The following is a 115343-nucleotide window of genomic DNA, read 5'->3' as shown; positions in this document are numbered from 1 at the left end:
GAATTTGGATGCAAAAAATTTAAATTAATTAAAAATTTTTTATAAAAGCTAAAGTAAAAAACTCGTTCGATTGGAATCGAACGAGTTTTTCTACCTAATATACAAAGCGTTAATTTAGCTTTTCCCTAACTCTTCATAGAGCAATCCATGTCCGTCGTTTTCCAGACAATTGGCTCCCAGTATTCACCGGTTTTAAGCTTTGAACGGTTCTTACGAACATATTTGGCGCCAAGATAATACTTCTTGTTTGGCTCAATGACGATTTCGAAATCCTTAAAGTTTTTCATATCGCCACGACGTCTGGTGAAATAAGAGTCGCTGATTAATTCAATTAACTTGATCTTGTGAGTGCCCGGGCTCAACTGAAACTGCGCACTTTTATCAGGCACCACAAAGTTATCAATTTTATTAATGTTCACCGGGTAAATATTTTTCGCCTCCGGAGGCTGACGGTACACGGAAATGATACCGCAACTGTTATCAACTACCGGCTCAAGCGTCTGCTCATCGCCCTTTTCAGATGCTTTCGCTGACATCGCTATGCTCGTCATCACCAATGCGGCAGGTAGCCATGCTAAAACGTTCCGTACTTTGTTCTTCATCGTTAAATCCTTGCTAAATAAATGACCTTTCCTATTTAGTTATAATGTACTGAGGAAATTTGACAATCGATTACAGCGGCAAAGTGTAACAGTGTTTTTCAAATAAAATCATTTGGTTACATTTATCTAAATAAACGCTTTTGAGAAGAGAGTACCTTCAATATAAAAAAAGGCGCCCAAAGGCGCCTGACGTAACGTTAACCAATGTTTGAGAGATGTAATTTAGTTTTTTGCTACCTCCGTATTTGTTGAAGTTAATTGCATGACCACGCGGCGGTCAAAGGAGTTGGGGACCACTTTTTCTTCCTCCTTTAATGCGACCTCGCCAATGGCTTCACTATGAATTTGAATTTCACTAACGCCCTGCTCTACCAGCAGTTGTTTTACTGCCGATACGCGGTTTTTCGCCAGCGTCAGATTATTGTCTTTAGTACCTAATGCATCGGTATAGCCGGAGAGGTTGATGGCAATTTCCGGGTTCTGTTTTAATAAGCTGGCCATTGCGACGATTTGCGGATGGTATTGTTCGGCAACCTCGCTCGAACCCTTTGCAAACATCAGGCTCATTAAGAAATTTTCTGCCTGCTCTACCATCACCTGACGATGCTGTAATTGTGCAGCGACTAATTCCTGGCGATGCTCTTGCTCGAGTCTGGCCAGCTTGTCTTGATAGGATAATGTTGTGGTATTCAATGCCAGTTTTGCGGTTTCCAGCTCGTCATCCATCATCATGTTTTTGGCAATCAGGTCACCAACGATAGCGACAATAAATGCCCCAGGAGGACCACCGAAGATTGCACCGATCACAGCACCACTGCTAATGCCGATGGCCTGCTCTTTGGATAGGTCTTGCGAAGGTTCGGTTTCAGTATTTGCCCGTGCCTGCAATGGTTGTGCAACTAAAGCGGCAATAAAGAGACTAAAGGTAAGTGTTTTAAATTGAGTAAGTGTCATGGTAACCCCTATTGTGTGTTTGTAATCACTTTGTTAATCGCTACCGTTAAGTAGGATATGGAGTTATTAAACACTGGGAGTTTGACTTAAAAGCTGTTAAAAAGTGATGGGTGAGCGATTAATTATGACGAATTGTGATTTGTCACCCTGATCTGTGTTTTTCAGATCTATGAACGGTATATTAACCATAAACCAGCGCAACAAAAATAAGACTATGAGTAAGCGAATTGCAATTGTAGAAGATGATGAAGGTATCCGTGAAAACTACGCGGAAGCACTCAGACAACAGGGCTTTAGCGTGCAGACTTATGCCTGCAAAGATTCGGCAATGTCGGCATTCGAGCTCGCCCTTCCGCATTTAGCGATTTTGGATATTGGTCTTCATGATCAATTCGATGGTGGCTTTGAATTGTGTCAGTGGCTACGCAATAAATCGAAAGTCTTACCGATTATCTTTTTAACGGCGCGCGACAGCGACGCCGACCAAATAAGTGGCTTGCGTTTGGGAGCCAATGACTTTGTCAGCAAAACCATGAGCTTTGATAACCTCAGCGCCCGCATCCATGCCACCTTGAATTATTTATCCCGGTTAACGCAACCGCAGCAAGCGGACCAGGAATTTGCTCGTGGCGACCTCAGTGTCAATCTCGACAGATTAACCCTGCACTGGCAAGACCAACTGGTAAAAACTACGATAACCGAATTTTGGATGGTACATGCATTGGCGAAAAATCCAGGACATGTGAAATCCAAACAACAGTTGATGGATGATGCCAAAATCGTCGTCGACGATAATACCGTAACCGCCCATATCAAACGCATCCGTAAAAAGTTTATGGCGGTCGATCCTGCATTTGATTGCATCGATACGGTTTATGGCATGGGCTACCGTTGGCATGACGTGGAGTAAATAAACGACTCATGTGGCGGAAACTGCGATTAAACCTGTGGAGTAAGCTAATGCTGGTAGCCAGTTTATTACTGGCTATCCCGTTTATTGGCTACTACTACATCTGGGATATGGAAACTTTTCTCAGAAAAGGCCAGGAACAAACCTTGATGGGTACCGCAAGAGCGCTGGCCACCGCCTTACATGAACGCCCAAACCTGTTTAACCAACAGGCTTCTTTTAAAAAGCAATTGGAAACCGGTAAGGATTTTCTGCCGGGTAAAATCGCCCGCCCGATTCGCTTAGATGGCGACCTTTCGGACTGGTTCTATGAAACCCGAAGAATTAACAGTTACGATTATCAGCACCAGATTGACAGTGAATATAACGCGGAACAGGTAACCGTGAGCTTTAGTTCGCAAATAGGCCGATACCAAGACTTTGTCTATGCCTATTTTCAGGTAACTGACGATCAGCTTATGTTTCGCCGCAAGAACCAGCTGAGCGTAACCAACAATGATTATCTGGAAATTGCCACCTTAGATCAGAATCAGGTATTGCAGCGTTACGTGGTTAGCAGTTATGAAAACGGCTGGGTAAATGGTTATCGCTTGCCCGCGCCGGGGGAAAATCAGCGTTTTCCACAACCGCAAAGTAATATTCAGGGACACTGGAAAGCGAACGATACCGGCTATGTAATTGAGCTAAGAATTCCGGAAAAACTGCTCGGTGAAAAGGTAGCATTTGCTATTACCGATTACGATGGTCAGCACCTGCCGAAAATCACCATAGGTTCTGCAGATACCAAAAGCAGTGAACAGCTAGGTACTTTCACGGTACCGTCACCGGATATCGAACGCATCATCAAAGGCATGGGCCGCAGTCAATCGAGTATTCTGGTGATTGACCAACACCAGCGCCCTTTAACTCAGCACGGTAATATCCATACCGCCCGCGGTGTTTTTGATTCTAGCCTCTATATCCGCCAGGAGCTTTCCTGGCTGGAAACCATGAAATCCTGGATTATGGCGCCTTTTTACTATTTCATTCTCACCAAACCTAGTAGTGACTTTACCAGCGAGAAATTTGAATTTCGCGAAAATAAACAAGCCCATGTTGACCAGGCACTTGCGGGTAGCCCTGCGAGTATGTGGTGGACCACCAAAGACAATAAAGCAGTAATACTATCGGCCGCCCATCCTATTTATGTAGACAACCAGGTTAAAGGCGCAGTAATTGTCGAAGAGACCACCCATGGTATCCGCGATATTCGCAACAGCGCCATCGAGGGCGTCGTGATCACTTCGTTGATGATCTACATTTCCGTTGCCGCGTTATTGTTTTACGCGTTGCGCATCTCATTGAGAATTCGCCGCCTACGCAATGCCACAGAAGCTGTGGTGGATGAACAAGGCCGGATTATTCAGCCGTTATCGCGCCTGCCTGCCAAAGATGAAATCGGTGACTTATCACGAAGTTTTGCCAATATTCTCAGTCAACTTGGCCAATACAATAACTACTTACAAACCATGTCATCGCGTTTGTCCCACGAGCTGAAAACGCCGGTGGCATTGGTGCGATCATCACTGGAGAATTTAAATCATCATGCCACCAGTGATACCCAACAGCGCTATCTGACCCGCGCCCATCAGGGAATTGAGCGCTTAAATACCATGCTACAAACCATGAGCGAAGCCACACAGCTAGAGCAAGCATTGCAGTCGTGCGAATTAATCACCTTCGATTTAGCCAAATTAGTTCAAGGTTGCAGTTATGGTTATCAGCAAATTTATCCAAACCACGCTTTTACCGTGAATATCCATGAACAGCCGGTGAACATAACCGGTAGTGATGATCATCTGGCGCAGTTGCTCGATAAACTAGTATCTAATGCCGTGGACTTTAGTGCTGCTAACGAGCCCATCGTTATCGACCTGGAGCTTGATAAGAGAATTGCCAGAATCCGCGTCACTAACTTTGGCTCTAGTTTGCCAGAGGATATGAGTCAGAATATTTTTGATGCCATGGTTTCCTTGCGTGGCGTCAACAATGACACCTCACACCTGGGTATCGGCCTGTACATCAGCCGCCTGATTGTCGATCATCACCGAGGCAGCATTAATGCCCATAATCTTGAAGACGGCAGCGGCGTTTGTTTTGTGGTTGAGCTTCCGGTCACAAATTCGCCATAAAATAACCATAAAAGCACCATCAAAACGACACCTCATCTTTCTATGCTGAATGTGCTAAATCACATTTTCTCCGCTAAAGTTATTGTTTCTCAATGGAAGACCATGGCCGTTTTTGGTTGAAAGGTCAGAGCACTGTTTGCCCCACTCGGGAATGTTTCTTGCACAATTTTTTGTGAACCTGAAAATTCCGGCGGATTTGCGAGTACTTTGCTTTAACATTGTGCAAAGCCAAGGAATATTGCACAGTTTTATGCCAGATAGTCGAGCAAAAACGCAGTGATCCGACCATTCCAGGGGAAATTAATAACATAACAATAATGCCAATTCGTTTAATTTATTAACAGGAATGGCATACTCGTCCAAGGAGCTAGTAATGTTAACCAAGCGTTTTTTTAAAACTAAAGATGAAACAGAAGTCACTTTTGAGTTCGCTCGCCCCGACGTCACTTCCGTGGCCTTAGTTGGTGAGTTCACTGACTGGCAGCCGGTCGCAATGAAGTTTAGTAAAAAAGCGAATGCCTTCAGAACCAAAGTGCGCCTGCCTAAAGATCAAAGCTTCCACTTCCGTTATTTACTTAACGAATCCGAGTGGGAAAATGATTATGCCGCTGATTCCTACTTACCCAATGAATTTGGCAGTGACAACAGCGTCGTTGTAACCCACGCATAATCAATGCTAATCTGCAGTAATACCAATCAGCTTTTTAGCTGATTGGTATATTAAGTCCCAGCCTTTCGAGGCTCGCCTCATTCAAAGTGATGCTGTATTTGTCTGAGCGCTCTAACAAGGAATTGCGCACAGGAATAAATAAATGCCGAATAAAACCAATCGTCACATCTCTAACCTAACCCGGGACACCTACGCCTTAGTTCTTGCCGGAGGCCGCGGCTCCAGACTTCACGAGTTAACGCAATGGCGTGCCAAGCCCGCGGTATTTTTTGGTGGTAAATTCCGTATCATCGATTTCCCACTATCTAACTGTATTAACTCTGGTATTCGTCGGGTGGGTATTGCGACTCAATATAAGTCGCACTCACTGATCCGGCATATTAATCGCGCCTGGAGTCACTTTAAAAAAGAACTAGGGGAATCAGTGGAAATATTACCGGCATCACAGCGTTACGGTGACGAATGGTACCGAGGCACCGCCAATGCGGTATTTCAGAATATCGACATTATCCGCCATGAATTGCCCAAATATGTAATGATCTTATCCGGTGATCACGTTTATCGAATGGACTATGGTCCGTTAATCGCTAAGCACGTAGCCCAGGGCGCGGATATGACGGTTTGTTGTATCGAAGTACCGGTTGAAGAAGCCGCCGGAGCGTTTGGGGTAATGACGGTAGATGAGAACCATAAGGTTCTGCGCTTTGATGAAAAGCCTGAGAAACCCTCGGAAATCCCTGGCAAGCCGGGATACTGCCTGGCATCAATGGGTAACTACGTATTTAATACTGAATTTTTATTTGAACAGTTGCAGGTAGATGATGAGAAGGATAATTCCAGTGGCGACTTTGGCCACGACATTATCCCCAGCATTATTAAATCTCATCAGGTCTACGCCTACCCATTTAGAGATCCTGACAACGAGAAACAACCTTACTGGCGCGATGTCGGTACCTTAGATTCATTCTGGGAAGCCAACATGGAACTGGTTGAGCTCGATCCGCAATTGAATATGTATGATGAGGATTGGCCAATCTGGACCTATCAGGAACAAACTGCGCCAGCAAAATTTGTATTTGATGAAGATAAACGTCGCGGTATCGCCATCAACTCAACGGTTGCCGGTGGGGTTATCGTCTCTGGTTCTACCATTAAACGTTCACTGTTATTCAATAAAGTCCGGGTTAGCTCATACTGTTATATCGAAGAGAGTGTGGTACTTCCGGGAGCTATTATCGGTCGCAATTGCCAAATCCATAAAGCGATTATTGACCGCAATGTGCAAATTCCTGAAAACCTGGTGATAGGTAAAGATCACGAGCAGGACAAAGCTAATGGCTTTCGGGTTACCGACAAGGGCATTGTATTAATAACCCGGGACATGATCGCTGAGTATCTGGCGAAACAAGCGGTGCAGGCCGCACAATCAGAATCGATTGAATAATACCAATCACACTAAGTTTGTGCACAACTTAGTGTGATTGGCATAGCGCCTGTGGTATCCCTAATCAATTACCCGTAAACTGAGGCCCGTTTCACTGGGCCTGTGCGTAATAACAATGAGCAGCAATAAACAAAAACAACAATCAAAGCCAAGTAGCATATTACACATTGCTTCAGAAAACGATGCGTTAATCGCTGGTAAGGTCGGTGGTATTGGTGACGTTATTCGTGATGTCCCGAAATTCAGCGTCGAACAAGGACTGCAAGCCGATGTCATTACCCCGGGTTACGGCATCCATACGCAACATCAAAAATCAACGCTGATCCGTCAGATCAATGTCAGCTTTCGTGGTCAGATCGAATTGGTTGAATTGCACCGCATTGAATTAACTCAAGACCCAAGCGCAACATCAATTCCCGGTGTCACCCATTGGGTTCTCGAACACCCACAGTTTTATAGCCATGGCCGCGGCAAAATTTATGTTGACGATGGCGCCGATCGTCCGTTTGCCAGTGATGCTAATAAGTTCGCGTTATTTTGTGCTGCGGTTTGTGAACTATTAAGCGGCTTTTGGCAACGCCAGTTTGATGTCATTCATTTGCACGATTGGCATTGCGGTCTGATCCCGACCTTAGCCGCTTTTGTTGATAAGTTTGAACCGGTAAAACAGCTTCGCTCGGTCTACTCTATCCATAATCTCGCCCTGCAGGGAATTCGCCCTCTCGATGGCGATGATTCCAGCTTAAAAGCCTGGTTTCCAAACTTAATCATCGACGAAACTAAGGTCTGCGATCCCAGATACCCAAATTGTTTTAACCCTACCCGAGCCGCCATCAATTATTGCGACGCCATTCATGTGGTGTCACCAACCTATGCCAAAGAAGTGATTCTGCCATCGAATCCACAACAAGGGTTTATTGGCGGAGAAGGATTGCATCTGGATTTGCAACGGGCAGAACAACAGGGGCGTTTACATGGCATCTTAAATGGTTGCGACTATGATTATGCGCCAATGTTAAATGCCAGACCGGAAACCGCAATTCCGGCATCGCATTTTGACCAGGTTGTATATGAGAAAATCGCAGCGGTAGTTGATCGCTGGCAAGCCAGCCATCATTTCGTGCATTCGGCACATTTAGTTGCCCTCCAGCGCCTTGCCAGTTGGCAAGAACAGGAATTTACTGGCCCTCTGGTTACCAGTATTGGCCGATTGACTAGCCAGAAGGTTGCGTTATTGCTGCACCCAATAGATATGGAAAATGTGCTGGATATTTTGTTACAGAATTTGGCAAGTAGACATGGCCGCATGATCATTCTTGGTTCCGGCGATCCCGAGCTTGAAGATCAGGTGACGCAAGCAATGCACCGCAATAATAACCTGCTGTTCATCAATGGATATGATCACGTGCTGCCCAAGTATTTATTTGAAGGTGGCGATTTATTCTTGATGCCAAGTTCATTTGAACCTTGCGGTATCAGCCAGATGTTGGCACTTCGCTCCGGTCAACCATGCCTGGTGCATGATATCGGTGGCTTGCACGATACCGTCATCAACAATAAGTCGGGTTACACCTTCCATGGCAAAGATGTGGACAAACAATGTCAGGCATTAATCGCCTGTTTTGCTGAGGCATTGAAAGTATTTAGTGAGCAACCAAAAGACTGGAAGGAAATGCGCGCCTTTTCAAGCAAGCAACGTTTTTTATGGCAGGATAGTATCAAGGCGTATTTGGAGAGGTTGTATAGAGGCTAAAAGGTGTCAAGGTGTCAAGGTGTCAAGGTGTCAAGGTGTCAAGGTGTCAAGCAAGAGCTTTAAACTTAACGTGAATACTGTCACCCTGATTCGGATTTAATATCGAATCTGTCAGCTTATGAGAACTTCCGTTCGAATTGTCACCCTATGAAAACTTCAGTTCGAATTGTCACCCTATGAGAACTTCCGTTCGAATTGACACCCTATGAGAACTTCAGTTCGAATTGTCACCCTATGAAAACTTCAGTTCGAATTGTCACCCTGACGAAGTCTGTCACCAAATGACAAACGTCCCTGCAGATGCAGGGCGTTTAAGCTTAACCGATTTGCGCTTTAAAGTTACTCGACTGAGTAATATACGGATGGTCTTCTAAGAAAATTTCGATGGCTTTTTTCACCTTTTGGCCGATAAATTCAATTTTGTCATCGAAGAAACGTTTACGATGATCTTCACTATCAAAAATACCAATCACCTGACCATTGGCAGCGAAAATTGGGCAACAAAGTTCGGATTTCACCTTGGCATCGCAGCGATAATAAGGGCCATCATGGTTCTCAACATCGGGGATGTAGTAATGCTGTTTTTCCATGATCACCCGGGTGTTAATCGATTTTTGCAGATACTCTTCAGAAATCGGAAATTCGGCTTTTGACATCTCGCCGTTATACACGTATTTGACCAGCTTATCGCCATGACGCAGATAAATACCAAACCAGGCAACGTCGGTTTGCAGGTGAATCCAGCGAACCAGACGATTTAAACGCGCCAACAAATCGACCAGATTCTTTAGCTGTGTTGCATCTTCTGCGTATTGACGCAGGTCATAACGATCTCCTTCCACTTTATAAATTGGACAACTGCCATCAGGATTCAACTCAGGCTGAATGTAACTTAATAAATGGTCGTGATTATCTAATTCATTAATAGGTTCATAAAGAACAGATAAAATATCAAACAAGCGCATGGTAACTCCGAAACAAAAAGACGTTTAGACGTCTAAACTTCCACGCATTATACACAAGGATTTTAATTGCGCTACAAAAAATTGAACTTCACCCCCTATACGTTTCGTACAACGCTCTAGTTTAGCGATAGTATGTCGCTTTGAGTGACTGATTGTTATACTGATTTTAAAAACAAGGGAAATTTATGAATACTGTGCACAATATCAACCCGGCGAATCCTGATTTTGAAATGACAGAAGCACGCATCGACATTATTAATTTGAGATTGCGAACCTACATAGGTTTCAATCCGGAAGAGCTCACCAAGCAGCAGGACATCGTGATCAATGCGCAAATCTATTATCCTGCCAGCAATGCCTGTGAGTCCGACGAAGAAGCTCAGGCGTTAAACTATAAAACCATCACCAAGAAAATGATCGCCCACGTAGAAGATGGTCATTTCAAGCTGTTGGAAAAACTCACCGCCGATTTGTTGGAAATCACTATGGAGGCGCCAATTGTCAGTCACGCGACCGTGCAGGTAGAAAAGCCTCATGCGCTGCGCTTCGCCGATTCAGTTTCCCTTACCCTAACAGGCAAACGAGCAGGCTAACATGACAACTCCTAACATGATTATAACCGGCGCCGGCAAGCGTTTCGGTTTTCATTTGGCGAAAGCCTACCAACAAAAAGGTTTCCAGGTATATGTCAGCTACCGTAGTCATCGTCCACAAATCGACGAGCTACGGGAATTCGGTGTAAACTGCTTTCAGGCTGACTTTCAAAGCGATGAGGATATACATGGTTTTGCCGCTCATATCGAAAAACACTGCAGCAATGTTCGCGCGCTAGTACACAACGCCTCGGACTGGTTACCTGACAACAACGATTTGCCACCTGCTGAAACCTTAGCTCGAATGCTGCAGGTACATGTACAGGCTCCCTATCAGCTTACACATCGCCTGACACCACTGCTTAAGGCAAGTAAAACCGAGCTCGGCCAGTGTGCCGACTTGATCCACATGACTGATTACATCGTAGACACAGGAAGCAAAAAGCATATGGCTTATGCAGCCAGTAAAGCGGCTCTGGCCAACATGACGCTGTCATTTGCCAGTTTGCTTGCACCCGATGTGAAGGTAAATAGTATCGCACCGGCGCTACTTAAGTTTAACGATTACGACGATCAAACCTATCGCCTGAAGACTTTGAAAAAGTCAGCGATGCAAATAGAACCGGGATGGCAGGAAGGCATCGCCACTGTCGACTATTTACTGCAGAGTGTCTATATGACCGGCCGTACCCTACACTTAGATGGTGGCAGGAACGTCGTTTAACAGCGGTAAATAAACTACAAATGTCACTATCAACCACTGAAAAGAGAGATAAGTATGAAATCAGGTTCGTTGAAAAAGCCCCTTTCGGTTGTTTCGAAGCATGATGAAAACGCTGCCGGCTCTGGCATCGGTGAGAACATCAGCGCTGAGGCCGCCAGGGTTCGCAAAGCACTGCTTGAGACAGGAATTGAAACACCAGTTTCGGTACCGAGCGAAAGCAGTAAAGCCTTTCAATTAACTGATGAAGAAAAGCTGGTCAGACTCGAATCAGCATTTGTTGAAGTACTCGACATTCTTGGCCTTGATCGCCGCGATGACAGCTTGCAGGAAACACCGAAACGCATTGCCAAAATGTACCTCAAAGAAATCTTCTCGGGCCTTAATTACAGTAATTTCCCGAAAATCACCCTGATTGAAAACAAGATGGGCAACGATGAAATGATTGCTGTTAGTGATATTAATGTCACCAGTACCTGCGAGCACCACTTTGTGACCATCGATGGGTTTGCGAAGGTAGCGTACATCCCCAACAAAACCATCATAGGTTTATCGAAGATTAACCGTATTGTTCGCTTTTTCTCACAGCGCCCGCAGGTTCAGGAGCGTTTAACCCAGCAGATTCTGGTGGCGTTACAAACCCTGCTTGATACGGAACATGTTGCGGTAACCATTAGCGCTGTGCATTACTGCGTAAAATCTCGCGGCGTTATGGATAGCACCTCTAGCACAACAACTACCTCACTTGGTGGCTGCTTCAAATCAAACCCCGCTTCTCGCGCGGAGTTTTTAAGCTCTTAACTTTTACGACGTCCACAGCTAATATCCAAGGCCCGTCACTGACGGGCTTTTTGGTATTGCAATGTCGGCACTTAGATTCCGGTTCGGAGACCGGAATGACGTTAAACTCTAACTTCGTCACACCGGAATGACGCGCTTGGGTTCGAAGACCGAATGACGCTGAAACCTGACATCGTCATACCGGAGTCGTCCGGTATCTCATACTGGAAACATAGATTCCGGTTCGGGGACCGGAATGACGCTCTAGGGTAAGGGACCGGATTGACGTTGAAGTGATTAGAAGGTGGAGTTGACGTAAACCGTCAAAGGTGGAGTCGAATCATTAGTGATTCGAGGGTGGATTTGAAGCGGCGCTTCAAAGGAAGTTTCTAAACATCGTCAGAATCCACCCAAAATACGACGCTAGGAAGTATTTTCTCCACCAGCGACGCTTACCTCTTAAACAGTAGCTGAGGTTTGAAGGTGGTTCTAAACATCGTCAGACTCCACCTAAAATACGACGCTAGGAAGTATTTTCTCCACCAGCGACGCTTACCTCTTAAACAGTAGCTGTGGTTTGAAGGTGGTTCTAAACATCGTCAGACTCCACCCAAAATACGACGCTCGGGAGTATTTTCTCCACCAGCGACGCTTACCTCTTAAACAGTAGCTGAGGTTTGAAGGTGGTTCTAAACATCGTCAGACTCCACCTAAAATACGACGCTAGGAAGTATTTTCTCCACCAGCGACGCTTACCTCTTAAACAGTAGCTGTGGTTTGAAGGTGGTTCTAAACATCGTCAGACTCCACCCAAAATACGACGCTAGGAAGTATTTTCTCAACCAGCGAAGCTTACCTCTTAAACAGTAGCTGTGGTTTGAAGGTGGTTCTAAACATCGTCAGACTCCACCTAAAATACGACGCTAGGAAGTATTTTCTCCACCAGCGAAGCTTACCTCTTAAACAGTAGCTGTGGTTTGAAGGTGGTTCTAAACATCGTCAGACTCCACCTAAAATACGACGCTAGGAAGTATTTTCTCCACCAGCGAAGCTTACCTCTTATAACAGTGGCGATGCGTAAGCATCGCCACTTAACTATTTCCCCATCGCTTTTTTCACCAACTGTTGTTTTAACAGCGGCAGGTTATTCAAAGCGCGCATGCCCAGGCCGCGAATAAACTTAGGGAGCTTTTGTTGCACCGCAAACCCCTGCTTAATTGACGCCATGGCAACGACCATTTGTGTTGCTTCAGCTTTGCGAAAACGGGAAAATTCGCCAAGTTTTTTATTCAGCAGACTCTGGCTTTTCGCTTGTGAAAACACCTGCTCGGGGTTTTGGGTAGAAAACACCATCTCTAAAGTTTTAGCTAAGGCTTTGGCGTCCTGAAGGCCAAGATTTACCCCCTGCCCTGCCAGCGGATGAATGGTATGCGCCGCATCGCCAATCAGAACGACTTTTTGCTGCACAAAGTTATCGACTAATTGCATTTTCAAAGGAAAGCTTAACCGCTCCGATTGCAAGGTTACTAACCCCAGCTTGCCATCGGTCACTCCGGTAATGGCTTTATTAAATTCGGTTTCGCTAAGTGCTTTTAAGTATTCAACCTTCTCGGGCGGTGCCGACCAGACAATGGAACATAATGCGGGATCATAAAGCGGCAACAGTGCCAGTGGGCCTGAATCTAAAAACACCTGCCAGGCAGTATTGTCATGGTGTTTTTCTACGTTAACGGTCGCGACCAGGGCTTGATGATCGTAATCACGAAAGGTCATCGGTAACTTTAATTGCCGACGCACCCAGGAGTTGCCGCCATCTGCGGCAATGACCAGCCTTGCCAGAACCGGAACCTGCTGCTCAAAGCTTAAAAACACTTCACTGTCACCAACGGCGATATTACTGAGCGGCTGGGTGATAATATCGATGCCAGATTGCTGCTCGGCTCTTTCATATAACGCCCGGCGCACCACATCATTTTCAATGATCCAGCCAAGATCTTCGGTATTACCATCTTCTGCAAAGGTCAGCAAACCAGGTCCATCTTTATCCCAGACATGCATCTGCTGATAACCTTGCAGGCGTTGCTGTTGCATTGCTTGCCAAACACCAAGTTCGCCAAAAAATTCCTGACTTGCGGCATTAATGGCGCTAACCCGAAGCTTCGGGGTTTCGCTCTTTTCCGGCAAAGGTTGTGGTTCAATCACTACCACCTGCAATCGGGTACGGCCGCATATTGCCAGCGCTGCTGCCAGCCCGACAATGCCACCACCTACAATTGCAATATCATATCTTTTCATCGATTAACGAAACGTCCTATATATACCAATCACATTAAATTATTGCCCACTCAGTGAGAAATTAAAGGCTTTTAAGCAAGGCTTTGATTGCAGAGAATGGTCGTTCCATTTTCAAAATTAACCAAAATCAGTAACGCAGTATAAACGCCTTTAAAACTCACCCGTAGGGAGTTTATCAGAGGCCCATTTACGGCCCTATATTTCATTAATATAGGATGACTATATCAATAAAATCTATGTTGTAACTGAACCTCTGCCCTAACTCTGAATTGTGCACAAACTTAGTGTGATTGGTATTAGCTTCCAATATGCCCCATCGTCGTATTGGCAAGGGATGCTTTTATCCCAGCCATATAATTTAATGCTTTGAGGCCAATATTTCGACCAATAACCAGCGGCAGATAGTGATTAGAAAAACAGTGTACCAAAGCGTCGGTTAATTGAATGATGGCCTTTTGATCACTCATTCGCTGTTGTTGGTAGGCATTTAACAGTGCGAACTCACCCAAGTCTTCGCCATTTTTTAACGCCTGACTCACCAGTGATGACATACAAGCAACATCGCGAATCGATAGATTAAAACCCTGCCCGGCAATGGGGTGCAAGGTATGGCAGGCGTTGCCCAATAAGGCCATACGATGTTGAGTGATTTGCTTAGCATGAACCAGTTTTAGCCCAAAACTCTGGCGTTTGCCGATTTTCGTAAATGGTCCCAACCAATCACCAAAAGCGGCTTGTAAAGTGTCGGCGAACTCTTCATCGGTTAACGCCATATGATCTTGCGCCTGCTGTGGCGATAAGGTCCAGACCAGCGAACAACGGTTGTCGGTCATCGGCAGCATAGCTATCGGCCCGGTTTCACTGAAGCGTTCAAATGCTTTATGTTGATGCGGCAACGCGGTTTTTACGTTTGCGACAATCGCCACCTGACCATAGTCTTTGCTTTGCGTGTCTATCTTTGCTAATTGCCGACATTTCGAGTGGCCGCCATCGCAGGCAAGTAATAGCTCGGCAGAAAGCTGCAGCCCCTGTTGTAATTCAACATTCACCTGATTGCGCTGCCAGTCAATGCTTTCAATACCATTGGCGAAGTATTCGTCGATAACCGAATCTTTGCTCACAGACACCTGCAACTGCGCATAAAGACTGCTGGCAATCGATTGTAGCGGCGCCACATACCCCAACGCATCGAGTTGGTAATCCTGACTGTCAATTCGCGCTTTACCATAATAACTGCGGTCAGAAACATGGATATTTTTGATCGCACAAGCATCGTTTTTAAGGTTGGTCCATGCGCCAAGTTGCTGCAAATATTCAGCGCTTCCATAAGACAGGGCGATGACCCGCTCATCAAAGCCGCCGCTAGCCTGTTGTTTATCCGCAGAGTCAACAATGGCGATACGAAGCGGTTTGCAAGACTTTGAAAACAACGACAGCGCCATCGCCGCGCCGGTCAATCCGCCGCCGGAAATAATGATGTCGTAATGTGTCTTAGTGTTTGTCATCTTGTCGGTTTACCTGTCCGTTAGGCGCATAAAATGAGCGCTTAACCAGCCATTAGCGATTCAATTTCGGCAATCGTTTTTGGTGCATTTACCGTCAGATTCTCATGGCCATTTGCCGTTACCAGAATATTATCTTCAATACGAATCCCGATACCTTTCCAGCGCTCTTCAACATCGGCTTCTGCATCGATATATAAGCCCGGTTCAATGGTCATAACCATACCCGGTTCAAAGCTACGTAACTGGCGACGGTTTTCATCCATCTGATAATCGCCAACATCATGCACATCCAGCCCCAGCCAGTGGCCAAGCCCATGAATGAAATACTGCTTACAGGCATTTTCGGCAACCAACTCATCAATATCACCGGATAAGATACCAAGCTGATGCAAACCTCTGGTCAACACCTCATTGGCGGCATCGTTAGCAATGGCAAAATTACTGCCCGGTTTAATGGTGGCGATAGCAGCTAACTGGGATTCCAATACCAGATTATAAAGCGCTGCCTGTTCATCACTGAACTTGCCATTTACTGGGAACGTACGAGTGATATCGGCGGCATAGCCACAAAGCTCAGCGCCGGCGTCAATCAATAGTAACTCACCATCAAGCAATACATCCTGGTTATCCGTGTAATGCAGGATTGTGGCATTTTCGCCGCCACCGACAATCGAGCCATAAGCGGCTGTTCGGGCGCCATTGCTGGCAAATTCGTGGAGAATTTCCGCTTCCACCTGATATTCAAATTTACCCGGTTTGGTAAATTTCATCGCTCGCTGATGGGCATTGCCAGAAATTTCATTGGCGCTGCGCATAATGTCTAACTCAGCATCTGATTTGATCAGACGCATCTCAGCAAGCATCGGACGAATATCGTGCAAACTAGCGGGCGCAGAAAAGCCTTGTTTGACGCCATTTCTGAGGATATCGAGAATCGCAAAAATCATCTCATCAAAGGTCTTATCCTGGCCTTGGGCAAAGAACAGCGACTGTTGAGCATTGATATACATTGGCAGAACCTGTTCCAGTTCTGATAATCCGTATGTGTGTTGCAACCCATATTCGTCTTGTGCAGCTTCCGGGCCGACGCGACGACCTTGCCAGACTTCCGCCTGCGGATCTTTATCGCGGCAGAATAAAATACTTTCGTTCACGTCGACATTGGCCGCAACCTGTTCTGCGGTATCAGAAGCGTCGCCTTTTACCAATACCAATAAGGCGTCTGGCTCATGAAAGCCACTTAGGTAGAAAAAGTCTTTATCCTGGCAGAATAAAAATTCGGTATCCCGGGAACGGGTAACTTCTTTGGCAGCGGGAATGAGTGCCACTGAATTTGCAGGCATTTGCGCTAGCAAACGGTTTCGACGTTGTTGATATTCGGTCAAATCGATGTGAGTTTTGTTCATAAGCGTTATGATTTCTGGTGCAGAACCTGATAACAATTTCAAGCCCTGGGAGTTAGAAGGAATTAATGCAGAATTTTTGGCGTTTCGGTAGCAGGTTTGTCTCCCAGTTCAGCGAAACACAATAGAGATGAAATACGAACATACTCAAGAATTTCAAAATAGGCTTCTTCGGTTTCTTCGTCTTCTTCAAGGTCGTTGGACAAATTGGCGATGTCAGCAAAGTCACGGATGATTTCCTGCACATCTTCCGAATAGCTGCTGCTTTGTTTTTGCTTTAAGCCAAATCCAAGATTAAACCCCTGTACCCATAAGCTGATTGCCTGGCCACGTTCAATAATGGATTCTTCATCGTCCGGCAATAAAAGTTGGAAACTGAAATTTTCATCAATAATCGATTGTACGATTTCACCGAACAGCACCGTCATCTGCCGTTCAGTAGCTTTTGACAGGTGCTCCCCATTGTTAAAAAAATCTTCAAGAAGTGGCATGTAATCGCTGTTTTCATGAGAGTGTCCTGCGCATAAAATACCGGTTAGGAAACCGTGTATTTCCGAAGCATGGGTTTGCAGGTTTTCGCCGCCTAAAAAAGCCTGGAGTTGAGTAAATGTAATTTGCTTAGTTAATGTCATGGCACGTCATTAAATATGTGGAATAAAGGTATCCTACCACTGCAGTAAAACCTAAACCAGTTTCCCCTAAAATAATCATTATTAAGAATAGAATATTTATGCCAATCCACATTAATTACTGATCATTCAGCAAACTTCGAAACGCTAAATTGGATCGGTCGTATATTCATATCTGCGTAGAGGAAAGCAGGGTAAGGTGACAATACAGGAGCACATTGCCATTTCCCATAAGGGAATACCCGAGACGCCTTTATCATGCGTACTCGCTATTTAAAATGGAATGACCATGCCTAAATATCGAGGCCTTGTACACACTTCTCCCGGCTCCAGACGGCCGTAATATACAAGCATCCCTGCCATAAAACCCTCGGCTGACATTCTGAGTTACTCCCAATTTAACAGGATTGGCATAGCAATTTTTCTCCGTTATCCTTTTAAGTTATGTTTTATTACGATCTTTTTCGTTGCAATGTAAAAATCGTATTGCGTCGAACAACGCTCTGCGTTAAAGTGCACCCGATCTGTCGAAGGGGCTGTTTTTGCTGATAAAGCAAGACATTTCCTGCTCGTGGTGAGAGTACATTTTTTGTCGATTGTATGTGGTTTAATTACATACAAGGAACACCAATACACTATGATATGCTCGCTACATTTATTCACCTCTCACCACGATTTTTCACCCTTGACTACAAATTTATACAGGCCATCCTGTTCGATGTTTTGTATACTTAGATGTATTGTTCCCTGGGATGTTTGATATCAACTATGTCCCTGAGCCGATAATTTCTACTTAAGGGGGTTTATCGGTTGCTATTGAGCAAGCCCGGCTCGTACCGGGAAGCCTAAGGCAAGCGCGCAACCTCCGCCTTGAACACACGGTTGTTCAAGGGCTGACGTTGGTGCCGGCATTTCGGGGAACCCTTCTTTTCAAACGAATGTATTTTACATTGTTTTCTATATTCGTTTCGGTGACAGACACCAGAAAACGGTGTCTGGTGTCATTTTCAAAATCCTAGATTTCGAAAAGGTAACGAGTTACGCGAAATTGCCAGGCGTTACTTGCCCTATTCGCTTCGGTGACAAAAACCAAGGCGTTTCGTTGACACCGCTTGAAAGCTTTTCATTTCAAGCTGACACCGTAGACACCCGAGTCACCTAATGAATCAAACCTAGTGTCTGGTGTCATTTTCAAAATCCTAGATTTCGAAAAGGTGACGAGTTACGCGAAATTGCCAGGCGTTGCTTGCCCTATTCGCTTCGGTGACAAAAACCAAGGCTCTTCGTTGACACCGCTTGAAAGCTTTTCATTTCAAGCTGACACCGTATACACCGTGGTCACCTCCATAACTTCTCTACGCTTTTTTTACATCTCCTCTACATTTTTTTTTCAAATTGAGTTAATGTGTGGCTGTAGTCCTATCTTGATAAAGATAACAATAACCAAAAGAAGTAAAGTCATGAAAAAACTCGCCTTAGCAACAACGTTAGCCCTCAGTTCGTTTTTCGCCCAGGCCGATACTATCGCCGGTGTTTACATTGGTGGTCAGGTTTGGGATATGGAAGCAGAAGGTAGCTTTGGAAGCTCCGAGCAATTACAAGCCTTTGAATTGGAGGATGATAAAAAGTCCAGTTACTGGGCAGCATTAGAACATCCAATCCCTTTACTACCTAACCTGAAACTACGTCAGAATGAATTAGATACCATGGGTATGGCTGATGTCGAAGATTTTGCATTCGGCGACAGAGTATATAACGGCGATACGCTGGTTGATGCGGAATTAGACCACCTTGACGTAATCATGTATTACGAGCTATTCGATAATTCAATTTTCAGCATCGATTTCGGTCTGAACTTTAAGTACGCTGAATACTCAGTTTCGGTAAGTGCCAACGATCCGAATCCAATTTTCACCGAAGAGACCGTTGACTACAACGGTGTTATCCCTATGGTTTACCTGGCCACTGAAGTTGGCATTTTAGGTACTGATCTTGATGTATTCGCCGAGGGTTCCTGGATTGGTTTTGACGACCATAATGTCTATGACGCCATGGCCGGTTTGAAATACTCATTTGTAGACAACATCATTGTCGATCTTGATATTCGTCTTGGTTACCGTACGATGAAATTTGATATCCAGGATTTAGACAATATGTATGTAGACGCCCAGTTTGATGGCGCCTTTGCCGGAATCGAATTCCATTTCTAAATTGCAATCTAACGCATTTCAAACATAATACCAATCACACTGAGTTTGTGCACAACTCAGAGTTAGGGCAGAGGTTCATTTACAACATAGATTTTATTGATATAGTCATTCTATATTAATGAAATATAGGGCCGTAAATGGGCCTCTGGTAAACTCCCTACGGGTGAGTTTTAAAGGCGTTTGTGCTGCATTACTGATTTTGGCTCATTTTGAAAATGGAATAACCATTCTCTGCAATCAAAGCCTTGCCTAAAAGCCTTTAAATTCTCACGGAGTGGGCAATAATTTAATGTGATTGGTATAATAGGGTCAGAATGTTTCTGGCTCTTTTTTATTTAACCTGATGAAAGAATTCGATTATTTTTCGCTTCGCAACGAGCTCAAACAAAAACGCAAGGCACTGTCGTTAACAGAGCAATCCCTAGCGGCAGAACAACTTTCTTTATCACTGCAATCATACTGCCGGACAAAAAACATCACTAGGGTTGCAGGCTATATCGCGGCCAATGGGGAAATCGATTTAGCCCCGTTTTTTACCTGGTGCGATGAAAGCCATATTCAGGTTTGCGTGCCGGTGTTGCACCCGTTTAGCAAGGGGCATTTGTTATTTCTGCAATACGACAAAAATACACCAATGATCACCAATCGCTACCAGTTAAAGGAACCGCAATTAGACGTTGGCAAAGTCATCCCAACGCAGCAAATTGATTTACTGGTAACACCTTTGGTGGGTTTTGATATAAACGGCAACCGGTTAGGGATGGGCGGCGGTTATTACGATAGAACCTTAGCGTCTAACCCTGCTTTACAAGACAAGGCTATCGGCGTTGCTCACAAGTGTCAGCAAGTTGAAAGCTTAAAACCACAACCCTGGGACATTCCGCTAAAAAAAATCATCGCTGTTTGACCAATAACGCTGGTCTAAAAAAATGCCGCTGTCAGGTTAAAGGCAACGACATTTTTAGGTTTGTTGAGATAACGGCTACAATAAGGCGGGCACTATTTACTCATCACATAAACAGTAACCTTTCCTTGGTTTGTTGAATCAGCTTTGCTGACATCAATGATTTCTATTGACTCATCAACCCGGTATGCTGCTGATACCCTATTATTCAAATAACCTGCAGTGCCTTCAGCGCCGTAGGTGTGTGCAAACGTATTGATATCCTGGTCATTGCACCTAAGCAGCTGGCTCATATAACGAACATTATTATCGTAAGAACGTCGCACTTGTTTTTTCAATCCCTGTAAATCATCCGCTGCTGCGTAAACACATGTTTTAGTTTCCACGGAATTATCGGCAGCAATAAACTCATACTCTGCGGCCTGGCTGGTTGCTAAACCTAGCGCAAGAGCGGCACCTATGACCATTGAAATAACATTTCTCATAACAAACTCCTGGGTAAATACTTCACCTTGTTAACCTACGATGAGGGTAATTTACTTTCCTGCCACGTAGATAGTAACGCCCCCCTCTACATTAGGAACATAAGCACTGACATCGATAATTTCTACTGAGTCATCAATTCTCATTTTTCTTGGTACCACCCGATTCAAATAGTTGCCAGTTTCAACCGCACCATATGCATGGGCAAACGCATTAATATCCTGGTCATTACATAAAACAGTCAAACTCATCAAATCTGCATTGCTATTGAATGAACGATTTACGGTTTTCTTCAATTCGCTTACGTCGTCACTTGCTGCAGACACACACGCTCGCGTTGCTGGTGAATTGTCAGTTGCCACAAATCGGTACTCCAGAGCCTGAGTATTGGCTGATGCAATTAAAAACCCAGCCGTTACCATTGACGTTAATATTTTCATAACTCTCTCCTTGCTACTAAATCCGTATTTACCTCAAAAGCCCTTTTCTCCATTCGCAGTAAATATCAGATATTTGCTTTCAGGCTTTGACAACTGCCATCAATCTCAAAGTTTCCGATTAGGATACACCGGGCCAATGCCACAGGTTGTTGTCTTGTAAATCGATGTACTTGTCTCAAAACACCCCTAATTAAATAGCGTTAACGCCCAAAAAACCTGAGGAAAAGCTGAGGATTAGCCTATTTATTTATATGTAATACAATGACAATCAATGAGTTACGAAAATACTTTTGAAAATTATGAGAAACCAATGAAATTGCCTCAAATTCCTCTCTCTCGCATCTCAATGCAACCCGAAGAAATAATTACGACAGACAGTTTTTCATCTATCAAATCGCCTTAAGTTATGTCTAAGTTATTTCGATAGGTGCTTATAATTTGTCCCGTCGTTAAGGCGACAAACCACAAACGTTCACGCTATAATCCCGGCATCGCGTCGAATAAGGAAACAAAATGACTCAAGATGAAATGAAAAAAGCAGCTGCCGAGGCTGCTCTCGCTTATGTAACACCAGGCAGTATTGTTGGCGTCGGGACGGGGTCTACGGTCAATTTCTTTATCGATGCACTGGCGACCATGAAAAATGACATTGAGGGCGCCGTATCTAGCTCAGAAGCATCGACCGAAAAACTAAAAGCCCATGGCATTGACGTATTCGATTTAAACCACGTTGATGTTCTTGACGTGTATATCGATGGCGCTGATGAGATCACCGAACACATGCATATGATCAAAGGCGGTGGTGCGGCGTTAACCCGTGAAAAAATCGTTGCCGCGGTTGCGAAAAAATTCGTTTGTATTGCTGATGCCAGCAAACAGGTTGGGGTCTTAGGAAATTTCCCACTTCCCGTCGAAGTGATTCCAATGGCACGCAGTTATGTTGCCCGCGAACTGGTGAAACTTGGCGGCGATCCTGTTTACCGTGAAGGTGTGGTTACTGACAACGGTAACGTCATTCTTGATGTTCATAATATGGAAATTCTTAACCCGGTAGAGCTTGAAGCAAAAATCAATGCCATTGTCGGTGTGGTTACCAATGGGCTTTTCGCCGACCGCGGCGCTGATGTCTTGATTCTTGGTACCGAGCAAGGCGCCAAAGTATTTGCATAACGTGATTGCATAAAACAGTTTTTCAGCAATTAACAAGCCTTGTTCAGACAACATAGAGAGAAAGCGTAAAAAACACTTTTGAGTTTTCACTCTATATGGTAGTTTAGCTGTCTAGCCATCCAAACAGTATTATTAACAGAGTTAGTACCCATGACCCGACAATCGCTGCACAAAGATAAAATTCGTATTTTATTGCTTGAAGGCGTGCACCCAAGTGCCGTAGAAACGTTAAAAGACAACGGTTATAGCAACATTGAATATCTGAAAAGCTCATTGCCAGACGAAGAGCTGAAAGAAAAGATCGCCAATGTGCACTTTGTAGGTATTCGTTCACGGACGCAATTGTCGGACGACGTATTAAGCCATGCGAAAAAACTGGCGGCGATCGGCTGCTTCTGTATTGGTACTAACCAGGTGGATTTAGCGGCCGCGCAAATTCGTGGTATTCCGGTATTCAACGCGCCATTTTCCAACACCCGTTCTGTTGCTGAGCTGGTCATTGGCGAATTGTTATTACTATTTCGTGGCGTTCCGGAAAAAAGCGCTCTTGCCCACCGTGGCGAATGGTTAAAATCGGCAGCGGGTTCTGTTGAAGCCCGCGGCAAAACCTTAGGTATCATTGGTTACGGTCATATCGGTACACAACTAGGTATTCTCGCTGAGCACTTAGGTATGCGAGTAAAGTTTTACGATATCGAAACTAAATTACCGTTAGGAAATGCCAGCCCGTGCCGCAGCCTGAAAGAACTGCTTAATTGTGCCGATGTGGTTTCATTACATGTACCAGAAACCGTCGACACTCAGGATATGATCAGCACTGAGCAATTTGCACAGATGAAAGATGGCGTTATTTTCATTAATGCTTCTCGCGGTACTGTGGTGGATATCGATGCCCTGGCAGCAGCGGTGAAAAGCAAAAAGGTGGGAGGCGCTGCTATCGACGTATTCCCGGTTGAGCCAAAATCGAACGACGATGAGTTCATCTCACCGCTTCGTGAATTCGATAACGTTATCCTGACGCCTCATATTGGTGGCAGTACTCAGGAAGCTCAGGAAAACATCGGCATTGAAGTTGCCAGCAAAATCATTAAATACTCAGACAATGGTTCTACGGTTTCTGCAGTTAACTTCCCGGAAGTATCGCTACCAGCAAACGTCGATCGTTCCCGTTTATTCCATATCCACCATAACCGCCCGGGTGTGTTAACTCAGATCAACCAGGCGTTTGCAGACCGCGGCATTAACATCGCTTCACAGTACCTGCAAACCGACGACAAAATCGGTTATGTGGTTATCGACCTGGATTCCAAAGACAGTGACACCGCCTTGAAAGAATTAAAGGCAATTGAAGGCACCATCCGCGCCCGATTAATTCACTAGTTTTAAGAAATGCTACAAAAAGGACCTGCAGGTCCTTTTTTTGTTTTCAGGGACAGCCAAAATTGCTCTTCGGACAAGCCAACAAACAAAGCTATGATTTCCAGTCATAGCTGGAAATGACGGTTCTTCCCGCTGGGGGAGAAACTGGCCTTCGGGAACAAATCTGCTCTGCGGCGCAGCTCGAACTACAAAGCTATAATTTCCAGTCGTAGCTGGAAATGACGAACAGCTCAGTTGACTCCCCTTCCAATTCATAGCAAGCTGAATCATCCATTACGAAGTATTAAACCCATTACGTGTAATTGAATCCATGACGTGTTTTTGAATCCATATGGAAGATGTATCAGCCCCCACAATCGATGCGGATATCAGCCTGACACCACCACCTAGTGCCAGATTAATTTTCCAACCGCTAAATGCCGCGAGTAAGGATGACAGAAGCTTTTACCATAACCTGTATCTGTGCCTGGACACTTGTCGCCATATCGGTGGTGTAAAGTCGCCTGAAAAAATCAGCAAGCTATTTAAGTACATTTGCAGAAACCATAGTCACGGTAAGTTACTGCAATTTAAGATCATCGAAAAAGATTCTAGTCATGCTATCGGTGTTTGTGCGCTTATCTGGGCGAAACAATGTAAAGCCGTTGAAGCAGGAATTCATTTGCACGCCAAATACCACAGAGCAGGTTATGGCCAGGAGATTCTCAATCACCTGATTACACACGCATTTTCAACGTTGCAGGTCGACGAAATTCTGTGCCGATATGAAGCAGATAATACCGCGTCAAAAAAACTTGTGGAGAACCTGCCTTTTCATCGAATTCAGGTTTCAGAAACCGACTGGATCATCGTACCTCGATGCCAGTCAACACCTCAAAGCAAGAATCAAAAAGCTTCAGCTTAATCGTTTTCAATAAGGAAGTAGTATGAATAAAAAAGGCAGTTTAACTTGTGTGGGAACGGGTATTACTCTCGGAGCACATTTAACCCCGAACGCCCGCAAGCATATCGAACAGGCTGATATCGTATTTAGCGCGATGAACTCTAGTCTCGCCCGCCTTTGGCTGAGTGAAATGAATCCAAACGTCCATGATTTACAGCAGTATTACCAAAAAGGTAAACCCCGCAAACAAACCTACAAGGAAATGGTCGAGGCAATGCTGAAGGCGGTGCGAGATGGTAAAAACGTCGTTGGCGCTTTTTATGGACACCCGGGAATATTCGCCTCACCGCCACACTGGGCCATTGAACAAGCCAGAGAAGAAGGCTATCAAGCACAAATGCTACCGGGTATTTCCGCCGATGATTGTTTATTAGCAGACTGTGGCGTTGATCCTGGACAACGAGGATGTGCCAGTTTTGAAGCCAGCCAGTTTATTCGTAACCACCGCCCTGTAGATAACAGCGCCTACCTGATCCTCTGGCAGGTCGGCATTCTCGGCGATAGTGACTATCAATTTACAACCTCGACTCCATATAAACAATTGTTGGTCGATGTACTGAGTGAATATTACCCACTGGATCACCAAATAACCTTATATGAAGCCCAGACCCTTGCCATTGAATCCACTCGCATTACTCAGATAAAGCTCGGGGAATTCCCAGTAACGGCAACCTCGCAAATAACAACCATGTTATTGCCACCATCGGCAAAGCTAAAAGCTAATAAGGAAATACGCGCAAAGTTAGCGCAACTGGATGCAATTTCGCTGCAGAATTGCGGTTAAGTCACCTTGATTGAAAAACTGCTACAAACTGGTACAAAAGTTTTGCAATTGTAACTTTCTGTAAACAAAGTACTTTTTCTTAAGTTTATATCAGTACGTTTTCAAGGATAAAATTATCATTGATTATTCTGAAAATAATGTGATTATGTAGATAATTATTCTAATTAAAATAGTTTCAAGGTTGTTGAATAACTATCTAATTTATCAGCGAATTTCTGAAGTATTGATTAACACTTAATCCACATTCACAGCGAAATATGCAAAGTCGTTAAAAAAAACATATTTGGGCTTTTAACTTGCAATCGATAGTGGGAATATAAGTCTTTGTGGCAAAACGAAGGTTATCGTTTTACACCATAAAAACATCAACAATAACATCAACATGGAACACATAAGTGTTTGTTAACAATAACAAAAAGGGGAAATCCTATGTCAAATGTCATCCAGTTATTAGAGCGTTTAGGTGAAGATGCCAACCTTTCCGACCACACTTTGGAAAACCTAAAACAGCAAATGCAAGATTTGGAGCTTTCAGAAGTTACGCAAAAAGCCATTCTAGAAGGTGATGCCAATGCGCTCGAAACTCTAATGAATCTGTCCCCAATTGTCTGTGGCATCATTATCGAAGATGATGAAGATAGTCCTGATGAAAATGAAGATGAACCGCAGCAACCTAGCCAAGCAGTTGCCGTTTAAGAATTAAATAAAAACTCAGCGCCGTGTCATATTACACATACAAAAATGAAACGATAACTTATGCAATAGCAAATTTGTATAAGACACTGCGCGACTTTACTTCTAAGCCTCTAACTTTATTTCCCTCACTTTATCTAACTTGTATTGTTGTTGGCTTTAGCACCATTTCATTGCAAGTTGTTGCCGCTACAAGCGCTAACAAAGTAAACCTTGAAGAAAAATCAATTAGTTCGGAGCAAAACTTAACAAATATCGAAATCTGGATTCAATCCTGGAGAAATAAGACATCTCTAACTGAACCCGAACGGCTTCGCTTTAATCGTGAATTATCGATATCAATTGACGGTATCGAAAGTATACGTACCCAATATTTACCGCGCTTTATTAATTTAGTTCAGCTAATCGATGAATTCGTAGCTCGGACAGATCTCTCCCTAACTCCAATTAACGATACAGAACTAAAGTACTTTAAAGCACATCGAGCGATATTGCTAAAAGATACAAAATTAGCAATTTCACTTCATCGCGAATTGTCTAATCATACCAATGTTCAAGTGCGGTTGAGAGCTCATTACAACTTATTAAATGTAGGTATCATCACTGAAAATTACGCGCTAGCAGTTGAATACCAGCAAAAAGTGAGAGAAACGTTATCTGGTTTTCAAGAGGGCGATCTCAAAAATCAGGGCCTGCTAACACTGGGATATTTTTACAATCACGTTGGTGAATTCTCGCTCGCCTCGAAAGTTTTGTCGCAGGTAAAATATGTACGGCTCTCTCCTCGAGATCGTTGTATTTTATCAATGCATCGATTGATCAACACTATAGGATTTGGCCGAAAGAATGCTATAAGCACAAGCTTTCACGAAGGTGAATTTAGGTGTTTAGAAGCTAATGAACACTTGTTGTTTAATGCAGTACTTTTGGAAGCTTCAAAATACTATCTAGACAATGGTATGGTTGAACAAGTTGGCAAGCTACTTGACCAGTACCAAGCAATTATCGTCGGTAATCAATTTCATTATCTCGATAATCAGAGAACCTTACTAGAGTATCATTGGCGAACGAATGATTACGAAAAATCTAAGGTCCATTCTCAACTTTTGATTGAAGAGTTGGAAAGGTTAGAAACCAAAAACTATAACAGTCGTTGGGTGGCTACCAGTTACAAAGTCTTAGCAGACTACTTTAAAAGTCAAGATAATATCGAAAAGGCGCAATATTTTTTAGACCATTATCAACGTCATCTCGAATTTACTCTAAATAAGGAAATCGCTAAAGCTCAAGCTAGAGAGCAAATTCGTCTAGCACAACTTTTAGACGAATCCAAACGTCTCGAGCTTAAACAAAGCTTGTTACAAGCTAACGAAAAGCAGCAGGAAGCGCACTTAGCTCTGCAAGATAGCGTCCAAAATCGTGTCGCAGTGCAATTTTTATTGTTCGCCATCGCCGTGATAATACTGGTGTTGTACGTCTATATGCGACGTTACTTGCGCATTTTGGGACCATTGAAGAAGCAACAGCTGCTAGATAGCGTCAGCGGTGCCCTATCCCGGGAAAGCTTTGTAACGCTTGCAGAATTAAACCTTCCCAAATGGCACAACCACCAAAGCAAGGTGGGTGCCATTGTGATTCGTATTCCGGCAACGCAAGAGTCTTTGATACCGGTATCGGATAACGAACTTCAAGGTGAATATCGTGCCATTAATGAATCGGGCAGTGAAGGTAATTTCTCGGTAAATAAGCAACCTGAATCTACTGCTTCGGAAACGAAAACGAGCGAGCAGGCGAACTTTTCAAAACACCGCTTGTTGGAATACCAGAACCAGTTAATGATGCAAGAAACCGTTTCTGTCACAGCCGAACTGGTCAATAAAACCCTTGGTACAAATCAACCTGAGCCTTGGCCCTGTGCGCCTGATTTTTTCAGTAAACTTAAGATGCTGTACTTTGCCCTATTTAAAGATGGCGAGTATCGTGAATCGAAAAAATCGTTTTTATTGGCCAGAACCAGTTACAGCAAGTTTACCCTGCTCTTGAGCGATACCGACAAAGAGCAGACCCTGGCATTGGCCAATGCGCTGCACAAAAGATTAAGCCTGCATCTAGCCAGAGAAAACGTCGAAATTGGTGTGACTCATAGTGACAATAGTGGTCATCGTTTCCGCTATATCATGATGGATCTGATTGCCGCCCTGCACACGGTAACGGCGAAGAAAAAGGCTAATGAGCAGGATATAGCGTTTTGCCCGCACCCCATTATTGAAAGCCCGAACTATCGGGATAACCAGTCAGCATCCTTGTTTAAGCAGGATCATCCTGGCACTGGAAACCATCAATGTATGGAGGTAGCGGATGCTGAAGATGCCTAAACAACAGATTACAGACGTATTGTTGGCCAGGACAAGGAAATTAAGTCGACGCCCAATTTCCCAAGGAGTTTTAAGGGTTGTAAAGGGGATTTTACCTCTCCCGGTTATGGTTATGAGCTTTTTCATTGCAGTGTCTGTATCGGCTCATGATGCTGCGCCGGATTATCGTGCATGGCAAAACAAAGACCTGCTTGATGAAGCAACGCAGGTACGCTCCACCGACATTGAACTGAGCGCTACGTTACTTGAGATCTTAAAAAATCGAAGCCTGAGTGAACAGGAAAAGGCTCACTATGATCACCTTCAAGCCTATCGTCTGATTCTTGAAGGTAAGTATCAGGACTCTTTAGAAGCCTATCAAAAATTAAAAAAAAGTGATGATGTAAACATCCGCCTTCAGGCATTGAGTTACATCATGAATTTGCACCTCTTACAACGCGATCATCAGCTCGCGGTTGATCAACTCAACGATATTCTTGGCTTATTGCCACATCCGCAAATCGAGCCTGAGCTTTATACCAAAACCTTAATGGGGATTGGTTACTTTCATAATCAATTAGGGGCACATAAACAAGCTCTGGAGTACCTCGGCCGTTTAACCAATCGTCACCTGACGGAACGCCAACAATGCCTGGTGTTTTCCCATAAGCTCAGTGCCTTAATTGGTTTAAATTCAACTTCTCCAGATGACGTGCTTTACCACTCAACGATGAATTTCTGTAAAGACATTGGCGAGACGATTATCGTTGAAGGGGTGATGGCGGATATGGCCGAACTGCAGGTTCGCGAAGGCAATTATGCTTGGGTAATCGACAACCTGGCACCTCGTTTATCGTCAGTAGAAAAAGGCAATTACCCGATGAATAAGGCGGAGTTTTATGCCCATTTGGCGGTGAGTTTTTATCATACGGGTGATACCGAGCGCGCCTGGGAGTTTAGCGTTAAAGCTATGGAATATGCGAGCCAGTTCAGGGTTAATCATGGCCTTTACGAGGCGTCTAAAGTTGCCACAAAACTGGCACGATCAAAAGGTACGCCCGAGCAGGTATACGTGTATATGGCGGATCAACTTGAGCGCCAGCATAATCATTACCTACAACAACGTGCCCAGGAATCGGTGCGCAAACACTTAGAATTTGAGCTAGATAAGAATAAGCAGCTGATAACCGAGCTAAGTGATCACCTGGCAAAACAGCATTCGCAACTGAAAATTGTTAATCGTGAGATTGATGCACTAAGCCAGCAAAACCTTATCAGTATCGGTTACATCGCTCTGGGTGGTATCGTAATTGCTGGTTTGATGCTGAGTGTGTTTGGTATTCGCAGCTCTCGCAACGCGTTGTTAGATAAATTACAACTTGATCCATTAACCAAGGTTTTTCATCGCGCCAATTTATTAAAGCATTTCTCTATAAAGTGGCAGGAGTTACAACAACAGCAGCATAACGCCACGCTACTGTGTTTACAGCTGGATCAGTTATCGGAAATTAACTATCGCAGTGGACACACCTTAACCGATTGGTTGATTGAAAGAACTACGGAAATTCTTCAAGACAATGCGCCACATGGTGCATTAATAGGCCGCTATAAGGGCGATATGCTGGTCATGCTATTACCGAATACCAATATGCATACGCTAATGTTGCTGCACAGCAAAATTATAAAAACCATCGATACGTTAAACCCAAGAATGTTCCTTACCTATCGCTTCCCGTATCACACCACCAGCATGTTGGTCGATTTAAGCGAACGTAAAGAAACCATCTATTCGTTGTTGGCAAGTTGTGAAGCCCGGATGCAAGTGGATTGTCATAAGGATGGGCATAAGCTGATTGTTGATGGCAATAGCGACGCTAGCGACAATTCGGTGAAAGTAGATGCTAAAGCACCTGGGATTGGCGAAGTTAGTAGTACTTAGTTAACTAGCTGTATTGACTCTCAAACCAGCTTTCAAGAATAACCACCGCGGACTGGCAATCAATATTATCTTTTTGCAGATTCCGATAACCACCCTGATTAAACAGGCTTTGTTTTGCATCAGCTGTGGTTAAACGCTCATCCTGCATTTCTACCGGCAAGCCAAAACGGCCGTGTAAGCGATTGGCAAACTTCTTGGCGCGAGCAGTGAATGGTTGCTCGGTGCCGTCCATATTCAAAGGCAGGCCAATTATAAGAATATCCGGCTGCCACTCTTTGATAAGAGCTTCGATTAAATCAAAATTGGGTACTCCATCTTTTGCCTTAATCGCTTTTAATGGCCTGGCGCTACCGGTTATCTCCTGCCCATAGGCAATACCGATATGACGGGTACCAAAGTCAAAACCAAGGGCAGTGCGAGAACCAATAGATGCGGGCAAAACTAAATCTCCAAAGAAAAAGGCAAGTGTAAAAGGAACCCACCCTTTTCACAAGCCAAAGCCTTTTATTGAGACACCCACCTTAAATAGACACCCACCTTAAACAGACACCCACCTTAAATAGACACTCACCTTAAACAGACACCCACCTTAAATAGACACCAACCTTAAACAGACAACTCTAATGAGTCATTAACAAATAGGATTGCTGGCGAACGAAAAAGGCCGATGATTCATCGGCCTCCTGGGTTGTTCAAGTTAGGGGATAACTGAAAGTTTATGCGTGCCCCACTTCGCTGGATAAATGGCCTAGGTCGATACCCAGCTTTTCAGCGGCGCGCTGCCAGCGCAACTCAATTGGGGTTTCAAACAAAATTTGTTTGTCGGCATCCGTATTCAGCCAGGAGTTTTGCTGCAATTCCTGCTCTAACTGACCTGCTGACCAGCCTGCATACCCTAAGGCAACTATAAACTGGTCAGGTGCTTTTTCAGTGCCTAGTGACTGGAGAATATCTTTCGAGGTGGTGATCATGATGTCATCATGCAGTGGCATCGACGAATGCCATCCGGACTGACTGCTATGCAATACAAAGCCACGGTCGGGTGAAACCGGGCCGCCAGCCAACACTCTTTGATTACTGATATCCTGTAGCGGGTGCTCTGTATCGATTTGTTTTAACAATTCTTTAAGGGTGATACGAACGGGAATATTTATGACCAGGCCCATCGCGCCGTTATCATTATGCTCGCAGATGTAGGTCACCGTCTTAGTAAAGTACGGATCATTTAAACTAGGCATGGCTATCAACAACTGGTTTTCTAAACTTTGCACGCAACTCTTCCTATTCTGAGGACCAGGAAGCCAGCGGTTAGCTGGCTTTGCGTTTGTTGTTGTTATTGAGGCGTATTCTGGTTGATGTTTTCTTCAATAGCATCCATCAATTTACCACTGATATTAATTGGGTATGCCGCTTCAATTTCACGAATACAGGTTGGGCTGGTAACATTGATTTCAGTGACTTTATCACCAATAACGTCAAGACCAACAAAATACAAACCACGTTTTTTCAGCTCTGGGGCTATGGTTTCGGCAATTAAGCGATCACTCGCTGACAATGGTCGCGCTTCACCACGTCCACCTGCAGCCAAATTACCTCGGGTTTCTCCTTGGGCAGGAATGCGCGCCAGACAGTACGGCATGGGCTCGCCATTAACGATTAGAATGCGCTTATCGCCATCCACAATCTCAGGCATGTACTCTTGGATCATAGCATACTGGCTACCATGTGCAGTTAAAGTTTCAATGATTACACCAACATTGGCTTCGTCACTTTTCATTCGGAAAATTGACGACCCTCCCATGCCATCAAGAGGTTTTACGATAACGTCTTGATACTGCTTATGAAAGTCTCGGATCTGCTGACTCTTTCGGGTAACAAGGGTTGCCGCTGTTAATTCAGGGAACCAGGCAGTAAATAATTTTTCGTTACAATCGCGAAGGCTCTGAGGCTTATTAACAATCAGAGTACCTTCAATCTCCGCACGTTCAAGAATGTAAGTTGCATAAATATATTCAGTATCAAACGGCGGATCTTTACGCATAATAACGGCATCAAGTTCCTTCAGGGCAATATCCTGCTCGTTATGAAATTCATACCATTTGTTGGCATCGTCAAATACCGTCAGGGTTTTGGTCGTCGCCCTGGCTTCGCCCTGTGTTAAATACAGATCATCCATTTCCATATAATGCAGTTCGTAACCACGCTTTTGCGCTTCAAGCATCATCGCCATGCTGGAGTCTTTGGCAATTTTCACCGTGGTTATCGGATCCATTACTACGCCAAGTTTAATCGTCATCTGAATTTCCTGAATTTTAATGCCATAAGGGCTCATCGAGCCGGAATTGTGTTTGCTATTCTAGTTAAGTAATTTCAACAAGTTAATAGCTTATTGTAAATCACCGAAGCGACACTGTAGAGCAGTAATTGCAGTTAACGCTGCGGTTTCCGTTCTCAATACCCGTGGCCCTAGTAACACTTCGGTGTACCCCAGGGTGTTAGCCTTATCAATCTCCTCGGTAGATAAGCCGCCCTCAGGGCCAATCAATAATCGTACTTTGCTTTGGTGTTGTTCAGCCAAATCTGCCATCGGCAGTGTCATGATGGAATGCTCTGCACGCGGGTGCAGGTTTAGCTTCAAAGCTTGCGTTGATTGAGCCAAAAAGGTGTCCAGCTCTATCGCATCATTTACCTTAGGAACATAGGCACGGCCGGACTGCTCGCAGGCGGAGATGACGATTTTCTGCCATTGCGCTACGCGCTTTTGTAAACGCTCGCCGCTCAGTTTAACCCCACAACGCTCGCTAAATAATGGCGTTATTGAGCGAACACCAAGCTCAACCGACTTTTGTAAGGTAAAGTCCATGCGATCGCCCCGGGATATCACCTGACCTAAGTGCAAATCTAACGGCGATTCATTAGCAACTTCCGATTTATCGACAATCTCGATACGCGCTCTTTTTTTGGCTACCTCGGTTAGTCTGGCCAGGTAATCAAAACCATCGCCATTAAATACACTAATGGCATCACCCTGGATTAATCGCAATACCCTGACAACGTGACCAAAAGCTTCTTCCGATAGCTCAAGGTTTTCACCGGTTGCGTATGTGCCAGGCAGATAGATTCGTGTTTTTGGTGTCATCGCAAAATTATAAATGAAGGTAATTAAACTGCCTGCATTGTACGGAAAAACAAAATAAAAGTCAGATTGTTGCAAGGTTACGTTGCAAAGTCGGTGGTGATGAGGGGCTCCGTGCCCCAGGAAGTTTATCCGTAACGCTTGTTTGCTAGCTTATCGTTGATTGCGTGTAAATAGACAAAAGTAGAATGCTAAACGGTAAAAGGTACTTAATGAATATTCGATATTTTAACGGCATGGGTTACTCCTTGTTTGTTAACGTCACAAAGGAAATGCGCTACAACTAACCACTGCGAGACTATAGCGAGAAACAAGCGTTTTACCAACGCGAGCCATAAGTGGGTATATCAAGCATGATCTATGCCTGAATGAAATCAGATGTATTTACAGTGTGTTAGGGAAGATATCCAGTAATCTCGAGATGATGTGTTAATTCTGCTGACATCGCAGATGTCGGCCAGAGTTGATTTTCGACTAATCCAATTTAGACGTCTAGACGTAAAAAAGTAGATTTATAAACTTTGAGCAGGTAGAATTCGCACTATGTTGATTCTGGCATATGCTTTTTACAGCAAAGCTGGAGAGTCGTTGCGAGTAATACCACGACTGACTTTATTTTTATTACAGAGGCGTTATGGCAAAGCAATACTTTACTTCAGAATCAGTTTCTGAAGGCCACCCAGATAAAATCGCAGACCAGATTTCCGATGCCGTACTGGATGCAATTATCGCCCAGGACAAGCACGCTCGTGTTGCTTGTGAAACTATGGTTAAAACTGGTGTCGCAATCATTTCCGGTGAAGTTACCACCGAAGCCTGGGTTGATTTAGAGAAAATCACCCGTCAGGTAATCTGCGATATTGGTTACACTTCATCCGATGTAGGCTTCGATGGTGAAACCTGCGGTATTATGAACCTGATTGGTCAGCAATCTCCTGAAATCGCTCAGGGTGTTGATCGCGCTAAGCCTGAAGATCAGGGCGCTGGCGACCAGGGTCTGATGTTTGGCTATGCCACCAATGAAACCGAATCGTTAATGCCGGCTCCGCTCTATTACTCTCACCGTTTGGTTGAGCGTCAGGCGGAAGCTCGTAAGTCAGGTATCTTGCCTTGGTTGCGTCCAGATGCGAAATCTCAGGTAACTTTCGTTTACGAAGATGGCAAGCCAATTGCTATCGATACCGTTGTTCTGTCTACACAGCACAATCCGGATATCAAGCAACAGGATCTGTTTGATGCGGTGATGGAAAACATCATTAAGCATACGCTGCCGGCAGAGCTTTTGACCGAAGACACTAAGTACCATATTAACCCGACAGGCCGATTTGTTATCGGTGGTCCCGTTGGTGATTGTGGCCTTACTGGCCGTAAGATCATTGTTGATACTTATGGTGGTATGGCACGTCACGGTGGTGGTGCATTCTCTGGTAAAGATCCATCGAAAGTAGACCGCAGTGCAGCTTATGCTGGCCGTTACGTAGCAAAGAATATTGTTGCTGCTGGTCTTGCCGACCGTTGTGAAATTCAGGTTTCTTATGCTATCGGTGTTGCCGAGCCAACTTCCATTGCCATTGAAACTTTCGGTACCGGTAAAGTTAGCGAAGAAACACTGGTGGAATTGGTACGAGAGCACTTTGATTTACGCCCATACGGCATTACCAAGATGCTTGATTTGCTGCACCCTATGTATCAGCAAACTGCAGCATACGGACACTTTGGTCGTGAGCCGTATGAGATGACCGTGGGTGAAGATACCTTTACCGCATTTAGCTGGGAAAAAACTGACAAAGCGGACGCATTGCGTAAAGCGGCGGGTTTGGATTAAATTTCCTGAAGGTTATTGTAAAAAAGGCAGAGCGTTAGCTCTGCCTTTTTTGGTTTCTTAGCTGACAATTAATCGTCGTCAAGGCCATCAAGGGTGGCGCCTTTAAGTCCGCCCATACCGGTCTGCTCGTTAGAGCGAAGTTTGATCATCAAACGCAGATCGTTCGGTGAATCGGCATGATGCAACGCATCGGTGTAACTGATTTTGCCCGCCTCATACAGGTCAAATAATGCCTGGTCAAAGGTTTGCATACCCAGCTCACGAGATTTTGCCATCACCTCTTTGATATCCCCTACTTCACCCTTCTTAATCAATTCAGCGATATAAGGAGAATTTAAAAGGATCTCGATAGCCGCAGCCCGGCCATTACCGTCACGCGTTGGCACCAGTTGTTGAGCGATGATACCGCGCAGGTTTAATGCTAAGTCGAATAACAACTTACCATGCTGCTCAGCTGGTACCAGGTGCATAATACGGTCTATCGCCTGGTTAGCGTTGTTGGCGTGGAGTGTAGCAATACACAAATGACCAGTTTCTGCGAAACTCAGGGCATGCTCCATGATCTCCTGAGAACGGATTTCACCAATCAGGATAACGTCAGGTGCCTGACGTAGGGAACTTTTCAGTGCCGCGTCAAACGACTCAGTATCCATCCCTACTTCCCGTTGGGTGATCATTGACTTACCGTGCTCGTGAACAAATTCTACCGGATCCTCGATAGTAAGAATGTGGCCACGGGCATTACGGTTTCGATAACCAATCAAAGATGCCATCGAGGTTGATTTACCGGTACCGGTACCACCTACGAATAACACCAGACCGCGCTTTGACATCACCACATCTTTTAGGACCTGTGGTAAACCAAGCTTATCTACATCAGGAATTTCGGTAACGATACGACGGATAACCATCCCCGGCATTTCTCGTTGCCAGAATGCTGAGATACGAAAACGGCCAATACCATCAACCGCTATCGCATAGTTACACTCTTTGGTTTCTTCATATTCCTTCAACTGCTTTTCATTCATTGAACCTTCAACAAGCTCAAGTGCAGAACCATAGTTCATCACCTGGTCATCAATCGGTGTTAATTCACCATTGATTTTTGCACTTGGTGGCAGGTTTACGGTAATGAATAAATCGGAACCATCCTTTTCAATCATGGTTTGCAGTAATTGATGAAAATACATTATCGATTCCCTGATTAGTAAACTTTAAACTGATTTTTATCGGCGGCTTTAGACATTGCATCCTCGCGGGAAATCACACCACGGCTCAATAAGTCCTGCAGACACTGATCCATCGTTTGCATACCATGTTGCATACCGGTCTGAATCGCCGAGTACATTTGTGCAATCTTATCTTCACGAATCAAATTACGAATCGCTGGAACACCAATCATAATTTCATGAGCAGCAACTCGACCACCACCCACTTTCTTGATCAGCGTTTGCGAAATTACTGCGCGTAACGATTCAGAAAGCATTGAACGCACCATATCTTTTTCCGCAGCTGGGAATACATCGATAATACGGTCAATGGTTTTCGGTGCGGAGGTGGTGTGCAAGGTGCCAAAAACCAAGTGACCGGTTTCTGCTGCGGTCATTGCCAGGCGAATGGTTTCAAGGTCACGCATCTCACCAACCAGAATTACATCTGGATCTTCACGAAGTGCTGAACGCAGAGCGTTGTTAAAGCTCAGGGTATCCCGATGAACTTCACGTTGGTTAATCAAACATTGCTTGTTTGGATGCACAAATTCGATTGGATCTTCGATGGTTAAAATGTGATGACGTTTGGTGTCATTAATGTAATCGACCATCGCCGCCAGCGTTGTTGATTTACCAGAACCAGTCGGTCCTGTAACCAGCACCAGGCCACGAGGATTTTCGGAAATAGAACGGAAAATATCCGGACACCCTAATTGGTCCAAAGATAATATTTCACTTGGAATGGTACGGAATACCGCAGCAGGCCCACGATTCTGGTTGAATGCATTTACCCTGAAACGCGCCAGGTTTGGCACTTCAAAGGAGAAATCCACTTCCAAATTTTCTTCGTATTCTTTTCGCTGGCGATCGGTCATAATATCGTAAACCAGCGCGTTGACGTCTTTATCTTCAAGGGCGGGTACGTTAACTTTACGTACATCACCGTCTACTCGAATGGCGGGGGGCATGCCTGTAGATAGATGTAAATCGGATGCATTATGTTCGACACTAAATGCTAATAGTTCGGTAATATCCATACATTCCCTTAACTTATAATCATTATTATAAAGAAATAAAACATGACAGAAGTTGCGACCAAGCTGACGCAGGTACAGAAGCAAATCAATGATGCCTGTAACCAGGCAAACAGAGACCCACAACGAGTAACTCTTCTGGCGGTCAGCAAAACAAAATCAGCGCAGTTAATTCAACAGGCTATTGACGCAGGTCAGCGTCATTTCGGTGAAAACTATGTTCAGGAAGCTGTGGAAAAAATTCAGCAACTTGCCCATAACCCCGAGTTAATCTGGCACTTTATCGGCCCGATACAGGCCAATAAAACCCGCCTGATTGCCGAAAACTTTTCCTGGGTCCACAGTGTTGACCGGGAAAAAATCGCCAAACGCCTAAATGAACAACGTGCTCCTAACATTACCCCCCTGAACGTTTGTTTACAAGTGAATATTAGTGGTGAGCAAAGTAAATCCGGTGTTAATCAGGATGATATTTCCGCTCTTGCAGATTTTATCAACAATTGTAAACACTTACGTTTACGAGGCATTATGGCAATCCCTGAGAAAACCGATGATTCCGAGCAACGTTTACATCGCTTTAACAGCCTGTTTAGCTTGTATCAGCAATTACAACAACGCTATCCTGATGTGGACACCTTATCGATGGGAATGAGTAATGATATGCCAGAAGCAATAGCCAGTGGTTCCACTATGGTGCGCATCGGTACCGCGATTTTTGGCAAGCGCGATTAAACGCTAACCATTCAATATCTCTCTCGCGACTTTTTGGAACTTATATGACAAACACAGAATCGACAATCGCTTTCATCGGCGCCGGCAATATGAGTCACGCTATTATTGCAGGCCTTGTGGCCAAAGGTTACCCGGCGGAAAATATCATTGCCGCGAATCCAAGTACGCCCAAGTTAAAAGCCCTCGAAGCGGACTATGGCATTCAAACCACTCAGGATAATGTTCAGGCATGTAAGCATGCAGACCTTGTAGTTTTAGCGGTTAAGCCCCATCTTATTCAACAGGTATGTCAGCATTTGGCAGCGTCGGTAGATTTGGCAGACAAGTGCTTTGTTAGTGTTGCCGCTGGCGTTGATATTAAGCCAATGCAAACCGCATTAGGCTTTGCTGCGCCGGTCATTCGCTGTATGCCAAATACGCCTTCGCAATTAGGTCTTGGGGTTAGCGGTATGTTTGCCTCAGCTGAAGTCAGCGAGAAACAAAAACAGCAAGCCGATAAGCTAATGGCCAGCGTCGGTATAGTGCAATGGCTGCCAACGGAAGCCAGCATCGACGATTTAATTGCCGTATCAGGCTCAGGACCCGCTTATTTCTTTGCCTTTATGGAAGCGATGCAAAGCAAAGCGATGGCGCTGGGGTTTACACCCGAACAGGCTCGCGCCCTGGTGCAGCAAACCGCACTTGGTGCCGCCCAGATGGTAGTTAACAACAGCAATGATGATATTGCCACCTTGCGTGAAAATGTTACCTCTAAGGGTGGCACGACGCAGCAGGCATTGACGACATTCGCCGAAGGTGGCCTTGCAGAACTGGTCGACAAAGCGATGCAGGCAGCAAAAGACAGAGCCATAGAAATGGCAAAAGCAAACTCGTAAAAACGCTATACTTACTTGAAAATTATTAAAAATTAATAAAATTTGGAGAATCGATGGAAGCGGTAAATTTTCTGCTAAATTTCCTATTTGATACCTATGTATTACTACTGTTACTGCGTGTTTGGCTGCAGGCTGCTCGAGCGGATTTTTACAATCCTTTCAGCCAGTTTGTGGTTAAAGTAACAGCACCGGTCGTTAACCCTTTCCGACGTATCATTCCGGGATTCGGGGGCATTGATGTCGCCACTATTGTCGTTGCAATTATCTTCGGCACTGCTAAGTTCCTGGTACTTTCCGCGGTTAATGGTGCGCCGATCGATTGGCTATCATTCGCGTTCATCGGACTTTTGTACACGATCAAACAGGCTGGCTATCTGATTTTTTGGGTAATGATTTTAATGGCTCTGATGAGTTGGGTGGTACAACAAGGCAATCCGGTACAATTCGTTTTCCACCAATTGACTCAGCCGTTACTCAACCCAATTCGCCGAGTTTTACCGGATATGGGGGGCCTGGACCTGTCAGTGTTAATTGCTTTGGTGGCGTTAAATTTCCTCAACCTGTTTATTGGCGGCGCCTTGCCAATTTGGCGAGTGCTTTAGCAACGAACCGCAGCACCTGAAAATGTCATCAAAACTAATACCAATCCCACTAAGTTTGTGCACCACTCAGAGTTAGGGCCGAGGTTCAGTTACAACATAGATTTTATTGATATAGTCATTCTATATTAATGAAATATAGGGCAGTAAATGGGCCTCTCACTAACTCCCTACGGGTGAGTTTTAAAGGCATTTATTCTGCGTTATTGATTTTGACAATGGAATAACCATTCTCTGCAATCAAAGCCTTGTCTAAAAGCCTTTAAATTCTCACTGAGTGAGCAATAATTTAATGGGATTGGTATAAACGCCCTGCTCCGGGCGTTTTTTATTTACCCATATCAAATTCAGCATAAAATCAGTAACATATTTGAATGTTCAGGCAATCCTCGGTCGATGTCGTTTTTACCGTCTGGTATCAGGGCTTGGTTTTTAAGCTGCCGATTCGATAATTCGCAATGCCCGATTGCTGTTATAATTAATTTAGTTTTGATGAGCTGGAAATAAATATGTTTAAGCCTTGGTTATTGTTAGTTACATGTCTTGTATTTATGAGTACTGCCTCTGCGCAACAACAGGAAAGATACGTTAAGCAACTGGGCGATATGGAAGTCCACTACATTGGCATACCCACCTCCTTTTTGACACCTGAAGTGGCACAAAGCTATAAAATCGAGCGAAGCCGATATCGTGGCCTGGTGAATATTGTCGCTCTGGATACCACCGATGAAGACAAGAAACCTCTGAATGTGGGTATTTCCGGTACCGCTACTAACCTGGTGGGCCAGTCCTTTAATCTCGAATTCACGAAAGTATCCGAAGGCGGTGCCATCTATTACCTTGCCACTGTCGACTATCCAAATGATGAAACCTATCGCTTTGATATTCTCATTAACAACAAAGGCGATGAACAACGTCTTAAGTTCACCCAAAAATTTTATGTTGAAGAGTAAGCCGGGCTTATTGATAGCTGACGGTAATTAGTCTCGGTATAATCCCGAAAATGCGGTATGATGCCGCATTTTTAGTATCTAAGCCTTATTCACGGAACACAATGATGAAACAGTCTTTGGTATTAGCCACCGGTAACCCGGGCAAAGTTAACGAGCTTTCAGAACTTTTGGCAGAGCACCATATTGAAGTGCTTCCGCAAAGTGACTTTGACGTACCGGATGTGCCAGAAACCGGTACAACCTTTGTTGAAAATGCCATCATTAAAGCCCGTCATGCAGCGAAATGCACAGGTCTGCCTGCTATCGCTGATGATTCCGGCCTGGAAGTCGATTTTCTTAAAGGCCAACCCGGTATTTATTCGGCACGCTACGCAGGAGAAGCCGGCAACGATGCTGCCAATAATGAAAAACTGATGCAAGCGATGGAAATCGCTCCTGAAAATCAGCGAAGTGCTCGTTTTCAATGCGTATTGGTTTATATGCGCCATGCCGATGACCCTACCCCAGTTATTTGTCAGGGAACCTGGGAAGGCAGCATAGTCACCGAGCCTCAAGGCGATGAAGGCTTTGGCTATGATCCGCTGTTCTGGGTGGATGCGCACAAATGTACCTCAGCAGAATTGCCCCGTGCGGTTAAAAACCAGTTGAGTCATCGTGGTAAAGCCCTTAAACAACTTTTGAGCCATTTTAAACATCTGGATTAATCATTCGTGCTAGCTGTTCAACCTCTGTCTTTGTACATCCATATTCCCTGGTGTGTGCAAAAATGTCCGTATTGTGATTTTAATTCCCATGCCTTGAAGCAGGATATTGATGAGCCCGCCTATGTTAGGGCGCTGCTAAAAGATCTCGATGATGATATCGAGCGCTTTAAACTAAACCGGCCATTACATTCAATATTTATCGGTGGCGGCACCCCTAGCCTGTTCTCAGCAAAAGCTATTGGCGACATACTCGAAGGTGTTGGTAAACGATTAACCATTAGCGCTGATACCGAGATAACTTTAGAAGCAAACCCTGGCACGGTTGAAGCAGATAAATTTAAAGGTTTTGCCGCTGCCGGTGTAAACCGTCTGTCCATTGGCGTGCAGAGCTTTGCTTCTGACAAGCTGATAAAACTTGGCCGCATTCACGATACTAACCAAGCAATTCGTGCCGCCGAATTAGCCCATCAAGCGGGTATTCGCAGTTTTAACCTGGACTTAATGCACGGTCTGGAGCAACAAAGCGTTACTGCGGCGATGGATGATTTGCGTCAGGCCATCAACCTGAATCCTCAGCATCTGTCCTGGTATCAGTTGACCATTGAACCGAATACCGCGTTTTATTCAAAACCCCCGACGTTACCGGAAGATGAAATTCTCTGGGATATACAGGAGGCAGGGTTTGAACTGCTGGCAAGTGCTGGCTATCAGCAATATGAGATATCGGCGTTCAGCAAAGGTGAAGCGTTTCAAAGCCGTCACAATTTAAATTACTGGCAGAACGGTGATTATCTGGGAATAGGTTGTGGTGCCCACGGTAAGATAACCGATATTAACGGGCAAACGATTCATCGCACGGTGAAAATAAAACACCCGAAAGGTTATTTAGAGCCTGGACGATCGGCGTTGGATCATTGGCATCAGGTAGCGGAAGCGGAGCGCCCATTTGAATACATGATGAATCGCCTGCGCTTATTCAAACCTTTTAGCCTGTCAGACTATCAACAGGCTACGGGATTAGGCGCAGACAGCATCGATGACGCCCTTCAACAGGCCTGCGGCAAAGGGCTGCTGGAGGCCAGGAATAATCACTTTCAGGTCACCCCACAAGGGCACCGATATTTAAACGATTTACTGTCGTTGTTCTTATAAATTATCGATTTCGCTTTTTAAATCGTAGCCTTTGTCGGTTACGATTTTTTCAAGAGTCTCAACCCGTGTTTTCAGCTCGCCAATCTCATTCATCAATTCATCATGTTGTTTTTTTGAATGCTTACTATTGTGCTGTAATTTCTGACGTTGATTGAAATATTCATAAATCAACGAACAAACCACGATAATAATGACAAAATTAAATACGCTCATCTTGCTTTTCTTCCCCTCTTCGAAACTGAATTTTAGATTAAGTTAATTGACTACTATAGAATAAGCAATAAGCAGACCAATGCCGATTTATTTGCGAAAAATGGCGTTAAACCAGAAGATTAGCGCTATCAGACAAATATACGATAAAACGAAAGTGAAGTAGAATTAACCAACTTCGACCAATTATTAGTTAAATTTACCAATTTACGAGATTATTCATGACCCAAGAGACATTAGCCCAGGATCAAGCGTTTATGCGTGCCGCCATGGAGGAAGCCGAACGTGCTGCCGAATTTGGGGAAATTCCTGTGGGTGCTGTGCTTGTGCATCAAGGTGAAATAATCGCCCGAGGCTGTAACCAGAGCATTACCTTGAACGATCCGTCCGCTCATGCTGAAATGCAGGCGATCCGCGCAGCCGGCGAGGTTTTGAATAACTATCGAATGCTCGATTGTACCTTGTATGTCACTCTGGAGCCTTGCCCGATGTGCGCCGGCTTGTTGGTTCATAGTCGAATCAAACGATTGGTGTTTGGGGCCAGTGATTTAAAAACCGGTTCTTGTGGCAGTGTATTTAATTTAACCCAATCGGAAAAATTGAATCACCAGCTTGAGGTTACATCTGGTGTTTTAGGTGAGGAATGCTCTGCTAATCTCTCGGCATTTTTTAAGAAACGTCGTGACGAGAAAAAACAACAAAAGTTAGCGAAGCGTTCTCAACGCTAGCACTAAGACTTGTGATTAAAAATTTGGTCGAAAGACCTGATGGAACTGACCAGAAGACTAGTGCTAAGTCTAGTTACCTTCCTGATTTTGTAGTACGACCCGAAAGAACACCCGGTAACGAGCATTGACTTTACGATGGGTTGAACGGGCCTGACGACGTCGATGGTTAGCTCTTAACGCTTTTCTTTTCATGACAACCTCCGTTTCCCAATACCAATTTAGTCCACTCAGCTTTGTATCAATCATATTCATTGAATTGAATAGTGAAATATACCATCACAAAAATTTGCTAAGTGTTCAGAAATTGATGTTGATTGGTATAAGTATACAAAACCAATATGACACTTTTGTTACTAAGTTGTCTATTGCTGATTTCAGGCTTCGGAGAAAAACCGGAAAATAAGCGTTAATTCTTTTCTTTTCATAATCTTAAACTGCACCAGATTTTATTAATTTTGATGCAGATTTTCGTCGTCTAAATGCACTAAGGTGTCGTAATAAGCGCGAATATTCTCAACATAGCGCACCGGCTCATCACCGCGAACATAACCAAATTTGGCGTCCTGATAGTACTTGCGCTGTTTCAATAACGGTAAGGTTTCTTTGACATCTAGCCATCGATCCGGGTCACCACCACGTTCTTCCGTTAACAGTCTGGCATCATCAAGGTGTCCCCAGCCGATATTGTATGCGGCTAGTGCAAACCACTGGCGATCAGGGTTACTGATACGGTGTGGAATGCGCGAAAACATTTGCTGAAATAATTTAGCAGAACCACGAATACTTTGCTCGGCATCCAAACGTGAGTGAACATCCAGCTGTCTGGCGGTTTTCTTATCCAGCATCATAATGCCGCGCCCGCCAGTGTGTGATCTTGCTGTTGGTTGCCACTGTGATTCCTGATACGAAATAGCTGCCAATAAACGCCAATCCATGCCTTCGGCATGACGACGAAACATGGATTCGAACTGCGGTAATTTAACTTTCGCAGCGTTGATAAAACCACTGTTATCAATGCCGGCTATGCTGATGGCATCGGTATAATATTTTTGCGTCAGGGTAAGCAAGGTACCGTTATGATGAACCTCGCCGAAGAACTCAATCAACGATGAAAGAAAAGCGTCATCCGCCTCCTGACTGAGCATCCAGGCAATGGGCTGCGCTTTTTGAATGGTAAAGGCAACGCTGAGCTGCGGATAGTGTTGCTGGTTTAACGCTAAGGTATTTGAATCAACGACGGTGAAATCGATGTCACCTTCAACAACCGCTCTTAATAACTCTTCGCTATCGTGCTTGTCGGTTTCCTGCCAGCTCAGGTTAGGTTGTAGTTTTTTTAGCTGCACCAGATTCTGAGCATGGGATGAATCTTTCATCACCACAAAATCGCCATCAATTTCGTTGATGGATTGCGGCCACTTTCCGCCCTGTTTAAACACCAGTTCCTGAGAAACCTGGCCATAGCCTGGCGCGAAGCGATAGTGTTGTTGTCTTTCTTTGGTAACGGTAATGCCAGCGGCAATAACATCCACCTGGCCTTTATCCAATTTAGAGATTAAATCGCTGAGGTTATGTACCGAAACCATTTGCAATTCTATCCCCAGATACTCACTGTATTTTTGCGCCAGCTCATATTCAAAACCGGCTTCATTTGAACCTTTGCGATAATAGTTTCCAGGGCCATGCAAGGTACCGACGCGCAGGGTTTTGCGTTCGAGAATTTGTTTTAACGAGCTGGGCTTTTGTGGATCGCTACAGGCACTAAGAGACATAACCAGAACGGAGATCAAAGCGATACGAAGATATTGAGCGATAAGGATAAAATTTTTCATAACAATTTTATTGTGTCGTGAATTATCAAAATTTTACAGTACTTTTTCGAATTTGTTTGTTCTCAGGCCGTTTTTGTCTTATCAAAGGTCATCTTTTCTTCTATAATGCGCACCAAAATTACCCCTTCAATCTAACCATGGTATTTAGTTTATGGAAATCCTACGCGGCGCTCCGGCGTTATCCGATTTCAGAATAAAAAAGCTCCTGGCGCAATGTGCGCAATTGAACCTGCCCGTTAAAGACGTTTACGCAGAGTTTATGCACTTCTCGCACAACAGTGCGGCGTTGACCAGCGATGAGCTCAGCAAACTTGAAAAGCTGCTGACCTACGGGCCGACAATCGAAGAACACGAACCTCAAGGTACATTATTCCTCGTCACTCCCCGCCCCGGCACCATCTCCCCCTGGTCCTCCAAATCTACCGACATCGCACACAACTGTGGCTTAGATAAAATAATCCGACTTGAACGTGGTATCGCCTACTACGTAGAAACCAGCGAAGCATTAACGGCTGAACAAACCAATGCGTTAACGGCTTTGTTCCACGATCGCATGATGGAAGTGGTATTTAGTAAATTTGAACAAGTTGAATCTTTATTTGCCAGCGCTGAACCGGGTTCTCTAACCTCGGTTGACATCATTGGTGGTGGCCGTGAAGCGCTAGCGACCGCCAATATCGATTTAGGCCTGGCCTTAGCGGACGATGAAATCGACTACTTAGTGGATAATTTCACTAAGCTTGGCCGCAATCCGAACGACATCGAATTGTATATGTTTGCCCAGGCAAATTCGGAACACTGTCGTCATAAGATTTTTAACGCCGACTGGACCATCGACGGCGAAGCGCAGCCAAAATCATTATTCAAAATGATTAAAAACACCTATGAGCAAAACAGCGATTACGTGTTAAGTGCTTATAAAGATAACGCTGCGGTTATGACAGGTTCTGAAGCCGGCCGTTTCTTCCCGAACCCGGTTAGCAAAGAATACGAATACACTCAGGAAGACATTCATATCCTGATGAAGGTTGAAACCCACAACCACCCAACGGCTATCTCACCTTACCCAGGTGCTGCTACCGGTTCTGGTGGTGAAATTCGTGATGAAGGTGCTACCGGTATTGGTTCTAAGCCAAAAGCGGGTCTGGTTGGTTTTACCGTATCGAACCTTCGCATTCCAGGTTTTGAACAGCCATGGGAAACCGATTTTGGCAAGCCCGGTCGTATCGTATCGGCACTGGATATTATGATCGAAGGTCCATTAGGTGGCGCTGCGTTTAACAACGAATTTGGTCGCCCGAATATCCTTGGTTACTTCCGTACCTACGAAGAACAGGTTCACTCGTTCAATGGTGAAGAAGTTCGTGGTTACCACAAGCCAATCATGCTTGCTGGTGGTTTAGGTAATATCCGTGAAGAGCACGTGCAAAAAGGTGAAATCGTAGTTGGTGCCAGCCTGATTGCATTAGGTGGCCCGGCAATGAACATTGGTCTTGGTGGCGGCGCGGCTTCCTCCATGGCTTCAGGTCAGTCAAACGAAGATTTAGACTTTGCTTCTGTACAACGTGAAAACCCAGAAATGGAGCGTCGTTGTCAGGAAGTTATCGACCGCTGTTGGCAGTTGGGTGATGACAACCCAATTCTGTTTATCCACGATGTGGGTGCTGGTGGCCTTTCTAATGCATTCCCAGAGCTGGTCGCTGATGCTGGCCGTGGTGGTAAATTTGAGCTGCGCAATGTACCAAACGATGAGCGTAGCATGTCACCACTGGAAATCTGGTGTAACGAATCTCAGGAACGTTATGTATTAGCAGTAGCACCAGAGCGCATGGATGAGTTTAAAGCCATCTGTGATCGCGAGCGTGCCCCATTCGCCGTTGTCGGCTATGCCACTGAAGAAGAACATCTAACCCTTACTGACGAACATTTTGCTGATGACGCGGATAAGAATACGCCAATCGATTTGTCACTTGATTTATTGCTTGGTAAGCCGCCGAAGATGCACCGTCAGGTAGAAAGCAAAAGCGAAACCGGTAAAGACTTATCACTTGCAGACGTTGATTTAAACGATGCAGCGGATCGTATTTTAAGCTTGCCAACGGTTGCTGAGAAAACCTTCCTTATCACCATTGGTGATCGCACCGTAACCGGTATGGTTAATCGTGATCAGATGGTTGGTCCCTGGCAGGTACCAGTGGCAGATTGTGCGGTTACCGCGGCTGCCCTTGATAGCTACCATGGTGAAGCTATGTCCATGGGTGAGCGCACGCCAGTTGCTTTGCTTAACTATGGCGCCTCTGCACGCTTAGCGGTAGCAGAATCTCTAACCAACATCGCCAGTGCCGATATCGGTGATTTAAACCGTATCAAGCTTTCTGCAAACTGGATGGCTGCAGCTGGTCATCCAGGTGAAGATGCCGGCCTTTACGAAGCCGTAAAAGCCGTTGGTGAAGAGTTATGTCCAGCCTTAGGCTTGACCATCCCTGTTGGTAAAGACTCGATGTCAATGAAGACTAAGTGGCAGGACGAGAGCGGCGCTGATAAAGCCGTTACTGCACCACTTTCATTGATTATCACTGCCTTTGGCCGTGTAGAAGACATTCGCAAAACGGTAACTCCTCAGCTTCGTACTGATAAAGGCGATTCACGTATCGTTGCTATCGATTTGTCTGGCGGTAAGAACCGTTTAGGTGGTTCGTGTCTGGCACAGGTTTACAAGCAACTGGGTACACAAACACCTGATGTTGACGATCCACAAGTTCTGAAAGGTTTCTTCAACGCCATTCAGCATTTGGTTCGTGAACAAAAACTGCTTGCATACCATGACCGTTCAGACGGTGGTTTATTCACTGCTGTCGCGGAAATGGCATTTGCCGGTCACACTGGTGTTGATATTGATATCAGCAAACTTGCCGGTGATGACTTAAGCGTTCTATTCCACGAAGAGCTGGGCGCGGTGATTCAAATCCGTGAGTCAGATGTTGATGCAATCCATGCCATCTTCGAAGAGCACGGCATCTTAGAATACTGCGCTGATATTGGTCGCTTAAACAATGACGATCAAATTCGCTTTAGCCGTGACGGTAAAGAAGTACTAACCAACACTCGTACTCACTTCCGTACTACCTGGGCAAATACTACGTACAAGATGCAATCGTTACGTGATAACCCAGAGTGTGCCGAGCAAGAGCACATGCTTAAGTTCGATACCGAAGATCCGGGTCTTAACGTACACCTGACTTTTGACATCAACGAAGATATCGTTGCCGGTCACATTGCTGCAGACGCCGAAGATGAAAGCAATCCGAAAGTTGCCATTTTACGTGAGCAAGGTGTTAACTCGCATGTTGAAATGGCAGCGGCATTTGATCGCGCAGGCTTTATCACTGTCGACGTTCACATGTCAGATGTATTAGCTGGCCGCGTTGATTTGGCCGACTTTAAAGGCCTTGTTGCCTGTGGTGGTTTCTCTTACGGTGACGTACTAGGTGCTGGTGAAGGTTGGGCGAAGTCAATTTTATTCAACGACAAAGCCCGCGAGATGTTCAAAACCTTCTTCCACCGTGAAGATACCTTCTCATTAGGTGTGTGTAATGGTTGTCAGATGCTGTCGAACCTACATGAGATTATCCCGGGTTCTGATGCATGGCCGCGTTTCGTGCAGAATAGATCTGAGCGTTTTGAAGCACGTTTCTCGTTGGTAGAGATTCAGGAAAGCCCGTCAATCTTCTTTAAAGATATGGAAGGTTCACGTATGCCAATCGCGGTATCACACGGTGAAGGTCGCGCAGAATTTGCATCTGATGATGCCATTGCAAACGCCAACGACTCTGGCACAGTAGCAATGCGTTATGTCGACAACTACGGTCAGGTTACCGAAACCTATCCTTCGAACCCGAATGGTTCTCCGGACGGTATCACCTCGTTAACCACAACCGATGGTCGCGTAACCATTATGATGCCTCACCCTGAGCGAGTATTCAGAACCGTTGCTAACTCATGGCATCCAGATGAGTGGCAGGAAGACTCACCTTGGGTCCGCATGTTCCGCAACGCCAGAAAATTTGTTGGCTAAGCCGCCGCCAAACTGACGTTAAAAAAAGCGCCTTTCGGCGCTTTTTTTGTTTTGGGGTCAGCCAACTTGCTCTTCGGGGTCGGACGCATTTTTAGCTTTCCATAAAAATGGCTCTGAACCCATGATCTGCTGTTTACTCAAAACACTCAGCAATTAAACGCTTTTCCTAGTTGCTGAGTGGCGAATTTCCCAAATTCGTTAAACGGCAGCCGCTCTTACCGCTCTTGATTTCCAGTCGAGGCTAGAAATGACGAAGTTGCTCTCCCGTTCGGCCAACTTGCTCTTGGACAGGCCATTGGGGTCAGATCCTGGCAAGTAGGCTTTTTCTGAATGCTGCTGTCTGCAGTCTGTTCTAACCTATACTTACCCAAGCACCTGAATACTGAGCGGGGGAGCTCATGTTACGACGTCAATTCTTAAACCGTCTGGGCCTTGGTCTGGGCGCAACCTTTCTTACCACAAAACAAGCCTTAGCTTTTGCCTCTGACTCAGCTAGCAGCAAAGGCAACAGCGGACTTCCCAGCACAGAGCCGATATCGCCGGCAGACTGGAAAGCGCTCAGAGACTTATTCCCTTTAACCCAGGATTACATCCAACTTGCCACTTTCCTGCTTGCCTCGCATCCAAAACCGGTTAGTGACGCCATTAATTATCACCGTAAAGCCCTTGATGAGAATCCTGCCGATTACTGGCACAGTAAGTATCTGACCATAGATGGTGATATCGCCAAATCCGCGGCCGATTACATGGGCGGCGACCCGAAATGTATAGCCCTGACCGATAGCACCACCATGGGCCTGGGTCTGGTTTACAGCGGCTTGTTATTAAATCCAGACGAAGAAATCCTCCATACCACCCATGATCATTATTCCACCGATATGTCACTCGCCCACCGCGCCAAAAGAACCGGTGCTAAAGTGCGACAAATCGATCTTTATGAAAACGCCTGGGAAGTCAGTGTTGATGATGTCTGCAAACGCTTGAAATCATCAATACAACCACAAACCCGGGTATTCGCCTGTACCTGGGTACATTCATCTACCGGAGTAAAACTGCCAGTAAGCGATATGGCTGATGTAATTAAAGACATTAACAAAAGCCGGGGCGAAGATGAGCAAATCCTGTTTTGTGTTGATGGTGTGCATGGCTTTGGCATTGAGGATCAGGACGTCAGCAAACTTGGTTGTGATTTCTTTATCGCCGGCACCCATAAATGGATATTTGGTCCAAGGGGCACGGGGGTGATATGGGGAACGGAACAAGCCTGGCAGCGCAGCGAGGTAGTTATTCCAAGCTTTAGCGCCTCTTACGATGTCTGGCTCGGTAACCTTACCCAGGATAAGGTACCGGTTGGCGAACATATGACACCTGGTGGCTTCCACTCCTTTGAACATCGCTGGGCATTACCTGAGGCTTTTAAACTGCATCAGCAACTTGGTAAAGCCAATGTTCAGCAGCGTATCCATCAGCTCAATACGCAAACCAAAGAAGGTTTGGCAAAAATGTCCCATGTAAAACTGCACACACCGATGGCGACGGAGATTTCATCGGGCTTAGTGTGTTTTGAAGTCGATGGTATGCACCCGGAAGAGGTGGTGAAAACCTTACATGGCAAAGGCGTGATTATGAGTAACACACCATATCGTAAAACCTATGCCCGTTTTGCCCCTTCACTGCTAAATAATGAAAAAGAGATTGATGTAGCGCTCGCACAAATACGAGCCCTTGCATAACAACAAATTACGCTTTTGTTGTTACCGGTTTTCCGCCAGGTTGAAGCGCTTGGCTATGTGGGTGAGGAATAATCTTCACCCACTGACTGGCAATCAATGAGCAAGCGGCAATGGCGGCACCACTGTAAAATACCCAGGAAGGTTCAACTAACCACATCAGGCCAAAAGATGCAGGGATAATCACAGCTGCAATATGGTTGATAGTGAAACTCACGCCGGCATTGGAGGCAATATCTGCCGGGTCGGCAATTTTCTGAAAGTAGGTTTTTATAGCAATCGCCATCGCGAAAAAGATGTGGTCGATAACATACAGCGCTGCTGCCACATAGGCGTTTTCCACCAAACCATAGCCAGTAAAGACAATAATCAGGCCAACGTATTCAATCGTCAGGGCTTTGCGCTCGCCAACTTTGCCAATCCATTCACCAATTTTCGGTGCGATATAAATATTCAATAAGTGGTTCAGCATATACAACAAGGTGATATCGGCAACCGAATAACCGAACTTTTCCACCATCATAAAACCCGCAAATACCACGAATATCTGCCGACGAGCACCACTTAAAAAAGTCAGAAAATAGTAAAGCGAATAGCGCTTACGCAGAACGATATGCTTGTGCTGAGCAACTTTTACTGGAAACAATGGCATATACAGCCACAACCAGGCCGTGAGCGCCAAACCAAGACCGCCAAGAATCAAATAGGCGGTTGCAAACGGCATCGAGAAGTATTCAAATGCCACGTAAATAAAGGCGTATACCACCAGCGCGGCGATGGATTTTACCGACAGTAGTTTACCAAGTTTGGCCGGAGCCTCTTCTTTGCTAAACCATTGCAGGCTAAGAGATTGGTTTACGGTTTCAAAGTAATGAAAGCCCACCGACATCAGGACCGTAGTCGCGTACAAGCCATATTCGAACGGAAATAAACCGGTGATGGCAACACCTACGGTTAATAAACATAAGGACACCAGCGCAAAGTGTTGTTCTTTGATCACCAACAGTATGAAAACCGCCGTAAAAGCAAGAAACCCTGGAATTTCACGCAAAGATTGCAGCATACCGATTTCCGCGCCGGTAAATCCTGCCGCTTCAATGGTGAAATTGTTTAACAGCGCCTGCCAACCAGAAAAGCTTAATGTCATGATGACAGAAGAAACGATTAAAAATACAAAGGGGGTTCGCCAAGTTGAAGAAGCAGGCTGGGTCATATCAAACTCTTTGAAATGGGGGCAAAAACACTAAAGGGTAGAGCTTAAGATTAACAGGAAATAATACCAATCACATTAAATTATTGCTCGCTCAGTGAGAATTTAAAGGCTTTTAGACAAGGCTTTGATTGCAGAGAATGGTCATTCCACTTTCAAAATTAGCCAAAATCAGTAACGCAGGATAAACGCCTTTAAAACTCACCCGTAGGGAGTTAGTGAGAGGCCCATTTCCTGCCCTATATTTCATTAATATAGAATGACTATATCAATAAAATCTATGTTGCAAATGAACCTCGGCTCTAACTCTGAGTTGTGCACAAACTTAGTGTGATTGGTATACCAACATTGATATGTATTGTTCTGCCATTCACTTATGCGTATGCTTTAGGGCAATAACCACAAGAAGTAAAAGAGTCCCTTATGAAAGACCATGCCAATGTTCCTTTATCGGATTACATTGAATACTCACCCGAAGAAATGCTGAAGCGTTCTGAGAACTTCTATAACGATATCAAGCGACGTCATTCGATTCGTAAATTCAGCGACCGTGCGGTAGATAAAGCCGTTATTGAAAACTGCATCAAAGCCGCAGGCAGAGCCCCAAGCGGTGCGAACCACCAGCCATGGCATTTTGTTGCCATCGAATCGGCTGAGGTAAAAAAACAAATCCGCGAACAAGCCGAAGCGCTGGAACAAAGCTTCTATCAGGGACGCGCAGGAGATGAATGGCTAGATGCATTAAAACCACTGGGCACCGATTCGCAAAAACCTTATCTCGAACATGCCCCTTGGTTAATCGCGGTATTTAGTCAGAAAAAAGGTGGGATCCACGCCGAAGATAAAAGTACCAATTATTATGTGCATGAATCCGTGGGCCTCGCGACAGGGTTTCTGTTAAATGCCCTGCACCACAGTGGGCTGGTGACCTTAACTCATACGCCAAAGCCTATGTCGTTTTTGAGTAAGGTCTGTGAACGTGATGATAACGAACGTCCATATATGCTGATTATTGCCGGTTACCCTGCCGAAGATGCAACGGTGCCAGAGCACGCACTGGTGAAGAAAAGTATCGACGATATCGCTACATTTCTATAACGAAACGGATGTGAAGGAAAGTGTCCAATAACAATCCAGGTTAAAGCATGATCAGTAATTAATGTGGATTGGTATACTTAGGCGCCTTCGATATTCACTTTATCTACGTGAACGAGCAACTCAGGAAAAAATGCTGCGAAGGTTGATTGATAAATCTGGTAGTTTTCTCTTACGGGTTCAATGGCCCGATGCAGCGGATTTGCAAATCGCATCCGCATACCAATGCCGTTCAATGCTCTATCGATATTATTGAGATGCTGATAGCCAGAAAGCCAATCCTGACTCGTCATTCTCTGAACCATAATTTGCATCCTCTCAGGCATCAAATCGATTTTGGTTAACAACTGCTGATAACTTTGAGTTCGAAATTCAGTAAACGCTTGCTCACTGTAATCCTGCCAGTGCAATGCCAGAAAATGATCAAACACGACATCCGCAATAATGCCAGAATAACGGCGCATATCCTTAGGTAAATGCCCTTTTAGTTCACGTACCAATAGGTGGTTATCGGTGAATCGGTCAATACTGCGGTGGTTTTCGATACCTAACTGGATTGGTTCGGGAAGTGCGGCGATATCCAGTCCCTGACAAAAGTCCCCCATCAGGTTTCCCGTTAATGAGTCGCTGTTGTTTTGCGCCAGAAAAAGATGAGCCAGATAATTCATCGACAAGACACCAATTCAATTCAGCTAAAACCTATAACCTAAAACCTAAGGATTTTTGCAATCGATTATGACCGACGATCGGATCTGTGTTTGATTCTCGGGTATCGATTAATTCAAACCCCTTTCGCAGATATAACTGCTCTGCACGCGGATTACTGTGGGCCACATCGAGAGTGACGGATTGATAACCTTTGTCCCTGGCCTGGTCGTTTACAAATTCCATAAGCTGTTGTCCTATGCCTTTGCCCTGAAACTCGCTATCCACGCCCAAATGCGCCAGATACAGAGTGTTTTTCGCAGGTTTTGGGCAAATTCGTTCAAATGCCAGACCGCGTTTGGCGGCAACAGGAAAACGCCAGCGACAATAGTTCAACATATCAAGGATACAGCCGACTTCCAATTTCAATAATTGCTGACGATCGAAGCAGGCCACGGAACCGACAATATTGCCATCGATAAGCGCCACATAATGGTTTTGATAGCCAAATTGGCTCCGACCTTTAACCACACTGTATTGCAAAAAGCCCTCACCGTCACCAAACACGTAATCAAAAGCGACGGGGCCAGAGCTGTATATGAGCTTGGCTAATTTTTCGCTTTGTTCAGCAATTAAGGATGGATTGGCGCGGACAATGGTTACTTCAGACATTAAATTAGCTTAAGTCCAGTTCGATATCTGTACAACCTTTCGCACAGGAGATCTTAGCGACAGAGTCGTCTTTCGATGCCAGAAATTGCAGCGATTGCTGGCAATCTGGACATTTTGCGGGCTTGCCCATCAAAACACGTTTAATCAGGGCTTTTTGGTCATTATACGATTTGGCGGTTTGTTTGCTTAATTGTTTTAGTTGTTGCAGATCCATTTACTACTTCTCGATACCGAATGGGCCTAATCTAGATTTTGCGGTGGACAATACCAACCATCATATATGCCATCAAATTTTCGGGCATGGGTTTCTAACAACATTTGGTAGCCAATAATGTTGTCATAACTTGCCGGCATTTCCGGATAAGCGGTAATTTCCCATGGATGTTCCGGGTTATCCAGATACGGACAAAACGACAATTTCTGGTTGTTTTCAAGCAGAATTTGCCCGAATTGTAACGCCTTTTCCTGACTTGGAAAAATCACGGAAAATTGTATTTCCCTTGGGTTTGCCAGATTGTCTCCGGTTTGCAACATATGCCAAAGCATGTTGCCGTTGGAGTCAGTTGGAAATTTAGAAAGATCTCTAGCCACGGTGCACCTTACTATGAATCTTATATGAAATAACGAGTTAGATAATTTTACTACCCTAACTTATCTAGCTTAGCAAGGGTTGTCGGATTTCGAAACTCGTTTCAGGGTAAATTTTTCGCCGCTAACAATGTGTTCGTAGGTAAATTGTTGCGCATCAAGCGCCAGCACCCGATAAGCGTGATAGTTGTCAGGATCGGCTCTATCCGCCGGATATTCTGTGCTGTGTTCAATTTCCGAATGGGTAATGGTGAAATGAATATCCCCCACTAATCCCCAGTCGCCAGTTTCACTAATTTGCGACAACAACTTTCCTTCGAGATTATAGGTGTAGAAGGTAAAAACAAAGGTGCCATCTTCACGCAATTCGGCAAATTCACTAAATTGCTCTTCGCCCAGATCTTCGCTTCGATGCCAGACGCCGAGCAATTGCTGACGATCATACATGGTTAACCCACATTACATTTGGCTGGATAATTGCTACTTACTTTAACAAAATTTTCAGCATCTTATCGTTAAAAACCCGCATTTGGCACGTTTTCAGTTGATTTAACCGGGTTAACCCAGTTTAATCGGGGCTAAACTACTAAAAACAGGTTTAAAAATCACGCTTATGTTCAAATCAAAGCAATTTTTCGGTGCCCTGTTAATTCTTGGATTATCCACGAGTGTTGTTGCCCAAAATGAGCAACGTCCGTTAACGGTCACCGACATCATGAAGTTTCGCAGCATTGACGATGCGAGTTTGTCAGACAATGGTAAGTGGCTTGGCTACAGTGCCGAGCCAGATCGCGGCGATGCAACCTTTTATGTGCAATCGGTAAGTAGCGATGTTCGCTATCAGGTGGAGCGCGGTACGTCCGGTTATTTCAGTGACGATTCTCAGTTTGTGGCGATTAGTCAAAAGCCAGCATTACTGACCCTTGAAAAAGTCAGCAAAAAAGCCCGTAAAGATCTGAAAAACGAACTGACGGTGATTAATCTGGTCACTGGCGAAAAACATCACTTTCTCGATGTCGAAGATTTTCAACTTCATGCCAACGGTCCATGGCTTGCCTTCTCTCAACCCCTAAAGAAGAAAGAAGAGAAAAAAAAACAGAAAGACGCGGAAGCTGAAGAAAACAAAAGCGACGGTAAACAGGATTACCTGGCCCTGGATATCGATAGTGGTAGCGATAAAGAAACCCCAGAAAAATCTGCCGAAAATGCAGAACAAAAGGCAGCCGATGAAGAAGCGCCTGAGCTTTTCAATAAAAAGCAGATTAATAAGTCGTTAACCCTGGTAAATCTTACCAATGGCGAGCAACAGGTTATTGAACACGTCGATCAATTCAAGTTCTCTCCTGAACTTGCCGTTATCGCTTATAGCCTTTCCAGCAAAGATGGAAAAGACAATGGATTGCAATTGCTTGAGCTAGGTGCGGCTGACGCCAAGGCTGTTGTTGTCAAAGAAAACGCCAGTTTCACGCAATTAAGCTGGAATGAAGAAGGCGATACTCTCGCTTATTTGCAAGGTGACTTTAGCGAAAAAGCCGAGCGTCGTTCGCATCAACTGGCTTTACTTGATGCCAAAAAAGGCAAAGTAAAAACCGTTAAGCTTGATAAAAATCTTCCTGATTTAACCTCGCCTTATGTTCCTGCAGTTAGCAAACTTGTCTGGAGTCAGGACGATGAGCGCCTGTTCTTTGGTTTTAAATCATTACCGGCAGAAAAGCCTGAAATGGCAAAAATTGAATCACAAGACGATCTATTTGATATCGAGCGTTTAACCAGCGACCGTGGCCTTCAGGTTTGGCACGGTGAAGATCCGTTGATTAAAACCAATGAAAAGTTTCAATACAACCGCGATAAAAAACACAGCTATCAGGCGGTTTACCATGTCAGCAAAAACAAAGTTGTACCATTGGCAGGCAAAGATATTCCGTATCTTCGTGCAACGGAAAATGAACAAGCGATGATTGCCAGCAGTGATTTAAAATATCGTAAGCTGCGCACCTGGGAAGGATTTTTCAGCGACTTTTATTTAGTCGACCTTGATGACGGCGAAGCAAAGCTTATCAAAGAAAAGTTAAGCTCATACAACGATATGAAGGTTAGTGAATCCGGTCGTTATGTCGCTTATTACGACCAGGGCCACATCTGGGTTTGGGATAGCCGTAAAGACCGTCATCAAAATATCAGTGAAGGTATGCAAGTCAGTTTTGCCGACGAAGATCACGATTACCCGTCTAAGGTTCCTGGTTATGGTATTGCCGGTTGGATGGAAGATGACGAAGGCTTTTTCGCCTATGACAAATTTGATATCTGGTTTTTCTCAGCGGATGGCGACGATAAAAACTGTTTAACCTGTGACATGGGGCGTGTCGAAAAACGACAATTTCGTATCAATATTGAAGACCAAGACCATGACTTTTTCGATGAAGAACAAACTCTGTTACTAACCAGCTACAACGATGCCAAGAAAAACTTTGGTTTTTATCAATTGGCGCTTGAGTCAAATACGCTGACAAGGCTGGTAGAAGAAGATAAGAAATTCGAGTATCTGGCAACGGCTGAAGATGCCGATGCGATTCTTTATACCCGTGAAGATTTCAATGAATTTCCGGATCTTTGGGTTAGCCAACACAACTTTTCCGATGCCCGAAAACTTACCGACGTAAACCCGCAAAAAGACGAGTTTTTATGGGGTGATGCTGAGCTGGTAGAGTGGACATCAACCATGGGCGAACCGCACCAGGGTGTGTTAATTAAGCCAGCGAACTATGTTGAAGGGCAAACCTATCCAGTACTTGTTTACTACTACCGTTTGTTCTCACAACGCATGTATGAATTTAATGCGATGAAGGTCAATCACAGACCGAACTTCCCATTCTATTCATCAAATGGTTACGCGATTTTCTTACCGGATGTGCACTTTGAAATCGGCAGTGTTGGTCAATCGACTAACAAGTCCATTTTACCGGGTATTCAAAAGATAATTGATATGGGTGTTGCTGATAAAGATGCCATTGGTCTCCATGGCCATAGCTGGAGTGGTTATCAAACCCTGTTTTCAATTACTGAAACTGACATGTTTGCCGCCGCTGTTTCAGGGGCGCCAGTATCTAACATGACAAGTGCGTATTCAGGCATTCGCCTCGGTACCGGCCTTGCTCGTCAATTCCAGTATGAGAAAGGACAAAGCCGAATTGGCGCCAGCATGTTTGAGCGTCGCGATCTATACATTGAAAACTCACCGGTATTTTTCGCCGAACGCATTAACACGCCATTGCTAATGCAATTCGGAGATATTGATGATGCCGTGCCATGGCAGCAAGGTGTTGAGATGTATCTGGCGATGCGTCGATTGGGTAAAGAGGTTATTTTCTTACAGTATGAGGGTGAACCACATCATCTGAAGAAGTATCCGAATAAAGTTGATTACACCATTAAAATGAAGCAGTACTTTGATCATTACCTTAAAGGTGCACCAGCTCCTGAGTGGATGACAAAAGGCGAAGCTTACAGCGAGTAATCATTGTTATTTTTTGAAAAGCGGCTTTGAAAGCCGCTTTTTTTTTGATTTTAATCACTGGAAGCGTCGTCTTCATCAACGACCATTTTGATGTCGCTAAAGCCCATTCGAGTAAATTCATTCTGACGAAAATCCTTTACCGCATGTTTACCTTTTGAGGTCATTCGCACCTGCTCTTCCATCGCCAAAAAACCTGAGATATCGACATTCTCTGCAGCCGCTGCGGCCTCGTAGATATCGTGATGTCGAGAGTAGGAAAATGGCAGTTCCTTACGAACGCCTTTATAGACATAGGTTAATTTTCTGGGCATCGGAATTCCTTAATCTTCAACGGATTTTATTATAGCGATGAAAATCCTTCATAGGTGACAATTGCGAACAAAGTTCTCACAGGGTGACAGATACGAGCAGGGCTGCATCTGCTGACAGCGCGAAGTGTGAATTCGCGCTGCTGACAATTCAATGTGCTTTCTTCATTTTGAATTCTGAGCATTGAATATTGGGTGGACTCTAGCTTAAGCGCTGTTGTAGCCAGTCAGAGATATCTCTGACCTGTGGGGCGCAAACGGAATGTGGCATTGGGTAGGTATAATATTCCGGATTAAAGCCCAAGGTTTCCAATACCGATTTTGCCTGGGTGCCAAGCACAGGGTTCACCACCGGATCCTGGCTACCGTGCATGATGCAAATATCGATATTACGATTGGCATCATTTAATTGGATAGAATCTTTAGTCGCGAAATAGGTCGACATGGTTAGCAAACCGCCCAAGGTTTTCGGGTAGGTTAATGCTGCCTGGTAGGCAACGGCACCGCCTTGTGAAAAGCCCGCCAAAATGATTCGTTCTGCCGGTATGCCTGATGCAATTTGCTCATCAACTAACGCCTGAACCGCCGTTGCGGATTGCGTTAACTGAGCGACATCAACTTTACGTTCAACACTCATATCAAGAATGTCATACCAGGCAGGCATCACCATGCCACCATTGATGGTTACCGGCATTTTTGGTGAATGGGGAAAGATAAAGCGAATTGGCAGAGCTTGTGGTAAACGCAGCTCAGGCACGATAGGTTCAAAATCATGGCCATCAGCGCCAAGGCCATGTAACCAGATAACACAAGCCGAAGCCTGCTGCTTGGGTTCAACCTTAATGGTTTGTAATACTAAATCGCTCATTAACGACTTCCTGCGATTGGCAAATAAACAAGCCGATTATACACATAAAATTCATGGGTAAATCGGTTCTTATCAAGATTTCATTTTTTTGCCATGTTAATTAATGTAGGGTAAAAAGAAAAAGGCGGAATTATGGATAAGCAGCTACCTAAAGCAATAACGTTAAGTATTGCATTGCTACAAGGAATTATATTGTGGTTACTGTATTACAGTTTTGAACAACAAGTATTTCCAGCAACGGATCCTGTTTGGTTTAATCCTTTGGTAAGCATAAGCGCAGTAATACCTGTCCTTTTTCTCGTGGCTGCAACGCCTCAGAATTGGCAGCGCCTGACGAAATTTCTGATTGGCTTTAGCGCAATCCTTATCATGACGTCCGCTTTTGTCGGCACTCAACAAAAACCAATAGAGATAATCGAATCCGCGGGATTGGTTTTTATCCTGGCGATCACAACAGGTATCGCTTCTTTTAAAGCGGTTATGTATGGACAATTATGGAGTGAAAAAAGTGATTTTAGTTATCACAAGTTATTTGACCTATCATGGCGTAATTTCTTAATCGGCGTTGAGTCGGCACTATTTACCGGCATTTTTTACGGGATACTAGGCCTGGGCGCAGCACTATTTCATGTCATCGGTATCGACGTATTCAGCGAATTATTAGAAAAGGCATGGTTTAACATCCCTGTGATCTGCATGGCATTCGGATTTGCCATTATTACATTTAGACGTATATCCAAAACCGTAGATATCGTCGCAAATATCCTGCAAACCCTCATTAAATTTTTACTGCCTATGCTGGCGGTAGTTGCCTTAGTGTTCTTAATTACATTGCCATTTACAGGCTTGGAAAAGCTTTGGGATACAGGCCGGGGCAGCACACTGCTATTGATCATGCAGGCGGTCACCCTATTTTTTGTTAACGCCGTCTATCAAAACCGTAAACAGCACCCATATCCCCTATTCTGGCATCGTTTTATCTACATTAGTGTCGCGGTTTTACCCATTTATAGTATGATTATCGCTTATGGCTTATGGTTACGAATCGACCAATACGGATGGAGTGTCGGCCGTTGCTGGGGCGTGGTAATTTGGGCACTATTAGCCAGTTTTTGTTTGGGTTATCTGCAGGGCATTGTTCGCAAAAAAGATGATTGGTTGCAATCTCTAGGATGGATAAATGTACGCATGGGGATTGTAATACTGTTCGTGTTATTGGCTGTGAACACACCTATATTGAATTTTCAGAAAATCGCCGCTAACAGTCAAATATCACGAATATCCGCCAATCAATCAGACATTGAAAACTTAGATACCTATTATTTTAAATGGAACCTGGCGCGACCCGGTTATCTGGCACTGCAGGAGTTTAAGAGTAACCTTGATGACTCTCAAAATGAACTCGTCGCGAAAATTAACAAACTATATTTACCTAAGCGTAAAGAAGGCGAACAAATAACGCAGGAGCAGTTTGTTAAACATCTGCACTATTGGCCAGCGAAGGACATTTTCCCTGCTGCGCTTTCTACCTCTCTCTATAAACAGCAGACCAATCGTTGGTTTGTACTTGGCCAGCAAGAGTATTATTTGTTAGCTATTGATCTGAATAAAGATAAGCAAAAAGAATTCCTCAGCGTTAAAGAAGAAACAGAGGTTATTGAAGTACGAATTTGGCGCAAAAATAACGAGAATGAGTGGATTAGTGCGGTCGTAGATCGTATTTACCAGTCTGGAAATTCCCAAGACAAAGTCGACATAAAATCAATTATTACTGAGAACAACTTAGGTGTGACTGAGCCTGAGTGGCAGGATTTGATGTTAGGAAATGTTAGGATGCAAATTCCTAATAAATAAAGTAGGGCAAGTAATAATTACCTGCCCTGCTCAACGTTGAGGTCGATTAAGTCGCTTTATTTCTTCATGACTCGAATCGAACCATTAACGCTTTCTAAATCCAGTGATGAGCTGCCATCACCAAATTTACCATTTAGGTCGGTACCATAGTACTTGCCTTTTTCACCGGTTAAGCCGAACTCGGTACGGATTGAACCGTTACCAGTACTGGCGTCGATATTGGCACCAAAGTTTTCAGGAAGGTAGATGCGAATACCACCATTAACGGTTTCTACTTCAATATCCAGGTTCTTAGCATCATCTGCAAAGGTCAGCTCAATACCGCCATTTACCGCATCCACTTCAACATCAGAGGCCAGCTCTGTGGCTTCAATTGAACCGTTTACCATATCGGCGTTCAGTTCACCGCGAACCCCTTCAACTCGCAACGCACCGTTAACTAAATCGATTTCTTTTAAATCAATGTTTGCCGGTACCTGGATAATGTATTCAACGCTACCTGAGCTATTGCCGCCACCCCAGCCGCCGCGCTCTTTATAGTCAGTTTCAACACTGATGCGGTCGCCGCTTTGACGCATTTTCACTTCGATGTTTTCCAAATCGTCTTCATCATCGGCAGTAACAATGGCTTTTACCATTACCTGATTCTGATCCCAGGCGGTGATTTCCACGTTGCCATTAACGTTATCAACCAACAACTCGCCTTTTCCGCTTAAATCGAAGGTCTTTTCTTCGGTTCTGTCAGCATCGGCATGGGCCTGAAATGTCATTAAGCTTGCCAACGTCAGGCTGATTAGAGAAAGTTTTTTCATTGTTCTGTCCTTTAAAAATTTGTTGATTAATGACGATTTACATCATTGAGTTGTTGGTTAAGATGCACCATGTTTGTAAAAGGTTTAAAAGAAATTTTATTTTTTATTAAAATATTGCCGTTATGATAAATAAGCAAACGACCAGAATAGGTCGGAAAAACAACGGCCAAACTACGACAATGCAATCTGGGGATTTTCGATGTTAAAAGTGCAACTGCTATTAACCGGTAATGAGTTAATGAGCGGCGATATCACCGATACCAATTCGGTATTTATGGCTCAGCAATTAAAAAACCTGGGCGTAGAAGTCCACAAAAAAGTTACGGTCGGCGATGAGTTAGAATTGTTGGTAAATGAAATTAGCGCATTATCATCGAGCGCCGACGTATTGATCATCAATGGCGGGCTAGGACCTACGGTTGACGATTTAACCGCGCAAGCGCTGGCACAGTCGAAAGGCGTTGAGCTCAGCGTTCACCCCCAAGCTTTACAGGAACTTCAAGCCTGGTGCGATCGCCGCCAATATCCTCTGACTGAGCCGAATCGCAAGCAGGCCATACTTCCCGATGGTTGCAACATTGTGTCTAACCCGATTGGTAGTGCGCCTGGTTTTTCATTGACCTTAAATGATTGCCTGGTGATCTGCACCCCAGGTGTACCAAGGGAAATGAAGATGATGTTTGAGCAAAGCATTTTGCCGATTATCAAAGGTAAGATGCCGGCTGGCCTAAGTAATAAAACCAACAAACTGAGGGTATTCGGTATTGGCGAGTCTGGTTTGCAAAAAATCATCAATGAGCAATTTACTGACTGGCCAGAACATATCGACTTAGGGTTTAGAGCCAGTCAGCCACTGCTGGAAATAAAACTCACCGCCCATTATCAATCCCATCATCAAGATTTACAGGACTGGACCGACAAACTCAAAACGCTATTTGCTCAACACATTGTTTGTGAGGGCGATGGTGATTTACCGTCAACGGTGATTGATATTCTAAAATCCCAGGGCAAATTTATTACCACCGCAGAATCCTGCACCGGAGGTTTGATTGCCGCGTCGATCACCTCGGTTGCCGGCTCATCGGCAGTATTTGAAGCCGGATACACCACCTATTCGAATCGAATTAAACATCAATTACTTGGTGTTAGTGAACAGACTCTGCAAATACATGGGGCGGTGAGTGAACCTGTGGTCAGGCAAATGTTAATTGGCGCATTGAACGCTTCTGGCGCCGATGTTGGTGTCAGTGTTTCCGGTATCGCCGGTCCTGATGGCGGCAGCGATGAAAAACCGGTTGGTACGGTTTGGCTTGCCTGGGGAGACATACAAACCCAATATGCGCAAGAATTGTATTTTCCGGGGCCGCGGCGCTTTTTCCAAAACTATATTGCTTATGCAGGCCTGGATTTAGTACGCAGATTCCTGCTCGATTATCGTGACACTCCCCGCTATGTTATTGAACGACAACGAAAACCAACAACATAGTTTTAACTAAAAAGTAGTGTTTTTCACTAACTATTGTTTGAAAAGCTAATTACTCATCACCCACAACTTAGCCCAAGCCCTTGTAATTATTGATATTTAAAAACTGGCAAGGGCTTTGCTTTATTAGCGATAACTTATCAATTCTGAACAAGTATGGTCAGAGAGAAAATAACAAATTTCGGTGTTATCGCCGTCATTCATTTTTAGGAGTGAAATATGAAAAAGTTGATGTTAGCCAGTGTGATCGGTTCAGTATGTTTGCTGGGCACAGCCAATGCTCATGAAGACAAGGATCACCTAACCTTTAGTTCTGATCATTGTTCAATCAATATGAATTACGGCGTCGTTGTTGAAAACGATACCATTCGCTTTTTGGACAACGATAACACCATAGTGCAAATCAACAACCAAAAAGACCTGTTCGTTAAGGGCAAGCAGATTGACCTTACTGATGATCAACAGGCACTAGTTTCTGACTACGCCAGTGGCGTAAACCAGCAAATTCCTAAAGTCGTCAATATTGCGCTTGATGCGGTAGAAATTGCTTTTTCAGCGTTATCTCACGTAGCCACTGGCTTAACGGGCGAAGATAGCAGTTCCGCAGAATCACTTAACCAGTCATTTGCGAAAATCAAAGAAAAGGTGAGCACTCGCTTTCATGCTGAAGACGGTTCGGTATACCTTGCTGAACAAGACTTTGATGATATCGACCAGTTTATTGAAGACGAGTTAGAGGGCGAGATTGAAAATCTGGTAGTCAACTCAGTAGGTGATATTCTGATTGCCGTAGGTCAGGCGATGAATGATGAGGAAGGCGATTTCGAGCAAAAAATGGAAGCCTTTGGCGAGCGCATGGAACGCATGGGTGAAGAGATTGAAGTGGCTGTTGAAGATCAGGCTGAAGAGTTAGGAGCTCAGGCGGAAACTCTATGTGCTGACTTACACGACCTCAACGAATTGGAAGACGAGCTGACCAGTAACGTCGACGCACTTGCAGACTTCAACCTGATTGAAGTAGAAGACTAATTCAAATATGACTCTATTAAGAGGAAGCTTATGCTTCCTCTTTTTTCCACTCGAAAACGCTCCCTAAACATCACAAAAACCATATATATACTCTTACAAATCATATAATTAACTTTGAACTTCCGATATACTGCTGAGTCTCAAAGACACCTGTAAAGCTGCAAAAACAGTTGTGGATTCGTTTAAAAGGAAATTTCATGTTAACTATCAAGTCTGCCGCAATGGCAGTTATCCTGGCTTTATTGTCATTTCAATCTTATGCAAATACGCAATTAAACGCCGAAGACTATGACTGGACCCTTGGGCTTGGTTACGGAACCATGTATAGCGGTATTGGAGCGAACTACGGACTAAGATCGGATACCGATATTAAATATGTATCACTCGGGTATTTCGGGTACAGTTCCACCTATGGCAGCAAATACGGTGTTGGTATAGGCTGGATAAACAGCGACTGGATAATCCCTGATAGCAAGCATCATGCGATGTCTACCTTTATCGGTACAGCCGGAGTAGAGAGCAGTACTGAAATAACCAGCAATGGTACATATAAATCGGAAAGCAAAACCATCTATGGCATAGGGCTCGGCTATCAGTACTTTATGAACGGAATTAATGAGCCTGGATTTACCATTGGTTTCGCTTTGGTGGCACGGGATGCTGAATATGACGATAAACTGGTGCCAGCAATCAATATTGGCTACCAGTTTTAATCAATACCTGGAAAAGTGGGGGTAATCGCCCCTACTTTATCGGGGGTCGGTAGCAACCGCATCCGGACGTTGCTTTTGGGTATCATGGAATCTGACCAATGATGGATAAGGCAGGAAGTCTACTAACTCGCGAAACATCGCCCAATCAATCAAACAGTACAAACAAATCGCTGGATAATTCCAATCATCGTACTCGCCCTGCTCAACCTGCTTTTCCAGTTCGGCAAATATTTGCGTTAACCGCTCACGTTGCAGATTAAAAAACAGAGCATTTTGCGATGGGTCGATGCCACTTCGCATTAACAGTAAAATTTCTACTAAGGAATCACTGGCAGCATCAATTAGCGTCAATTGATTTTCCTGCGGCCAGGTTAATGGTTCAAGAGCATATTTTTCAGTTAAATAACGAAAAACTACCCGCGAGTCGTAAATATGCTGCTCACCATCAACAACAAATGGCACTTTCAGCGTTGGGTTATGGCGAGTAAGTAACTCCCGGCCTTTTGCATCAAAAATATCCATATCATGAAAAGTTAGGGCATTATTTAATTTTGCAGCTGACAGCAACCTGGTGCGGCGCACAAAGGGTGATGTGGTTGAACCATATAAATCCATTGGTAAAATCCTCAATCGTTTACATCCCCACATAATACCAATCCCATTAAGTTTGTGCACAACTCAGAGTTAGGGCAGAGGTTCAGTTACAACATAAATTTCGTTGATATAGTCATTCTATATTAATGAAATATAGGGCAGTAAATGGGCCTCTCACTAACTCCCTACGGGTGAGTTTTAAAGGCATTTATCCTGCGTTACTGATTTTGACAATGGAATAACCATTCTCTGCAATCAAAGCCTTGTCTAAAAGCCTTTAAATTCTCACTGAGTGAGCAATAATTTAATGGGATTGGTATAATTGCATCGATTGCCCGAACAGGAAAGTGTAATTCGGTTAAAATAAAGGTTTTATTGCCACATCATTTTGGAGCGAAGATGCTGAATCCTTGTTTCGCCTATCTAATTGTTAGCTTATTTATCAGTTTTTCCTTATCGGCTATCGCTTTTGAGCAAAGTCAGGAAGTTCAAAAGCGGCCGAAGTTCTTTGCCAATGCAAAGTTACAGGAAAAAGCGCCGGCAGCATTCGTCCTGCAACCTCAGGCTAGGGATTTTCTAAACAACGTAACTGCCGAAAGCTATCAGCAGGCGGATAAATTAGTCGAAGGTTATTCTTGCAGATAGTGAATTAAAACAGGCTCTGGAAAAATAGCCAGAACTATCAATCACTTAACAACTCCCTTATTTGCGAAAAATTTTCGCTCTGCAATGTGAAGTGATGGCAATTGAACCGCCTACCCTGTTAATCGATAATACGACCTACCCTAATCGCGCCGTTAATTTTGTGTTTGACAACAATTTTTTATCGGTACAGTTAACGATACTGGTACCGTTTATCTGAACCCAGAAAACCTAATACCAATACACAGGGGATGCAAACACGATTTGCTGATAGCAAAGACACAAATCAACCAACTCCATAGAACCATCATTTTGATTGAGATTGTCATAGCAATATGGGCGAATTTTAAAATCGTTAATATCGATGATTGGCGCCTTGATATCCTTGGCGACCTGCCTCGCTAATCTGCCGGTATTACCATTCGCATGGCTGCTCGCCAGCAATATTAATGTATCGTTTATTTATTCACTTCCATACCTTCTCTCCTAGTAGCGGTTTCGCTCAGACGGTAAGTCACTTAGGTACTCAACAAATTCAACTTCATAACCGCTTGGGTCGATAAAATAAACATGGCGTCGAAACGGGTCATCGGCACCAAGGCGTGAAATGAGTGCGCAAAGATCAGAGGTAACAAATGCGAAGTGGACAAGACCCAGTTGACTGGAGGTCAGGTCGCGATTGTTACCCTGACCATGGTCGTTAAACGTTAAGTATTGATAATCGTCCCCGAAACGAATCCAGTTTCGTTGGGTACCATACCAGGTGTCACTATCACCACCTCTTACTGACCAATGGGGAAAAGCGGCTTGATAGAAAACTAATGTGGAAGGTAAATCTTTGACGACTAGGTTTATATGTTCGAGATGTAACATGGCATTGTCCTTGTATTTCAACGTAAATATTGCCTGGGATATCAGGACGTTATTGATAGAATGACGCCATGCTAAAACCTCAACTATGGTTTAGGTAAAGAGCTGATTTAAGTATTTTATTCGCTGCTTATTTGTCTCCTTAACTGTCTGCTCCTTTTCTGCCCAAAGGCATCCAACGCAAATAAGTCATTAAAAAATATAGGTTTATTTTTCACGCTACATTTTGTATATTCTTTGCACGTTGTTGGCTTAGAAGAGCCAGTTGTTATCTATTAGGGATGATTATGAAGTATTTAAAGTTTCTGTCATTAGCACCTTTGCTAATGCTTACCACCGCATGTCTTTCGACTACCACGCCTGAAGTTTCCATGGGGAAAACCCGGTTTCAAAGCCCAGAGGTTAATTCCAAGCCATTCGATGTAAAAGTCAATATGAGTACGGCTACCAGAAGTGTAGTGGTTTTGTCGGATCTGCAATCAGATATATTGTCACGCGGCGAAGGACCAGATGAGAATGGTAATTGTTTTTCTCCTTGTTTCAGACCAACTGCCGATGTCAATGACAATGATGGAGAAGCGGATTTACGGATCGAAGGTTCAGTGAGTGTAGGAAAAGGGTTTGAGGTTATTGTCAGTGGCGGCGATAGCAATAAAATATCGTTAAAATATCAGTTTTACGGTGCCCATGAAGATCAGTCAGGCACAGGTAATGTATCACAAGCGATCGCCATCGGTTACGAGTCTTTTGAAGATTCAAACTCAGGCGTTAACTGGAAAACCGAAACCAAAACCTATGATATCGCCTACATCATCGGTAGGCGATTATCAAAACGTACCATCGTCTATGGCGGACCTTTCGTTCAGATTGCCGATGCTCAGGGTGACGGCTACTTAAGTTTTCGAGAGCAACCCGATTACCTGTTTAGTTACGGCGTCGATGGCCATATGCTGGGAGCAAACCTGGCAATTGAGCAGCGATTTAGCAGTGGCCTTGGTTGGGGCGTTGAAGGGGTAGTAAGCAAATCCGATTGGGGTGACGACGACTATACCGACGGTGCGGTACATCTAAGATTTGGGTACCAGTTTTAACGATTTAGACTAATAATTATTAACGAGCCGTTCGCTCTAGGCGATACACCAGATCGTAAAAGGCCCGCATCAAGCGGGCCTTTTCATTTGGTACTGTGTAATTAATTACTTATTCCCATTCGATAGTCGCAGGTGGCTTACCTGAGATATCGTAAACAACACGGGAAATACCATCGATTTCGTTAATGATTCGGTTTGAAACCAGACCCAAGAAATCGTAAGGCAAATGTGCCCAGTGTGCCGTCATAAAGTCGATAGTTTCCACCGCACGCAGGGAAACAACCCAGTCATACTTGCGACCATCGCCCATGACGCCAACAGAGCGTACCGGCAAGAATACCGTAAATGCCTGGCTGACTTTATGATAAAGATCGGCTTTGTGTAGCTCTTCAATGAAGATCGCATCAGCACGACGCAACAAATCGCAGTATTCTTTCTTAACTTCGCCAAGAACACGAACACCTAAACCTGGCCCCGGGAATGGATGACGATAAAGCATGTCATATGGAAGACCCAGCTCTAAACCAATTTTGCGAACTTCATCTTTGAATAGTTCACGTAGCGGCTCAACCAAACCTAATTCCATATCTTCTGGCAAGCCCCCCACATTGTGGTGCGACTTAATCACATGAGCTTTACCGGTTTTCGACGCTGCTGATTCAATAACGTCTGGGTAAATCGTACCCTGTGCTAACCACTTAGCGTTCGCAAGTTTACTCGCTTCTTCGTCGAATACTTCAACGAAAACATTACCGATAATCTTACGTTTTGCTTCCGGCTCATCAACGCCAGCAAGACGGTCAAGAAATCGGTCTTCGGCATTAACATGGACGATATTCAAACCAAAGTGGTCACCAAACATATCCATGACCTGCTGGCCTTCGTTGAGACGAAGCAAGCCGTTGTCAACGAATACGCAGGTAAGCTTGTCACCAATTGCGCGGTGCAACAGCATGGCAACAACGGAAGAATCAACGCCACCTGACAGACCAAGTACCACTTCATCATCACCGATTTGTTGCTTCATCTTGTCGATAGCATCTTCGATGATAGAGCTTGGTGTCCAAAGCTTTTCACAATGACAGATATCGATAACAAAATGCTCAAGAATACGCTTACCCTGTTTGGTATGAGTAACTTCCGGGTGAAATTGAACGCCGTAAAATTGCTTATCTTCGTTCGCCATTGCTGCATATTTACAGCTTGGTGTCTGGGCAATGGTAGTAAAGCCTTCGGGAATGTCAGAAACTTTATCGCCGTGGCTCATCCACACATCTAAAAGCGCATTGCCATTAGCGCCGATGCTATCTTCAATAAGCTTAAACAATGAAGACTCTTTGATGATTTCTACTGCCGCGTAACCGAACTCTTTATGTTCAGAACTTTCAACGCTACCACCAAGCTGTTCTGCCATGGTCTGCATACCATAACAAATCCCTAATACCGGAACATTTGCATTAAATACATATTCCGGTGCCCGTGGTGAATTTGCTTCGGTAACAGATTCCGGGCCACCCGCTAAGATAATCCCTGATGGATTAAATTCACGGATTTGCTCTTCGGTTACGTCCCAGGCCCAAAGCTCACAATAAACACCAATTTCGCGCACGCGACGGGCAATTAACTGGGTGTATTGGGAACCGAAGTCCAATATTAATATTCGATGATCATGAATATCTTGACTCATTCGTCTCTTCTCTTAGTAAGCTGGCTGTTTTTCACAGCAAAATTTTGTAAACAGGTACAATCAAAATAGGCCCTTGCGGGCCCATTCTCTTAGCCTAATCGATAGTTAGGCGCTTCCTTGGTAATGGTGACATCGTGAACATGTGATTCCCCCATACCAGCAGCAGTAATCTTCACGAACTGTGGCTTAGTGCGCATTTCATCAATGCTTGCACAACCGGTTAAGCCCATTGCTGAACGAATACCACCAATTTGTTGGTGGATGATCGCCGCCATTGGCCCTTTATAAGCAACGCGACCTTCGATACCTTCAGGTACCAACTTGTCGGCTTCATCGGCTTTTTGGAAATAACGATCGCTTGAGCCTTCTTTCTGGTTCATTGCACCTAAAGAGCCCATGCCACGGTAAGACTTGTAGTAACGGCCCTGATACAGTTCAACTTCACCCGGCGCTTCTTCGGTACCGGCAAGCATACTGCCAACCATGACACAGTGAGCACCAGCAACAAGAGCTTTAGCGATATCACCAGAGAAACGAATACCACCATCAGCAATGATTGGAACATTAAGACCTGCAACACCTTTAACGGCTTCAGAAATCGCGGTAATTTGTGGTACACCACAACCGGTTACGATACGGGTAGTACAGATTGAGCCTGGGCCGATACCGACTTTAACGGCATTGGCACCGGCTTCAGCCAGGGCCTTAGCGCCTTCAGCAGTTGCAACGTTACCAGCAACGATTTGTAAGTCAGGATATTCAGCACGAGTTTTCTTAACGCGATCAATAACCCCTTGTGAATGACCGTGAGAGGTATCAATCAGCAGAATATCAACACCAGCGGCAACTAATGCGGCGATACGCTCATCGGTACCAGCACCAACGCCAACAGCGGCACCAACACGTAAGCGACCGAACTCATCCTTACAGGCGTTTGGCTTGCTTTCCGCTTTTTGGTAATCCTTAACGGTGATCATACCCACCAACTCAAAATCGTCATTGATCATTAGGATCTTTTCGATACGATTGGTGTGCATCAGGTTTAAGATTTCTTCACGGGTTGCATCTGGCTTTACCGTGATTAACCGATCTTTGCTGGTCATCAATTCTGAAACCGGCTTTTCAGAGTTAGTTTCAAAACGCATATCGCGACCGGTGATAATACCCACCAAATTATTGTCAGCATCGACAACAGGGAAACCTGAAAATTTCAGTTCATCAGCCAGTTTACGAACTTCACCGATGCTCATATCAGGACCAACGGTTACCGGATCACTGACGATACCACTCTCGAACTTCTTAACCTGGCGAACATTCGCAGCTTGTTGTTCAGCGGTCATGTTTTTATGGATAAAACCTAAACCACCTTCCTGAGCAAGAGCAATGGCTAAACGTGCGTCGGTAACTGTATCCATGGATGCAGATAAAATTGGCACATTAAGTTCTATCTTTTCGGTTAATTTGGTTTTAAGATTTGCGGTGTGGGGTAAGACAGTCGAGTGGGCAGGTACGAGCAGTACATCGTCGAATGTCAGGGCTTCTTGAGCGATTCTTAGCATGGCAACATCTCACCTAAAGTGATTAAAATATTGCGGTCGGATTTTAACGGTTTACATCCGCGCAGTAAACTTAATTTTTGAATTTGATCGATAAAACTACCAAAACTTAACAAAAATTTATCATGACACCGAATTATCAGCAAAAACGCCACATATTGCAGGTTAGCGAACTGACCAAAAAGGTACGATTCCTGTTAGAATCGGAAATGCGCACGTTATGGCTATGCGGCGAAATTTCTAACTTTCTTGCTGCCGGTTCCGGACACTGGTATCTATCGTTAAAGGATAGTAAAGCTCAGGTGCGCTGCGCGATGTTTCGGGGCAATAATCGTCATGTCAGAATAAAGCCGGCGAACGGCCAACAGGTTCTGGTAAAGGCAAAGGTGACTTTGTATGAGCCTCGCGGTGATTTCCAATTAATTATTGAACAAATGGAAGATGCCGGAGAAGGTTTACTCCGGCAAAAATTCGAGCAACTGAAAGCTCAACTGCATCAGGAGGGGTTATTTGATCAAAGATACAAACAGCCGATTCCTGAATCGATTCGCACTGTTGGGGTAATCACCTCGGCAACCGGCGCTGCTGTACACGATATTCTAACGGTAATGAAACGTCGAAACCCAGGTGTTAAGGTAATTATCTACCCGACTCTGGTTCAGGGTGATGGTGCTGCCGAGCAAATTGCTGAAACTATCGAGGTTGCCGATCTTCGTGACGAATGTGATGTGTTGATCGTCGGCCGAGGTGGCGGTTCTCTCGAAGATCTCTGGTCATTTAATGAGGAAGTCGTGGTTCGTGCTATCTTTGCCTGTGAAATTCCGGTGATCAGTGCCGTAGGTCACGAAGTCGATGTCAGCCTCAGCGATTACGTTGCCGATATGCGCGCGGCAACACCATCTGCGGCTGCAGAAATAGTAACTAAAGACAACAAAGCGTTATTCGATAAATTAAAGCACTATCAGCAACGCCTCAGTCATATTGCCAAGCAAAAGCTATTCGGTTTACAACGACTACAGGAAAGACTGCAACATCGTCTTGCTCTTACTCATCCGCAACAGCAGCTGCAAAAACAGCAACAATTGGCGGATGATTTACAACAACGCCTGTCCATGGCACTGCTCAATCAATTGCAACAAAAACAGCTTAGGTTTGAACGTTTGCAAGTGCAGTTAGACAAGCTGTCGCCTGCCTCATCATTGCCACTGAATAGGACGCGCTTACAGGTTCTCGATAATCGATTGCGAACGGCAATGCTCGCCACTCAGGATAAAAGCCGGATGGCGCTGGCAAATATCGCCCATAACCTGAATATTGTCAGCCCTCTGGCAACCATCGCCCGAGGTTACAGTATTACCCGAGACGAAGCGGGCAATATTATTCGCTCCGTTGCAAGTACTGACGTTGGCAGGGAAATAAACGTACAGTTTAGCGATGGACACGTTCAGGCGAAGGTGTTAAATAAACAATCTGACTAATACGTTGCCGGCAGGGCTTGTGCTATCTATGCTTAATAGCATGAAACGTGCATTACTTTTTATTTTGCTTCTAGCCTTACTGGTCTCTTTTTCAGTCGCGGCGATGTAATACCAATCACATTACGAATGAGTCGGGTCAGATCTTGAATTTTGCAAACCATTGCACAATTCAAGATGTGACCCCAATTTCTGTCTTGCCAAGATATCCGCAGTCTGCCGTCTGTCATCTTTCATCTATTGCCGAACGAACGTAAAAAAGGCTGCAAACTGCAGCCTTTTTTACGTTCGTTGTTAATCTTTAGTTTTATAACCCTGCGTAGCCCTTGCACGCTTTTTTTGCTCTGTGTAGGTGAGCTTGCGCTTATTCGAAAATGGGTTAGAGGTGCCTCTGAATTCTACCTTAATTGGTGTCCCCATAATTTTTAGCGCTTTGCGGAAATAGTTCATCAAATAACGCTTGTAGGATTGCGGCAGAGCATTCACCTGATTGCCGTGGATTACAATAATTGGCGGATTATAGCCACCAGCATGGGCGTATTTTAGTTTGATACGACGGCCATTCACCATTGGCGGCTGGTGATCAAAGACCGCCATATCCATGATTTTAGTCAGCATTGCCGTTGATGTGCGACGGGTTGCTGAATCAAATGCTTCTTCCACCGATTCAAACAAATGTCCGACACCAGTACCGTGAAGGGCGGAAATAAAGTGTAATCGGGCAAAGTCGATAAAACCTAAGCGACGATCAAGCTCGGATTTAACACGGTCTTTAATATCATTATCAAGACCATCCCATTTATTGACAACCAACACTAGCGAGCGACCGGATTCAAGAACATATCCTAATAAGGATAAATCCTGGTCGGTTATGCCGTCTCTGGCATCGATAACCAATAATACGACGTTGGCATCTTCAATCGCTTGCAGGGTTTTAATAACCGAAAACTTTTCAACGGCATCGGTAACATTTTTACGGCGACGAATACCTGCGGTATCAATTAAGGTGTACTCGCGATCACCTCGTTCCATGGGAATGTACACACTGTCGCGTGTTGTGCCAGGCATATCATAAACAACCACACGCTCTTCACCGAGAATGCGGTTAGTCAGAGTCGATTTACCAACATTTGGTTTACCGATGATCGCCAGCTTGATTTTGTCGTCTTGAGCGGTTTCTTCACTGTCATCAAACTCTTCACCTTCTTCCAGGTGCACACCTGAATCGTAGTCGTGATCAAGGTCAGAATTTTCGTCGTCATCGCTGTGCGCCAAACCATCGATATGTGGCGCCAAAGCAAGGTTTAATAATTGGGTTACACCTCGGTTATGTGCCGCAGCTATTTGATGAACGGTGTCGCCAAGTCCCAGATGATAAAATTCAGCCACCGCAGAATCTGCGTCGATGCCATCAATTTTATTCGCCACTAAAAAGACTTTTTTGCTTTGCTTACGAAGGTAATCGGCAATCGATTCATCCGCAGAAGTTAAACCCGCCCTTGCGTCAACCAAAAACAATACCGCGTCAGCTTCATCAATGGCCATAAGCGATTGTTCCGCCATCAATGCATCAATACCTTCCTCATTGCCGACGATACCACCGGTATCGATGACAATAAAAGCTTGCCCTTCGACTTCCGCCTGTCCATATTGACGATCGCGGGTAAGGCCCGGGTAATCTGCCACAAGTGCATCTCGAGTCCTGGTTAAACGGTTAAAAAGAGTTGATTTACCTACATTAGGCCGCCCAACCAGAGCAACAACAGGAAGCATGGCTACCTCAAAAATAATCTTAATAAAATAATAGCGGCCCCGTAAAACTTACGGGGCCGCTGATAACTTTAGCAAACTTTGGCTTTTATTGCCTTTGGCAAAAATTTGCTTTTCCTATAAAACCCGATGTTAAACAACGGGTTCAGAGTCTACTCTGGGGTTTTGATAACCTGCAGTTCACCGTCACGTGACTGTGCGTATATAAGACCCTCACTCACCACTGGCGTTACATAGATGGCACTGTTATCGACTCGATATCGGGCTACAATAGTACCATCAGTTTTGCTTAACCAATGCAAATAGCCTTCAACATCACCAACGACAACATAATCGCCAACACTCACAGCACCAGTAGTGTCACGGTTAGTAAATGATAACTGACTCCACATCTCAGTCCCGTCGTTGCGGTTTAAGGCGTAAATATGGCCTTTGTCATCGGTAGCGAAAATCTGATTCCCATCGACGGTTAGCTGTCGATAAGATGAATATTTGCGTTTCCAGATTTCACGCCCCGAACGAAGGTCTAGGGCTGCCAGATTACCATTAGAAGAAATACCGTAAAGCTTGTCGCCAAAAACAACTGGTGTTACATCAACATCAACGATGCGTTGTAATTCGGTAGCTCCTGAAGGCTCACCAATTTCAGTCGCCCAGCCCTGTTGGCCGCTATCAACGATATAAACAACGACTTCACCCTTAGCGTTACCAATAAATGCACCACCAGAACTACCAACAACGCCACTTGCGCCACGCAACGTCAATGGCGGGACACTTTGATCCGCTTTCCACTTTTCTTCACCCGTTTGTGCATCCAGGGCGATTAAAGACCCGGAAACGGTATTAACCAGAACCATATTGGCTTCCAGTGCTGGGTTAGAAATCACTTCCCCTGGCACTTTTGCCTGCCACAATAACTCACCAGTTTCCTGGTCAAGGGCGTAGACAATACCATTCTCGCTGCCCCAGACAACCATGTTGTACCCAGCGACACCGCCACCGGAAATACGTGCAGTCTCGCGGTCATCAAAGAACCCACGGGTGCCTTCGATATCGCTTAAATCGATTTCCCAAAGTTTATTACCGGTCTCCTGGTCGAAAGCATAAGCCTCACCAAGACGTTCGGCAGTAAACACTTTGCCATAAGCAACAACTGGGTTTAAGCGCGAAAAATAATGCTGAACACCTTTTTTCGTAGACTGTTCCCACAACACTTCTGGGGTAAACTTCGCATCGATTTCGGTAAGTTCAGCAACCAGCGTACTGGTATCTTCTTCGTCATCATCAGAGGCACAACCAAACAGCAAGGATGTTGCCAGCATGGTGCTTAATAATTTTTTGTTCAGGTTTTTCACACCAGTTCCCTCAAATTAACCAGCAACGTTTACGGCAATCGCTAAATCGTCCAGTTTCATTTGTAATTGCGGGCTTGATTCCAAACCACCTGCAACAACCGCAGATTGATACGCACTGCGCGCCTGTTGCTTGTCGCCGCTTAACAGGTAGGCATCACCTTTCGTTTCAGCTACGGTTGCCGCGAACTTTTCAGGGAAAGGTTTCGCTAACGTTGCTAGTGCTGCGTCGATATTCTCTTGTTGAATTTGCACACGTGCCAAACGCAGCTGAGCGATAGCTTTAACTTCTTCGCTTGGTGCAAGTTCGGCAGCACTGCTAAGTTGCTTCTCAGCTTCTTTGTAATCACCATGTGATGCCGCATCTTTTGCCAACGCAAGTGCGGTGAACGAGGCATAGCTTGAATCTTTATGCTCGTTGATAAACGTTTTGCTGTTGGTGCGGAATTCTTCACCGTTAGTATTCATCACTTCGATGTTTTGCTGATACTGGCTAGAAGCGGATTCCATCGCTTCGATTTGGCTATTTTGGTAATAGTTAAAGCCGATAAAGCCCCCTAATCCGATTACCAGACCAGCGATAATGGAATTACCGTTATCTTTCCAAAACTTCTTAATTGCTTCTACTTGTTGTTCTTCAGATTGATAAATTTCCACAACGTTACCCTTCTAATAAATTCGTTAACAGCACTGCGACTTGCTCAAAAGGCAGGCTGACTTGTTCTTTTTGTTGCCGTAAATATTTTACGGTCACTGTTTGTTGTTCTACTTCAGATTCGCCTAGAATTATGGCGATCTCGGCACCGGATTTATCGGCGCGCTTTAACTGTTTCTGGAATTTTCCACCACCACAGTGAGTCTGAATGCGAATACCTGGTACGGCATCTCGCCATTGTTCAGACAGAGATAACGCCGCCATTTCTGCTGCATCACCCATGCTCACTACGTAAACATCTGCTGCGGGACGTAGATCGTTAAATTTATCCAGACTCGACAATAGCAATACCAGGCGCTCAATGCCCAGTGCAAAACCTACTGCCGGAGTAGCTTTACCACCCAACTGCTCTACCAGGCCATCATAACGACCACCGGCACACACAGTCCCCTGAGCACCCAGAGATTCGGTTACCCATTCGAAAACCGTGCGGTTGTAATAATCCAAACCACGAACCAACTTATCATTTAAGCGATAAGAAATCCCTGCAGCATCCAGACGCTTACAAACGTCGGCAAAATGCTCGGCTGATTCAGCATCTAAGTACTCGGAAAGCTTAGGAGCATCAACTAACAACGCCTGAACATCAGGATTCTTGCTATCTAAAACGCGAAGCGGATTCGAATGCATACGACGGCGTGAGTCATCATCTAACTTTTCTTGGTGCTGAGTCAAAAACTCAACTAAAGCCTGACGGTATTCTGCACGAGCCTCATTCGAGCCTAGCGAGTTTAGCTCTAGTGTGACAAATTCTTCGATGCCAAGTTCCCGCCATAGGCGAGCACTCAAAATAATGACTTCAGCATCAATATCGGCACTACCAATACCGAAGCTTTCCAGACCAAACTGATGAAACTGTCGATAACGCCCCTTTTGCGGACGTTCATGACGGAACATTGGCCCCATATACCACAGACGCTGTTCCTGGTTATAAAGCAGGCCATGCTGATTACCGGCACGCACACAACTGGCTGTACCTTCCGGTCTCAAGGTTAGAGAATCGCCATTACGATCCTCGAAGGTATACATTTCTTTTTCAACAATATCAGTTACTTCACCAATACCACGTTTGAAAAGTGCAGTGGATTCCACCACCGGCATGCGAATTTCCGAGTAGCCATAATTACTGGCAACCTTGCGCAATACCTGTTCAACCCGTTGCCATTTCTCTGTCTCGCCCGGTAAACAATCGTTCATTCCACGAATGGCTTGAATAGCTTTACTCACTCGAATATTCTCTTAAATCTTTGTTGGTAAATTCGCCACAAGGGCGGCATTATAGGCAAATCAGCGACAAACGTAAAACCTTATCGCCCTACAGTTCTTTAATGTCGATTTTGCGTTGTTCGGATAACAAATCCGCTCTGGCGCGAATTTTCTTTTCTAACTGATTGACGATGTCGGTGTTATCGATACGTTCTTTTTGACGAACCCCATCTAAGTAAAAGCCACTCTTTCGATTAGAGCCGGTTAAACCAAGATCGGAAACCGTCGCTTCACCTGGACCGTTGACCACACAACCAATAATGGAAACATCCATTGGTGTGAGTATGTCTTCGAGCCTCTCCTCCAGAGCATTTACTGTAGAAATGACATCAAATTCCTGACGTGAGCAGCTTGGGCAAGCGATAAAATTGATGCCACGGGAACGTAAGCGCAAAGATTTTAAAATATCAAAGCCTACCTTGATTTCTTCTACTGGGTTAGCAGCCAGGGATACCCGCAGGGTATCGCCAATGCCTTCGGCCAATAGCATTCCTAACCCTACGGATGATTTTACCGCCCCTGAGCGAAAACCACCGGCTTCGGTAATTCCAAGGTGCAACGGGTTATCGATTTGCTTTGCTAACAGGCGATAGGCGCCGACTGCTAAAAACACATCGGAAGCTTTGACACTCACCTTAAACTGATCGAAGTTCAGGCGGTCTAAAATGTCGACGTGGCGAAGTGCTGACTCCAATAATGCATCAGGCGTTGGCTCTTTATACTTTTCCTGAAGGTCTCGTTCTAGTGACCCACCGTTAACACCGATACGGATTGGGATATTTTTATCTCGAGCGGCATCGACTACGGCACGTATACGGTCTTCACGGCCAATGTTGCCGGGATTGATACGTAAACAGTCTACGCCATATTCGGCAACTTTCAGGGCAATGCGGTAGTCAAAATGAATATCCGCAACTAAAGGTACCTTTACCTGTTGCTTGATTTGCTTAAACGCTTCGGCGGCGTCCATAGTAGGCACCGATACACGAACAATATCAGCACCAACGTTTTCCAGATCGCGGATCTGCCTGACCGTTGCTGCTACATCGGTGGTTAGGGTATTGGTCATAGATTGCACCGAAATTGGTGCATCGCCGCCAACCGGTACATTACCCACCATAATCTGCGTGGATTTGCGACGTTTTATAGGATTTTCTGTAAACATGTTTTGTCTATTAATTTAACGTGTTAAATGCGCTTGGCGATTTATTCGGCAGCTTCTTCAACAACAGGCTCAGGGACTAGCATTTTTGCTATCTGGCCAACTTTATATTGGCTCAGAGAAACGTTTTCTCCCTGATACGACATCTGTACCAGCTCTGGTTTGCCTAAAGTAACATTAAAAGGAGGCTTGCCTGTCAATGTCATCACGTAATCGTTTTTCTTAATACCCCAGGCTAATCGGTTGCCATCGGCATCAAAGATATTTACCCAACAATCACCACTAAATACGAACTTTAATTCCGCCTGCAATACAGGCTGGAGATCGGCTTGCGTGTCAGCTGCAGGAATCTGACCGGTAACTGCTGAGGCAAGGCTTTCCTCATCAGAGGCTGAAACGTCGTTGCTATTAGCCGGCTCAGCATTGATAACGGCTACCGATGCTAATGTTTCTTCCTGCATCACTTCGTTACTATCTTGGGATGCTTCAGGTTGAATTGCCTCCACACCATTGTCGCCAGTTTGCGCCGTATCATTGTCAATGGAGACGGCCGATAATGCGACCATTTCGGAATTGGTTGAGTTGCTTGCAACTCGTTCACCCGATGCCTCGGCAACAGGCGCTTCGCTATGCAGCTCCTCGTCCGTATCGACGTTACCGGTAATAATATCGTCTTGTTTGGTTTCAACCGTTGAACCAGAGCCAACAACCTGAGTTTCTCCGCTATCTTCCATAATAAAATGGTACACGGAAACGCCAATCATTAACGCGGCAATCACTGTGCTGGAAACCATTAATAATTTGTTTTCTGCTTTTTTAGCGGTGCTTCGCGAAAAACTCTTCATCTCAGCTCGTTGCTGACGGGCAACGCCAAGCGTCTCATAGCTCGCAAGTACGTCTTTTTCATTAAGACCGAGGAACTTCGCATAGTTGCGTAAATATCCGCGTAGAAAAGTAGTCGGCGTCGCCGAATCAAACGATTCCGTCTCGAGTTCATTAACCAATGCCAGACGGAAATTTAAATGCGTAGCCACGTCTTTTTGACTCAAGCCCCTCGATTCCCGGGCCTCCCGGAGCATTTGTCCCGGCCCTACTACTTCGATATCTTCACTGATATCAATAGGTTGGTTTTGTTCGCTCATAATATTCTGTTAACTCTGACTACTTTTTGGGTCGGCTCAGGCGAATCGCCTGACCAACATTTATATTCTCATCCACCAGATCATTCCAGCGTCGCAGGGTGCTGATGGTGATGTTGTACTTTAATGAAATTCGGTACAAGTTATCACCTTTCGCGACAATATGCACTGGTCCATCGATAGGGACTGCAGATGGCGTGGCAGTTGTCGTTACATTTGCTGCCACTGGCGTCGTTGTAGAAACCGCCTTAGTGGTCGCCTGACTATTCGGTTTGCTGGCAGGTTTTGCAGCGCTAACCACTTGCGTAGTGGCATTGGCCACAGTCTGCGTTGTCGCAGGCGTTTCCTGTTTAGCAGGCTTTGCTGGCACGTCAGGCTCAGCCCTGGTTTGTGCCGCAGGCAAAACCTTTGGCGTTGTCGCTGGCGTGATTACCGCGGCAACGACAGGTGTCGGTTTCTGTTCTTTAGGCTGCACTTTCTTAACGGCAAGTATATTTTTATTCGACGTGTTCGGGTTCGACTTTTTCACCACATAAGCAAAGTAACGATCCGCTAGCTTGTCTTCAGCGATACGTGATAACTCATCTTCAAGATATCGCTGTGCTTCATCGGACTCAGGGAACATGTTCATCAGCATTTTTGCGTAGTTTTCAGCAATTTCCCCATTCCCCATCTTTTGCTGAATCTTAAACGCCAGCGCCATAGCCTGCGGAGTGAAACGACGCGTTGCTAATTCGAAACGGCTCATATAAAGACCCGCCTGGTCGTAGTCTCGTTTAGCATAATTAAACTGCGCTAACTGCAATAATCCTGAGGCTCGATTCGGACTATGGGCGAGGCTTCTTTCCAGCGCATCTTCGGCTTTACCAAAGTTATTCATTTTCAAATGACACAAAGCGATATTTTCGTAGGTCTCCGAAATACGAAGATAACTAGGTACTCTGATAGCAGCTTTGAAATATTTTTCGGCTTCATCGACACGTTCCTGTCTACACAAGAACACGCCAAAATTATTTAAGGTGTCGGCATCATTGCCTTCAATCGATAATGCTTTTCGGTAGGCTTGTTCAGCCTGTTCGTCTTCACTCACCACTTCAAAATAGTGGGCGAACGCGGTATATACTTCGACGGACTTGGGCGCAAATTCTTTGGCTCGCTCAAGATTGAACTTTGCCTGAGCCATATTCCCCATGTTCAGATAACTCAGAGCCAGGGAGATCCGCGTTTTTGCTTTTTGTTGATCATCGACAGCGCGATCAACGACCGGCTTTTCTTCTGCGTAGTTTTGCGTAACACAACCGCTAGTGCCAACCAAAGTGATCGCACCAAACGCTATCGCAGAAAATATCTTCACTGATTTTTGCATCTTCCTGCCCTTATCGGGTTATTGTTCTAATTACACCATTTTTACCGAAATCGCATCGCCTTGCATCTGTTTTTTTCCGGTACGCTTGGTTCGGTCTAAAACGTCTCCGGCAAGCTGTCCACAAGCGGCATCGATATCATCACCACGAGTACGGCGAGTGATAACGGTAAGTCCATAGGATTGCAGAACTTTATCAAAGCGATCAATGCGAGAATTGCTGGAACGCTTATACGGCGAGCCTGGGTATGGATTAAAAGGAATAAGGTTAATCTTACTTGGTGTACCTTCTAATACTTTCGCCAATTCGTGGGCTTGATCGGTAGAATCGTTAACGTGATCTATCATCACGTACTCAACCGTTACCTGCTTATTTGCTTTTGAACCTTCGATATAGCGACGGCTGGCGGCAAGGAAATCTGTTAGCGGATATTTCTTATTAATTGGCACCAATACATCACGCAATTCGTCATTTGGCGCATGCACTGAAATAGCCAGCGCACAATCAATCTTGTCTTTAAGCATATCTAATGCCGGTACAACACCAGATGTACTTACCGTCACACGACGCTTAGATAGGCCATAGGCCAGATCATTAAGCATGTTGTCCAGTGCCGGGATAAGGTTTTTCATATTCAATAAAGGTTCGCCCATGCCCATCATTACGATGTTGGTAATAGGACGAGTACCGGCAATACGGGTAGCGCCGATGTCATTGGCAACACGCCATACCTGACCAATGATTTCAGAAACCGATAAATTACGGTTAAAACCTTGTTGCGCGGTTGAGCAGAATGAACATTCCAGGGCACAGCCTACCTGAGAGGAAACGCATAAGGTTGCACGACCATTTTCTGGGATCCAGACAGTTTCAACTTCCTGACCGCCTTCCAGTTTTAACGCATATTTAATGGTGCCATCGTTAGAGACTTGTTTTTGCGAGATTTCCGGAGCCTTAATTTCACACAGGCGCGCAAGCTTTTGACGCAACCCTTTATTGAGGTTAGTCATTTTTTCAAAGTCATCGTAACCGAAATGATAAATCCACTTCATCAATTGATCGGCGCGAAATGGCTTTTCGCCAATACTGGCTAAATACTCACGCATCATCTGATGATCAAAATTCAATAAATTGACCTTAGGCTGGCTCGCAGATTCCTGGATTTCAACTGGATTGGCAGACATTAAACACTCAAATATTCAGGTTATAAAAACGGGGGTAATTGTACACATTTTAGCCTCATCAAACAATTTGCAAATGTAAGCAAATCGTAAGCAGGAGGTACTATCTTGGTTAAAAACAACACGATTCAGCGTGCGTTATTTTTCGGCGTTTAGAAACGACAAAAGGATTTTACCAAGGTCTGGCAAAATCCTTTCTTATCCTCTAGAAGCACCGTCTGAAAATGACAATCTCTTCTAGTCACTCAAATTAGCGAGTGCGAGGGCAGATTTCTTCGTCGCTGAAGAAGTATGCGATTTCACGAGCAGCTGACTCAAGAGCGTCAGAACCGTGAACAGCATTCTCGTCGATAGACTCGGCGTAGTCGTGACGTAAAGTACCCGCTAAAGCTTCAGCTGGGTTGGTTGCGCCCATGATTTCACGGTTTTTAAGAACAGCGTTCTCGCCTTCTAAAACCTGAACCATAACCGGACCAGAAGTCATGAAATCAACCAAAGCGCCAAAGAAAGGACGCTCTTTGTGTTCAGCATAGAAACCTTCAGCTTTTTCACGGCTAAGGTGAACCATTTTAGAAGCGATGATCTTAAGACCAGCAGACTCAAAACGGTTGTAGATAGCGCCGATTGCATTCTTTGCAACAGCATCTGGTTTAACGATAGAAAAAGTACGTTCGATAGCCATGATAAGCCCTCAATAAACAGATATTAAAAATTTGGCGCGAATTATAGACGAAACCCCTGCCAGATACTAGAGGCTGATACGGCTTCCCAGCCTTATTTTCTCGAATAAGATTTTTAGAACAAAAAAAAGGAGCCCAAAGGCTCCTTTAACGCGAAAAACAGATTTTCAATTATTTAAGAGATACGAACTCAGGATAAGCTTCAATACCACAATCTGACTTATCAACACCGTTGTACTCTTCTTCGTCCGTTACACGGATACCCATAGTCTTCTTAAGGATCATCCACACAACGAAGCTCGCCGCGAATACCCAACCGAAGATTACAGCAGCACCGTATAATTGTGCGCCGAAAGACGCATCACCGTTGCTGAAAGGAACTGCTAGCAGACCGAATAGACCTACAACACCATGAACAGAGATAGCACCTACTGGATCATCAATCTTCAACTTGTCGAAAGTAACGATTGAGAATACAACGAGTACGCCGCCTAAAGCACCGATTAAAGAAGCGAATAGTGGTGATGGAGACAGAGGATCTGCAGTGATAGCAACAAGACCTGCTAATGCACCGTTAAGAATCATCGTAAGGTCAGCTTTGCCCCAAACTGCTTTGTTAAGCAATAATGCAGCAACCGCACCAGCCGCCGCAGCAGCGTTAGTATTAAGGAAGATTTGACCTACCGCCGTTGCGTTTTCAGCATCAGAAACCATTAGCTGAGAACCACCGTTGAAACCGAACCAACCCATCCAAAGAATAAAGGTACCTAAGGTTGCAAGAGGCATGTTCGAACCAGGAATCGGGAAGATCTCGCCGTTTTTACCGTACTTACCTTTACGAGCACCCAGAAGCACTACACCCGCTAATGCTGCAGCGGCACCAGCCATGTGAACGATACCTGAACCTGCAAAGTCAGAGAAGCCAGCTTCTGAAAGGAAACCGCCACCCCAAGTCCAGTAACCTTCAACCGGGTAGATAACACCAGTAAGAACTACTGCGAAGATGAGGAAAGACCAAAGTTTCATACGCTCAGCTACCGCACCTGAAACGATGGACATAGCTGTAGCAACGAAAACTACCTGGAAGAAGAAATCAGATTCAAGAGAGTGATCAGCATCACTCGCTTGAGTACCAATCAAGCTTCCGAATGAAGGTAAAACTCCACCTTCAACATTATCAACATACATGATGTTGTAGCCTATCAATAGGAACATTACACAGGCAATTGAATAAAGACAGATGTTTTTAGTTAGTATTTCTGTCGTGTTTTTAGAGCGAACTAAACCAGCTTCCAGCATTGCAAAACCTGCAGCCATCCACATAACTAGCGCGCCTGAAATTAAAAAGTAAAAAGTATCTAGTGCAAATCTCAACTCGGAGACTGTTGTTGATACTGATGCTAACTCTTCCATTATTATCTCCCGGTTATAGTGCAGCTACATCAAGTTCACCGGTACGAATACGTACCGCTTGTTCTAGGTCGTAAACGAAAATCTTACCGTCACCAATTTTGCCTGTGTGTGCAGACTTAGTGATCGCTTCGATGATGCGATCTGCATCTTCCGCTTTAACCGCTATTTCTAATTTAACTTTCGGTAAGAAGTCGACCTGGTATTCAGCACCACGGTACAACTCGGTGTGACCTTTTTGACGACCAAAGCCACGAACTTCACTTACAGTCAAACCTTCGATACCTACTTCGGAAATTGCTTCACGAACATCATCGAGTTTGAATGGTTTTATTATTGCGTTGATTAATTTCATTTCGCCCCCTATTAAAAGTTAGTGCTACCGTTACAAGTGCCGTGCCAACTTTTTGAAGCCCAATAAATCAGGGCGATAGAGCAGCAATGTAATTCCTCACCATTTTGACGCACCACAACAGTGCAATAAAAGTGCAATCCATGTGCAGGGTTGCGTGGCGATGCTAACGCACCGTCACGGTTTTGGGATCTGTCACTCGATATGAGATTCTCAGTCAAGAAGTGAAAAATCGGCTAGAAATTCAATAGCTGTTGATAAATCCAAATCTGAAGATAAAACAAGTGGATTTCAGGAATACTACGGAGTTTTACGAATTTTTGGCTTCGAAAATATCAAAAACACTCAGCCATATGGAAATTAGGCTAGTGCGTTCGTTATTCGCAAATCCGCTGGTACAAGCGGAACAGACTCAACTAAAGTAACCCTACAATTAGCGAAAAATGGTAGTCCCGTGATAAGCGATTACCACTTTGCTTCTACGGAAAAGTCAGGAACCCCGCTTGGTGTCCTACGCTAGACATTCCGTTATCACTGAAAGGTGATATTGGTGGGTGGATAATGAATGAAAGCAAGCTTATCAATTGCGACATCGGCGTGATGCACTTTATATACATCGTATTTGAGGTGGCTCCGAATGACCGTTGTGCCAGCCAGAGTCATACGCAATTTCGTTTATTTATTCCGTCATCCCGTGCTCCGACACGGGACCTCCCTTCGGTATACTGAGACTTGTTTACGTAGTTCTTAAACTAAGGGGTTGAAATAAACACGATCACAGCATGCGATAGGAGATCCCGCATCAAGTACGGGATGACGGTGCATAATAAAAAGAAAGTGGGAGATTAAATGACTCAGACTCGCTCATTACAGTCCCTGATTACTCACTTAAATTACAAAATTATACCAATAAGAGCAATCGTAACAATCTCGACCTATATTTAATAAACACTTTAACCACATGAATAGCTTGAAATAAATTCACGACTTGTATCGCTAATGCGTGAGGACGGAAAAGTTATAAATGGCAGGATATGATGAATAAAAATCAACAAACAAGACGGCGTTTTTTAGGTTCAAGCACTGCTCTTCTAGCCACTGCTCTAATTGGATTTCCTGCGTGGAGTGTCAACCAAAAAAAGATTTTCCTGGATTACACAGAGGAAGAATTGGACGCTGCATACAACCAAGGTTATTGGGCATCCAATATTAAAGAAGTTTATAAACGTTTAGGGGTGAAAAACGCAGAAACCCTTAAAGCTATTGGTGAACCTTTTCGGCTTCAATATGGTTCCTTGTCTCACCAAGGGTTAGATTGGTATCCTGCGCCAGTGCCAAATGCGCCTATTCACGTACACCTGCATGGGGGAGCGTGGAAAATTGGAACAGCTCGCGACAATGCATTCATGGCTCGTGTTTTTCACGCCGCAGGGATACATTTAGTCGTGCCAGATTACATAAAAGTATTAGAAACCAATGGCAGATTAGGGCCAGTTGTTGAAGATGTATGTACAGCGTTGGCGTGGATATATAAGAATGCAGAAAAACACAATGGCGATCCCGAAGAAATATATTTGTCTGGACATTCCGCGGGGGGGCATTTGGCAGGCGCAGCGCTCGTGGCTGACTGGGATAAATATGGTGTGCCGGATACTATTGTAAATAAAGCTCTCTGTGTGAGTGGTATGTACGAAATGCATCCCGTGAGCCTTTCTTCCCGCAATGAATACGTCAATTTTTTGGAAGACGATATTGAGCGACTTAGCCCAATACGGCATGTGGATAAGGTGAAAGCCAAACAGATCATAGTCGCTTATGGAACCAATGAGAGCCCCGAATTCATAAGGCAATCTAAAGAATGGTTTTATGCATTACAAAAAGCCGGGAAGAACGCCAGCGAACTAGTCGCCAAAGACAATAATCATTTTGAAATCTTAGAAACCTTTGGAGACCCAAATGGGCTTATGGCTTACGCGTCTCTGAAGCAGGCAGGTGTATCAATTAATACTTAATTTAAAACCAGTACCTTGAACACACAGACTTAGTTGATAACGATTAATAGGAGAAAGACTATAAATCGCTCATGATGGTCTTCTCAACCTCAATCGGACCGTACTCAGTAATATTTTATAAAATGGAGAAATGGCATTGAAAACTATTAAAAAAGTAATAGCAATGAGTTTAATATTTGGCCTTTGGGGCACTGCATTAGCAGGAGAGATGGAAGACCCCTATATATGGCTGGAGGAAGTTGAAGGCGCGAAGGCGTTAGCCTGGGTGGAAAAGCAAAATGAGGTCTCTTTAGAACAAATAAAATCTCACCCTAGCTACAAAAGTTTGTATGAGAATTCTCTCGCAATCCTAAATGATAAATCTCGAATTCCACATCCTATTACCAAAGGTAACAGCGAATACTTGTACAACTTCTGGAAGGACGAAACTCACGTTCGAGGGATTTTCCGTCGTACAACCCAAAAAGAATACAAAAAAGAAAACCCTAGATGGGAAACTATTCTTGATATTGATGAACTCGCAAAAAAAGAAAATGAGAATTGGGTTTATAAGGGTATGAACTGCCTACGCCCAACCTATCTTCGCTGCATGGTGTCACTCTCTCGCGGCGGTGCAGATGCGGTCGAGATGCGTGAGTTTGATATTGCTACAAAGTCATTTGTTAAAGACGGTTTTTTCTTACCAGAAGCAAAGTCAATTATAAGTTGGATAAATGAAGACCAGATTTTTGTTGGCACTGATTTTGGCGAAGGTTCATTAACTGATTCAGGTTATCCAAGAATAGTAAAACAATGGAGCAGAGGAACACCTTTAACATCGGCAAAAACTGCTTTTGAGGTTGGTGAAAAATCAGTTGGTGTATGGGGTGATACTCTCCATGACCAAGACAAAGACTACCAATTGCTATACGAATATAAAACCATCCACGAAATTTTGTATCACCTATTTCAAGACAATAAATTAGTCACATTAGACTTACCTATCGATTCGACAATTAAAGATATCTACAAGGGTAATATCTTCGTCGAACTTAAGTCGGATTGGAAGGGCTTTAAACAGGGGCAGGTTATCTACTCAAACTTAGATAAATTGCTGGTAGCGAAACCTAACTTTGAGACCTTCTTCGAGCCAACAGACTCTAGCTTTTTGTCTTCAATGAGTTTTACCAAATCTACAATATTGGTAACAGTCATGAACGATGTAAAAGAAACGTTATATCGTTATACCCCTAAAGACGGCGATTGGATTAAAGAACAAATAGAGTTTGACCCAAATGGTTCTATAGATGTGCTTAACACCAACCGTGAAACAAATGATTTTTATGTCTATTACGAGAGTTTTTTAGAACCAGAAACCCTTTACACGGTAAGCGGTTCAAACTTAAAAGTGGAAAAAGTTAAAGCTGCTCCGCATAAATTTGACTCATCCAAGTACATTTCGAAACAACACTTTGCAATTTCAAAAGACGGCACAAAGATACCGTATTTCTTAATCATGGCTAAAGATGCCAAGCTCGATGGTAAAAATCCTACTTTACTTTATGGATACGGTGGGTTTGAAATCTCTCTTCAGCCTTCTTATTCCGCAACCATAGGTAAAAATTGGTTGGAGCAAGGCGGCATCTATGTGCTTGCAAATATTCGCGGTGGTGGAGAGTATGGTCCGAAGTGGCACCAAGCTGCTTTAAAGCAAAACCGTCATAAAGCTTATGAAGATTTTGAAGCTATTGCTGAAGACCTGATAAATCGCAACGTGACCAGTCCAAAACACCTAGGTATTCACGGTGGCAGTAACGGTGGCCTGTTAGTCGGAGCTACCTTTACCAGGAGAGCGGATTTGTATAATGCTGTAATCTGCCAAGTTCCTTTACTTGATATGAAGCGTTACAACAAGCTTTTAGCTGGGGCAAGTTGGATGGGCGAATTCGGTGATCCTGACATTGCCGAAGAATGGGACTACATCAAAACTTATTCCCCCTATCACAATGTTGCTAAAACTACTAAGTACCCGAAAGTATTTTTCACAACATCAACCAGAGATGACAGAGTACACCCTGGCCATGCAAGAAAAATGGTCGCCAAAATGAAAGATATGGGACATGACGTGCTGTACTTTGAAAACATGGAAGGCGGTCACGCTGGTGCAGCAAACAATGAACAAAGAGCTATGGTCAGTAGCCTTGCATACGCATATTTACTTGAACAACTTAGCTACAAGTAAAATTTGGAGAATTGATAGCTAAAAAGGGGCCAGTCGACTGTTTGCTGTTCATATGTCAGAATTAGGCTACTTAAATTACTTAAGTTAATATTACTATTTATCCATTGATGTGAATTCTCTGGCAGTGATGTATATCTGTACTTTGAGAATGGTGGATATATCATGGTCTCTATGGATGACGGCGAGATCGATGACCCCAGTTATATTGTTGTTACGACTTCGAGAGAGGGAACTACTGGGATCTAGATGTTGATCTCTAATTGCTTTAACAATTTTAACCTTGTGAGTTAATGGCGATTAGCGTTTTAATAGCTGTTTGATCGGGTGCTCAGGTCGCTGGTACGGGGCTGCACCAAGCGCTTCTCGCCCTAGTTTGTCTATTAGCTTAATGACATCCTTTGAGTAAACCATTGAAGTGTGGGTTTGCTGCACCAAAATGTGTTCAGACATACCATCAATACAGGTTTCTTCAACACTTACCGTACCGTCAGACTCTTCCACACCATCTCGCCAGACTCTATCGAGCAGAGGCCTGGCACCAATTTTAAGATTACCAGCAATGGAAATGAGTTTGTTTGGTAGATTCCACTCAGGCTCATAATGGCTCGGCAATAATCCAAACTGTGGTGAAGAGCCAAGCATGCCCTGAATATTCAGTTTCGCCAGATCTTCGGCAATGGTCGCACCCTGATGGGGTGTACCCAGGGTAATCACTAACGGCACCTGAGCAGAGCCGATATTGCGATGATTTAAAAAATCGCGAATCACCAGACCACCAAGTGAGTGACCGACCATAATTACCGGACCTGCTCCAACCGCTTGTTGCAGGGTGTCAAACAAGACCTGTTTATCCGAGCTGGTGCTGGGGTAAGACAAATTATCCACTTCCCAGCCCATTTTTTCCAAACGCAACGCCATTGGCGCCATGATCAGACGGTTCATGAATATTCCATGTAGCAAGACTATTTTCATTGTTTCGTACCGTCCGTCACTCTTACTGGTTTTCCAATTGTTTTGCCGCACTTCGCCCGAATAATCGGATGTTCTGGATGTCTTCTTTAATCAAATATAACGCAGGGATCAGGAACAGAGTTATCACGGTCGCAAATAAGATACCGAAACCCAGAGATATGGCCATTGGAATGATGAACTGCGCCTGTAGGCTAGTCTCAAGATAAATCGGCAATACACCAAAGAAGGTGGTCAATGACGTTAATAAGATCGCGCGAAAACGTTGCATGCCGGCATTCACGACGACATCAAATAACCGCATGCCCTGATTTTTCGCTTTATTGATAAAGTCGACCAGAATCAAACTGTCGTTAACGACAACCCCGGATAACGCAATAAATCCAAACATCGACATCATGTTAATAGTTTTACCAAGTACCATATGGCCAAAGATGGCACCGATAATACCAAAAGGTATTACCGACATTATGATCAATGGCTGAATATAAGATTTGGTGGGGATTGCAATTAGACCGTAAATCAGGAATAGCGATGTCATGGTTGCGATCGCCAATTGCACCAACAAGTCCTGCTGCTCTTTACCTGCACCTTCCATACCGTATTTGACACTTGGGTACTTGCTTAAAATCGCAGGAATAATCTCGTTATTCACATCTTCGATAATTTTTCTCGATTCTACTTTGGCAGAGTCAATTTCCGCAGCGATGGTAATTGAACGCTTTTGATTGATGCGGGTAATTTGCGAGAACCCTTGGCCAAGCTCGATATCAGCTACCTGGAAAAATGGTACTTCGTCACCGCTAGGTGTGCGAACCCACATGTTTTCCAAATCAGCCAGAGAACGACGCTCATCTTCCGGATAACGAACCATCACTTTTAACTCATCACGGCCACGCTGAATCCGTTGCGCTTCTTCACCATAAAACGCCTGGCGAGTCTGCCGGGCAAGATCCGTTAAGGTTAAGCCCAGAGCTTCTGCAGCTGGCTTTATCTTTAACTTGATTTCTTCCTGGCCACGACTAAAGGAGTTACGGATATCGTAGACACCGTCGTATTCAGATAACTGTGTCTGCAGTTGCAAAGCCGCAAGTTCAAGTTCATCGTCATTTTTACCGGTTAGCTGAAATTCCAGTGCAGAACCACCACCAGCGTTGGTGCCGGCAAACAGACGTAATTCACGCACCCCCGGCAGATCGCCGACTTCTTCGCGCCAGAGCTTCTCAATTTCAAAGGAACTCAACTCGCGAAATTCTGGTTTGTTCAATTCCAAGAACATGCCACCGCCAAGATCGCCCTGGGTCCAGACCATGCTGTGATCGATAAATGACTGACCTTCATCACTATGTTTCCCGGCAGTGCGATAAGCGGCATCGATTACCGCGTCTATTGCACGATTACGCTGCTCCGGCGGTGTGCCGTCGACCATGGTAATTTGCCCCTGAATAAAATCACTTGGAACATTCGGGAATACCTCAACTTTCACCAACGACCCGGCAACGAGGCCAATCGAAACAAACAGAATGGCGATAAACGTGGCAAGGGTGTTGTAGCGATTACGCAGGGCTAGCTCAAGGGTATTTTTGTAGCTGTTTTTAATAAACTTATCGAGCCAGTTTTTGAACCACAATTGCATACGATGGATAACATGGGCATTCTCAGGATCAATTTCTTTGTATTTAATATGGGCCAAATGCGCTGGCAATATCCATTTCGATTCGATGATCGAGAAAATCAAACACAAGGCAACGACCACGGCGATTGCCCTGAAAAACGCTGCAGCGCCGACATCGATAAAGATCATCGGCAAGAAAGCAGCAATGGTAGTTAGTACACCAAAGGTGGCCGGCATTGCAACGCGATGGGCACCACGAATAACACTGTTTTGAGAGTGGCCGCTGGTTTGGATTTCAGAATAGACGCTTTCACCGATGACAATCGCATCATCAACGACAATCCCGAGCACCATGATAAAGGCAAACAAACTGAGTAAGTTCACCGTTACTGAGTATTCGCCTAGCAAAGGCATAAACATAAAGGCGCCGAGGAAACAGATAGGAATACCTACCATTACCCAGAACGCTACGCGAATTCTCAAGAACAAAGTCAGAACAATAAAAACCAGAAGCGCACCAAGCAACAGGTTGTTTAACATCATGCTCAAACGTTCAGACAGGTAAAATGAACTATCTCCGTAAACATCAAGATACACGCCTTCAGGAAGGGTTTCGCGTTTGTCGGCTACAAACTTTCTTACTGCCTCGGCAATTGCCAGGTCATTTTGATCAGCGGTAGATTTAATGCGGATGTTCGATGCAGGCTTACCATCAAACCTGGCAAACCCCTCTCCTTCAACAAATTCGTCTCTGATGGTCGCCACATCTTTTAACAACAACCGGGTACCATCGGGATCGGTTCTTAGTACCAGATTTCCATATTCCTCGCCGGTATAAGCCTGGCCCTCAGTCCGTAACTGGATATACCCGCCGGCAGATTTGATGGTTCCCCCGGGTAAATCCAGGGAAGAACTGCGAATCGCCTGACTGATTTGATCAAACGTCAGACCGTATTCAATCAGGGTCAGTTCTGAAACCTCAACGCTAATCTCATAATCGCGATTACCTACCACTGAAGCAATATTCACTTCCGGTAGTAACATGATCTCATCACGAATTGTCTGGGCTAATTCCTGCCTGGTACGGCGCTCCATATCTCCATAGACAGATACCCAGAGTACATCGGCTTCAAATTCTTGTTTGACAACTAAAGGACGTTCGATCTGATCAGGAAAGGTTCGGATGGTGTTAATCTGCATCTGGATTTCATCCAGCTTTTCAGACAACGAGAAACCATTTTTAATCTCTATGGTGACGGAACCAAAACCTTCTCGGGATTGCGAGGTGATGCGCTTGATTCCTTTAATATTCTCCAGCACATCTTCGATTTTAATCACCACCGATTGTTCGACATCTTCCGGCGCCGCACCAGGATGCACCACACTAACCTGGATACTATTGGTGGTAAATTCCGGGAACATTTTCTTGGTAATGGTGAAATAGGAATAAACTCCCATCACCAGGATAAACACCATTAACAAGTTGGCAGCAACACTGTTGCGAGTGAACCAGGCAATAATCCCGGTTAATTTCTCATCGACCGGCTGCATATTATTGTTCTACCCGTGAACTGGATTGTTTAGCAATGGCAACTTCTGCTTCCGTCGCTTCGGTTTTATCAGGCTCTTCGCTGTTAACACGCAATTCCATGCCCTGAATTGGCATTTCCAGACGCGTAGTGATAACGCGACTACCATCGACGAGTTCGCCGCGCACATAGGCGTAATCTTTATCGGAGCGCAGGACATCAACGGTGATGATTTTCAGCTTGTTATCTTTGTCGATTAAGTGAACCTGGCCGGCACCACGGATAGCGCTTCTTGGTATTGCGGTAATATCTGGATAAGTTTTGCCTTTAATTGAGGCTCTTACGAACATTCCCATCCGCAATTCGGCATCGCGGTCTTCGGTTAACAAATTATAAGGGTCGTTAATTTTAGCAACCAGGTAGTGCACACGAGAACGGTCATTAACAACACCTTCATAGCGGGAAATAAACGAATCCCACTGCAATGTTCTTAAACCCTGTTGAGAAGAGATAACCACAGTATTGGTTTCATCGCCTTCCTGATTCACTTTCGGTAGCTTGATAAAGCCAATATCCTGTTGCTTAACGGGCAAGCGAACTTCCGCGTAATCTACCGCGAAGGTATCAACTAATTGGGTACCGGTTCCCACATACTGGCCAATATCAACGTACTTGGCTTTCACAAGTGCGTCGTATGGAGCGATTATTTTGGTACGTTTCAGCTTTAATTGAGCTTCCTGTAAATCCGCTGCAGCAGCTTCGACATCGGCCTGGGCACGCTGTAACTGCGGTAAACGAAGGGCCAAAACCGGTGCCGAAGATAATGGCTTACCGGTCAATTCCCACTCATCTTCGGCTTGATCAGCCCGGGCTTTTTCTTCCACCAATGTGGCCTTTGCAGCATCTAAACGTGATTGCGCTTCGAGAACCCCGACCTTGTAGGTGATAGGATCAATTTCCATCAACACTTCACCTTTTTGGAAAAAGCCACCAACACGCATTTTGTTAGCAACAAAGGTGATTTGTCCGGCAACTTCGGAAATAAGAGAGGTTTCGGTGTGGGGCATGACTGTGCCTTGACTGCTAATCGTGAAAGTAACATCACGTTTTTGCAATTGGGCCACGTCTACCACGGGTAATTGCACCTGGCTTGGCTTTTTCTCGGGTTTTTGCGCCAGGGCAGACAAACCGCTGCAGCCAACAAAGCCAAGGACGATAATCATTACAGGAGCCAAATAAACCATCACCGAACGTTTCGGTTTGCTTTGCGTGTATTGCTGTTCAAAGTCGTTATTAAAACTACTCATAAAGTTCTCAAATTTTCTAGTTTTCTGCGCGCATTCAATGTCTTAAATGACATCCTCTTATGCGGCTATTATACGCACTTTTATCAAGGATGGATCCGCTTCTAGTTTAAAAACTCAAGCCACGAATCTAACATATCAGCAAAATCTTCTAAACCACACTGGGCGAACGAAAAGCTTTGGTCCTGTTCAAATTCATCATCGGGTTGTTCAGCCCCGTCATCAGGCTCTTCATCTACCGAAGGATTTGTTGCATCAGCGAAACCATCATTAGCGGTTATCGTCACATCCTGAATATCCGCCTCTAAACTAAATTCCTTGCCCGGTATTTGCAATTGCCCATAGCCGTCATTAATAATTTGTTGCAATTGCTCGCGAACTACTGACAACTTACTGACATTGCGGCCAATTTCCTGCTCTAACCAGAAACCAACAGTTTCGTGACCAAATGAAAATTTTGCCTTTGGGCTACCGTCAATAAAGTCGCGATTAAATTCGTACTCCATAACCGATCTAATATTTATGAAAAATGCTTCCTATAGTTTAACCGAGAACTTTTCTGGTCACTAATAGTCTGAACAGAGAATTTGCTGGAATACGATCTGCACACAGATGAAAATACAAACGGATACATACAGAGCTTATGCTTTACCGCTTACGACAGCGGTGTGTTTGCACGTCATCGTTTTGCTGTTTCTGTTACCAAAACCGGCAACCATCATCGATAAAGACCTGCTTCCCGATGCGCCCCAAAAAATTGAAAGTTATTTATATCAGCCAGAAATTAAACAAGTTGATGTTGCAGAAACCAAACCAATAGCTAAACCAGAAACCAAGGCTATAGTCGAAAGCCCTTCTCCCGAAGAAGCGAAAACTATCGCTACAAATACTGAAATCAAAGAAACACTGCCATTGCCATCGGATGTAAACGAACAACGACAACAATCAATGCCTAAAGCGCTGACTTCGAATCAGGAGAGCCGGTCATCGTCCGCTGTTATCCAAACGGCAGACAAGCCCAAAACCACATTCAACCCGTTTAAGGGGCTGCAAGAGCAAAACGCCAGCAAAGATCGAGAGTTGTCTGCGCCAACAAATAAGGGTCAATACGGTTATTCGGTATTTCAGGAATTACCTGAACCTGTACCAGAAAGTATTGTTCGCAAAAGCACTGAACAAATTCGCCGCGAAAGAACCATGATTGTCGGTAATGAAACCATTGAGAAAAGAGATGGCTATTGTTATCAGGAAACGGATTTAATACCAATCACATTAAATTATTGCTCACTCAGTGAGAATTTAAAGGCTTTTAGACAAGGCTTTGATTGCAGGGAATGGTTATTCCATTGTCAAAATCAGTAACGCGGGATAAACGCCTTTAAAACTCACCCGTAGGGAGTTAGTGAGAGGCCCATTTACGACCCTATATTTCATTAATATAGAATGACTATATCAATAAAATCTATGTTGTAAATGAACCTCTGCCCTAACTCTGAGTTGTGCACAAACTTAGTGTGATTGGTATAAGCTTTATCAATGATGAATTTGGTAAAACAGCCTCGGTCAGTGCCTGCGGGGAAAGCAGCAAAGACAAGTATTTTCGTGAATTTATGGAAGGGGTCGCTAAAAGGCGATAAATAAACGTTAATTGCGTTTATTTATCATACTACAGACGGCAGACTACAGACGGCAGAGTTGAGTTTTATTAAACTTAAAAGGAAAAATGCGCAGCATCCAGAATCTAGCATAAACACTGAACTCTGAATTCTGCGCACTTTGTACCTTGAGCTATCGGATTGCACCGATACCTCTGCTGGTTATGCTACGTTTTGAGCAATAACCACTTCTTTGGCTTTGCTGGTATAGCTATCCATTTTGTGGAAGTTCAGATAGCGATAGGTATCCGCAGCCGTTGCATCAATCAACTTGGCGTATTCCATGTACTCATCAACGGTAGGCAAACGACCAACGATAGCACCAACAGCTGCAAGTTCTGCAGAAGTCAGATAAACGTTAGCACCATTACCAAGACGGTTCGGGAAGTTACGGGTTGAAGTAGATAGTACCGTAGACTTCTCAGCAACACGCGCCTGGTTACCCATACATAGTGAACAACCCGGAGTTTCGATACGAACGCCAGCCTTGCCGTAAGTTGAGTAGTAACCTTCTTCGGTTAACTGGTCGCGGTCCATCTTCGTTGGTGGAGCAACCCACATACGGGTGTTCAATACGCCACCGAAGTTTTCAAGCAACTTACCTGCGGCACGGAAGTGACCGATGTTAGTCATACAAGAACCGATGAATACTTCGTCTACCTTGTCGCCAGCAACGTCAGAAAGCAACTTAGCGTCATCTGGGTCATTTGGACAACAAACGATTGGCTCGTTGATTTCACTTAAATCAATTTCAAGTACGTGGGCATACTCGGCATCGCTGTCAGCTTCCATTAATGATGGATTGTCCAACCATTCCTGCATAGCATTGATACGACGCTCGATAGTGCGAACATCACCGTAGCCTTCGCTGATCATCCACTTAAGCATAACGATGTTAGATTCCAGGTACTCAGCTACCGCTTCTTCTTCAAGCTTGATAGTACAACCTGCAGCTGAACGCTCAGCAGATGCATCAGATAATTCAAATGCCTGCTCAACGGTCAGACCTTTTAGACCTTCAATCTCCAGAACGCGGCCAGAGAATTCATTGATCTTACCGGCTTTTTCAACCGTCAACAGACCGTTTTTGATGCCGTAGTAAGGAATCGCATGTACTAAGTCACGTAAGGTAATACCCGGCTTCATTTCGCCTTTAAAACGAACCAATACTGACTCAGGCATATCAAGAGGCATAACACCGGTTGCCGCTGCAAAAGCGACCAAACCAGAACCCGCCGGGAATGAAATACCGAGAGGGAAACGAGTGTGAGAGTCACCACCAGTACCAACAGTGTCTGGTAACAACATGCGGTTTAACCACGAGTGGATTACACCGTCACCAGGACGAAGAGATACACCGCCACGGTTCATGATGAAATCAGGAAGGGTGTGGTGAGTTTGTACGTCAACTGGTTTTGGATACGCAGATGTGTGACAGAATGACTGCATGGTTAAATCGGCAGAGAAACCAAGACATGCTAAGTCTTTTAGCTCGTCACGGGTCATAGGGCCAGTGGTATCCTGTGAACCAACGGTAGTCATTTTCGGCTCGCAGTATTGACCGGCACGAACACCTTCAACACCACATGCTTTACCAACCATCTTCTGAGCTAAGGTGTAACCTTTGCTAGATTCGGCAACATCGACTGGTTTTGCGAATAAGTCAGTTTCACCTAAACCTAACGCTTCACGGGCACGGCCAGTAAGACCACGACCGATGATTAGCGGGATACGGCCGCCAGCACGAACTTCATCAAGAAGTACCGGGCTTAGTTCGAAGGTAGAGATAACTTCATCAGTACCAGAACGCTTAACCACACCTTCGTATGGGAAGATATCGATTACATCGCCCATGTGCATTTTCTGAACGTCTAATTCAATTGGCAATGCACCAGAGTCTTCCATGGTGTTGTAGAAGATAGGTGCGATTTTACCGCCAAGACATACACCACCACCACGCTTGTTTGGAACGTGAGGGATATCTTCACCCATGAACCAAAGCACAGAGTTGGTTGCCGACTTACGTGAAGAACCTGTACCTACTACGTCACCAACATACGCTAACTGAATACCGTCTTGTTGAAGTTCTTCGATTTGCTTGATAGGACCAACCGTACCGTCGTCATCAGGATTGATACCATCGCGGCCAATTTTCAGCATCGCTTTTGCGTGCAGAGGGATATCCGGACGCGACCATGCATCAGGTGCCGGAGATAAGTCATCGGTGTTTGTCTCACCAGTCACTTTAAATACTTTAACGGTGATTTTCTCAGCAACGGCTGGCTTGTTTAAGAACCATTCAGCGTTCGCCCATGATTCCATCACTTTCTGAGCTGGCGCATTACCGGCTTCTGCTTTTTCTTTTACGTCATAAAACGCATCGAACATTAGCAAGGTTTTTGATAGGCCTTGAGCCGCAATGTCAGCATTTGCAGCATCGTCAAGCAGGTCAATCATTGGCTGGATGTTATATCCACCTAGCATAGTACCGAGTAATTCAGTTGCTTTTGCAGCATCAACAATTGGAGAGCTTGCTTCGCCTTTGGCAACAGCAGCAAGGAATGCAGCTTTTACATAGGCAGCGTCATCAACGCCCGGTGGTACTCGATTAGTAATTAGGTCAAGAAGAAACGCTTCTTCACCGGCAGGTGGGTTTTTAATTAGTTCTACAAGCTGGGAAACTTGTTCCGCATCAAGTGGTTTAGGAACGATGCCTTCAGCGGCACGCTCTTCAACGTGTTTACGATAATCTTGAAGCACAGTGCTTTCCTCTCTTCAGTAAATACTGGAATACCCCCGAAGTCTTCAGGGGCTTTTAAGCTGGCGGCATTATACGTGAATTGGCCTTTAAACTGAACCGCATTTCAAAAACTTTAAATTATATCCGCTATAAATTTAATTTATACATATAACAACGTTGCAACATCCATTTCCAATAACAAAGTTTCGCAAAAGTAACCACTTAGCGCCTTATAAATTGGGATTTAACGCAGTTTTAGACTAGTTTTAATAGATGGTGTTTTGGTTAACTTCAGGCATCTGATTTGAATAAGAAAATTTCTCATCAGGATAATTTTATCTACTTAATTATCGCCTTAATTTTACTGCTGGCTGGTATGGCATTGGCACAGCAGTTCTTTGAAGGTCCAATGCAGCGTTTAATGCAGTCAGCCACGGTTGTAACCTTGCTGGTCGCAGTCTGGGGCGTGCATGATAAAAACTATCTGGTTCGTCGCGGTATTATTTTTCCCATCGCTATCATCGTCATATCCGTGGCCAGCTATTTCCTCGAAAGTTTAGACAGATTGCATCTGCATTTATTTCTACTCCTTATATTTTTCCTGATCACCGCTCGTAAAACGGCTTCGCAAGTATTGTTTACCGGGGCAATTACCTGGAACAAAATTCTTGGCTCTATTTGCCTTTACATGATGATGGCAATGATCTGGGCGATTCTGTACACCCTGGCACAATTGTATGCGGGTAATGCATTCAACGGCGTTAGCGCCAAGTTACAATGGTATCAATTGTTACCTGATTTCATGTACTTCTCTTTTGTCACCATAACTACCTTAGGTTTCGGCGACATATCTCCATCAATACCCATGACCAAATTTCTGGTTTATATGGAAGCCATCTTTGGTCAGTTTTACCTGGCAATCATGGTCGCAAGTTTAGTTGGTGCGCGGATGACGAGCACCCCCCACCACAACGAGGCAAACAATGACTGAGCCGAAAAACAAACAATCAGAACTATCGCTACAAGATCTGCTTTTTACGCGCAGAATGATTGATACCGCAATTAAGCTTGCTGCTATTTTCATTGTGCTTATTTGGTGCAGTGCGATTCTGCGCCCTTTCATAATGCTAATATTGTGGGGGGGCATTATCGCCATCGCCCTGTACCCGTTTTTTGCCAAAATCAGTAATGCTCTCGGTAATAGCCCTAAGCTGGCAGCATTTATCATCGCAATTCTGGGTTTAGCACTGTTAGTCGTTCCCACAATCAATATCTCAGCATCCACCATAGACAGCGCACAAGCAGTTTCTGACAGTATTAAAGAAGGAACTTTCTCAGTCCCTCAGCCGACAGAGGCCGTTAAATCCTGGCCAATTATCGGCGGAAAGGTTTATCAGATATGGGCGCATGCTTCGACCAACTTTGAAGCCTTTGTCATTGAACATTCAGAGGCCTTCAAAACACTCACAGAAACCTTATTTAGTGCAATTGCTGGCATTGGCGCGACGGTGCTGCAGTTCATCGTCTCACTGCTGATTGCTGCGGTGATGCTAGTGAACCACGAAAAATGTCTTTATGGCAGCCGCCTGGTGTTTAACCGAATCATGTCGGAGAACGGCGAAGCGGCAATTCAGGACTCGGTCGCCACGATTCGCTCGGTTGCGCAAGGGATCCTTGGTATCGCCGTAATCCAGGCTTTGCTGGCTGGTATCGGTATGTTTATCGCTGGCATTCCTGGTGCCGGAGTGTGGGCATTGTTGGTGTTAATTCTGGCTATCGTGCAGTTGCCGCCGTTGTTGGTACTTGGCCCTATCGCTGCTTATTACTTTTCGATTACGACAACAACACCAGCCACGATTTTCCTGATTTGGGCGTTATTAGTAAGTTTCAGTGACGCCATTTTAAAACCCATGTTACTTGGCCGCGGCATTGATATTCCGATGTTAGTGATTCTGTTGGGTGCGATTGGTGGCATGCTGTTATCGGGGATCATAGGTCTGTTTGTAGGTGCGGTGGTATTAGCTCTGGGTTACAAGCTAACCATGTACTGGTTGCAACATTCTACGGTCCAAATTGAAAAACCCTATTCCGATTAAGGTATGCAGTTGCTCATTCTGCCAATAGGCAAACCTAAACAGCGAACAATCGATGACAAATGACGAACACAGTATAGAGCCACAGCAACATGAAGATGCTGATAAAGAATTAGCAGACACTGCAAAATCTGAAAGCTCAGAAAAGCAGAAACCGGATCTTGCTAATCGCCTGACCCGTATCATTCTGGTCATCGCGGCGCTGTACTTTATCTGGTACGTGGCTGGAGACAGATTAACACCAATTACCGATCAAGCCAGGGTACGGGGATTTGTCATTCCTATCGTGCCAGAGGTTTCCGGACGAATTTCCCGTATTCATGTCGGTGGTGACAAGCCGGTTGAAAAAGGCGAAGTACTGTTTGAGATTGACCCCAGAGATTATGAACTCGCTGTTGAAAAAGCCGAAGCCGCCCTGGAGCAGGCTGGGCAAGATGTTGGCGCTAGTACGGCAAATGTAGATTCAGCACTGGCGATTCTGGAAAAAGCCAAAGCTAACTTAAAAACCATTCAGGAAAATGCCGATCGTATTTTTGCATTGGAAAAACAGGGAATTATTTCAACCGCACAGGCGGATGAAACTCGGGGTACGGTGACCCAAGCGGAGTTAGAAATCGCTAATGCCCAGGCCGCCTACGAACAGGCCAAGCAACAACTCGGAGCTACCGGCCAGGATAATCCGGCAATCCAAACCGCGTTAACCCAGTTATCTGATGCTCGTCTCGATTTACAACGCACCAAAGTTGTCGCTCCCAATGATGGCGTCGTTTCCTATGCCAAGGTAAACGTGGGTTATTATGCTGCTGCCGGGGCAAAGATAATGACCTTCATTTCTACAGAAATTGCCTGGATTGAAGCTTCTTATCGGGAAAATAACCTGGGAAACATCAAAGAAGGTGATGAAGTTGATATAGCTTTGGATTCCGCCCCAGGCAAAGTGTTTAAAGGTCAGGTAAAGTCCGTTGGTTATGGCGTGAGCTTTGATAAAACTCAGCCTGGCGAACTATCAACCCCGGAAAAACCTAAGGGCTGGATGCGCGACCCACAGCGGTTCATCGTTGTTATATCTTTTAAAGATGAAGGAGTAAGAGGTTACCTCAGAGAAGGTGGCCAGGCTGATGTCATCACCTATACCGGTGATAATTTTGTCCTTAATAGCATCGGCAAACTCTACATGCGCCTGGTCAGCTTCATGTCTTATGTTTACTAGAAAGCTGATGTTTTCTTATCTAGAGTCGCAACCGGTAAACACCATTCGTACCATACGCCTGGTTGTCGGCCTCGGCGCTGCTATTGCCATTGCTTTTGGTTTTAATTGGCCACTGGCATTTCTCTGCCCGGTGCTGGCTTCAAAATTTTTAGCCACCGACAAACCCAAAGTTCCCTTTAAAACTCTGGGCAACATTTTTCTGATTGTCGTCGTCGCCTTTTCATCTGGTATTTTAGTTACCCGATTCCTACTGCCCTTCCCTGTGGTGTTTATGCTGGTTACCCTGATATTGATTTTCTGGCTGTCTTACTGGAGTCATAGCGGCGGCAACGAATTTGTTATCACGATGTTGTTGATTGGCTTTACCATTATTCCGTTATTGGCTTTGTTACATCAAGCGGTAGTGATTGAAGTAACCTATGGGTTTATTTTTTCCTGCTTAATGGCGCTAATGATTACCATGATGGCCCATGAGATCATTCCCGACAAACCCGGAACCAGTTATGTGAATGCGCAAAAAGCGGCGCAGGCAGAGCGTAACCTACCAAAACAAACACGATTACAATTAGCCTTTTTGTCGACCATTATCATCATGCCGGTACTTTCCATGTTTCTGCTTATGGATTTAAGCAATGCCATTCTGGTATTGGTATTTGTCGCGATTCTCGCCCAAAAACCAGATTTACTGGTTGGAATTCAAGGAGCTAAAGCCCTGTTAGTAGGAAATACCATCGGTGGTATCTTTGCGATGCTGATGTATGCGACGTTAGTCATGGTGCCACAATACAGCTTTCTGATTTTGTTATTTTTATTGTTGTTTTTATTTTTTGGGAAATTGATATTTTCCGAGCGGCCACTTGCTCCCTTATACGCGATGGGAATGACAACGGTGATTATTCTTGTCTCTTCGGCGACTCTTGGAAATGCTGATGCCGATGAAAAGTTTTATACCCGTATCATTCAGGTTGCGATGGCTTGTGGTTATATCATCTTTGCGACTATGCTGACTCGCCCATACTTAGACAAAATTCAAACCAGCGCCCCGTAACAAAGATGGCATTTTTCAGTGCATTGGTAAGCCAACAGATAGTATTCAAGTCTAGGTTCTTTTGGCCGCTGTCTGCAGTCTGCCCTCTTTTCTTATTAAAAAAAAACCGGCGCATGGCGCCGGCTTTTTATTAGAACAATAAGAAACGTTATTTCTTTTTCTTAACCGCTTTTGCGTTTGGTAAGTCAGTGATGGAACCTTCGAAGATTTCCGCTGCCATACCGATAGACTCGTTCAACGTTGGGTGAGCGTGGATAGTTAATCCTACGTCTTCCGCATCGGCGCCCATTTCTACAGCTAAACCGATTTCCCCTAGCATTTCACCAGCGTTGATACCGATGATCGCACCACCCAGAACACGACCACTTTCTTTATCAAAGATAAGTTTAGTTTTGCCTTCGGTACGAGCTGAAGCGATTGCGCGACCGGATGCCGCCCAAGGGAAGTTAGCCACTTCAAAGTTCAAGCCTTGTTCTTTCGCTTCACGCTCAGTAACACCAACCCATGCAATTTCAGGATCTGTATAAGCGATAGAAGGAATACAACGAGGTTCAAATACGTGCTTCTTACCAGAGATAACTTCAGCAGCAACATGACCTTCATGAACGGCTTTGTGAGCAAGCATTGGCTGGCCAACAACATCACCGATAGCGAAGATGTGATTTACGTTAGTACGTAATTCGTTAGTCACGTTAATGAAACCACGCTCATCAACATTAACGCCAGCTTTATCAGCATCGATCATATGACCATTCGGCTTACGACCAACAGCAACTAAGATCTTGTCGTAACGAACCTGACCTTCAGGTGCGTTCTTACCTTCGAACGTTACGTATAAGCCATCGTCTTTGGCATCAACGGCAACCACTTTAGTGGATAACATCAGGTTGAAACGGTTTTTCACGTACTTAGTGTAAATCTTCATGATGTCTGCATCAGCTGCTGGAACTAGCTGGTCAGCAAATTCAACAACAGATACGTTTGCACCAAGAGTGCTGTACACAGTACCCATTTCCAGACCGATGATACCACCACCAAGAACCAGCATTTCACCTGGTACGTCTTCTAGCTCAAGTGCGCCAGTAGAATCTAGTACACGAGGATCGTCAGTAGGGATAAACGGAAGGTTAACAACAGAAGAACCGGCAGCGATAATGGCATTATCAAAGTTAACCGTTGTCGTACCCTTGTCACCTTCTACGGCGATGCTGTTAGGACCGGTGAATTTACCGTAACCATTAACGACAGTAACTTTACGTTGCTTGGCCATACCAGCAAGACCACCCGTTAACTGACCAACAACTTTTTCTTTCCAGCTGCGGATTTTATCAAGATCAATTTGTGGCTCGCCAAAGGTAACCCCGTGACCAGCCATTTCTTTGGCGTCATCAATAACCTTGGCAACATGAAGTAATGCTTTAGAAGGGATACAACCTACGTTAAGACATACACCACCCAAAGATGAATAGCGCTCGATTAATACTACGTCTAAACCTAAATCAGCCGCACGGAAAGCTGCGGAATAACCACCAGGTCCAGAACCTAAAACAACGACTTGAGTTTTAATATCGTTACTCATGTTAACCTCAAATTTTGAATATCAGCCCATTGTGGGCTGTTTATAACAGCAAATGGGATGCTTAATTTATTAATTTTTTAACGTGCTTCGTTTGATATTTGTAATTTTCCTTAGAAACTTTACAACATAAAACCAAACACAATAATTTGGCGCGCCAAGTGTACCTTGTGTAACAAATTTTCGCCAACATTAGTGGCAAATATTGGTAATAAATACTATCTATGACGCTGTTATCCCAGCACCGTAACCATTTTCTGTACGGAGCCGGGAAATTTGCAATCGATGATTACAAGATTAGTTGACGGATATCAGACATTACCGACGAAAGATGTACGCTGAACCGTGCCGCTACGGCGCCATCAATAACTCGATGGTCGTAGGACAATGACAGAGGCAACATCAGACGAGGATCGAAGTCTTTACCATTCCACTTAGGTTTCATTTCTGATTTTGAAACCCCTAAGATAGCAACGTCAGGCGCGTTAACGATTGGCGTAAACGCAGTACCACCAATTCCGCCAAGGCTGGATATGGTGAAACAGGAACCTTGCATGTCTTTTGCGGTAAGTTTGCCATCACGAGCCTTCTTAGAAATTTCTAATAGTTCTTTGGAAAGCTCATGAATGCCTTTTTGATCGACATCGCGAACAACTGGAACGACAAGACCGTTCGGTGTATCTACGGCAACACCAATGTGTACGTATTTTTTCATAATCAAGCTTTCGCCTGATTCACTCAAACTTGAGTTAAATACCGGATAGGCTTTTAACGCACTGGCCGCGGCTTTCATGATAAATACCAATGGCGTAATTTTAAAACCTAGTTGCTGTTTCTCAGCAATTACGTTTTGCTCTTTACGGAAAGCTTCAACATCAGTGATATCGGCTTCGTCAAATTGAGTAACATGAGGAATGGTTACCCAGTTACGATGCAGATTCGGGCCAGAGATTTTCTGGATACGGGTTAACGCAACCTCTTCCACTTCACCGAACTTACTGAAGTCAACTTTCGGTTGTGCGATAACCTGAAGACCACCAGCACCACCAGTAACACTGCTGCTTGCTGTCGCTTTCGGACGAGATAGCTCATATTTAACATACGACTGAACGTCTTCTTTTAAAATACGACCTTTGTTACCCGACCCTTTAACCAGGGTTAAATCAACACCGAATTCACGGGCTAAACGGCGAATTGAAGGGGATGCATAAATGTTGCCTTTACTTTGTAATTGGCCCGCACTTGGGTGGTGCGGTACCGGCGCCGCTTTTTGCGGTTTTTCCGCAGGTGCAGCAACAACGGTTTGCTCTTTCACGGCCGGCGCAGGTTCTGGCGCAGACGTAGCGGGAGCAGCTGGTGCCTCAGCACTGCCAGCCGTTTGCAAGGTGATTATCAGTGAGCCTTCACTAACTTTATCACCTGCAGAAACTTTAACTGCAACCACTTTACCCGCTTCAGGTGCAGGCACATCCATTGTGGCTTTATCCGTCTCCAGGGTGATCAGGCCATCTTCCGCTTCAATCTCATCGCCTGGGCTGACAAGCACTTCAATAACATCGACTTCGCCATCTTCACCAATATCAGGCACATGAACATCGATAACTGCTGACGCTTTACTAGCTGCTGCCGGAGCAGTCTCCGGCTCAGAAGCCGGTGCACTGGCTACGGGCTCTGATGGCGCTTCGGGCGCTGCTTCAGCGACAGGCGCTGGCGCGCTTTCCTCGCTAGCAGAAGCTGATGTTGATTCCATTAACACGATTAAATCGCCTTCAGAAATCTTGGCGCCAACATCTACCTTAATCTCTTTGATAACACCCGCCATTGGAGCTGGGATGTCCATAGACGCTTTGTCGGTTTCAACACTAACAAGTGCATCCTCGGCTTCGACGCTATCGCCAACGGCAACACAAAGCTCAATGACTTCAACTTCATCGCCGCCTACATCAGGGACTAGAATTTCTTGTATATCTGACATCTATATTTCCTTACTAGTCAATTATGCGTAAAGCGGGTTAATTTTATCGGTGTTGATACCAAAATCAGCAATCGCTTTGCTTACAATACTCATTTCAATGTCACCGCGTTGCGCTAACTCGTATAACGAGGCAACAACAATGTAATTGTGGTCAACTTCAAAATGACGACGTAAATTTGCACGGCTATCCGAACGACCGAAACCGTCAGTACCAAGCACGCGATAATCGGTATCGATAAATGCACGTAACTGGTCAGAATAGGCTTTCACATAATCAGTTGCAGAAATTGCAGGGCCTGCATCTTTAGTGATCACTGAAGAGATATATGGAACTTTAGGTTCAGCTTCTGGGTGCAACATGTTGAAACGCGCCGCTTCCTGACCTTCTCGAGCCAATTCATTGTAAGAGGTCACAGAATAAACATCAGAAGAGATACCAAAATCTTCGGCAAGAATACGAGCTGCCTCGCGCACCTGAATCAAGATAGTACCAGAGCCCATGAGCTGAACATTGGCTTTCGCTTTTTTGCCCGGCTTAACCGTATCTAGCTTATAGATCCCTTTGATGATGCCTTCTTCTGCACCTTCAGGAATAGCCGGGTGCTCATAGTTTTCATTCATCAGAGTCAGGTAATAGAAAATATTTTCATTTTCTTCATACATACGACGTAAACCTTCACGCACGATGACCGCCACTTCGTAACCATAGGTAGGATCATAGGTGACACAATTAGGGATCAGGTTTGCCTGTACGTGTGAGTGACCATCCTGGTGTTGTAAACCTTCACCATTTAGGGTTGTTCTTCCTGCAGTTGCACCTAGCAAGAAGCCTCGCGCCTGGCTATCACCTGCAGCCCAGGCTAAATCGCCAACGCGTTGGAAACCGAACATCGAGTAATAGATGTAAAATGGAATGGTTGTGGTATTACAAGTGGAATAAGAGGTGCCTGATGCAACCCATGACGCCATCGCGCCTAGTTCGTTAATACCTTCCTGTAAAACCTGACCTTTTTTATCTTCACGATAATAAGCAACCTGGTCGGCATCCTGAGGTACGTATTTTTGCCCTTCATGGGCATAGATACCTACCTGACGGAACAGACCTTCCATACCGAAGGTACGTGCTTCATCGGGGATGATTGGCACGATTCGCTTACCAATTTTCTTATCTTTAAGTAGGCTATTCAAGACACGAACAAACGTCATGGTAGATGAAATTTCGCGACCATTTGAGCCTTTCAAGATAGCATCAAAAATACTTAACTTAGGTATTTCTAAGGTTTCTTCAGCTTGTTCTAAACGAGCTGGTAATGCGCCACCTAAAGCCGCACGGCGCTCTTGCATGTATTTGTATTCCGCGGAATCTTCCGGGAATTTAAAATATGGTAAGTCGGCAATATCTTCGTCGCTAACCGGAATGTTAAAACGATCACGATATTGTTTAACCGATTCAATATCCATTTTCTTGACGTTGTGAGCAATATTCAGTGCTTCACCAGAAGCGCCCAGACCAAAACCTTTAACGGTTTTTGCCAAGATAACCGTTGGACGGCCTTTGGTTTCCATCGCTTTCTTATAAGCCGAATAGACTTTAACCGGATCGTGTCCACCACGATTCAAACGATAAATATCTTCATCGGACATATTGGCAACAAGCGCTGCCGTTTCTGGATATTTGTTAAAGAAGTTTTCGCGGGTGTATTTGCCGCCTTTGGCTTTACAGTTCTGATATTCACCATCAACTGTTTCATTCATTAACTGCAACAGCTTACCTGAGGTATCACGAGCTAATAAAGCATCCCAATACGAACCCCAGATAACTTTAACAACTTCCCAGCCAGCACCGCGGAAAGTACCTTCAAGTTCCTGGATGATTTTGCCGTTACCACGAACCGGACCATCAAGACGTTGCAGGTTACAGTTGATTATGAAAGTAAGGTTGTCTAAGCCTTCACGAGAAGCCAGGCCTATAGCACCTAATGATTCTGGCTCATCGGTTTCACCGTCACCCAGGAAACAATATACGCGCTGACCGGAACAATCTTTAATACCACGGTCGGTCAGATATTTAAGGAAACGAGCCGTATAAATGGCCTGTAATGGACCTAAGCCCATGGAAACCGTTGGGAACTGCCAGAAGTCCGGCATTAAGTGCGGATGCGGGTATGAGGATAAGCCATTGCCGTCTACTTCCTGACGGAAATTATTCATTTGCTCTTCGGTTAAACGACCTTCGACAAATGCGCGTGAATAGATGCCCGGAGAGATGTGACCCTGAGCAAAAATAAAGTCGCCGCCGTCTTTTTCCGTTGCCGCTTTGAAAAAGTGGTTAAAACCTACATCGTACAACATTGCTGAAGATGCGAACGAACCGATATGACCGCCAAGCTCCAGGTCTTTCTTAGACGCTCGTAATACCAATACCAAAGCATTCCAGCGAATTGCTGCGCGAATGCGTGCTTCGATGGTCAAATCACCAGGCATGTTTGGTTCCTGACCCGCAGGGATAGTGTTTACATAAGCAGTTGTGGCATCAAATGGTAAGTGAGTACCGCCACGGCGCGCTCGGTCAATCAGGGTTTCCAGTAATTGATGGGCGCGTTCAGGACCTTCCTGCTCCAGCACCGCTTCCATGGACTCTAGCCATTCTTGTGTTTCTTGCGGATCGATATCGTGGTTGAGGATCTCAGACATAACGATGTTCTAACTCCAAATTATAAAAAAATACGGCGAAATTTTTTGTATTAAAGATAGTTGAAAATCAGCAACTGTCTTTAGTTTCACCATGAAAAATTAAGTCTTTGAGAATTTGAGTGAAACCAGTGTTCTATCTGGTTTGTAATCGTCTCAAAGAACGTTTAACCCGGCTGTTTTCTTCACCAAGTTTTAGTAATACTTCTTCGATGTAAGCCAGATTTTTGTGACTGGCTCCCCATGCTTTATTCGGTTCGCCACTTAAAATGGCTTCTAACAGGCGTTTACGGTATTCGGCAATTTTGCCCGGTACTTCTGGCCTTTTTGCCAGCACCTGTAAGTTTTTCTCAATATTATCAATCAATAACGTCGACATTGAGCGTGACAAATGCAATAGCACCGCATTGTGAGAGGCGTTGCAAATTGCCAGATAAAACTCAAATACGGCAACCGCTTCACCATGAAAATTTTCACTAATCGCGGTGTTTTCAATTTGCGCATCGGTCATGGCGTCATACTTTTGCTGGATATTGGCAAAATCCGTTTTAGTACCGCGCATCGCTGCGTAATATGCAGCCATCCCCTGGATACCATGACGAAATTCAAGCAAGTCATATTGCGATTCGCCCTTTTTTGCCAACAAATCAAACATGGGATCACCCATGCCGCTCAAAAGCTGTTCATTAACAAAAGTGCCGCCACCCTGGCGACGATATACCAGTTCTTTACTTTCCAGTTTTTGAATCGCCTCGCGTAAAGATGGTCTGGAAACCTGAAACTGCTCCGCCAATTCCCGTTCAGGGGGCAATTTTTGTCCGGCTTTAAGACTACCCTCGAGGATCATAGCTTCGAGATGTTCAACAATGACATCGGATATCTTTGCCTGTTGTACCTTTTTAAAAGCCATGGTTATCGCCTCATACTGTCTTTTTTAGCTTACTAATGCCGCCCAATCACCGGGAAACTAATGGTAAAATGGTCTTACCAATTTAGGTAAATATAGGGTAAAACATAACACGAGATCTCTTTGATGTAAAATTTTGTCGAAAAATTGAGGACTAGACAGGCAATAATTTTTGCTAAATATTCCACTCTGAAGTCATTGGTCAGACCAATATAAAGAGGGGTTTCAGGTCACAATGGAGGAAGGTTTAGGATTTCAGTTTTCGTGCCTCGTAGGGAGAATAGACTTAGACAGGGCAAAGCAAACGCGATTTCTAGCACTCTGGCAAATCAGCTTCAAACACTTATACCAATCCCACTAAGTTTGTGCACAACTCAGAGTTAGGGCCGAGGTTCAGTTACAACATAGATTTTATTGATTTAGTCATTCTATATTAATGATATATAGGGCAGTAAATGGGCCTCTCACTAACTCCCTGTGGGTGAGTTTTAATGGGATTGGTATTAGTTCCTGAGAAGCAAAATTCAGAACCTTGCGACTGGCGATAGCAAAAGGTAGAGATCCCGGTCGACACCGGGATGACAAAGTTTTTGCGTTAATTGTTGCGCTAGCGGCAGTTGCCTACACTTACGCTGAGGTGTAGAAAAGGTTTGGCTTCAGATCGCGGAGGGCATTACCACTTCCACCCTCCGCAATCCAATTTCGCAGTCCACCTTCCTCTTCCACCTTCGAATTAGATAGCTTTTAATACACCTAGCCAATAAGTCAGCCTTTTGATTTGGCCATACCTTGCTACGTCAAGGTACCTTAGTCAAAAGGTTAGAGAGAAGAGCGCCACTTGCGCGAAGCTGACGTAAAAGTTAGATTGCAGGTCGTGGAGTGCATTACCCCTTCCACCTTCCTCTTCCACCTTCGAATTAGATAGCCTTTGATACCCCCCAATTGCCAAATTAGCTCTTGGTTTCGTCATACCCTGCTACGACAGGGTATCTAAGCCAAAGGGTTTGAGAAAAGATTTCCACTTGCGCGAAGCTGACCTAAAACACAGATTGCAGGTCGCGGAGGGCATTACCACTTCCACCTTCGAATTAGATAGCCTTTGATACCCCCAATTGCCAAATTGGCTCTTGGTTTCGTCATACCCTGCTACGACAGGGTATCTAAGCCAAAGGGTTTGAGAAAAGATTTCCACTTACGCGAAGCTGACGTAAAACACAGATTGCAGGTCGCGGAGAGGACTACCACTTCCACCCTGCGAAATCCAATTTCGCAATCCACCATATGAAACTCTGTTTCATACTCCACCTTACGAAACTAGCTTTCGTACTCCACCTTAGCAAACTTTGTTTGCTACTCCACCTCCGAAAACGCGAAGAGTTTGCGCTTTCGGCCAGTTCGCGCTTTCGGCCAGTTCGCGCTTTCGGCCAGTTCGCGCTTTCGGCCAGTTCGCGTTTTCGGCTAGTTCGCCACTCCGGCTATCGTCATAAACGCCGTCGCTGCTAACAACAACAGGACATTTCGTTTGGCCAACCTGACCAGCAAGCATGGTTCGGCTGTGCAATCTTCATCATCGATTTGATAGTCTTCAGCGATTTCAGCGACTTCACATAAATACTGGCGAGGGCTTTGTTTAAAGTTAAGCATCCCTTCCAGCCACAGCGTCGATGCTTTAGAGAAGTGACCTACCAGCATGTAACCAAAGGCAACGGCTCGGCTTGGAATGATATCAAGGTAGAATAATATTTTCTGAGCGTTCTCTGAGGCAGTGTCTGGCAGGAAACTTTCGCCGTCTACTTCACCGCTGTGATTGGCTACGGCTACCAGGATTCGATAGAAGACTACGCCTAAAATACCAAAAAATATAAAGACCAGCATTAACGCCATGTAGTATTGATAATTCATCCAGACAAGCGTTTGCCCAAAACTCTCACCTTCAAATTTCTGCCCCTGTTGTAATTCGTCCTGATGCAATGCTACCGCAGTTTGATCGCCTCGCATTGCCGCATTCAAGTAGTTTTTGTAACTGTCTCGAATTCTCTGGCTGCCGACACAAACGATTAATATCAGGGTAACTAATACGAATTGAATCAGGCTGTTATCGAATAACCAAAGAATGATTGAAAGAATAGCGACGGGAAGGAGCGCGAAAACGGTGATATTTAACACGTTCTTGCTAATTTCTCCTTTGGAGACAAAGCCTCGGGCAAAGCCAACGTACTGGCCAAAGTAAAAGTTAAATTGCCAGTATTTGGAGAGTAAAATTCGCTCTGCAGCCAGAGCAATTAGCAAGCTAATTAAAGTCATTGAAAAACCTACTGATATTTTATTGGTATCTTTTTTCACATAACAATCAAGATTGAAATGGGATCCATTCAAAGCGTCTGTTGGACATTTTAAGTATGGACGAATAAGAGTAATCCGAAAATTTCTGTGCCTAATTGTTAAACACGCAAATTCACTAATTGAATTAGCATCTTACTGTTTTCGATATTGGTTGAATGTTCCGCATCAAATCGTAAATGGTATTAACAAAAATTCTACAAGTAGATTGTCAGGATTACCAGAAACAATTGTAACTTCATACCAGTTACAATCTTTGTTCACCTAAGGAGGGACAAATAATATTGCCAGTCGAAACTATCGCCAGGATCGGTTTTTCTTCCAGGGGCGATATCACAATGGCCGGTAATGTGTTCATTTAGAATCTCAGGGTATTGTTTTTGAATCGCTTTTGTCAGATTGGCAAGGGCCTGGTATTGCTCTTGTGTATAAGGAATATCATCGCACCCTTCCAATTCAATACCAATAGAAAAATCATTACATTTATCACGGCCTTTAAACGATGAAACCCCGGCGTGCCAGGCGCGTTTATCAAAAGGAACATATTGCACGATCTCACCGGTTCGTTTAATCAGGCAATGAGCTGACACCCGCAATTGGTAAATTTCCTGAAAATATTCGTGTTCATCCGGATTCAAGCAGCCGGTAAATAACTGATCAATATAGTTGCCGCCAAACTGACCTGGCGGCAGGGAAATATTATGAATCACCAACAAGCTGATATCATCGCTCTCGCGTTCGTCACAAAAAGATGAGGCACACAGGCGAAACGTCTGGTTAGGTGAAGCTGCGGAAGAGGATGATAAATCAACCAGTAATCCATCAGCAATTTGGTAAGATTCAGGCATAAATACAGTGGAATCACAGATTATG

The 115343-nt window shown here is 44.6% G+C and carries 97 protein-coding genes and 1 other RNA gene; 44 read left to right on the top strand and 54 right to left on the bottom strand.

The window, feature by feature from the left end; all coding sequences use genetic code 11:
- Positions 1-125 precede the first annotated feature (125 nt).
- Positions 126-602 (bottom strand): hypothetical protein, encoded by a 477-nt coding sequence (locus FNC98_RS03250; RefSeq protein WP_143579916.1) that lies wholly within the window; start codon positions 600-602, stop codon positions 126-128.
- Between the two features lie 222 nt (positions 603-824).
- Positions 825-1556 carry a sortase-associated OmpA-like protein PdsO gene (gene pdsO / locus FNC98_RS03245; protein ID WP_143579915.1) on the bottom strand — a complete coding sequence of 244 codons (732 nt, stop codon included), beginning with the start codon at positions 1554-1556 and terminating at the stop codon, positions 825-827.
- 214 nt (positions 1557-1770) lie between these two features.
- On the opposite strand from pdsO, the gene pdsR reads away from it, so the two are divergent.
- From pdsR to FNC98_RS03220, 5 genes are all read left to right on the top strand, one after another.
- Positions 1771-2466, top strand: a complete 696-nt coding sequence (gene pdsR / locus FNC98_RS03240) for a proteobacterial dedicated sortase system response regulator (RefSeq protein ID WP_143579914.1) — start codon at positions 1771-1773, stop codon at positions 2464-2466.
- A gap of 50 nt (positions 2467-2516) precedes the next feature.
- On the top strand, positions 2517-4637 hold the full coding sequence (gene pdsS, locus FNC98_RS03235) for a proteobacterial dedicated sortase system histidine kinase (RefSeq protein WP_185968047.1): 2121 nt from the start codon (positions 2517-2519) through the stop codon (positions 4635-4637).
- Positions 4638-5010: 373 nt separating this feature from the next.
- A complete protein-coding gene (locus FNC98_RS03230) occupies positions 5011-5307 on the top strand; it encodes an isoamylase early set domain-containing protein (RefSeq protein ID WP_143579912.1) in 297 nt (98 codons plus the stop codon).
- Positions 5308-5449: 142 nt separating this feature from the next.
- Positions 5450-6751, top strand: a complete 1302-nt coding sequence (glgC, locus tag FNC98_RS03225) for a glucose-1-phosphate adenylyltransferase (RefSeq protein WP_143579911.1) — start codon at positions 5450-5452, stop codon at positions 6749-6751.
- 115 nt (positions 6752-6866) lie between these two features.
- Positions 6867-8504, top strand: coding sequence for a glycogen synthase (locus FNC98_RS03220; protein ID WP_143579910.1), 1638 nt, complete (start codon positions 6867-6869; stop codon positions 8502-8504).
- 317 nt (positions 8505-8821) lie between these two features.
- Here the strand turns inward: FNC98_RS03220 and FNC98_RS03215 are convergent, their stop codons facing one another.
- A complete protein-coding gene (locus FNC98_RS03215; protein WP_143579909.1) occupies positions 8822-9469 on the bottom strand; it encodes a GAF domain-containing protein in 648 nt (215 codons plus the stop codon).
- Between the two features lie 230 nt (positions 9470-9699).
- On the opposite strand from FNC98_RS03215, the gene folX reads away from it, so the two are divergent.
- From folX to folE, 3 genes are read left to right on the top strand one after another with little or no spacing between them, the layout of a single operon-like run.
- On the top strand, positions 9700-10062 hold the full coding sequence (gene folX / locus FNC98_RS03210) for a dihydroneopterin triphosphate 2'-epimerase (RefSeq protein WP_144035436.1): 363 nt from the start codon (positions 9700-9702) through the stop codon (positions 10060-10062).
- 1 nt (position 10063) lies between these two features.
- Positions 10064-10786, top strand: a complete 723-nt coding sequence (gene folM / locus FNC98_RS03205; RefSeq protein WP_143579908.1) for a dihydromonapterin reductase — start codon at positions 10064-10066, stop codon at positions 10784-10786.
- A gap of 54 nt (positions 10787-10840) precedes the next feature.
- Positions 10841-11584, top strand: coding sequence for a GTP cyclohydrolase I FolE (gene folE / locus FNC98_RS03200; protein WP_143579907.1), 744 nt, complete (start codon positions 10841-10843; stop codon positions 11582-11584).
- A 1074-nt stretch (positions 11585-12658) separates the two neighbouring features.
- Here the strand turns inward: folE and FNC98_RS03195 are convergent.
- From FNC98_RS03195 to FNC98_RS03180, 4 genes are all read right to left on the bottom strand, one after another.
- Positions 12659-13858 carry a UbiH/UbiF/VisC/COQ6 family ubiquinone biosynthesis hydroxylase gene (locus tag FNC98_RS03195; RefSeq protein WP_143579906.1) on the bottom strand — a complete coding sequence of 400 codons (1200 nt, stop codon included), beginning with the start codon at positions 13856-13858 and terminating at the stop codon, positions 12659-12661.
- Positions 13859-14154: 296 nt separating this feature from the next.
- Entirely contained in the window at positions 14155-15363 is a 1209-nt protein-coding gene (gene ubiH, locus FNC98_RS03190) for a 2-octaprenyl-6-methoxyphenyl hydroxylase (protein WP_143579905.1), read from the bottom strand.
- 41 nt (positions 15364-15404) lie between these two features.
- Positions 15405-16769, bottom strand: a complete 1365-nt coding sequence (pepP, locus tag FNC98_RS03185) for a Xaa-Pro aminopeptidase (protein ID WP_143579904.1) — start codon at positions 16767-16769, stop codon at positions 15405-15407.
- Between the two features lie 62 nt (positions 16770-16831).
- Complete coding sequence (locus FNC98_RS03180) at positions 16832-17398, bottom strand: UPF0149 family protein (RefSeq protein WP_143579903.1); 567 nt, start codon at positions 17396-17398, stop codon at positions 16832-16834.
- Between the two features lie 738 nt (positions 17399-18136).
- Between FNC98_RS03180 and ssrS the strand changes: the two genes are divergently transcribed.
- The 3 genes from ssrS to FNC98_RS03165 all read left to right on the top strand — a co-directional run bounded on the left by ssrS (position 18137) and on the right by FNC98_RS03165 (position 20512).
- Positions 18137-18319: non-coding RNA, 6S RNA (ssrS, locus tag FNC98_RS03175), on the top strand.
- 536 nt (positions 18320-18855) lie between these two features.
- Complete coding sequence (locus FNC98_RS03170) at positions 18856-19605, top strand: TIGR04219 family outer membrane beta-barrel protein (RefSeq protein ID WP_185968046.1); 750 nt, start codon at positions 18856-18858, stop codon at positions 19603-19605.
- Between the two features lie 343 nt (positions 19606-19948).
- Positions 19949-20512 (top strand): 5-formyltetrahydrofolate cyclo-ligase, encoded by a 564-nt coding sequence (locus FNC98_RS03165; RefSeq protein ID WP_143579901.1) that lies wholly within the window; start codon positions 19949-19951, stop codon positions 20510-20512.
- 92 nt (positions 20513-20604) lie between these two features.
- Here FNC98_RS03165 and FNC98_RS03160 read toward each other — a convergent pair whose 3' ends face one another.
- Entirely contained in the window at positions 20605-20994 is a 390-nt protein-coding gene (locus tag FNC98_RS03160; RefSeq protein ID WP_143579900.1) for a DUF3718 domain-containing protein, read from the bottom strand.
- A 51-nt stretch (positions 20995-21045) separates the two neighbouring features.
- On the bottom strand, positions 21046-21432 hold the full coding sequence (locus FNC98_RS03155) for a DUF3718 domain-containing protein (protein WP_143579899.1): 387 nt from the start codon (positions 21430-21432) through the stop codon (positions 21046-21048).
- A gap of 513 nt (positions 21433-21945) precedes the next feature.
- On the opposite strand from FNC98_RS03155, the gene rpiA reads away from it, so the two are divergent.
- From rpiA to FNC98_RS03120, 7 genes are all read left to right on the top strand, one after another.
- Positions 21946-22602: a ribose-5-phosphate isomerase RpiA gene (gene rpiA / locus FNC98_RS03150; protein ID WP_143579898.1), complete on the top strand. Its 657-nt coding sequence runs from the start codon at positions 21946-21948 to the stop codon at positions 22600-22602.
- A gap of 150 nt (positions 22603-22752) precedes the next feature.
- A complete protein-coding gene (serA, locus tag FNC98_RS03145; protein ID WP_143579897.1) occupies positions 22753-23982 on the top strand; it encodes a phosphoglycerate dehydrogenase in 1230 nt (409 codons plus the stop codon).
- Between the two features lie 331 nt (positions 23983-24313).
- Complete coding sequence (locus tag FNC98_RS03140; protein WP_143579896.1) at positions 24314-24886, top strand: GNAT family N-acetyltransferase; 573 nt, start codon at positions 24314-24316, stop codon at positions 24884-24886.
- Positions 24887-24908: 22 nt separating this feature from the next.
- Entirely contained in the window at positions 24909-25709 is an 801-nt protein-coding gene (locus FNC98_RS03135) for an SAM-dependent methyltransferase (protein ID WP_185968045.1), read from the top strand.
- Between the two features lie 429 nt (positions 25710-26138).
- On the top strand, positions 26139-26405 hold the full coding sequence (locus tag FNC98_RS03130; protein ID WP_143579895.1) for a hypothetical protein: 267 nt from the start codon (positions 26139-26141) through the stop codon (positions 26403-26405).
- A 923-nt stretch (positions 26406-27328) separates the two neighbouring features.
- A complete protein-coding gene (locus FNC98_RS03125) occupies positions 27329-28777 on the top strand; it encodes a hypothetical protein (RefSeq protein WP_143579894.1) in 1449 nt (482 codons plus the stop codon).
- A 112-nt stretch (positions 28778-28889) separates the two neighbouring features.
- Positions 28890-30695 carry a GGDEF domain-containing protein gene (locus FNC98_RS03120; protein WP_185968044.1) on the top strand — a complete coding sequence of 602 codons (1806 nt, stop codon included), beginning with the start codon at positions 28890-28892 and terminating at the stop codon, positions 30693-30695.
- A 4-nt stretch (positions 30696-30699) separates the two neighbouring features.
- On the opposite strand, the gene ruvX is transcribed toward FNC98_RS03120, so the two are convergent.
- The 4 genes from ruvX to rsmE form a co-directional block, all read right to left on the bottom strand.
- Positions 30700-31134: a Holliday junction resolvase RuvX gene (gene ruvX / locus FNC98_RS03115; RefSeq protein WP_221932917.1), complete on the bottom strand. Its 435-nt coding sequence runs from the start codon at positions 31132-31134 to the stop codon at positions 30700-30702.
- Positions 31135-31411: 277 nt separating this feature from the next.
- Complete coding sequence (locus FNC98_RS03110) at positions 31412-31966, bottom strand: YqgE/AlgH family protein (protein ID WP_143579892.1); 555 nt, start codon at positions 31964-31966, stop codon at positions 31412-31414.
- A 62-nt stretch (positions 31967-32028) separates the two neighbouring features.
- Complete coding sequence (gene gshB, locus FNC98_RS03105) at positions 32029-32991, bottom strand: glutathione synthase (RefSeq protein ID WP_143579891.1); 963 nt, start codon at positions 32989-32991, stop codon at positions 32029-32031.
- Positions 32992-33081: 90 nt separating this feature from the next.
- Positions 33082-33834 carry a 16S rRNA (uracil(1498)-N(3))-methyltransferase gene (gene rsmE, locus FNC98_RS03100; RefSeq protein ID WP_143579890.1) on the bottom strand — a complete coding sequence of 251 codons (753 nt, stop codon included), beginning with the start codon at positions 33832-33834 and terminating at the stop codon, positions 33082-33084.
- Between the two features lie 631 nt (positions 33835-34465).
- Between rsmE and metK the strand changes: the two genes are divergently transcribed.
- Positions 34466-35656: a methionine adenosyltransferase gene (gene metK / locus FNC98_RS03095; protein WP_143579889.1), complete on the top strand. Its 1191-nt coding sequence runs from the start codon at positions 34466-34468 to the stop codon at positions 35654-35656.
- A 68-nt stretch (positions 35657-35724) separates the two neighbouring features.
- Here metK and FNC98_RS03090 read toward each other — a convergent pair whose 3' ends face one another.
- Both FNC98_RS03090 and FNC98_RS03085 read right to left on the bottom strand, forming a co-directional pair.
- Positions 35725-36846 (bottom strand): PilT/PilU family type 4a pilus ATPase, encoded by a 1122-nt coding sequence (locus FNC98_RS03090; RefSeq protein WP_143579888.1) that lies wholly within the window; start codon positions 36844-36846, stop codon positions 35725-35727.
- 14 nt (positions 36847-36860) lie between these two features.
- Positions 36861-37904, bottom strand: a complete 1044-nt coding sequence (locus FNC98_RS03085) for a type IV pilus twitching motility protein PilT (protein ID WP_143579887.1) — start codon at positions 37902-37904, stop codon at positions 36861-36863.
- Between the two features lie 42 nt (positions 37905-37946).
- On the opposite strand from FNC98_RS03085, the gene FNC98_RS03080 reads away from it, so the two are divergent.
- The 6 genes from FNC98_RS03080 (at position 37947) to hemW (ending at position 42916) form a co-directional block, all read left to right on the top strand.
- Positions 37947-38633 carry a YggS family pyridoxal phosphate-dependent enzyme gene (locus FNC98_RS03080; RefSeq protein ID WP_143579886.1) on the top strand — a complete coding sequence of 229 codons (687 nt, stop codon included), beginning with the start codon at positions 37947-37949 and terminating at the stop codon, positions 38631-38633.
- Between the two features lie 44 nt (positions 38634-38677).
- Positions 38678-39508, top strand: coding sequence for a pyrroline-5-carboxylate reductase (gene proC, locus FNC98_RS03075; RefSeq protein ID WP_143579885.1), 831 nt, complete (start codon positions 38678-38680; stop codon positions 39506-39508).
- A gap of 53 nt (positions 39509-39561) precedes the next feature.
- Positions 39562-40110, top strand: a complete 549-nt coding sequence (locus FNC98_RS03070) for a YggT family protein (RefSeq protein ID WP_143579884.1) — start codon at positions 39562-39564, stop codon at positions 40108-40110.
- A 506-nt stretch (positions 40111-40616) separates the two neighbouring features.
- Positions 40617-41060, top strand: a complete 444-nt coding sequence (locus tag FNC98_RS03065) for a DUF4426 domain-containing protein (RefSeq protein ID WP_143579883.1) — start codon at positions 40617-40619, stop codon at positions 41058-41060.
- 104 nt (positions 41061-41164) lie between these two features.
- The gene (locus tag FNC98_RS03060) at positions 41165-41764 is read left to right on the top strand and encodes an XTP/dITP diphosphatase (RefSeq protein ID WP_144035433.1); all 600 of its coding nucleotides are present in this window, start codon (positions 41165-41167) and stop codon (positions 41762-41764) included.
- A gap of 6 nt (positions 41765-41770) precedes the next feature.
- The gene (gene hemW / locus FNC98_RS03055) at positions 41771-42916 is read left to right on the top strand and encodes a radical SAM family heme chaperone HemW (protein WP_143579882.1); all 1146 of its coding nucleotides are present in this window, start codon (positions 41771-41773) and stop codon (positions 42914-42916) included.
- Here the strand turns inward: hemW and FNC98_RS03050 are convergent.
- Positions 42911-43129, bottom strand: a complete 219-nt coding sequence (locus tag FNC98_RS03050) for a phage shock protein B (protein WP_143579881.1) — start codon at positions 43127-43129, stop codon at positions 42911-42913. The two genes, hemW and FNC98_RS03050, sit on opposite strands and share 6 nt — an antisense overlap.
- Positions 43130-43347: 218 nt before the next feature.
- Here FNC98_RS03050 and tadA point away from each other — a divergent pair, with 218 nt between their 5' ends.
- On the top strand, positions 43348-43854 hold the full coding sequence (gene tadA / locus FNC98_RS03045) for a tRNA adenosine(34) deaminase TadA (RefSeq protein WP_143579880.1): 507 nt from the start codon (positions 43348-43350) through the stop codon (positions 43852-43854).
- A 69-nt stretch (positions 43855-43923) separates the two neighbouring features.
- Here the strand turns inward: tadA and FNC98_RS16915 are convergent, their stop codons facing one another.
- Complete coding sequence (locus FNC98_RS16915; RefSeq protein WP_260680427.1) at positions 43924-44046, bottom strand: hypothetical protein; 123 nt, start codon at positions 44044-44046, stop codon at positions 43924-43926.
- Positions 44047-44303: 257 nt separating this feature from the next.
- The gene (gene mltF / locus FNC98_RS03040) at positions 44304-45683 is read right to left on the bottom strand and encodes a membrane-bound lytic murein transglycosylase MltF (protein ID WP_143579879.1); all 1380 of its coding nucleotides are present in this window, start codon (positions 45681-45683) and stop codon (positions 44304-44306) included.
- A 151-nt stretch (positions 45684-45834) separates the two neighbouring features.
- On the opposite strand from mltF, the gene purL reads away from it, so the two are divergent.
- Positions 45835-49758 (top strand): phosphoribosylformylglycinamidine synthase, encoded by a 3924-nt coding sequence (purL, locus tag FNC98_RS03035; RefSeq protein WP_143579878.1) that lies wholly within the window; start codon positions 45835-45837, stop codon positions 49756-49758.
- A gap of 398 nt (positions 49759-50156) precedes the next feature.
- Positions 50157-51491, top strand: coding sequence for an aminotransferase class V-fold PLP-dependent enzyme (locus tag FNC98_RS03030; RefSeq protein ID WP_143579877.1), 1335 nt, complete (start codon positions 50157-50159; stop codon positions 51489-51491).
- Between the two features lie 7 nt (positions 51492-51498).
- Here FNC98_RS03030 and FNC98_RS03025 read toward each other — a convergent pair whose 3' ends face one another.
- Complete coding sequence (locus FNC98_RS03025) at positions 51499-52701, bottom strand: MFS transporter (RefSeq protein ID WP_260680425.1); 1203 nt, start codon at positions 52699-52701, stop codon at positions 51499-51501.
- Between the two features lie 420 nt (positions 52702-53121).
- Between FNC98_RS03025 and FNC98_RS03020 the strand changes: the two genes are divergently transcribed.
- Positions 53122-53796 carry a nitroreductase family protein gene (locus tag FNC98_RS03020; protein ID WP_143579876.1) on the top strand — a complete coding sequence of 225 codons (675 nt, stop codon included), beginning with the start codon at positions 53122-53124 and terminating at the stop codon, positions 53794-53796.
- A gap of 77 nt (positions 53797-53873) precedes the next feature.
- On the opposite strand, the gene FNC98_RS03015 is transcribed toward FNC98_RS03020, so the two are convergent.
- The 5 genes from FNC98_RS03015 to FNC98_RS02995 form a co-directional block, all read right to left on the bottom strand.
- Positions 53874-54461: an ACP phosphodiesterase gene (locus FNC98_RS03015; protein WP_143579875.1), complete on the bottom strand. Its 588-nt coding sequence runs from the start codon at positions 54459-54461 to the stop codon at positions 53874-53876.
- Positions 54462-54492: 31 nt separating this feature from the next.
- Complete coding sequence (locus FNC98_RS03010; protein ID WP_143579874.1) at positions 54493-55110, bottom strand: GNAT family N-acetyltransferase; 618 nt, start codon at positions 55108-55110, stop codon at positions 54493-54495.
- A 4-nt stretch (positions 55111-55114) separates the two neighbouring features.
- A complete protein-coding gene (locus FNC98_RS03005; protein WP_143579873.1) occupies positions 55115-55324 on the bottom strand; it encodes a hypothetical protein in 210 nt (69 codons plus the stop codon).
- A gap of 26 nt (positions 55325-55350) precedes the next feature.
- Complete coding sequence (locus FNC98_RS03000) at positions 55351-55701, bottom strand: ribonuclease E inhibitor RraB (protein WP_143579872.1); 351 nt, start codon at positions 55699-55701, stop codon at positions 55351-55353.
- 69 nt (positions 55702-55770) lie between these two features.
- Positions 55771-56145, bottom strand: a complete 375-nt coding sequence (locus tag FNC98_RS02995; RefSeq protein WP_143579871.1) for a hypothetical protein — start codon at positions 56143-56145, stop codon at positions 55771-55773.
- A 166-nt stretch (positions 56146-56311) separates the two neighbouring features.
- Between FNC98_RS02995 and FNC98_RS02990 the strand changes: the two genes are divergently transcribed.
- Positions 56312-59212: an alpha/beta hydrolase family protein gene (locus FNC98_RS02990; RefSeq protein WP_143579870.1), complete on the top strand. Its 2901-nt coding sequence runs from the start codon at positions 56312-56314 to the stop codon at positions 59210-59212.
- A 50-nt stretch (positions 59213-59262) separates the two neighbouring features.
- Here FNC98_RS02990 and FNC98_RS02985 read toward each other — a convergent pair whose 3' ends face one another.
- Complete coding sequence (locus FNC98_RS02985; protein ID WP_143579869.1) at positions 59263-59523, bottom strand: DUF2960 domain-containing protein; 261 nt, start codon at positions 59521-59523, stop codon at positions 59263-59265.
- A 199-nt stretch (positions 59524-59722) separates the two neighbouring features.
- Positions 59723-60388: an alpha/beta hydrolase gene (locus FNC98_RS02980; RefSeq protein WP_143579868.1), complete on the bottom strand. Its 666-nt coding sequence runs from the start codon at positions 60386-60388 to the stop codon at positions 59723-59725.
- A 132-nt stretch (positions 60389-60520) separates the two neighbouring features.
- Here FNC98_RS02980 and FNC98_RS02975 point away from each other — a divergent pair, with 132 nt between their 5' ends.
- Complete coding sequence (locus FNC98_RS02975) at positions 60521-62242, top strand: DUF4153 domain-containing protein (protein ID WP_143579867.1); 1722 nt, start codon at positions 60521-60523, stop codon at positions 62240-62242.
- A 56-nt stretch (positions 62243-62298) separates the two neighbouring features.
- Here the strand turns inward: FNC98_RS02975 and FNC98_RS02970 are convergent, their stop codons facing one another.
- Positions 62299-63054: a DUF4097 family beta strand repeat-containing protein gene (locus FNC98_RS02970; RefSeq protein ID WP_143579866.1), complete on the bottom strand. Its 756-nt coding sequence runs from the start codon at positions 63052-63054 to the stop codon at positions 62299-62301.
- Between the two features lie 199 nt (positions 63055-63253).
- Between FNC98_RS02970 and FNC98_RS02965 the strand changes: the two genes are divergently transcribed.
- The 3 genes from FNC98_RS02965 to FNC98_RS02955 all read left to right on the top strand — a co-directional run bounded on the left by FNC98_RS02965 (position 63254) and on the right by FNC98_RS02955 (position 66279).
- Positions 63254-64540: a CinA family nicotinamide mononucleotide deamidase-related protein gene (locus FNC98_RS02965; RefSeq protein WP_143579865.1), complete on the top strand. Its 1287-nt coding sequence runs from the start codon at positions 63254-63256 to the stop codon at positions 64538-64540.
- A gap of 216 nt (positions 64541-64756) precedes the next feature.
- On the top strand, positions 64757-65566 hold the full coding sequence (locus FNC98_RS02960) for a DUF2884 family protein (RefSeq protein WP_143579864.1): 810 nt from the start codon (positions 64757-64759) through the stop codon (positions 65564-65566).
- 197 nt (positions 65567-65763) lie between these two features.
- Positions 65764-66279 (top strand): hypothetical protein, encoded by a 516-nt coding sequence (locus FNC98_RS02955; protein ID WP_143579863.1) that lies wholly within the window; start codon positions 65764-65766, stop codon positions 66277-66279.
- Positions 66280-66315: 36 nt separating this feature from the next.
- Here the strand turns inward: FNC98_RS02955 and FNC98_RS02950 are convergent, their stop codons facing one another.
- On the bottom strand, positions 66316-66894 hold the full coding sequence (locus tag FNC98_RS02950) for a glutathione S-transferase family protein (RefSeq protein WP_143579862.1): 579 nt from the start codon (positions 66892-66894) through the stop codon (positions 66316-66318).
- A 378-nt stretch (positions 66895-67272) separates the two neighbouring features.
- Here FNC98_RS02950 and FNC98_RS02945 point away from each other — a divergent pair, with 378 nt between their 5' ends.
- Positions 67273-67518, top strand: a complete 246-nt coding sequence (locus tag FNC98_RS02945; RefSeq protein WP_143579861.1) for a hypothetical protein — start codon at positions 67273-67275, stop codon at positions 67516-67518.
- Positions 67519-67746: 228 nt separating this feature from the next.
- Here the strand turns inward: FNC98_RS02945 and FNC98_RS17050 are convergent, their stop codons facing one another.
- Positions 67747-67959 (bottom strand): flavodoxin family protein, encoded by a 213-nt coding sequence (locus FNC98_RS17050; RefSeq protein WP_185968043.1) that lies wholly within the window; start codon positions 67957-67959, stop codon positions 67747-67749.
- Positions 67960-68001: 42 nt separating this feature from the next.
- Positions 68002-68388, bottom strand: coding sequence for a VOC family protein (locus FNC98_RS02935; protein ID WP_143579860.1), 387 nt, complete (start codon positions 68386-68388; stop codon positions 68002-68004).
- A gap of 284 nt (positions 68389-68672) precedes the next feature.
- On the opposite strand from FNC98_RS02935, the gene FNC98_RS02930 reads away from it, so the two are divergent.
- Positions 68673-69476, top strand: coding sequence for a hypothetical protein (locus tag FNC98_RS02930; protein ID WP_143579859.1), 804 nt, complete (start codon positions 68673-68675; stop codon positions 69474-69476).
- A 109-nt stretch (positions 69477-69585) separates the two neighbouring features.
- Here FNC98_RS02930 and guaA read toward each other — a convergent pair whose 3' ends face one another.
- Together guaA and guaB are read right to left on the bottom strand one after the other, a co-directional pair.
- Positions 69586-71163, bottom strand: a complete 1578-nt coding sequence (gene guaA, locus FNC98_RS02925; protein ID WP_143579858.1) for a glutamine-hydrolyzing GMP synthase — start codon at positions 71161-71163, stop codon at positions 69586-69588.
- A gap of 89 nt (positions 71164-71252) precedes the next feature.
- Entirely contained in the window at positions 71253-72722 is a 1470-nt protein-coding gene (gene guaB, locus FNC98_RS02920; protein ID WP_143579857.1) for an IMP dehydrogenase, read from the bottom strand.
- Between the two features lie 122 nt (positions 72723-72844).
- Here guaB and xseA point away from each other — a divergent pair, with 122 nt between their 5' ends.
- Positions 72845-74197 carry an exodeoxyribonuclease VII large subunit gene (gene xseA, locus FNC98_RS02915; protein WP_143579856.1) on the top strand — a complete coding sequence of 451 codons (1353 nt, stop codon included), beginning with the start codon at positions 72845-72847 and terminating at the stop codon, positions 74195-74197.
- Positions 74198-74488: 291 nt separating this feature from the next.
- Here the strand turns inward: xseA and der are convergent, their stop codons facing one another.
- The 11 genes from der to FNC98_RS02860 form a co-directional block, all read right to left on the bottom strand.
- The gene (gene der, locus FNC98_RS02910) at positions 74489-75967 is read right to left on the bottom strand and encodes a ribosome biogenesis GTPase Der (RefSeq protein WP_143579855.1); all 1479 of its coding nucleotides are present in this window, start codon (positions 75965-75967) and stop codon (positions 74489-74491) included.
- Positions 75968-76116: 149 nt separating this feature from the next.
- Positions 76117-77319 (bottom strand): outer membrane protein assembly factor BamB, encoded by a 1203-nt coding sequence (gene bamB / locus FNC98_RS02905; protein WP_260680421.1) that lies wholly within the window; start codon positions 77317-77319, stop codon positions 76117-76119.
- A gap of 15 nt (positions 77320-77334) precedes the next feature.
- Positions 77335-77973 carry a YfgM family protein gene (locus FNC98_RS02900; RefSeq protein ID WP_143579854.1) on the bottom strand — a complete coding sequence of 213 codons (639 nt, stop codon included), beginning with the start codon at positions 77971-77973 and terminating at the stop codon, positions 77335-77337.
- Between the two features lie 4 nt (positions 77974-77977).
- Positions 77978-79258, bottom strand: coding sequence for a histidine--tRNA ligase (gene hisS, locus FNC98_RS02895; RefSeq protein ID WP_143579853.1), 1281 nt, complete (start codon positions 79256-79258; stop codon positions 77978-77980).
- A gap of 88 nt (positions 79259-79346) precedes the next feature.
- On the bottom strand, positions 79347-80462 hold the full coding sequence (ispG, locus tag FNC98_RS02890) for a flavodoxin-dependent (E)-4-hydroxy-3-methylbut-2-enyl-diphosphate synthase (protein WP_143579852.1): 1116 nt from the start codon (positions 80460-80462) through the stop codon (positions 79347-79349).
- 41 nt (positions 80463-80503) lie between these two features.
- On the bottom strand, positions 80504-81601 hold the full coding sequence (locus FNC98_RS02885; RefSeq protein WP_143579851.1) for a RodZ domain-containing protein: 1098 nt from the start codon (positions 81599-81601) through the stop codon (positions 80504-80506).
- Positions 81602-81620: 19 nt separating this feature from the next.
- Positions 81621-82964 carry a type IV pilus biogenesis/stability protein PilW gene (gene pilW / locus FNC98_RS02880; protein WP_143579850.1) on the bottom strand — a complete coding sequence of 448 codons (1344 nt, stop codon included), beginning with the start codon at positions 82962-82964 and terminating at the stop codon, positions 81621-81623.
- Positions 82965-82994: 30 nt separating this feature from the next.
- On the bottom strand, positions 82995-84146 hold the full coding sequence (locus FNC98_RS02875) for a bifunctional tRNA (adenosine(37)-C2)-methyltransferase TrmG/ribosomal RNA large subunit methyltransferase RlmN (RefSeq protein WP_143579849.1): 1152 nt from the start codon (positions 84144-84146) through the stop codon (positions 82995-82997).
- A 247-nt stretch (positions 84147-84393) separates the two neighbouring features.
- Positions 84394-84825 carry a nucleoside-diphosphate kinase gene (ndk, locus tag FNC98_RS02870; RefSeq protein WP_143579848.1) on the bottom strand — a complete coding sequence of 144 codons (432 nt, stop codon included), beginning with the start codon at positions 84823-84825 and terminating at the stop codon, positions 84394-84396.
- Positions 84826-84994: 169 nt separating this feature from the next.
- A complete protein-coding gene (locus FNC98_RS02865) occupies positions 84995-86236 on the bottom strand; it encodes an ammonium transporter (RefSeq protein ID WP_143579847.1) in 1242 nt (413 codons plus the stop codon).
- 13 nt (positions 86237-86249) lie between these two features.
- Positions 86250-86588, bottom strand: a complete 339-nt coding sequence (locus FNC98_RS02860; protein WP_143579846.1) for a P-II family nitrogen regulator — start codon at positions 86586-86588, stop codon at positions 86250-86252.
- 1031 nt (positions 86589-87619) lie between these two features.
- Here FNC98_RS02860 and FNC98_RS02855 point away from each other — a divergent pair.
- Together FNC98_RS02855 and FNC98_RS02850 are read left to right on the top strand one after the other, a co-directional pair.
- Positions 87620-88597, top strand: a complete 978-nt coding sequence (locus FNC98_RS02855) for an alpha/beta hydrolase (protein WP_143579845.1) — start codon at positions 87620-87622, stop codon at positions 88595-88597.
- Between the two features lie 163 nt (positions 88598-88760).
- Positions 88761-90818: a prolyl oligopeptidase family serine peptidase gene (locus FNC98_RS02850; protein ID WP_144035429.1), complete on the top strand. Its 2058-nt coding sequence runs from the start codon at positions 88761-88763 to the stop codon at positions 90816-90818.
- A 297-nt stretch (positions 90819-91115) separates the two neighbouring features.
- Here the strand turns inward: FNC98_RS02850 and FNC98_RS02845 are convergent, their stop codons facing one another.
- From FNC98_RS02845 to FNC98_RS02830, 4 genes are all read right to left on the bottom strand, one after another.
- Entirely contained in the window at positions 91116-91760 is a 645-nt protein-coding gene (locus FNC98_RS02845) for a lipase/acyltransferase domain-containing protein (protein ID WP_185968042.1), read from the bottom strand.
- Between the two features lie 52 nt (positions 91761-91812).
- Entirely contained in the window at positions 91813-94953 is a 3141-nt protein-coding gene (locus FNC98_RS02840) for an efflux RND transporter permease subunit (protein WP_143579843.1), read from the bottom strand.
- A gap of 1 nt (position 94954) precedes the next feature.
- Positions 94955-96238: an efflux RND transporter periplasmic adaptor subunit gene (locus FNC98_RS02835; RefSeq protein ID WP_143579842.1), complete on the bottom strand. Its 1284-nt coding sequence runs from the start codon at positions 96236-96238 to the stop codon at positions 94955-94957.
- Positions 96239-96339: 101 nt separating this feature from the next.
- Positions 96340-96741, bottom strand: coding sequence for a YacL family protein (locus FNC98_RS02830; protein ID WP_143579841.1), 402 nt, complete (start codon positions 96739-96741; stop codon positions 96340-96342).
- A 106-nt stretch (positions 96742-96847) separates the two neighbouring features.
- Between FNC98_RS02830 and FNC98_RS02825 the strand changes: the two genes are divergently transcribed.
- Positions 96848-97597, top strand: a complete 750-nt coding sequence (locus FNC98_RS02825; protein ID WP_143579840.1) for a hypothetical protein — start codon at positions 96848-96850, stop codon at positions 97595-97597.
- Between the two features lie 455 nt (positions 97598-98052).
- Here the strand turns inward: FNC98_RS02825 and acnB are convergent, their stop codons facing one another.
- Positions 98053-100650, bottom strand: coding sequence for a bifunctional aconitate hydratase 2/2-methylisocitrate dehydratase (gene acnB / locus FNC98_RS02820; RefSeq protein WP_143579839.1), 2598 nt, complete (start codon positions 100648-100650; stop codon positions 98053-98055).
- Positions 100651-100934: 284 nt separating this feature from the next.
- Here acnB and FNC98_RS02815 point away from each other — a divergent pair, with 284 nt between their 5' ends.
- Genes FNC98_RS02815 through FNC98_RS02800 form a run of 4 tightly spaced genes read left to right on the top strand, consistent with a single transcriptional unit; the run spans position 100935 to position 104981 of the window.
- The gene (locus FNC98_RS02815; RefSeq protein ID WP_260680420.1) at positions 100935-101621 is read left to right on the top strand and encodes a potassium channel family protein; all 687 of its coding nucleotides are present in this window, start codon (positions 100935-100937) and stop codon (positions 101619-101621) included.
- Positions 101614-102726 carry an AI-2E family transporter gene (locus FNC98_RS02810; RefSeq protein ID WP_143579838.1) on the top strand — a complete coding sequence of 371 codons (1113 nt, stop codon included), beginning with the start codon at positions 101614-101616 and terminating at the stop codon, positions 102724-102726. The genes FNC98_RS02815 and FNC98_RS02810 overlap by 8 nt, the downstream gene beginning before the upstream one ends.
- 52 nt (positions 102727-102778) lie before the next feature.
- On the top strand, positions 102779-103933 hold the full coding sequence (locus FNC98_RS02805) for an HlyD family secretion protein (protein ID WP_143579837.1): 1155 nt from the start codon (positions 102779-102781) through the stop codon (positions 103931-103933).
- 7 nt (positions 103934-103940) lie between these two features.
- Positions 103941-104981, top strand: a complete 1041-nt coding sequence (locus FNC98_RS02800) for a DUF2955 domain-containing protein (RefSeq protein ID WP_185968041.1) — start codon at positions 103941-103943, stop codon at positions 104979-104981.
- A 148-nt stretch (positions 104982-105129) separates the two neighbouring features.
- Here the strand turns inward: FNC98_RS02800 and lpdA are convergent, their stop codons facing one another.
- The 6 genes from lpdA to ampD form a co-directional block, all read right to left on the bottom strand.
- Positions 105130-106560, bottom strand: coding sequence for a dihydrolipoyl dehydrogenase (lpdA, locus tag FNC98_RS02795; protein WP_143579835.1), 1431 nt, complete (start codon positions 106558-106560; stop codon positions 105130-105132).
- A 286-nt stretch (positions 106561-106846) separates the two neighbouring features.
- Positions 106847-108532: a dihydrolipoyllysine-residue acetyltransferase gene (aceF, locus tag FNC98_RS02790; RefSeq protein WP_143579834.1), complete on the bottom strand. Its 1686-nt coding sequence runs from the start codon at positions 108530-108532 to the stop codon at positions 106847-106849.
- 21 nt (positions 108533-108553) lie between these two features.
- Positions 108554-111226: a pyruvate dehydrogenase (acetyl-transferring), homodimeric type gene (aceE, locus tag FNC98_RS02785; RefSeq protein ID WP_143579833.1), complete on the bottom strand. Its 2673-nt coding sequence runs from the start codon at positions 111224-111226 to the stop codon at positions 108554-108556.
- Between the two features lie 133 nt (positions 111227-111359).
- Entirely contained in the window at positions 111360-112133 is a 774-nt protein-coding gene (gene pdhR / locus FNC98_RS02780; protein WP_143579832.1) for a pyruvate dehydrogenase complex transcriptional repressor PdhR, read from the bottom strand.
- A gap of 1455 nt (positions 112134-113588) precedes the next feature.
- Positions 113589-114434 carry a beta-lactamase regulator AmpE gene (ampE, locus tag FNC98_RS02775; protein WP_143579831.1) on the bottom strand — a complete coding sequence of 282 codons (846 nt, stop codon included), beginning with the start codon at positions 114432-114434 and terminating at the stop codon, positions 113589-113591.
- A 296-nt stretch (positions 114435-114730) separates the two neighbouring features.
- Positions 114731-115318: a 1,6-anhydro-N-acetylmuramyl-L-alanine amidase AmpD gene (gene ampD / locus FNC98_RS02770; protein WP_143579830.1), complete on the bottom strand. Its 588-nt coding sequence runs from the start codon at positions 115316-115318 to the stop codon at positions 114731-114733.
- Positions 115319-115343: the final 25 nt, after the last annotated feature.

The sequence above is a fragment of the Thalassotalea sp. PS06 genome, assembly GCF_007197775.1.
Taxonomy (GTDB): Bacteria; Pseudomonadota; Gammaproteobacteria; order Enterobacterales; family Alteromonadaceae; genus Thalassotalea_A.
Note: the sequence above shows the minus strand (reverse complement) of the source record. Positions and strands in the feature narration are given on the sequence as shown.

What these genes read in the sequence shown, in the direction of transcription:
- FNC98_RS03250 (WP_143579916.1), bottom strand. Translation starts at nt 602, where the DNA reads ATGAAGAACAAAGTACGGAACGTTTTAGCATGGCTACCTGCCGCATTG.
- pdsO (WP_143579915.1), bottom strand. Translation starts at nt 1,556, where the DNA reads ATGACACTTACTCAATTTAAAACACTTACCTTTAGTCTCTTTATTGCC.
- pdsR (WP_143579914.1), top strand. Translation starts at nt 1,771, where the DNA reads ATGAGTAAGCGAATTGCAATTGTAGAAGATGATGAAGGTATCCGTGAA.
- pdsS (WP_185968047.1), top strand. Translation starts at nt 2,517, where the DNA reads ATGCTGGTAGCCAGTTTATTACTGGCTATCCCGTTTATTGGCTACTAC.
- FNC98_RS03230 (WP_143579912.1), top strand. Translation starts at nt 5,011, where the DNA reads ATGTTAACCAAGCGTTTTTTTAAAACTAAAGATGAAACAGAAGTCACT.
- glgC (WP_143579911.1), top strand. Translation starts at nt 5,450, where the DNA reads ATGCCGAATAAAACCAATCGTCACATCTCTAACCTAACCCGGGACACC.
- FNC98_RS03220 (WP_143579910.1), top strand. Translation starts at nt 6,867, where the DNA reads ATGAGCAGCAATAAACAAAAACAACAATCAAAGCCAAGTAGCATATTA.
- FNC98_RS03215 (WP_143579909.1), bottom strand. Translation starts at nt 9,469, where the DNA reads ATGCGCTTGTTTGATATTTTATCTGTTCTTTATGAACCTATTAATGAA.
- folX (WP_144035436.1), top strand. Translation starts at nt 9,700, where the DNA reads ATGACAGAAGCACGCATCGACATTATTAATTTGAGATTGCGAACCTAC.
- folM (WP_143579908.1), top strand. Translation starts at nt 10,064, where the DNA reads ATGACAACTCCTAACATGATTATAACCGGCGCCGGCAAGCGTTTCGGT.
- folE (WP_143579907.1), top strand. Translation starts at nt 10,841, where the DNA reads ATGAAATCAGGTTCGTTGAAAAAGCCCCTTTCGGTTGTTTCGAAGCAT.
- FNC98_RS03195 (WP_143579906.1), bottom strand. Translation starts at nt 13,858, where the DNA reads ATGAAAAGATATGATATTGCAATTGTAGGTGGTGGCATTGTCGGGCTG.
- ubiH (WP_143579905.1), bottom strand. Translation starts at nt 15,363, where the DNA reads ATGACAAACACTAAGACACATTACGACATCATTATTTCCGGCGGCGGA.
- pepP (WP_143579904.1), bottom strand. Translation starts at nt 16,769, where the DNA reads ATGAACAAAACTCACATCGATTTGACCGAATATCAACAACGTCGAAAC.
- FNC98_RS03180 (WP_143579903.1), bottom strand. Translation starts at nt 17,398, where the DNA reads ATGACATTAACTAAGCAAATTACATTTACTCAACTCCAGGCTTTTTTA.
- FNC98_RS03170 (WP_185968046.1), top strand. Translation starts at nt 18,856, where the DNA reads ATGAAAAAACTCGCCTTAGCAACAACGTTAGCCCTCAGTTCGTTTTTC.
- FNC98_RS03165 (WP_143579901.1), top strand. Translation starts at nt 19,949, where the DNA reads ATGAAAGAATTCGATTATTTTTCGCTTCGCAACGAGCTCAAACAAAAA.
- FNC98_RS03160 (WP_143579900.1), bottom strand. Translation starts at nt 20,994, where the DNA reads ATGAGAAATGTTATTTCAATGGTCATAGGTGCCGCTCTTGCGCTAGGT.
- FNC98_RS03155 (WP_143579899.1), bottom strand. Translation starts at nt 21,432, where the DNA reads ATGAAAATATTAACGTCAATGGTAACGGCTGGGTTTTTAATTGCATCA.
- rpiA (WP_143579898.1), top strand. Translation starts at nt 21,946, where the DNA reads ATGACTCAAGATGAAATGAAAAAAGCAGCTGCCGAGGCTGCTCTCGCT.
- serA (WP_143579897.1), top strand. Translation starts at nt 22,753, where the DNA reads ATGACCCGACAATCGCTGCACAAAGATAAAATTCGTATTTTATTGCTT.
- FNC98_RS03140 (WP_143579896.1), top strand. Translation starts at nt 24,314, where the DNA reads ATGGAAGATGTATCAGCCCCCACAATCGATGCGGATATCAGCCTGACA.
- FNC98_RS03135 (WP_185968045.1), top strand. Translation starts at nt 24,909, where the DNA reads ATGAATAAAAAAGGCAGTTTAACTTGTGTGGGAACGGGTATTACTCTC.
- FNC98_RS03130 (WP_143579895.1), top strand. Translation starts at nt 26,139, where the DNA reads ATGTCAAATGTCATCCAGTTATTAGAGCGTTTAGGTGAAGATGCCAAC.
- FNC98_RS03120 (WP_185968044.1), top strand. Translation starts at nt 28,890, where the DNA reads ATGAGCTTTTTCATTGCAGTGTCTGTATCGGCTCATGATGCTGCGCCG.
- gshB (WP_143579891.1), bottom strand. Translation starts at nt 32,991, where the DNA reads ATGACGATTAAACTTGGCGTAGTAATGGATCCGATAACCACGGTGAAA.
- rsmE (WP_143579890.1), bottom strand. Translation starts at nt 33,834, where the DNA reads ATGACACCAAAAACACGAATCTATCTGCCTGGCACATACGCAACCGGT.
- metK (WP_143579889.1), top strand. Translation starts at nt 34,466, where the DNA reads ATGGCAAAGCAATACTTTACTTCAGAATCAGTTTCTGAAGGCCACCCA.
- FNC98_RS03090 (WP_143579888.1), bottom strand. Translation starts at nt 36,846, where the DNA reads ATGTATTTTCATCAATTACTGCAAACCATGATTGAAAAGGATGGTTCC.
- FNC98_RS03085 (WP_143579887.1), bottom strand. Translation starts at nt 37,904, where the DNA reads ATGGATATTACCGAACTATTAGCATTTAGTGTCGAACATAATGCATCC.
- FNC98_RS03080 (WP_143579886.1), top strand. Translation starts at nt 37,947, where the DNA reads ATGACAGAAGTTGCGACCAAGCTGACGCAGGTACAGAAGCAAATCAAT.
- proC (WP_143579885.1), top strand. Translation starts at nt 38,678, where the DNA reads ATGACAAACACAGAATCGACAATCGCTTTCATCGGCGCCGGCAATATG.
- FNC98_RS03070 (WP_143579884.1), top strand. Translation starts at nt 39,562, where the DNA reads ATGGAAGCGGTAAATTTTCTGCTAAATTTCCTATTTGATACCTATGTA.
- FNC98_RS03065 (WP_143579883.1), top strand. Translation starts at nt 40,617, where the DNA reads ATGTTTAAGCCTTGGTTATTGTTAGTTACATGTCTTGTATTTATGAGT.
- FNC98_RS03060 (WP_144035433.1), top strand. Translation starts at nt 41,165, where the DNA reads ATGAAACAGTCTTTGGTATTAGCCACCGGTAACCCGGGCAAAGTTAAC.
- FNC98_RS03050 (WP_143579881.1), bottom strand. Translation starts at nt 43,129, where the DNA reads ATGAGCGTATTTAATTTTGTCATTATTATCGTGGTTTGTTCGTTGATT.
- tadA (WP_143579880.1), top strand. Translation starts at nt 43,348, where the DNA reads ATGACCCAAGAGACATTAGCCCAGGATCAAGCGTTTATGCGTGCCGCC.
- FNC98_RS16915 (WP_260680427.1), bottom strand. Translation starts at nt 44,046, where the DNA reads ATGAAAAGAAAAGCGTTAAGAGCTAACCATCGACGTCGTCAGGCCCGT.
- mltF (WP_143579879.1), bottom strand. Translation starts at nt 45,683, where the DNA reads ATGAAAAATTTTATCCTTATCGCTCAATATCTTCGTATCGCTTTGATC.
- purL (WP_143579878.1), top strand. Translation starts at nt 45,835, where the DNA reads ATGGAAATCCTACGCGGCGCTCCGGCGTTATCCGATTTCAGAATAAAA.
- FNC98_RS03030 (WP_143579877.1), top strand. Translation starts at nt 50,157, where the DNA reads ATGTTACGACGTCAATTCTTAAACCGTCTGGGCCTTGGTCTGGGCGCA.
- FNC98_RS03025 (WP_260680425.1), bottom strand. Translation starts at nt 52,701, where the DNA reads ATGACCCAGCCTGCTTCTTCAACTTGGCGAACCCCCTTTGTATTTTTA.
- FNC98_RS03020 (WP_143579876.1), top strand. Translation starts at nt 53,122, where the DNA reads ATGAAAGACCATGCCAATGTTCCTTTATCGGATTACATTGAATACTCA.
- FNC98_RS03015 (WP_143579875.1), bottom strand. Translation starts at nt 54,461, where the DNA reads ATGAATTATCTGGCTCATCTTTTTCTGGCGCAAAACAACAGCGACTCA.
- FNC98_RS03010 (WP_143579874.1), bottom strand. Translation starts at nt 55,110, where the DNA reads ATGTCTGAAGTAACCATTGTCCGCGCCAATCCATCCTTAATTGCTGAA.
- FNC98_RS03005 (WP_143579873.1), bottom strand. Translation starts at nt 55,324, where the DNA reads ATGGATCTGCAACAACTAAAACAATTAAGCAAACAAACCGCCAAATCG.
- FNC98_RS02995 (WP_143579871.1), bottom strand. Translation starts at nt 56,145, where the DNA reads ATGTATGATCGTCAGCAATTGCTCGGCGTCTGGCATCGAAGCGAAGAT.
- FNC98_RS02990 (WP_143579870.1), top strand. Translation starts at nt 56,312, where the DNA reads ATGTTCAAATCAAAGCAATTTTTCGGTGCCCTGTTAATTCTTGGATTA.
- FNC98_RS02985 (WP_143579869.1), bottom strand. Translation starts at nt 59,523, where the DNA reads ATGCCCAGAAAATTAACCTATGTCTATAAAGGCGTTCGTAAGGAACTG.
- FNC98_RS02980 (WP_143579868.1), bottom strand. Translation starts at nt 60,388, where the DNA reads ATGAGCGATTTAGTATTACAAACCATTAAGGTTGAACCCAAGCAGCAG.
- FNC98_RS02975 (WP_143579867.1), top strand. Translation starts at nt 60,521, where the DNA reads ATGGATAAGCAGCTACCTAAAGCAATAACGTTAAGTATTGCATTGCTA.
- FNC98_RS02970 (WP_143579866.1), bottom strand. Translation starts at nt 63,054, where the DNA reads ATGAAAAAACTTTCTCTAATCAGCCTGACGTTGGCAAGCTTAATGACA.
- FNC98_RS02965 (WP_143579865.1), top strand. Translation starts at nt 63,254, where the DNA reads ATGTTAAAAGTGCAACTGCTATTAACCGGTAATGAGTTAATGAGCGGC.
- FNC98_RS02960 (WP_143579864.1), top strand. Translation starts at nt 64,757, where the DNA reads ATGAAAAAGTTGATGTTAGCCAGTGTGATCGGTTCAGTATGTTTGCTG.
- FNC98_RS02955 (WP_143579863.1), top strand. Translation starts at nt 65,764, where the DNA reads ATGTTAACTATCAAGTCTGCCGCAATGGCAGTTATCCTGGCTTTATTG.
- FNC98_RS02950 (WP_143579862.1), bottom strand. Translation starts at nt 66,894, where the DNA reads ATGGATTTATATGGTTCAACCACATCACCCTTTGTGCGCCGCACCAGG.
- FNC98_RS02945 (WP_143579861.1), top strand. Translation starts at nt 67,273, where the DNA reads ATGCTGAATCCTTGTTTCGCCTATCTAATTGTTAGCTTATTTATCAGT.
- FNC98_RS02935 (WP_143579860.1), bottom strand. Translation starts at nt 68,388, where the DNA reads ATGTTACATCTCGAACATATAAACCTAGTCGTCAAAGATTTACCTTCC.
- FNC98_RS02930 (WP_143579859.1), top strand. Translation starts at nt 68,673, where the DNA reads ATGAAGTATTTAAAGTTTCTGTCATTAGCACCTTTGCTAATGCTTACC.
- guaA (WP_143579858.1), bottom strand. Translation starts at nt 71,163, where the DNA reads ATGAGTCAAGATATTCATGATCATCGAATATTAATATTGGACTTCGGT.
- guaB (WP_143579857.1), bottom strand. Translation starts at nt 72,722, where the DNA reads ATGCTAAGAATCGCTCAAGAAGCCCTGACATTCGACGATGTACTGCTC.
- xseA (WP_143579856.1), top strand. Translation starts at nt 72,845, where the DNA reads ATGACACCGAATTATCAGCAAAAACGCCACATATTGCAGGTTAGCGAA.
- der (WP_143579855.1), bottom strand. Translation starts at nt 75,967, where the DNA reads ATGCTTCCTGTTGTTGCTCTGGTTGGGCGGCCTAATGTAGGTAAATCA.
- ispG (WP_143579852.1), bottom strand. Translation starts at nt 80,462, where the DNA reads ATGTTTACAGAAAATCCTATAAAACGTCGCAAATCCACGCAGATTATG.
- FNC98_RS02885 (WP_143579851.1), bottom strand. Translation starts at nt 81,601, where the DNA reads ATGAGCGAACAAAACCAACCTATTGATATCAGTGAAGATATCGAAGTA.
- pilW (WP_143579850.1), bottom strand. Translation starts at nt 82,964, where the DNA reads ATGCAAAAATCAGTGAAGATATTTTCTGCGATAGCGTTTGGTGCGATC.
- FNC98_RS02875 (WP_143579849.1), bottom strand. Translation starts at nt 84,146, where the DNA reads ATGTCTGCCAATCCAGTTGAAATCCAGGAATCTGCGAGCCAGCCTAAG.
- ndk (WP_143579848.1), bottom strand. Translation starts at nt 84,825, where the DNA reads ATGGCTATCGAACGTACTTTTTCTATCGTTAAACCAGATGCTGTTGCA.
- FNC98_RS02865 (WP_143579847.1), bottom strand. Translation starts at nt 86,236, where the DNA reads ATGGAAGAGTTAGCATCAGTATCAACAACAGTCTCCGAGTTGAGATTT.
- FNC98_RS02860 (WP_143579846.1), bottom strand. Translation starts at nt 86,588, where the DNA reads ATGAAATTAATCAACGCAATAATAAAACCATTCAAACTCGATGATGTT.
- FNC98_RS02855 (WP_143579845.1), top strand. Translation starts at nt 87,620, where the DNA reads ATGATGAATAAAAATCAACAAACAAGACGGCGTTTTTTAGGTTCAAGC.
- FNC98_RS02850 (WP_144035429.1), top strand. Translation starts at nt 88,761, where the DNA reads ATGAGTTTAATATTTGGCCTTTGGGGCACTGCATTAGCAGGAGAGATG.
- FNC98_RS02845 (WP_185968042.1), bottom strand. Translation starts at nt 91,760, where the DNA reads ATGAACCGTCTGATCATGGCGCCAATGGCGTTGCGTTTGGAAAAAATG.
- FNC98_RS02840 (WP_143579843.1), bottom strand. Translation starts at nt 94,953, where the DNA reads ATGCAGCCGGTCGATGAGAAATTAACCGGGATTATTGCCTGGTTCACT.
- FNC98_RS02835 (WP_143579842.1), bottom strand. Translation starts at nt 96,238, where the DNA reads ATGAGTAGTTTTAATAACGACTTTGAACAGCAATACACGCAAAGCAAA.
- FNC98_RS02830 (WP_143579841.1), bottom strand. Translation starts at nt 96,741, where the DNA reads ATGGAGTACGAATTTAATCGCGACTTTATTGACGGTAGCCCAAAGGCA.
- FNC98_RS02825 (WP_143579840.1), top strand. Translation starts at nt 96,848, where the DNA reads ATGAAAATACAAACGGATACATACAGAGCTTATGCTTTACCGCTTACG.
- FNC98_RS02810 (WP_143579838.1), top strand. Translation starts at nt 101,614, where the DNA reads ATGACTGAGCCGAAAAACAAACAATCAGAACTATCGCTACAAGATCTG.
- FNC98_RS02805 (WP_143579837.1), top strand. Translation starts at nt 102,779, where the DNA reads ATGACAAATGACGAACACAGTATAGAGCCACAGCAACATGAAGATGCT.
- FNC98_RS02800 (WP_185968041.1), top strand. Translation starts at nt 103,941, where the DNA reads ATGTTTTCTTATCTAGAGTCGCAACCGGTAAACACCATTCGTACCATA.
- lpdA (WP_143579835.1), bottom strand. Translation starts at nt 106,560, where the DNA reads ATGAGTAACGATATTAAAACTCAAGTCGTTGTTTTAGGTTCTGGACCT.
- aceF (WP_143579834.1), bottom strand. Translation starts at nt 108,532, where the DNA reads ATGTCAGATATACAAGAAATTCTAGTCCCTGATGTAGGCGGCGATGAA.
- aceE (WP_143579833.1), bottom strand. Translation starts at nt 111,226, where the DNA reads ATGTCTGAGATCCTCAACCACGATATCGATCCGCAAGAAACACAAGAA.
- pdhR (WP_143579832.1), bottom strand. Translation starts at nt 112,133, where the DNA reads ATGGCTTTTAAAAAGGTACAACAGGCAAAGATATCCGATGTCATTGTT.
- ampE (WP_143579831.1), bottom strand. Translation starts at nt 114,434, where the DNA reads ATGACTTTAATTAGCTTGCTAATTGCTCTGGCTGCAGAGCGAATTTTA.
- ampD (WP_143579830.1), bottom strand. Translation starts at nt 115,318, where the DNA reads ATGCCTGAATCTTACCAAATTGCTGATGGATTACTGGTTGATTTATCA.